The organism is Streptomyces sp. NPDC091209 (assembly GCF_044757755.1).
In the GTDB taxonomy this organism is placed as follows: Bacteria; Actinomycetota; Actinomycetes; order Streptomycetales; family Streptomycetaceae; genus Streptomyces.
This window is the reverse complement of the sequence record NZ_JBIVVR010000012.1, coordinates 115,343-230,685: the sequence shown is the minus strand read 5'-3', so window position 1 is coordinate 230,685 and position 115,343 is coordinate 115,343. Positions and strand designations below refer to the sequence as shown.

At 71.8% G+C, this 115,343-nt stretch carries 60 protein-coding genes and 4 pseudogenes (2 of these 64 running past the window's edge); 25 read left to right on the top strand and 39 right to left on the bottom strand.

The genetic code is table 11. The annotated features are described in order from the left end of the window. Positions 1-4,637, top strand: a pseudogene (locus ACIQRL_RS31200) (SDR family NAD(P)-dependent oxidoreductase) (its annotated part extends 6,805 nt beyond the left edge of the window); the annotation flags it as partial. Positions 4,638-5,130: 493 nt separating this feature from the next. Here the strand turns inward: ACIQRL_RS31200 and ACIQRL_RS31195 are convergent. The 3 genes from ACIQRL_RS31195 to ACIQRL_RS31185 form a co-directional block, all read right to left on the bottom strand. Continuing rightward, on the bottom strand, positions 5,131-6,102 hold the full coding sequence (locus ACIQRL_RS31195; protein WP_401337783.1) for an ACP S-malonyltransferase: 972 nt from the start codon (positions 6,100-6,102) through the stop codon (positions 5,131-5,133). A 170-nt stretch (positions 6,103-6,272) separates the two neighbouring features. After that, positions 6,273-7,118 carry an ABC transporter permease gene (locus tag ACIQRL_RS31190; RefSeq protein WP_401337782.1) on the bottom strand — a complete coding sequence of 282 codons (846 nt, stop codon included), beginning with the start codon at positions 7,116-7,118 and terminating at the stop codon, positions 6,273-6,275. Then, entirely contained in the window at positions 7,115-8,107 is a 993-nt protein-coding gene (locus tag ACIQRL_RS31185; RefSeq protein WP_401337780.1) for an ABC transporter ATP-binding protein, read from the bottom strand. The genes ACIQRL_RS31190 and ACIQRL_RS31185 overlap by 4 nt, the downstream gene beginning before the upstream one ends. Positions 8,108-8,468: 361 nt before the next feature. On the opposite strand from ACIQRL_RS31185, the gene rfbD reads away from it, so the two are divergent. From rfbD to ACIQRL_RS31155, 6 genes are all read left to right on the top strand, one after another. Then, entirely contained in the window at positions 8,469-9,422 is a 954-nt protein-coding gene (rfbD, locus tag ACIQRL_RS31180; RefSeq protein WP_401337778.1) for a dTDP-4-dehydrorhamnose reductase, read from the top strand. Beyond that, the gene (rfbC, locus tag ACIQRL_RS31175) at positions 9,419-10,039 is read left to right on the top strand and encodes a dTDP-4-dehydrorhamnose 3,5-epimerase (protein ID WP_401337776.1); all 621 of its coding nucleotides are present in this window, start codon (positions 9,419-9,421) and stop codon (positions 10,037-10,039) included. Before rfbD ends, rfbC begins: the two co-directional genes overlap by 4 nt. Then, positions 10,036-11,103, top strand: coding sequence for a glucose-1-phosphate thymidylyltransferase (locus ACIQRL_RS31170; protein WP_401337774.1), 1,068 nt, complete (start codon positions 10,036-10,038; stop codon positions 11,101-11,103). Before rfbC ends, ACIQRL_RS31170 begins: the two co-directional genes overlap by 4 nt. Next, positions 11,100-12,077 carry a dTDP-glucose 4,6-dehydratase gene (rfbB, locus tag ACIQRL_RS31165; protein ID WP_401337772.1) on the top strand — a complete coding sequence of 326 codons (978 nt, stop codon included), beginning with the start codon at positions 11,100-11,102 and terminating at the stop codon, positions 12,075-12,077. Before ACIQRL_RS31170 ends, rfbB begins: the two co-directional genes overlap by 4 nt. Further along, positions 12,074-12,724, top strand: coding sequence for a thioesterase II family protein (locus ACIQRL_RS31160; protein ID WP_401337771.1), 651 nt, complete (start codon positions 12,074-12,076; stop codon positions 12,722-12,724). Before rfbB ends, ACIQRL_RS31160 begins: the two co-directional genes overlap by 4 nt. Before the next feature lie 309 nt (positions 12,725-13,033). Then, positions 13,034-14,458 (top strand): class I adenylate-forming enzyme family protein, encoded by a 1,425-nt coding sequence (locus ACIQRL_RS31155; RefSeq protein ID WP_401337769.1) that lies wholly within the window; start codon positions 13,034-13,036, stop codon positions 14,456-14,458. Positions 14,459-14,565: 107 nt separating this feature from the next. On the opposite strand, the gene ACIQRL_RS31150 is transcribed toward ACIQRL_RS31155, so the two are convergent. From ACIQRL_RS31150 to ACIQRL_RS31135, 4 genes are all read right to left on the bottom strand, one after another. Then, a complete protein-coding gene (locus tag ACIQRL_RS31150; RefSeq protein ID WP_401337768.1) occupies positions 14,566-16,227 on the bottom strand; it encodes a flavin monoamine oxidase family protein in 1,662 nt (553 codons plus the stop codon). A gap of 176 nt (positions 16,228-16,403) precedes the next feature. Continuing rightward, on the bottom strand, positions 16,404-17,138 hold the full coding sequence (locus tag ACIQRL_RS31145) for a 4'-phosphopantetheinyl transferase (RefSeq protein WP_401337766.1): 735 nt from the start codon (positions 17,136-17,138) through the stop codon (positions 16,404-16,406). Continuing rightward, on the bottom strand, positions 17,135-18,130 hold the full coding sequence (locus ACIQRL_RS31140; protein ID WP_401337764.1) for a metallophosphoesterase family protein: 996 nt from the start codon (positions 18,128-18,130) through the stop codon (positions 17,135-17,137). The genes ACIQRL_RS31145 and ACIQRL_RS31140 overlap by 4 nt, the downstream gene beginning before the upstream one ends. Beyond that, positions 18,111-21,263: a LuxR C-terminal-related transcriptional regulator gene (locus tag ACIQRL_RS31135; protein WP_401337762.1), complete on the bottom strand. Its 3,153-nt coding sequence runs from the start codon at positions 21,261-21,263 to the stop codon at positions 18,111-18,113. The genes ACIQRL_RS31140 and ACIQRL_RS31135 overlap by 20 nt, the downstream gene beginning before the upstream one ends. Before the next feature lie 563 nt (positions 21,264-21,826). On the opposite strand from ACIQRL_RS31135, the gene ACIQRL_RS31130 reads away from it, so the two are divergent. The 5 genes from ACIQRL_RS31130 (at position 21,827) to ACIQRL_RS31110 (ending at position 32,612) form a co-directional block, all read left to right on the top strand. Next, complete coding sequence (locus tag ACIQRL_RS31130; RefSeq protein WP_401337760.1) at positions 21,827-23,419, top strand: acyl-CoA carboxylase subunit beta; 1,593 nt, start codon at positions 21,827-21,829, stop codon at positions 23,417-23,419. Positions 23,420-23,445: 26 nt separating this feature from the next. Continuing rightward, the gene (gene speB / locus ACIQRL_RS31125) at positions 23,446-24,435 is read left to right on the top strand and encodes an agmatinase (RefSeq protein WP_401337758.1); all 990 of its coding nucleotides are present in this window, start codon (positions 23,446-23,448) and stop codon (positions 24,433-24,435) included. Positions 24,436-24,791: 356 nt separating this feature from the next. Beyond that, a complete protein-coding gene (locus tag ACIQRL_RS31120; protein WP_401337756.1) occupies positions 24,792-26,504 on the top strand; it encodes a subtype B tannase in 1,713 nt (570 codons plus the stop codon). 508 nt (positions 26,505-27,012) lie between these two features. Next, positions 27,013-30,573 (top strand): choice-of-anchor D domain-containing protein, encoded by a 3,561-nt coding sequence (locus tag ACIQRL_RS31115; protein WP_401337754.1) that lies wholly within the window; start codon positions 27,013-27,015, stop codon positions 30,571-30,573. Between the two features lie 65 nt (positions 30,574-30,638). Beyond that, positions 30,639-32,612: a discoidin domain-containing protein gene (locus ACIQRL_RS31110; protein WP_401337752.1), complete on the top strand. Its 1,974-nt coding sequence runs from the start codon at positions 30,639-30,641 to the stop codon at positions 32,610-32,612. 229 nt (positions 32,613-32,841) lie between these two features. Here ACIQRL_RS31110 and ACIQRL_RS31105 read toward each other — a convergent pair whose 3' ends face one another. From ACIQRL_RS31105 to ACIQRL_RS31060, 10 genes are all read right to left on the bottom strand, one after another. Then, the gene (locus ACIQRL_RS31105; protein ID WP_401337750.1) at positions 32,842-34,464 is read right to left on the bottom strand and encodes a protease pro-enzyme activation domain-containing protein; all 1,623 of its coding nucleotides are present in this window, start codon (positions 34,462-34,464) and stop codon (positions 32,842-32,844) included. Positions 34,465-34,588: 124 nt separating this feature from the next. Beyond that, the gene (locus ACIQRL_RS31100) at positions 34,589-37,498 is read right to left on the bottom strand and encodes an AAA family ATPase (RefSeq protein WP_401337748.1); all 2,910 of its coding nucleotides are present in this window, start codon (positions 37,496-37,498) and stop codon (positions 34,589-34,591) included. A 293-nt stretch (positions 37,499-37,791) separates the two neighbouring features. After that, positions 37,792-38,223, bottom strand: a complete 432-nt coding sequence (locus tag ACIQRL_RS31095; protein WP_401337746.1) for a VOC family protein — start codon at positions 38,221-38,223, stop codon at positions 37,792-37,794. Positions 38,224-38,635: 412 nt separating this feature from the next. After that, complete coding sequence (locus ACIQRL_RS31090; protein WP_401337744.1) at positions 38,636-39,490, bottom strand: slipin family protein; 855 nt, start codon at positions 39,488-39,490, stop codon at positions 38,636-38,638. Between the two features lie 487 nt (positions 39,491-39,977). Further along, positions 39,978-41,015 carry a class I SAM-dependent methyltransferase gene (locus ACIQRL_RS31085; RefSeq protein ID WP_401337804.1) on the bottom strand — a complete coding sequence of 346 codons (1,038 nt, stop codon included), beginning with the start codon at positions 41,013-41,015 and terminating at the stop codon, positions 39,978-39,980. Between the two features lie 143 nt (positions 41,016-41,158). Further along, positions 41,159-42,433, bottom strand: coding sequence for a glycosyltransferase (locus ACIQRL_RS31080; RefSeq protein WP_401337742.1), 1,275 nt, complete (start codon positions 42,431-42,433; stop codon positions 41,159-41,161). Next, entirely contained in the window at positions 42,430-43,251 is an 822-nt protein-coding gene (locus tag ACIQRL_RS31075; protein ID WP_401337740.1) for an alpha/beta fold hydrolase, read from the bottom strand. The genes ACIQRL_RS31080 and ACIQRL_RS31075 overlap by 4 nt, the downstream gene beginning before the upstream one ends. A gap of 3 nt (positions 43,252-43,254) precedes the next feature. Beyond that, positions 43,255-43,590 carry an acyl carrier protein gene (locus ACIQRL_RS31070; protein ID WP_401337738.1) on the bottom strand — a complete coding sequence of 112 codons (336 nt, stop codon included), beginning with the start codon at positions 43,588-43,590 and terminating at the stop codon, positions 43,255-43,257. Next, a complete protein-coding gene (locus ACIQRL_RS31065) occupies positions 43,587-48,290 on the bottom strand; it encodes a beta-ketoacyl synthase N-terminal-like domain-containing protein (RefSeq protein WP_401337736.1) in 4,704 nt (1,567 codons plus the stop codon). The genes ACIQRL_RS31070 and ACIQRL_RS31065 overlap by 4 nt, the downstream gene beginning before the upstream one ends. Before the next feature lie 152 nt (positions 48,291-48,442). Then, on the bottom strand, positions 48,443-55,672 hold the full coding sequence (locus tag ACIQRL_RS31060; RefSeq protein WP_401337734.1) for an SDR family NAD(P)-dependent oxidoreductase: 7,230 nt from the start codon (positions 55,670-55,672) through the stop codon (positions 48,443-48,445). A 904-nt stretch (positions 55,673-56,576) separates the two neighbouring features. Here ACIQRL_RS31060 and ACIQRL_RS31055 point away from each other — a divergent pair. The 6 genes from ACIQRL_RS31055 to ACIQRL_RS31030 all read left to right on the top strand — a co-directional run bounded on the left by ACIQRL_RS31055 (position 56,577) and on the right by ACIQRL_RS31030 (position 66,587). Continuing rightward, on the top strand, positions 56,577-63,302 hold the full coding sequence (locus tag ACIQRL_RS31055; protein ID WP_401337733.1) for an RHS repeat-associated core domain-containing protein: 6,726 nt from the start codon (positions 56,577-56,579) through the stop codon (positions 63,300-63,302). Between the two features lie 39 nt (positions 63,303-63,341). Further along, positions 63,342-63,710, top strand: coding sequence for a hypothetical protein (locus ACIQRL_RS31050; RefSeq protein ID WP_401337731.1), 369 nt, complete (start codon positions 63,342-63,344; stop codon positions 63,708-63,710). A 181-nt stretch (positions 63,711-63,891) separates the two neighbouring features. After that, on the top strand, positions 63,892-64,326 hold the full coding sequence (locus tag ACIQRL_RS31045) for a hypothetical protein (protein WP_401337729.1): 435 nt from the start codon (positions 63,892-63,894) through the stop codon (positions 64,324-64,326). Between the two features lie 99 nt (positions 64,327-64,425). Further along, entirely contained in the window at positions 64,426-64,992 is a 567-nt protein-coding gene (locus ACIQRL_RS31040; protein ID WP_401337727.1) for a YceI family protein, read from the top strand. Between the two features lie 193 nt (positions 64,993-65,185). Further along, positions 65,186-65,896 (top strand): SDR family NAD(P)-dependent oxidoreductase, encoded by a 711-nt coding sequence (locus ACIQRL_RS31035; RefSeq protein ID WP_401337725.1) that lies wholly within the window; start codon positions 65,186-65,188, stop codon positions 65,894-65,896. Positions 65,897-65,930: 34 nt separating this feature from the next. After that, a complete protein-coding gene (locus ACIQRL_RS31030) occupies positions 65,931-66,587 on the top strand; it encodes an NADPH-dependent F420 reductase (RefSeq protein WP_401337723.1) in 657 nt (218 codons plus the stop codon). Between the two features lie 238 nt (positions 66,588-66,825). Here the strand turns inward: ACIQRL_RS31030 and ACIQRL_RS31025 are convergent, their stop codons facing one another. Further along, positions 66,826-67,749: an NADP-dependent oxidoreductase gene (locus ACIQRL_RS31025; protein WP_401337721.1), complete on the bottom strand. Its 924-nt coding sequence runs from the start codon at positions 67,747-67,749 to the stop codon at positions 66,826-66,828. 42 nt (positions 67,750-67,791) lie between these two features. Further along, positions 67,792-68,220 (bottom strand): nitroreductase family deazaflavin-dependent oxidoreductase, encoded by a 429-nt coding sequence (locus ACIQRL_RS31020; RefSeq protein WP_401337719.1) that lies wholly within the window; start codon positions 68,218-68,220, stop codon positions 67,792-67,794. A 521-nt stretch (positions 68,221-68,741) separates the two neighbouring features. On the opposite strand from ACIQRL_RS31020, the gene ACIQRL_RS31015 reads away from it, so the two are divergent. Then, complete coding sequence (locus ACIQRL_RS31015; RefSeq protein ID WP_401337717.1) at positions 68,742-70,571, top strand: glycoside hydrolase family 15 protein; 1,830 nt, start codon at positions 68,742-68,744, stop codon at positions 70,569-70,571. Between the two features lie 299 nt (positions 70,572-70,870). Here the strand turns inward: ACIQRL_RS31015 and ACIQRL_RS31010 are convergent, their stop codons facing one another. The 4 genes and pseudogenes from ACIQRL_RS31010 to ACIQRL_RS30995 form a co-directional block, all read right to left on the bottom strand. Next, positions 70,871-71,128 (bottom strand): hypothetical protein, encoded by a 258-nt coding sequence (locus ACIQRL_RS31010; RefSeq protein WP_401337715.1) that lies wholly within the window; start codon positions 71,126-71,128, stop codon positions 70,871-70,873. Positions 71,129-71,188: 60 nt separating this feature from the next. Further along, the gene (locus ACIQRL_RS31005) at positions 71,189-73,684 is read right to left on the bottom strand and encodes a LuxR C-terminal-related transcriptional regulator (RefSeq protein ID WP_401337713.1); all 2,496 of its coding nucleotides are present in this window, start codon (positions 73,682-73,684) and stop codon (positions 71,189-71,191) included. A 47-nt stretch (positions 73,685-73,731) separates the two neighbouring features. Next, a pseudogene (locus ACIQRL_RS31000) lies at positions 73,732-74,289 on the bottom strand (IS5/IS1182 family transposase); the annotation flags it as partial. A gap of 97 nt (positions 74,290-74,386) precedes the next feature. Further along, on the bottom strand, positions 74,387-75,307 hold the full coding sequence (locus ACIQRL_RS30995) for an SDR family NAD(P)-dependent oxidoreductase (protein WP_401337712.1): 921 nt from the start codon (positions 75,305-75,307) through the stop codon (positions 74,387-74,389). 173 nt (positions 75,308-75,480) lie between these two features. Between ACIQRL_RS30995 and ACIQRL_RS30990 the strand changes: the two genes are divergently transcribed. Continuing rightward, entirely contained in the window at positions 75,481-76,086 is a 606-nt protein-coding gene (locus tag ACIQRL_RS30990) for a TetR/AcrR family transcriptional regulator (protein WP_401337710.1), read from the top strand. A 190-nt stretch (positions 76,087-76,276) separates the two neighbouring features. Beyond that, entirely contained in the window at positions 76,277-76,450 is a 174-nt protein-coding gene (locus tag ACIQRL_RS30985; protein ID WP_401337708.1) for a hypothetical protein, read from the top strand. A gap of 956 nt (positions 76,451-77,406) precedes the next feature. Here ACIQRL_RS30985 and ACIQRL_RS30980 read toward each other — a convergent pair. After that, the gene (locus ACIQRL_RS30980) at positions 77,407-78,276 is read right to left on the bottom strand and encodes a ketopantoate reductase family protein (RefSeq protein ID WP_401337706.1); all 870 of its coding nucleotides are present in this window, start codon (positions 78,274-78,276) and stop codon (positions 77,407-77,409) included. A 70-nt stretch (positions 78,277-78,346) separates the two neighbouring features. Here ACIQRL_RS30980 and ACIQRL_RS30975 point away from each other — a divergent pair, with 70 nt between their 5' ends. Then, the gene (locus ACIQRL_RS30975) at positions 78,347-78,976 is read left to right on the top strand and encodes a TetR/AcrR family transcriptional regulator (RefSeq protein WP_401337704.1); all 630 of its coding nucleotides are present in this window, start codon (positions 78,347-78,349) and stop codon (positions 78,974-78,976) included. A gap of 275 nt (positions 78,977-79,251) precedes the next feature. Here the strand turns inward: ACIQRL_RS30975 and ACIQRL_RS30970 are convergent, their stop codons facing one another. The 13 genes from ACIQRL_RS30970 to eccCa form a co-directional block, all read right to left on the bottom strand. Beyond that, positions 79,252-79,419: a hypothetical protein gene (locus ACIQRL_RS30970; protein WP_238427035.1), complete on the bottom strand. Its 168-nt coding sequence runs from the start codon at positions 79,417-79,419 to the stop codon at positions 79,252-79,254. Positions 79,420-79,941: 522 nt separating this feature from the next. After that, complete coding sequence (locus tag ACIQRL_RS30965; RefSeq protein ID WP_401337702.1) at positions 79,942-93,537, bottom strand: hypothetical protein; 13,596 nt, start codon at positions 93,535-93,537, stop codon at positions 79,942-79,944. Continuing rightward, on the bottom strand, positions 93,534-93,884 hold the full coding sequence (locus ACIQRL_RS30960; protein WP_401337700.1) for a WXG100 family type VII secretion target: 351 nt from the start codon (positions 93,882-93,884) through the stop codon (positions 93,534-93,536). The genes ACIQRL_RS30965 and ACIQRL_RS30960 overlap by 4 nt, the downstream gene beginning before the upstream one ends. Positions 93,885-93,894: 10 nt before the next feature. Next, positions 93,895-94,359 carry a YbaB/EbfC family nucleoid-associated protein gene (locus ACIQRL_RS30955; RefSeq protein WP_401337698.1) on the bottom strand — a complete coding sequence of 155 codons (465 nt, stop codon included), beginning with the start codon at positions 94,357-94,359 and terminating at the stop codon, positions 93,895-93,897. A gap of 104 nt (positions 94,360-94,463) precedes the next feature. Beyond that, on the bottom strand, positions 94,464-96,743 hold the full coding sequence (locus ACIQRL_RS30950) for a WXG100 family type VII secretion target (protein WP_401337697.1): 2,280 nt from the start codon (positions 96,741-96,743) through the stop codon (positions 94,464-94,466). A 131-nt stretch (positions 96,744-96,874) separates the two neighbouring features. Next, complete coding sequence (locus tag ACIQRL_RS30945; protein ID WP_401337695.1) at positions 96,875-97,480, bottom strand: hypothetical protein; 606 nt, start codon at positions 97,478-97,480, stop codon at positions 96,875-96,877. A gap of 5 nt (positions 97,481-97,485) precedes the next feature. Further along, complete coding sequence (locus ACIQRL_RS30940) at positions 97,486-97,773, bottom strand: WXG100 family type VII secretion target (RefSeq protein WP_401337693.1); 288 nt, start codon at positions 97,771-97,773, stop codon at positions 97,486-97,488. 84 nt (positions 97,774-97,857) lie between these two features. Beyond that, on the bottom strand, positions 97,858-98,199 hold the full coding sequence (locus tag ACIQRL_RS30935; protein WP_401337691.1) for a WXG100 family type VII secretion target: 342 nt from the start codon (positions 98,197-98,199) through the stop codon (positions 97,858-97,860). A 104-nt stretch (positions 98,200-98,303) separates the two neighbouring features. Further along, on the bottom strand, positions 98,304-101,567 hold the full coding sequence (locus ACIQRL_RS30930) for a right-handed parallel beta-helix repeat-containing protein (RefSeq protein WP_401337689.1): 3,264 nt from the start codon (positions 101,565-101,567) through the stop codon (positions 98,304-98,306). Continuing rightward, complete coding sequence (locus ACIQRL_RS30925; RefSeq protein ID WP_401337687.1) at positions 101,564-102,787, bottom strand: hypothetical protein; 1,224 nt, start codon at positions 102,785-102,787, stop codon at positions 101,564-101,566. Before ACIQRL_RS30925 ends, ACIQRL_RS30930 begins: the two co-directional genes overlap by 4 nt. Beyond that, the gene (gene eccB, locus ACIQRL_RS30920) at positions 102,784-104,163 is read right to left on the bottom strand and encodes a type VII secretion protein EccB (RefSeq protein ID WP_401337685.1); all 1,380 of its coding nucleotides are present in this window, start codon (positions 104,161-104,163) and stop codon (positions 102,784-102,786) included. Before eccB ends, ACIQRL_RS30925 begins: the two co-directional genes overlap by 4 nt. A 13-nt stretch (positions 104,164-104,176) precedes the next feature. Next, the gene (gene eccD / locus ACIQRL_RS30915) at positions 104,177-105,571 is read right to left on the bottom strand and encodes a type VII secretion integral membrane protein EccD (RefSeq protein WP_401337684.1); all 1,395 of its coding nucleotides are present in this window, start codon (positions 105,569-105,571) and stop codon (positions 104,177-104,179) included. Positions 105,572-105,615: 44 nt separating this feature from the next. Continuing rightward, positions 105,616-109,614 (bottom strand): type VII secretion protein EccCa, encoded by a 3,999-nt coding sequence (eccCa, locus tag ACIQRL_RS30910; protein WP_401337682.1) that lies wholly within the window; start codon positions 109,612-109,614, stop codon positions 105,616-105,618. A 447-nt stretch (positions 109,615-110,061) separates the two neighbouring features. Between eccCa and ACIQRL_RS30905 the strand changes: the two genes are divergently transcribed. Together ACIQRL_RS30905 and ACIQRL_RS30900 are read left to right on the top strand one after the other, a co-directional pair. Further along, positions 110,062-112,395, top strand: a complete 2,334-nt coding sequence (locus ACIQRL_RS30905) for an ATP-binding protein (RefSeq protein WP_401337680.1) — start codon at positions 110,062-110,064, stop codon at positions 112,393-112,395. A 379-nt stretch (positions 112,396-112,774) separates the two neighbouring features. Then, the gene (locus tag ACIQRL_RS30900; protein WP_401337678.1) at positions 112,775-114,004 is read left to right on the top strand and encodes a hypothetical protein; all 1,230 of its coding nucleotides are present in this window, start codon (positions 112,775-112,777) and stop codon (positions 114,002-114,004) included. Positions 114,005-114,117: 113 nt separating this feature from the next. On the opposite strand, the pseudogene ACIQRL_RS30895 reads toward ACIQRL_RS30900, so the two are convergent. Next, a pseudogene (locus ACIQRL_RS30895) lies at positions 114,118-114,459 on the bottom strand (transposase); the annotation flags it as partial. Positions 114,460-114,705: 246 nt separating this feature from the next. Continuing rightward, positions 114,706-114,795, bottom strand: a pseudogene (locus tag ACIQRL_RS30890) (IS5/IS1182 family transposase); the annotation flags it as partial. 247 nt (positions 114,796-115,042) lie between these two features. Here ACIQRL_RS30890 and ACIQRL_RS30885 point away from each other — a divergent pair. Continuing rightward, a protein-coding gene (locus ACIQRL_RS30885; protein ID WP_401337676.1) for a hypothetical protein crosses the window boundary here: on the top strand, positions 115,043-115,343 show its 5' portion. It continues 128 nt past the right edge of the window; the window shows 301 of its 429 coding nt (coding positions 1-301); it begins with the start codon at positions 115,043-115,045; the stop codon falls past the right edge of the window.

Genomic DNA, 115,343 nt, shown 5'->3' with positions numbered 1-115,343 from the left:
CGGTCGTGGCGGGGGACCGCGACGAGCTGGTACGCGGCCTGAACGCGCTGGAGTCCGACGGTACCGCCGCCGGGGTGGTGCGCGGGGAGGCCGGCTCCCGGGGCAGGCTCGCGTTCCTGTTCACGGGGCAGGGGAGTCAGCGGCTGGGTATGGGACGTGAGTTGTACGCGGCCTACCCGGTCTTCGCGCAGGCGATGGACGCGGTCGCGGAGCGGATGGATCTCGAACTCCCGCTGAAGGACGTGCTGTTCGGGGACCATGCGGAGCTGCTGAACCGTACGGAGTACGCGCAGCCGACCCTCTTCGCGATCGAGGTCGCCCTCTTCCGGCTGTTCGAGTCGTGGGGTGTGAAGCCCGACCTCGTCGCCGGTCACTCGATCGGTGAGATCGCGGCCGCGCATGTGGCCGGGGTGTTCTCGCTGGAGGACGCCTGCAAGCTGGTGGCTGCTCGTGGTCGTCTGATGCAGGCGCTGCCCGAGGGCGGCGTGATGATCGCGCTCCAGGCCACCGAGGACGAGGTCACTCCGCTGCTCGGCGAGCGCGTGAGCATCGCGGCGATCAACGGGCCGCGGTCCGTCGTCATTGCGGGTGACGCGGACGAGGCCGAGAGGGTTGCCGGTTCGTTCAGCGACCGCAAGTCCAAGCGCCTGAACGTGAGTCACGCGTTCCACTCGCCGCACATGGACGGCATGCTGGACGCCTTCCGCGCCGTGGCCGAGGGCCTGACGTACGAGCGGCCGAAGATATCGGTGATCTCGAATGTGAGCGGTGCTCTCGCTTCGGAGCAGTTGACGCAGCCCGAGTTCTGGGTCCGTCACGTGCGGGGGGCGGTCCGCTTCGCCGACGGCATCCGCGCGCTCGAAGCCGCCGGTGTCACCACGTATATCGAACTCGGTCCCGACGGCGTCCTGTCCGCCATGGCGCAGGACTGCGTGGAGAGCGATGCCGCCTTCGCCGCCGCCCTGCGCGCCGGACGCGACGAGGCGGAGACCGCTGTCACCGTGCTCGCCCTCGCCCATGTCCACGGCACGAGGGTCGACTGGGCCGCGTACTTCGCCGGTTCCGGCGCGCGCCGGGTCGACCTGCCGACGTACGCCTTCCAGCGCGAGCGCTACTGGATCGACGTTCCGGTCGGTGGGGTCGGCGACGTGGCCTCGGCCGGGCTCGGCGACGCCGAGCATCCCCTGCTCGGCGCGGCGGTGGAACTGCCGGACGGGGCGGGCACGGTCTTCACCGCGCGGCTGTCCCTGGCCGCGCACCCGTGGCTGGCGGACCACGCCGTCGCGGGCACGGTCCTGCTGCCGGGTACGGCCTTCGTGGAGCTGGCGCTGCACGCCGGACGGCAGGTCGGTGCCGCCGTACTGGAGGAACTGACCCTGGAGGCGCCGCTGGTGCTGCCCGAGCGGGGCGCCCGCCAGCTCCGGGTCTCCGTGACCGGGCCCGACGAGGCGGGCCGGCGGGCGCTGCATGTGCACTCGCGTCCCGAAGGCGACGGGCCGGCGGACGCGCCCTGGACGCGGCACGCCGGTGGCGCGCTGACCTCGGCGGAACCGGGGGCGGTGCCGGAACGGCTGGAAACCTGGCCGCCCGCGAGTGCCGAGGAGCTGGACTCGGACGATCTGTACGAGCGGTTCGCGGCCGGTGGGTTCGGCTATGGTCCGGGCTTCCGCAACCTGCGGGCGGCCTGGCGCCACGGCGAGGAGCTGTACGCGGAACTGGCCCTGCCCGAAGGTTCCGGCGCGGACGCCTTCGGGCTGCACCCGGCGCTGCTGGACGCGGCCCTGCACGGCCTGGCGTTCGGGATCGTTCCGCTCGGCGCGGGGCAGGACACGGCCGGGCAGGTCCGGCTGCCGTTCTCCTTCAGCGGGGTCGCCCTGCACTCGGTGGGCGCGGACGCGCTGCGGGTGCGGCTGGCTCCGGCCGGTTCGGGGGCGGTGTCCCTGACGGCCTACGACGTGCAGGGCGCGCCGGTGGTGGCCGTGGAGTCGCTGCTGCTGCGGGCGCTCGACCCGTCCCGGCTCGGGGCCACCCACGCGCCCGCGCACCACGAGTCGCTGTTCCGGCTGGAATGGCCGATCGTGTCCGCCGCGCCCGGGCGGAACGGGCGCTGGGCGGTCATCGGGAACGACCCGATGGGCCTGGAGGCCGCGCTGCGCGGCGCCGGGCACGCCGTCGACGGGTTCGCCGACGCGGGAGCCCTGGCCGGTGTGGTGGCCTCGGGCAAGCCGATGCCGGACACCGTGCTGGTGTCGTACGCCGCGTCGGACGGCGGCGACGCGACTCCGGCCGCGCACGAGGCGCTGGCGCTGGTGCGCGACTGGCTCGCCGGTGACGTACCGGAGGACGCGCGGCTGGTCGTGGTGACCCGGGGTGCGGTGGAGGCCCGACCGGGCGAGGGCGTGGCCGACGTGGCCCACGCGGCCGTATGGGGTCTGCTGCGGTCGGCGCAGTCGGAGAACCCGGGCCGGTTCGTGCTGCTGGACCTGGACGCGTCCGCCGCCGATCCGGCCGAGGCCCTGGCCGCCGCCGTGGCCACCGGCGAACCCCAACTGGCCTTCCGCGAAGGCGAGATGCGCGCGGCCCGGCTGGCCCGCGTACCGGCCGACCGGGAGCCGGTCGGCAGGATCGCCCTCGACCCCGAAGGCACGGTCCTCGTCACCGGTGGCACCGGTGCGCTGGGCGGTCTGCTGGCCCGGCATCTCGTCGTCGAACACGGTGTACGGCACCTGCTGTTGACGAGCCGACGCGGTCCGGCCGCTGAGGGCGCGACCGAACTCGTAGCGGAGTTGCACGAGTTGGGGGCCGAGGCGACCGTGGCGGCGTGCGACGCGGCCGACCGGGACGCGCTGGCCGCGCTGCTGGCGTCCGTACCGGCCGCGCACCCGCTGACGGCGGTCGTGCACACGGCCGGCGTCGTGGACGACGGCATGGTGGGGTCACTGACGCCGGAGCGCCTGGAGAAGGTGCTGCGGCCCAAGGCCGAGGCGGCGCTGCACCTGCACGAGCTGACCCGGGATCAGAATCTGGCGGCGTTCGTGCTGTTCTCCTCGGCGGCCGGCACCCTCGGCAACCCTGGCCAGGCCAACTACGCCGCTGCCAACGCCTACTTGGACGCGCTCGCCCAGCACCGGCGCGCGACAGGACTGCCCGCCGTCTCGCTGGCCTGGGGCCTGTGGGAGCAGCGCAGCGCGATGACCGGGGAACTGTCGGAGGCGGACGTGCAGCGCATGGCGCGGGCCGGGCTCGCGCCGCTCACCTCGGAGCAGGGACTCGCCCTCTTCGACACCGCCTGCGCGCTGGCCGCGCACCGCGAACGGCCCGACGCCGGGGTGTTCGTGGCGATGCGGCTGGACACGGGCCCGCTGCGTGCCCAGGCCGAGGCCGGGGCGCTGCCTCCGGTGCTGTCCGGGCTGGTACGGGGCGGACCGCGTCGGGCCGCGCCGGGACGGGCGACCGCCCCGGCGGCCTCGGCCGCCGCGCAGCGACTCGCGGGCCTCGCCGGGCTGCCGGAGGCCGAGCAGGAGCGGATGCTGCTCGACCTGGTGCGGGCGGAGGTCGCGGCCGTGCTCGCGTACCCCTCGCCCGAGGCGGTCGGTGCCGACCAGCAGTTCCTGGAACTGGGCCTGGACTCACTCACCGCCGTCGAGCTGCGCAACCGGCTGAACGCGGCGACCGGGCTGCGGCTGCCCGCCACGCTGCTCTTCGACCACCCGACACCCGTCCTGGCCGCGGCGCGGCTGCGCGCCGAACTGGGCGCGGGCGCACCGGGGGAGCGGTCCGCCGACGCGGGTGCGGCGGAGGAGTCGGGGGTGTTCGGCGCGATGCTCCAGGAGGCGGGCGCGCAGGGTATGTCCGGCCCGTTCATGGAGCTGCTGATGCAGGCGTCGCGGTTCCGGCCGTCGTTCTCCTCGGCGGCCGACCTGCGTCGCGCGCCCGCCCTGGTGCGGCTGGCCCGCGGCGCGGAGGACGAGGAGCGGCCCGGGCTGATCTGTTTCTCGTCGATCCTGTCGATCTCGGGCCCGCACCAGTACGCGCGATTCGCCGCGGCCTTCCGCGGCCGCCGTGACGTGCACGCGCTGAGCGCCCCCGGGTTCCTGCACGGCGAGCAGCTGCCGGTGAGCACGGACGCCGTAGTGGAGGCGCAGGCGGAGGCCGTGGTGAGGCACACGGACGGCAAGCCGTTCGTGCTCCTCGGCCACTCCTCCGGCGGCATGCTGGCGCACGCGGTCACCTCCCGGCTGGAGGACGCGGGCGTGTTCCCGCAGGCCGTGGTGCTGATCGACATCTACTCGCACGACGACGACGCGATCGTGGGCATCCAGCCGGGCCTGTCCGCGGGCATGGACGAGCGGCAGGACAGCTACGTGCCGGTCGACGACGACCGGTTGCTCGCCATGGGCGCGTACTTCCGGCTCTTCGGCGGGTGGAAGCCGACGGCGGTCAAGACGCCGACGCTGCTCCTGCGGGCCGGCGAGCCGTTCTTCGACTGGCGCCGGGGCTCCGACGGCGACTGGCGCTCGTACTGGGATCTCGGCCACACAGCCGCCGATGTACCGGGGAACCACTTCACGATGATGGAGGAGCACGCGGGGGAGACGGCCGAAGCGGTCGAGTCCTGGCTCGACACCTCCCGCTGAAACCCCGAGGGGCGGTACCACCGGCAGCGCCCGGCGGTGCCGCCCCTTCCGCCTGTCGCGGCGGCGCCGCCGCCAAGGCCTCGCCGGTCAGCCCGGCTCGACTCACCGCCTTTCGATGACGCCCGATCCTGGTCCGACGGTCCGACGGTCCGACGGTCCGACGGTCCGAGGGTCCGAGGGTCCGAGGGTCCGAGGGTCCGACGGCCCTTCGGCCACGGCCACGTTCACGGCCCTGGTTTCGCTCGGGCTCTTGCCCGACCCGAGTGGCCCGAGGCGACGACCCGGCGGGCGACGGCAAAGGACGCGATGCCCGGAGCCCTCTACGCCGCCCAGCCCCTCAGCCCCCATGCCCCCTCAGCCCTTCAGCCCCCATGCCCCCTCAGCCCTTCAGCCCCCATGCCCCCTCAGCCCTTCAGCCCCCTGGCCCCACGTCCCGCGGACGACTGAGGCCCGGACGGGCGGAAGAACCGCTCGGCCGGGCCCCGGCGTGCGGTCAGGACGCGGTGCGCCGTGCCGGCCGCTGCCGTTCCCGTTCCCGCTTCTTGGGCAGCCCCACGGTCCGCACCGTGAACGAGGAGCGCGTGAGGTCGAGCCGGTGGAACAGGTTGTCCGGCCCGGTCACGCACACCGTGCCCACGTCCAGCCCCATGAGGGTCTCCACGACGCTGGGCCAGTGGATCGGCCGGTCGAACGTGTCCAGCATCATCGATCGCAGCTCCGCCGCCGTCCGCACCACGCTTCCGTCATGGTCGGAGACCACGGGAACGGCCGGATCGGCCAGTTCGTACGCGGCGAAGACCTCCTCCTCGGCCTTTCGCCGCAGCGCGGAGAACGACGCCGCGTGCACCGGCGGACGCATCGAGTACATGGAGTACCCGCCGGCCGCGCTGATGCGGGCCTTGAAATCGTCGAGGTCCCGCTCGCGCACGGACACCATGTGGAAGGCCGCGTCGAGCCTGCCGGAGACGTCGTACCAGGCGCCGCGTGCCTCGAAGTCGGCGAGGATCTCCGCCAGGCGCTCCTGCGGGGTGCGCACGAAGGAGTGGGTGACCACGTCCGGGTGGGAGGTCGCGAAGAACTCCTCCTCGCAGCGGGCCAGTTCGGCTGTGAGCCGGACGACGTCGGCGAAGGACAGCGCGCCGGACCAGGCCGCCGCGGCCTTCTGACCGAAACTGGGGCCGGTGATCACGGTGGGGGAGAGGCCGAGTTCGGCGACGGCCCGGTCGGCCATCGCCATCGAGTTGACCAGGAAGGCGATCTGCGAGTGGACCGAGTAGTCCTCCTCGGAGTCGCGGAAGCGGTCGAACACCGAGTGGCCGAGGGCCTCGTCGGCCTGGGCGAGCCGCTCGCGGGCGTACGGGTCGAGCAGGAGGAACTTGCCGACCTCCGCGAAGGCCGAGGGGCCCATGCCGGGAAACACGATCGCGGTCCCGGTCCGGGCCGGTGCGGCGGTGTGGGTCATCATGCTGAAACGCCTCTGCTGGTAGGGGTGGTTCGTCGGGGAGGAGGGGGCGAGGAGGGGGCGAGAGCGGTCGGGGACGGGCGCGGCCCCGCGTCCGGACCGGCGGGCGCGGGTCCGGACACGGGGCCGGGGAAGGGGAGTTGCAGGGACCGGGGGCCTGCGCCCCCGCGGGATCAGTCCTGTGCCCTGCGGTGGAAGCCCTTGATGCCGATGAGGCCGAAGATCACGATGGCCCCGCCGAGGGCGGTGAGGTCGATCCAGAGCGGGATGGACGCGGGGCCGCCCGGCGGCAGCAGCAGGGCGCGGATGCCCTCGCTGACGTACGTGAGGGGGTTGAGCGTGCACAGCACCTGGAACCAGCGGATGCCGGCGAGCCCGTGCCAGGGGAACTGGGCGCAGCCGGTGAACATCAGCGGCGTGAGGGTCACCGCGAAGATGACGCTGATGTGCCGGGGCGGGGCGAGCGTGCCGATGGTCAGGCCGACGGTGCTGCCGGCCAGCGCCCCCATCAGCAGCACCCCGAGGGTGGCGGCGAACTTGTCCATGGGCCAGGAGACGTCGTCCAGGACGAGGAATCCGACCGGGATCATCACCAGCGAGGCGATGACGCCGCGCAGCGCGCCGAAGACCAGTTTCTCCAGGGCCACCAGGCTGGTGGGGATGGGCGCGAGCAGCCGGTCCTCGATCTCCTTGGTCCAGGAGAAGTCGATGACCAGCGGCAGGGCGGTGTTCTGCAGGCTGACCAGGAAACTGTTGAGGGCCACCACGCCGGGCAGCAGGACCTGGTTGAAGCCGCTGACGTAACCGAGTTCGCCCAGCACCTTGCCGAAGACGAACAGGATGAAGAACGGCTCGACGAGCACCTGGGCGAGGAAGGGGCCCAGTTCACGGCCGGTGACGAAGACGTCCCGCCACAGGATGAAGAAGAAGGTGCGGGCGGCGGTGCGCACGTCGGTGCGGGCCGGTCGCAGGTCGGCGGGGAAGTCCCGGACCGGGTCGGGGGCGGTGGTGGCCGTCATCGCAGCTCCCGACCGGTCAGTTCGATGAAGACGTCCTCCAGGGAGGCAGTGCCCATACTGATGTCCTTGATGTCGCAACTCGCTTCCGTGAGGGCCGCGATGGCGCCCGGCAGCACCGCGCCGGGCGGCGCGTCGCTGTAGAGGCGGAGCCGTAGTGAGGCACCGGCGTCCTGGCCGGCGGGCTCCTGGTCCTCCTGGCGCACCACTTCGACCCGGTCGACCGCGGGCAGCTTCCCCAGCAGCCGGACGACGTCCTCCGCGCCGGCGCGGGCGGGTCGCACGGTGATCCCGACCGCGGTGGCGCTCAGGCTCTTCATCAGGGCCTCGGGGGTGTCCAGGGCGAGCAGCCTGCCGTGGTCCACGATGCCGACCCGGTCGCAGAGCTTCGCGGCCTCGTCCATGTCGTGGGTGGTCAGCACGGTCGTGACGCCGCGCGAGCTGAGCTCGGCGATCCGCGCGTGGATGAACAGCCGCGCCTGCGGGTCGAGTCCGGTGGCCGGCTCGTCCAGGAAGAGGACCTGGGGGCGGTGCATCAACGCCCGGGCGATCATCACCCGTTGGGCCTGGCCGCCGGAGAGCTCGTCGCCGCGCGCCTTGCCCCGTTCGGCCAGCCCCACCCAGTCCAGGGACTCGTCGGCGAGCCGACGCCGCTCGGCCCGGCCCATGCCGTGGTAGCCGGCGTGGAAGAGCAGGTTCTGACGGAGCGTCAAGGAGCGGTCGAGGTTGTTGCGCTGCGGCACGACGGCGAACGCCCGCCGGGCGCGGGCGGGTTGGGCCACCACGTCCACGCCCTGCACATACGCGCGCCCCGCCGTGGGGGCGACGCGGGTGGTGAGGATGCCGATCGTGGTGGTCTTGCCGGCACCGTTGGGTCCGAGGAATCCGAAGACCTCTCCCCGGCGGACGGAGAAGCTCAAGCCGTCCACCGCCGGTCGGTCGCGGTCCCGGTACTTCTTCACCAGTCCGTCGACCACGACGGCAGCATGCATGGATGGTTGAGAATTCATTTACGCCTGCGAATCGCGCGGGACGCGTAAACGAGGGGTCCGGGCTCTCGCGCAAGAATGTCGCGCCACCGGCCGCACGTCGAGCGCCGACTGAATGGGACACAGAAGTGGTGCTGCCCTTGTCTAGCACGCGGATCCGGGCCGCGGACCGACTGCCCTGGTGTTTAGGGGTTGTTAGGCCGGACTAGGGGGAATCAGGGGGGAAAGGGGCTGGATGCGGGCGGCGGGAATTGCCACCCCTATTCGTTGAACTAGCGGTGCGCGACTGTTGCGATCGCCCGAAAAGGCCTCCTAGCATCGCTGCGTGATCACGCCGAATTACTCTTTGCAAAACGAATTGTCGGTGGCGCGTACGGTCGCGGCGGCCGGTGCGGAACCGGCCGCGTCGCGATGGATGGTGATCGGCGTGACCGGCATGCTCGGCGGCGAGGTCGTCGCCCGGCTCACCGCCCGCGGCGTCGACCCCGTGACGAGCGGGCGGGCCGAGCTGGACCTGACCGACCCGGCGGCCGTCGCCGACGCGGTCGCCGGGGCGCGGGCCGACGTGGTCGTCAACTGCGCCGCCTGGACGGCCGTCGACCTCGCCGAGACCGAGGAGGCCGCGGCCCTCGCCGTCAACGGCGCCGGCACGGACCACCTGGCCCGCGCCTGCGCCGCCACCGACAGCAGGCTGCTGCACGTCTCCACCGACTACGTCTTCCCCGGCACCCCGGCGGACCATGGCCGCCCCTACGCCGAGGACGCCCGCCCCGCCCCGCGCACCGCCTACGGGCGCACCAAGCTCGCGGGCGAACGCGCCGTGGCGCGGCACCTGCCGCGTACCGGCGCCGTGGTCCGCACCGCCTGGCTCTACGGACGCGAGCGGGGCGGCTTCGCGCACACCATGGCCGGCCTCGCCCGTGAGCCGGGACGCACCGTCGACGTCGTCGACGACCAGCACGGGCAGCCCAGTTGGGCACCCGACGTCGCCGACCGGCTGATCGCCCTGGGCACGCTGCCCGCCGACCGCGCGCACGGCGTCTTCCACGCCACCGGCGCCGGCGGCACCACCTGGTACGAGCTGGCCCGGGAGGTCTTCCGGGTCACCGGCCACGACCCCGACCGGGTGCGTCCCATCGACAGCTCCCGGCTGGACCGGCCCGCCGTGCGGCCCACGTGGAGCGTGCTGGGCCACGACCGGTGGGCCGCGGTCGGCCTGCCCCCGATGCGGCCCTGGCGCACCGCGCTGGCCGACGCCCTCACGGACGCGGACCCCGCCGCGCCCGACCCCCGGACCCGAAAGGCTGTGGAGACGTGAAACCCCTGTCGCTGGAGGGCGCGTGGCTGTACGAGCCGCAGCTCTACGAGGACGAACGCGGCACGTTCCTGGAAGCCTTCCGCAGCGATACGTTCGAGCGGGCCACCGGACGCCGCCTGGAGCTGGCGCAGGTCAACTGCTCCACCTCCCGCCGGGGCGTGATACGCGGCGTGCACTTCGCGGACGTGCCCCCCGGCCAGGCCAAGTACGTCAGTTGTGTGCGGGGAGCCGTCCTCGACGTGATCGTGGACCTGCGCGTCGGCTCACCCACCTACCGCCAGTGGGAGGGCGTGCTCCTGGACGACCGGGACCGCCGCTCGGTCTTCCTCTCCGAGGGCCTCGGCCACGCCTTCCAGGCCCTCACCGACGACGCCACCGTCGTCTACCTGACCACCTCGGGCTACGACCCCGCCCGCGAGCACGGTGTCCACCCGCTCGATCCGGACCTGGGCATCGTCTGGGATGCCGGCACCGCCCCGGTGCTCTCCCCCAAGGACGAGGGGGCGCCGGGCATCGCCGAGGCCGAGGCCCGCGGTCTGCTGCCGCGCCACGAGGACCTCGTACGCCGTCCGTCCTCGCCGGCCCCACCCGCACCCCTCAGGGAGGAGACGCCGTGAAGGCACTCGTCCTCTCGGGAGGCTCCGGCACCCGCCTGCGCCCCCTGACCCACACCACGGCCAAGCAACTCGTGCCGGTCGCCAACAAGCCCATCCTCTACTACGTGCTGGAGGGGATCGCCGACGCCGGTGTCACCGACGTGGGCATCGTCGTCGGTGAGACCGCGGAGGAGATCCGCGCCGCCGTCGGCGACGGCTCCCGCTTCCGCATCAGCGTCACCTACATCCCCCAGCACCAGCCGCTCGGCCTGGCGCACGCGGTGCGCGTGGCCCGCGACTGGCTGGGCGACGACGACTTCGTGATGTACCTCGGCGACAACTTCCTGCTCGGCGGGATCAGCGAACAGCTTGAGGACTTCCGCACCCGCAGGCCCGCCGCGCAGATCATGCTCACGCCGGTCCGGGACCCCTCCGCGTTCGGCGTCGTCACCCTCGACGACGAGGGTCTCGTCACCGGCCTTGAGGAGAAGCCGGAGTTCCCCAAGAGCGACCTGGCCCTGGTCGGCGTGTACTTCTTCACCCCCGCCGTGCACGACGCGGTCGCCGCCGTCCGGCCCTCCGCGCGCGGCGAGCTGGAGATCACGGACGCCCTCCAGTGGCTGCTCGACCAGGGTCTGGACGTCGCCTCCTCCACCGTCCACGGATACTGGAAGGACACCGGCAACGCCACCGACATGCTGGAGGTCAACCGCTCGGTGCTCGACTCACTGATCCCCGCCTGCGACGGCACCGTCGACGAGGAGAGCGACGTCATCGGCCGGGTCGTCGTGGAGGAGGGCGCGGTCGTCACCCGCTCCCGTATCGTCGGTCCCGCCGTCATCGGCCGCGGTACCCGCGTCGAGGGCTCGTACATCGGTCCGTTCACCTCCGTCGGGGAGGACTGCCTGGTGGCCGACAGCGAGATCGAGTACTCCATCGTGCTGGCCGGCACGGCCATCGAGGGCGTGCGCCGCATCGCCGCCTCCGTGATCGGCCGACATGTGCAGGTCACCCCCGCGCCCCGAACGCCCCAGGCCCACCGACTGATCCTCGGCGACCACAGCAAGGTGCAGATCCGCTCATGAACATCCTCATCACGGGAGCGGCCGGGTTCATCGGCTCCCACCTGACGCGTACCGTCCTCGGCCCCGGCAAGCCGCTCGGCGCCGACGTCCGCGTCACCGTCCTGGACGCCCTCACCTACGCCGGCGACCGGGCCAACCTGGCCGCCGTCGAGGACGAACCCGGCTTCTCCTTCGTGCACGGCGACATCACCGACGCCGCCCTGGTGGACCGGCTGGTCGCCGGGCACGACGCCGTCGTGCACCTGGCCGCCGAGTCCCACGTGGACCGCTCCATCGCCCACGCCGACGCGTTCGTGCGCACCAACGTGCTGGGCACCCAGACCCTGCTGGAGGCCGCGCTGCGCCACGGCACCGGCCCCTTCGTCCACGTCTCCACCGACGAGGTGTACGGCTCGGTGCCCACCGGCTCCTCCAAGGAGACCGACCCGCTCGCCCCCAACTCCCCGTACGCCGCCTCGAAGGCCGCGAGCGACCTGCTCGCGCTGTCCTACCACCGCACCCACGGTCTGGACGTGCGCGTCACCCGCTGCTCCAACAACTACGGGCCGCACCAGTACCCGGAGAAGATCATCCCGCTGTTCGTCACCCGACTGCTCGCCGGTGGCACCGTCCCGCTGTACGGCGACGGGGAGAACGTACGCGACTGGCTGCACGTGGACGACCACTGCCAGGGGCTGCTCGCGGTCCTCACCGGTGGCCGGGAGGGGGAGACGTACAACATTGGCGGCGGCTCCGAGCTGACCAACAAGGAGCTGACCGGGCTGCTGCTGGAGGCCTGCGGCGCGGGCTGGGAGCGGGTGGAGCACGTCACCGACCGCAAGGGCCACGACCGGCGCTACTCGGTGGACTGGACCAAGATCAGGGACGAGCTGGGCTACCGGCCCCGCCACGACTTCGCCGGGGGACTCGCCGACACCGTCGCCTGGTACAAGGCCCACCGGCCCGCGCCCGGGGCGGAGCTCCCGGGCACATGACACCCGAGTGCACCGAGCACTCCACCAGGGAGGTCACTCCGGACGCCGTCACCCTGATCCAGATCCGGCAGCCCGCGGTTCCCAGCACGTACCGCATGATCTGCTTCCCCAGCCAGCGCAACTCCTCCGTCTGCTATCTCGCCATGTCGGAACTGCTGCTGCCCACCGTGGAGTTGCTGATCATCCAGTACCCGGCGTGGACCACGGAGGAGGAAGAGGAACAGGAAGACGCCGACCGCGCACGACTGGTGGACAAGATCTTCCAGTCGATCCGCGGCTGGGCCGACCGTCCGATGGCCCTCTTCGGCCACCGGCTCGGCGCCGAGCTCGCCTACGCCGTCGCCCGCCGCCTGGAACAGGAGGAGCACGCCGTCCCGTTGACCCTGTTCGTCTCCGGGTGCACCGTCCCGGCCAGCCGCGGCACCATCGGCCCTCCCGCCCTCACCTGCCGGGTGGTCGCGCTCGCCGGGCACCACGACGACCGTGCCCCGCTCACCGGGATGCGGGCCTGGCGCCGTTGCACGGCCGGCCGCTTCGACCTGGAGGTGTTCCCCGCGCCGCGCGGCTACCTGGACTCGCATCGCCGCGAGGTCGTCAACCTCGTGCACGACCAGCTCATTTCACTGCACGCCCCCGAACCGGACTGAAGCGCGCGGGCGTTGAGGACTCCGGTCGACTCCCGACCGGCCCGAGGGGGGGGCGTGACGAGGAGCCATGACGAGGGGCGATGACAGGGGGCGGCAGGGGCGCGACTGGGGTACCCGCCGCCGCCCCGACTGCATAGCGTGATGTGCGGAGACCCGCGTCAACCGGGCGGGACCGACCGGTCTCCCCGTCTCTCGTGAAGCCCGCGATCCCGCGATTCACCCACCGGACGAGCCGGACCCGCCTCGGCACGGCGCACCGCGCGCCGCCTTTGGCCCCGTCCGGTCCAGAGGAAGGACAGTGTGCGACCGATGACCGCGAAGATCTTCGCAGCCGACTCGGTGCGGTCCGTTGCCGAGTTCGAGCAGGACGCCCTGCGCGTCGCCGACGTGATCCGCGACCGCGGCGTCGGCCTCGGCGACCGGGTCATGCTCAAGGCGGGCAACTCGGCCAACTACGTGTGCGTGCTCTACGCGCTGATGCACGTCGGCGCCTCGATCGTCCTCGTCGACCAGCAGGAGCACAAGGAGGAGACCCGCCGCATCGCCCTGCGCACCGGCGCCAAGGTCACCTTGGTGGACGACGAGACCCCCATCGACCAGGACGCCGACCCCATCCACCTGTACGAGCTGATGGTGGACGCGGCCGACCGCTCACCCCTCGACACCGAGCTGTCGTTCGACGCCTGGGGCGAGTTGCCCGACGGGCTCATCATGTGGACCTCGGGCTCCACCGGCTCCCCCAAGGGCGTGGTGAAGTCCGGCGCCAAGTTCCTCACCAACCTGCGGCGCAACGCCGCCCAGGTCGGCCACCGGCCCGACGACGTGCTGCTGCCGCTGCTGCCCTTCGCCCACCAGTACGGGCTGTCGATGGTGCTCATCGCCCAGCTCACCCGCTGCTCCCTGGTGATCGCCCCCTACCGCCGGCTGGACCGGGCGCTGCGCATGGCCCGCGACGCCGGCACCACCGTCGTCGACGCCACCCCCTCCAGCTACCGCAGCATCCTGGGCATGGCCACCCGACAGGCCGGGCTGCGCGAGCACCTGGCCGGGGTGCGCATGTTCTGCGTCGGCGCGGCCCCGCTCGACGCGCCGCTCGTCGAGGGGTACGTCCAGGAGTACGGGCTGCCGCTCCTTGACAGCTACGGCTCCACCGAGCTGGGCAACATCGCCTTCGCCACCCTGGAGAACCCGGTCGCCTGCGGCAGGGCCATGGACGGCATCCGGCTGCGCATCGTCGACGAGGACGGCCGCGAACTGCCCGCCGGGCAGCCGGGCGAGATCGAGGTGGACACCCCCGACGCGCTGGAGGGCCAGATCGCCGACGACGGCACGGTGGTGCCCGCGCCGACCGGCTGGCAGGCCACCGGCGACCTCGGCCACCTCGACGCGGAGGGCAACCTCTACGTACTGGGCCGCAAGTTCGCCGTGCACCGCATGGGCTACACGCTCTACCCCGAACTGATCGAGCGCAAGGTGGCCGGCGAGGGCTGCTCCACCCGCATCGTGCCGGTGGACGACGAACTCCTCGGTTCCCGGCTGGTGTTCTTCGTCGAGGACGACGAGCGGCGCGACGCCGCCCACTGGCGCGAGCGGCTGTGCGCGGTGCTGCCCACCTTCGAGCAGCCCAACAAGGTCGTGGTGCTGGAGCAGTTCCCGCTCAACCGCAACGGCAAGCCCGACAAGAAGGCCCTGGCCCGCATGGCCGCCGAGGAACAGCGTTTCCCGACAGCGTAGTCGGCGAAGGCCCGTGCCCCTGGGACGGGCCTTCCGCGCGCATCCGCACCACGGACACCGCCCCCGTCCCGGGTCAGCCCGGACGGGGGCGGTGTCCGTGCGGCCTGTCAGCCGTCGTAGGGCAGCTCCACGGGAGCCAGCGCGTCGAAGAGGTCACCGGGGCCCGGGTTGTCGGGGTGCGTGGCGCCGCCGAGGTGGTCGAGGACGCCCCACACCGCGTTGAGCGCGGTGGTCACCGCGCCCTCCGCGAAGCCGGCCGTCCACGACACGTCGTCGCCGCACAGGAAGAAGCCGCGTCTGTGCGCGGCGAGGTCCCGCTGCACGAACTGGGTGAACAGCCGTCGCTGGTAGCGGTAGTGACCGGGCAGGTTCGACTTGAAGGCGCCCATGAAGTGCGGCTCGTTCTCCCAGGTGATGGTGATGGGGTCGCCCACCAGGTGGGAGCGGATGTCCACGTCCGGGTAGATCTCGGCCAGGTGCTCCAGCAGCACCTCCAGGCGCCGCGCGGCGCTCAGCGTGGAGATCTTCGCCGAGTCGTCGTTCCAGGTGTACGACAGGCACATCACACCCGGCCGGTCCGGGCCGTCGTCGAAGAGGTACACCCCGCGCGGCATCCGGTCGGTGAGCGTCATGCTCATCGCCGGCCGGCCGGTGAGCGGGTCCGGGTCGTTCCAGAAGGGGCGGTCCGTGAGCACGAACAGCTTGGAGGCGCCCATGTAGTGGGTGCGTTCCACCGCCGTCCACAGCGGCGCGGTCAGCAGCGCCGGATCGCACGCCACCCGGTTCAGCAGGGTCCACACGTGCGGGGTGTAGACCACCGCCGCGAACGGCTCGCGGTCCCCGTCCGTGTCCGTGACGACGAAGCGGTCGCCGTCGCGTGCCACGGCCGCCGCAGCCGGGCGGGTGCGCCCGCCGTGCAGCGAGGCCAGCGACGTGCCGGCCGGCCAGTGCGCGAGCGCGTCCGGGCCGTGCTCCCACAGGCCCAGCGGCACCTGCTGTGAACCGCCGTCTATGGAGACCTGGTTGTCGTCGGCCTCGGTGTAGACCACCCGCAGGATCTCCAGCAGCGAGTTGGGGAAGTCGGTGTCCCAGCCGCCGGAGCCGAAGCCCACCTGGCCGAAGATCTCGCGGTGCCGGAAGGACTGGAACGTCGAACTCGTCGCGAGGAAACCGTAGAACGACTGGTCGTCGAACTCCCTGACCAGCCGGTTCCATATCTGTTTGAGGAGATCCACGTCGCGGCGCTGCACCGCGTCGCGCATGGTGGCCAGCTCGGCCCGCTCCTGCAGCGCCTTCTCCCAGGCGGCCGCCACCTCCTGGTAGACGCCCGGGAGATCCTCCACGACGCGGGCGCCGTGCCGCTCGCCGCCGAGGTCGATGAGGGTGCTGGGGGTGGTGGGTGCCAGCGGGTTGGGGAAGGGGCGGGAGGACAGCCCCAGCAGGTCCACGTAGTGGAACAGGGCGCGGGCGGAGAGCGGGAAGCGCATCGCCCCCATCTCCGCCACACACCCGGGCGCCCCGGGGAAGGGCAGCGACCGCATCCGGCCGCCCACCTGCTCCGCCTCGTACACCACCGGGCGCAGCCCCAGCCGCATCAGTTCGTACGCGGCGGTCATCCCGGCCATCCCGCCGCCGACCACGGCCACCGGGGTGCCGGCCCGGTGCGCCGGCAGCGTGCCGAGCCCGGCCGGGTGGCGCAGCCAGTCGTCGTAGGAGAAGGGGAAGTCGGGCACGAGCATGGTGGTGGGAGGCGCGCTGGCCGACGTCATCTGGATTACCTCTCGGGCCGATTCCACATCGTTTCCAGGGAAACCGGAGACCTCTTCCGGCTGAGCCGGAACGCGCGGAGCCGGGCCGGGCCCCGTAAGGCGGGTCGCCGCGATGGGCCCGGCGCGGTCGTGCCGGTCACCTCACGCTAGGGACCGGCCGCAAACCCCGACAACCCCTATCCACCCTGGTTGCGCCCCGCACCCGGGGTACCGGGAGCCACGGCCGCCGCCCGCCGGGCCGGCACGGCGATCGCCGTCACGACGAGGCCGCGCCCGGACAGCCAGCGGCCCGCGAAGCGGTCGACCAGCCGGCCGTCCGGGGCGTGCCGGGGCCGCAGCACACGCGCCGCGAAGACGCCGTGCGCCGTGCCCGTACGGGCGTCCTCGTGCTCGACGCGGAAGGCGATGTCGGCGTCGTCGAAGTCCAACTCGCTGCCCAGTGCCGGGAACCAGGTCTTGTAGACGGCCTCCTTGGCGCTGAACAGCAGCCGGTCCCGGCACAGCCGCCCGCCCGATCCGGCCCGCACCCAGGCCAGTTCGCGGGGCAGGGCGATCGACTCCAGCACCCCCTCGGGCAGCGGCCGGTCCGGCTCGGCGTCGATGCCGACCATCGCCAGGTCGGTGTCGCGGGCCAGCACCGCCGCCCGGTAGCCGGCGCAGTGCGTCATGCTGCCCACCACGCCCGCGGGCCAGCGGGGCACGTTGCGCACGCCCGGCAGCACCGGGGCGGGCGGCAGGCCCAGCGCCGTCATCGCGCGGCGGGCGCAGGCCCGTACGGTGGTGAACTCCTCGCGGCGCTGGTCGGTGGTGCGGGCCACCAGCTCCGCCTCCTCCGGGTACGGCGTCGCCGAGCCGTCCGGCCCGAAGGCCTCGGCCGCGGCGGCCGTGTCCGGCAGCAGTGCCTCGATCACGCTCCCGCCTCCTGTGCCTGGCGCGCACCCGTCCCGGCGGCGCTCCCCGCACCGGTCGTGGTGCCGACCTCCGCACCGGTCGTGGTGCCGGCCCCCTGCGGACCGGGCTCGGGCAGGATCTGCCGCAGCAGACCCCTGGGGTGGCCGCGCCGACGCCACTCGCGCGGGTAGCCGATCGACACCTCCTCGAACCGCACGCCGTCGTACCACGTGGTCCTCGGGATGTGCAGATGTCCGTAGACGACCGCGGCGGTGGTGAACCGGCGGTGCCAGTCGGCGGTGAGCACCGTGCCGCACCACTGGGCGAACTCCGGGTGCCACAGCACGTCCGTGGGCTCGCGCACCAGCGGGAAGTGGTTCACCAGCACCAGCGGCACCGCCGGGTCGTGCGCCAGCAGCCGCTTCCGGGTCTCCGCCACCCGGACCCGGCACCACGCGTCGCGGGTCGGGTGCGGGTCCGGGTGCAGCAGGTACTCGTCGGTGCACACCACGCCCGCCTCGTGCGCCCTGGCCAGCGACTCCTCCTTGGTCGTCGTGCCCGGCACCCGGAAGGTGTAGTCGTACAGCAGGAACAGCGGGGCGACCGCGACCGGGCCGCCCGGGCCGCGCCACACCGGCCACGGGTCCTCCGGTGTGCTCACGCCCAGGTCCCGGCACAACTCCACCAGGTGCCGGTAGCGGGCCTCGCCGCGGAGCTGCACCGGGTCCTCGCGCGGGGTCCACAGCTCGTGGTTGCCCGGCGTCCAGATCACCTTGGCGAAGCGCCCCGCCAGCAGCCGCAGCGCCCAGGCGATGTCGTCGGTCAGCTCGCCGACGTCCCCCGCCACGATCAGCCAGTCGTCCTCGTGCGCCGGGCGCAGCGACTCCGTGATGGGCCGGTTGTCGGCCATCCCGATGTGCAGGTCGCTGACCGCGAGCAGTCGCGGGGCGGTGGTTCCTCCGGTGCCGGGGGCTGAGGCCGCGGCGTACGGGTCAAGCGGTGTGTGCGACATCTGTGTCCAGACTGACCGGCAGATCCTGACGGTGCGTTATGTTGATCTTCCGGTAGACCCGGGTGAGGTGCTGTTCCACGGTGCTGACGGTGATGAAGAGCTTGGCGCTGATCTCGCGGTTGGTGTACCCGTGCGCGGCCAGCGCCGCCACTCTGCGCTCGGCGTCCGTCAGCGAGGCCGGCGCCGCCGGGTGCTGCCGGCCCGGATCCGCCGCCCCGTCCGGGCGGGCCGCCACGGTGCGGTCCGCGAGCCGCGCCGGCGCGTCGCCGGTGGCCTGCGCGGGAACGGTCTGCCGCTGCGGGCCGTCCGTGCGGTCCTGGCCCGGCTGGAGCGCCCGGTACAGCTCCTGCGCCGCGCAGCCCTTGGCGATCCGGCGGGCCCGCCGGGTGTGCAGCTTGAACTGGGCCGTGTCACCGAGCTGCTTGTACGCCGTACCCAGGTCGCTCAGCGCCCGCGCCAGCTCGTACCAGTCGCCGTTGTCCTGGAGCAGCGACACCGCCTCGCCCAGCAGCGCCGGGCGCTCCGCGGCCGGTCGGGCGGTGGCGAGCACCCGCAGCGCCAGCCCGCGCACCCGGGGGCCGGCGTCCCCGGCGAGCTGTTCCCGTGCGGATCGTTCCGCCTGCTCGTGGCCGCCCAGCGCCAGCCACGCCTCGGCCACGCCCACCCGCCACGGCACCAGCGCCGAACGGTCCATGTCCCAGCGCCGCATCAGCCCGCCGCAGGCGGCGAAGTCGTTCAGCGCCGCGTGGTGCCGGCCGGTGGCCAGCCGGTGCCTGCCGCGCGCGTAGAGGTAGTGCAGTCCGTAGCGGGTGCGCAGCATCGCCTCCGGCACCGGCCGGCGCACCAGCTCGCCCGCCGCCTCGTGGTCGCCCATCGCGGTGCACGCCTCGATCAGCGCGGCCAGCGGCATCCCCACGCCCACGCCCCAACTGTGCGGCGGCAGTTGCTCCAGCGCCTGCTCCGCCATGTGCCGGGCCTCCGCCAGGCAGCCCCGGCGCAGCGACATGTGCGCCCGCATCCCGCGCAGCACCGCCGTCCAGCCCGGCGCCCGCCGGTCCGCCGCCTCCACGAGCAGGCGGTCCGTCCACACGGTCGCCGTGCCCAGCCGGTCCGCGTACAGCAGCGCCAGCAGACAGGCCCGCATCCCCAGATGGGTCTCCTCCGTCAGCCGGGTCGCGGCCAGCAGCCGCTCCGCACTGTCGGCGAGCTCCTCGTCGGCCGCCTCACCCGCCCCGCCCGCGCCCAGCACCCCGTGCAGCACCCGCGCCGCCTCCAGCCGGGGATGGGCCGGCGTCACCACCGGGTCCCCGGCGAGGACCGCGTCGGCAGCGGCGACCGGCGCCCCGCCGAGCTGCTCCAGGACCGTCGGGTAGGTGTCGGCCAACAGGAGCCACAGGGTGCGCAGTTCAGCGGCGAGCGGCTCGTCCGGCTCGTCCGGCACCTCCGCCAGCGCCTGGCACAGCGCGCCCGAGGCGTCCTCGGTCCAGCCGTTCCACAGCAGGTCGCGCACGAGCCGCAGGGTGTCGGCCGGCGGCAGCAGACCCTCGCGGACCGCACCGAGCAGCGAGCGCAACTGCTGTGCCCACGCCGAGGGTTTGACCCGCCAGATGTACTGGGTGAGCGCCGCGCGCAACTGCATCCGCTCGGCCTCGTCCGCGCAGCAGTCCACCGCCAGCCGCAGACAGCGCACCGCAAGGGCGACGCGCTGCGCGGACAGCGCGGCGCGCGCGGCCTCCCGCAGCACCCGGGGCGCCCACTCCTCCTCGGGCGCGGGCATCTCGTGCGCGAGGAGCTGGGCGGCGACCGCCAGGGGCGAGGCGCCGTCCGCGTACAGCAGCCGGGCGGCGCGCAGCCGCAGCCGGGTGACCGCGTCGTCGGTCAGGCTCTCCACCACGGCGGCCCCCACGCCGCCGTGCCGGAAGCGGGTGCCGGCGAGCACGCCCGCGCGGTCCAGGGCGCTCACCACGCGGGCCGCGGTGCGTTCCTCGACCTCCACCAGCCGGGCCAGCAGCGCCATCGAGCCCGCCGAGCCCAGCAGCGCGATGCCCTGGGCCACCCGCAGCCCGTCGGGGCCGGTGCGGTGCACGCAGATCAGCGCGTTGCGCAGGAACTGCTCGTCGGCCGTGCCCGGGACGGCCGGGGCGGCCGCGGCGGCGCCGTCCGGGTACAGCCGTGGGTCGGCCGCCGGCTCGCCCAGCTCGTTGAGGTCCGTCGGCGGGTGCGGCCCGAAGGCGCCGTCCGCCTCCAGCGGGTCCGCGCCGTCGCGCCCGTCGCCCGTGTCCGCGGCCGGTACGTGGTAGGGGTCTTCGCCGCCCGGCCGGCCCAGGCGGTCCTCCAACAGGCCGAGGACCAGCAGGGGGTTGCCGCCGGTCGCGGCGTGCAGGGTGTCTGCCAGCGCGGCGGTCTGCCGGGCGGTGCGGCGGGCCGGGCGGCGCGGGGTGTGCTGACCGGTGGCCCGTACGGCCGGTACGGACCCGGTCGTCCCGGTGCCGTGCCCGGTCTCCCGCGCCGTCAGCAGTCGTGCCACGCCGTCCACGCTCAGCGGCGCCAGCCGCAGATGCACGCCGTGCCACTGGTGCAGCAGCTGTGACAGCACGCGCGGGGCCGGGCCGCCGGCGTACGGGTCGTGCGTCACCATCAAGGAGATCGGTGCGCCGGGCGAGGGGGCCCGCAGCAGCGCGTGCGCCAGGCAGTGCAAGGACTGCGGGTCGGCGTACTGCACGTCGTCTATCGCGATCAGCACCGGCCCCCGGGACCGTACGGTCGCCAGCCTGGCGTTGAACGCCTCCAGGACGTCGAGGGGGACATCCCGCCGGGCGCCCGGACCGGTGGGCCGCACGGGCGGGCGCAGCGGCGGCAACCCGGCGACGGCCGGGGCGTCGCACAGCAGTTGCTCGACCACCCCGAAGGCGACGGCCTGCTCCGCGGGCGAGGGTACCGCGGTGAGCATGTGCGGGCCGGTGTCCGCGGCGGTCTCCAGCGCGCGGTGGAGCAGAGCCGTCTTGCCCGAGGCGACGGGCCCGCTGATCACCGCGATCCTCCCGGCCCCGCGGGCGGCACCGGGAGCGGCGCCGGAGGCCGCCCCTGATATGAACGAGGTCAGCCTTCCTATCTCTTCGTCCCGCTCCACCATCACAGCCGCGAAAGCCTCTCCGTTGTATGCGAAATGGCGCCGGCGGGACGCGGTGCCGCATCCCCGCCCGGTCTCCCCGTCCCCGCACGATACGGAGGTGTCAGGCCAACTCGTATGGGATGCAGCGGGAATTCACCGCGCGTGTCCCAGGCCCCACGACACCCCAGGTTCTCCTCGTTCGGCGGGTTTCTCGAACTGTACCAACGTCACGGCACACGCTTTCGTCCACGCCATTGCAGCTTAGCCTCGTCCCGTTTCCCCGGTAACTCCGAAGAATGAACGCCCAGTTACCTCTTGGGTGGGATCAACGCTGGTCAGGTGGGTAAGGATGTCACAAGGGCCCCGAACCTCAGGGAAACCTCAAGAAATGGCGGCGGTGCGGAGAACCGGCCGATGGCCAGCCGCAATTGACCCCTCATCTTCTAGGGGTGATCGCGCCGAGAGTAGGGGTGGACAGCGGTGTCGGGCCCATTGCCCAGGCCACTTCAATTACCGAGGTGGGCGTTCGGCGCCCACCGGACCGCAGAGTCGCCCGCACCGCCGGGCCGGATTGGGGATGGTGCATGTCGACGATCCGGGAAAGCGCTTCGGCACAGGGGAGCGCCACGACGAACAACGGCAGGGTTGCCGAGTTGTGCGCCGTTCGTGAAGCCGCCGTACGCGGACCGAGCGAGAGGGCGACCGAGGCGCAGCACGCCAAGGGCAAGCTGACCGCCCGGGAGCGGATCGAGCTGCTGCTGGATCCGGACTCGTTCGTGGAGGTCGAGCAGCTTCGCCGGCACCGGGCCCAGGGCTTCGGTCTGGAGGCGAAGAAGCCGTACACGGACGGTGTCATCACCGGCTGGGGCACGGTCGAGGGCCGGACGGTCTTCGTCTACGCGCACGACTTCCGGATCTTCGGCGGCGCGCTGGGCGAGGCGCACGCGCAGAAGATCCACAAGATCATGGACAAGGCGATCGCGGCCGGCGCGCCGCTGGTGTCGCTGAACGACGGCGCGGGCGCCCGTATCCAGGAGGGCGTGAGCGCGCTCGCCGGTTACGGCGGTATCTTCCGGCGCAACACGCGAGCCTCGGGTGTCATCCCGCAGATCTCGGTGATGCTCGGCCCGTGCGCGGGCGGCGCGGCCTACAGCCCCGCGCTCACCGACTTCGTCTTCATGGTCCGCGAGACCTCGCAGATGTTCATCACCGGCCCGGACGTCGTCAAGGCGGTCACCGGCGAGGAGATCACCCAGAACGGCCTGGGCGGCGCCGACGTCCACGCGGAGACGTCGGGTGTGGCGCACTTCGCGTACGACGACGAGGAGACCTGCATCGCCGAGGTGCGCTACCTCCTGTCGATGCTGCCGCAGAACAACCGGGAGAACCCGCCGGCGGTCCGCTCCGACGATCCGGCCGACCGGCGCGGCGAGGTGCTGCTGGACCTGGTGCCCTCCGACGGCAACCGCCCGTACGACATGACCGAGGTCATCGAGGAGCTCGTCGACGACGGCGACTACCTGGAGGTCCACGAGCGCTGGGCCCGCAACATCATCTGCGCGCTGGCCCGCCTCGACGGCCAGGTGGTGGGCATCGTGGCCAACCAGCCGATGACCCTCGCCGGGGTCCTGGACATCGAGGCCAGTGAAAAGGCCGCACGCTTCGTGCAGTTGTGCGACGCCTTCAACATCCCCCTGCTGACACTCCTCGACGTACCCGGCTTCCTGCCGGGCGTGGACCAGGAGCACGGCGGGATCATCCGGCACGGCGCGAAGCTGCTCTACGCGTACTGCAACGCGACGGTGCCGCGGATCTCTCTCATCCTGCGCAAGGCGTACGGAGGTGCCTACATCGTCATGGACAGCCAGTCCATCGGGGCGGACCTCACCTACGCCTGGCCGACGAACGAGATCGCCGTGATGGGCGCCGAGGGTGCCGCCAACGTCATCTTCCGCCGTCAGATCGCCGAGGCGGAGGACCCCGAGGTCATGCGGGCGCGCATGGTCAAGGAGTACAAGGCCGAGCTGATGCACCCGTACTACGCGGCGGAGCGCGGTCTGGTCGACGACGTCATCGACCCGGCCGGGACCCGTGAGGTGCTGATCAAGTCCCTCGCCATGCTCCGGACCAAGCACGCGGACCTGCCGTCCCGCAAGCACGGCAACCCGCCCCAGTAAGCCACCGGAAAGGTACCGATCCCACCATGACCGCCCACCCCAATGGAGTGACCCCGCCGGTGCCGCCGGTGGAGTCGGACCGCACCGTCCACTTCGCGGGCCTCGCGACGTTCGGGCGGGTGCCCCGGCTCGACCAGGTGGACAAGGCGGAGGTCGCCGTCGTCGGGGTGCCCTTCGACGGGGGCGTCACCTACCGGCCCGGCGCCCGCTTCGGCAGCAACGCCATCCGCGAGGCCTCCCGCACACTGCGCCCGTACAACCCCGCGCAGGACGTCTACCCCTACCACTACAGCCAGGTCGCGGACGCCGGCGACATCACCGCCAACCCCTACAACCTCGACGAGGCCGTCGAGACCATCGAGGCCGGCGCCGACGAACTCCTCGCCACCGGAGCCCGGTTGATGACGCTGGGCGGTGACCACACCATCGCGCTGCCCCTGTTGCGCGCCGTCGCCAAGAAGCACGGTCCGGTCGCCGTCCTCCACTTCGACGCCCACCTGGACACCTGGGACGACTACTTCGGCCAGGCGTTCACCCACGGCACGCCCTTCCGGCGGGCCGTCGAGGAGGGCATCGTCGACACCTCCGCCCTCTCGCACGTCGGCACCCGCGGACCCATCTACGGCAAGCAGGACCTCGACGAGGACGCCAAGCTCGGCTTCGGCATCGTCACCTCCGCCGACGTGATGCGGCGCGGCGTCGACGAGGTCGTCGACCAGCTGCGCCAGCGCGTCGGCGACCGCCCGCTCTACATCTCCATCGACATCGACGTCCTCGACCCCGCGCACGCCCCCGGCACGGGCACCCTGGAAGCGGGCGGACTGACCTCCCGCGAACTGCTGGAGATCCTGCGGGGCCTCAGCGACTGCAAGCTGGTCTCCGCCGACCTCGTCGAGGTCGCCCCCGCCTACGACCACGCCGACATCACCTCCGTCGCCGCCAGCCACGCGGCGTACGAACTGGTGAGCATCATGTCGAAGCAGATGGCGCCGGTGCGGTGGGGGGCCGGGCAGTAGCCGCCCCATGGGCCCTGGCGCGGGCCTCCTGCGCGGGACCACTGGGGCCGTGGCGCGCCGCCGGGCGGGGGACCCGTGCAACCTGGAAACGGAGCATTTCGGCCGGCCGAGAGCTGTCCGGAAGTCCAGAGGGGAAAAGTGTCAGCAAAAGTGTCCGATAGATCGCTAGGTATATTGTTAACAATCTTGTAGCGTCCATCACGCCTTGGCCCCAAGGCATTGGCGGAGCACTTGGTGCTCAACGAGGGGAGACCCCCATGCAGCGGCTCTCCGCGTCCTTCGGACGCGATGCACTGACGCGAGCGACGGGCAGGCGTGATGGACGCCCTGTGATCGGTAGAGACTTCCTGAGAGTCGTGGCGATCACGGGATCCCTCGTGCTCACCGTCGCCCCGGTGCCTGCCTCCTTCGCGGCTGCCGGCACCGGTGCGGCCCTCTCGCGGGAGAGCGGCCATGCCGCGGACCCGCAGGACACCGCGCTGGCCTTCGACTCCACCGCCTACACGACGATCACCGTCTCGGTCGACGGCGAGCCGCTGAACGTGCGCTGGTACAAGGAGATCTGCTACGTCGCGAACCCGGTCGCCGCGGCGCCGCAGCAACCCGGCGGTCCCGGCGGCGGCAGCACCACGATCCCCAACACCGCCTGCGGCTACGAGAGTATGAACGTCTTCGTCCCCGAAAGCGCCTTCGGCAACCAGCAGGCGCCGATCTACTTCGCGGTGAACAACGGCGGCTGGATGGCCAGTTACATCAAGGCGAGCGTGACCGACGGCACCTCCTACGACAGCGCGACGAGCAACGTCGGCGCCGCGCTGAAGGCCGGCTATGTCTTCGCCGACGTCGCCAACCGCAGCCGCGGACTGATCGGCGCCGACGGCACGTCTCCCGGCAAAGCGCCTGCCGCGGTGGTCGACGCCAAGGCCGCCGTCCGCTACCTGCGCCTCAACGACGCGGCGATGCCCGGCAGTTCCGAGCGGATCGTCGTGAACGGCACCAGCGGCGGCGGCGCCCTGTCCTCGATCCTGGGCGCGTCCGGCAACAGCACCGAGTACGACCCCTACCTCGCCGCGATCGGCGCCGCGGGCATCGATGCGAAGGGCCGAAGCACCCTGCGCGACGACGTCTTCGCCGTCAACGCGTACTGCCCGATCACCGACCTCGGCAACGCCGACATCGCCTATGAGTGGCTGTACAACATCCTCGGCACCCGCGACACCTCCGGTGAGAACCCCTCACCTGCGGACGCCGCGGCCATCGCGGCCCAGTTTCCCGCGTACGAGAAGAGCCTCGGGCTGCGCAATCCCGACGGCTCCCGGCTCACCGCCGCGAACATGCTCGACACCATCAGGAAAGAGGTCATCCGCTCCGCGGAGACCTACCTGAAGGCGGATCCCGCCAACACGATTCCGCCTCTGGGCGGCACCTTCGAGATCCAGTCCGGTGGCCCCGGAGGCCCGCCCACCACCAAGTCGTACGTCAACGACTGGATCGACGCCGACAACGTGACCGGCAAGGTGCTCTCTGTCGACATGGCGAAGTACCTCGCCTTCGTCGCCACCCAGGCCGTCCTCAAGACGACTCCCGCCTTCGACGCCGTGGGCGTCAACGGCAACACCACCAGCGGCACGGAGACCAACCTCTTCGGCCCGCCGACCCAGAAGTACATGAACTACACCGAGTACAGCTGGAATCACAACAATGTCGCCGGCGACGGAAGCGGCACCGACGACACCGGGCTGACCTGGGACCAGTACACCAGCGAGAAGAGCACCACCGTCGACGACCAGGTCCACCTGATCAACCCGATGGACTTCGTCGGCACCGGTGCCGACACCGCGCCGAACTGGTACGTCCGCAACGGCACCCGTGACCGGGACACCTCGTTCATCATCTCGCTCAACCTCGACCGCGCCCTCGAAGCGGACAAGCAGGTCAAGAACGTCGACTACCAGCTCGCCTGGAACAGGCCGCACGCCGGCAACTACGACGTGCCCGAGGCCATGGCCTGGATCGCCGACGTAGTGCGCGCTGCCGGCGCCCCGCTTGCCCCCGGCCACCACGGATAGGCCGGCAGCGGCAGCGGCAGCGGCAGCGGTCGGGGGCGGAGCGTGACCTGCGGGCGGTGCTCGGTTGGGGTGCAATCTCCGCACCCGCAAGGCGCCGAGAGGCCATGCGTGCCCCATCCGATATTTGCGGACTTAAGTAAGAAACTTGCAATAACTCGAGTGGCTCGATCGTGACGGAGGGCAGTCCAGGCTCACCCTTTCTGTACCTCCTGACCCCGCCCTCCTCGCGGTAAGTACCGTCGGACGCCCCGTCCGGCGGTACTGCCATGTGTGGGGCCCGGTGCTGGACGCGGCCTCAAGGTGGAGCATTAGATCTTGCAGGCGGCATTTTTATTGTTGCAATGTTCTGTCTAGTTCTTGCGCGTCCATGTCGAGGATATTACGGTCCCCCTCGCGTCGTCCGCACCCCCTGCCCTCCTCTGTCTCCCGTCTCCCCTTGAGCCCGTTCCTCCCTCTCTGGCGGTGTCGGCGGCACGGTTCCGGCATTTCGCGATGAAAGGAGTGGCACGTGTTCCATTCCATCCGAGATCTGAGACGAGCCCTCGTCTGGGCGGTCAGCACCGCGATGGTGGCTGCCTTCGGCGTCTTCGCTCTGACTGTCCCACCTGCCTGGGCGGCGACCGCTGCCACCGGCGGCAGCGGCGCGAGCCTGCCGTACGTCGAGGTGCAGGCGGAGAACTCCGCCACCAACGGCGCGTCCATCGGCCCGAGTTACACCCAGGGCCAGTTGGCCGACGAGGCGTCGTACCGCAAGGCGACGACGCTCCAGGGCACCGGCGAGTACGTCACGTTCACCACGCCGGTGGCGACCAACTCGATCAACTTCCGGTACAGCATCCCCGACACCTCGGGCGGCTCGGTCTACACCGCCTCGCTGTCCCTGTACGTCAACGGCGTCAAGCAGCCCGACTTCACCCTGACCAACGCCTACAGCTGGTACTACGGCAGCTACCCCTTCACCAACTCGCCGGGCAGCAACCCGCACCACTTCTTCGACGAGGCCCACCGCCTGTTCTCCACCACCTATCCGGCGGGAACGACCTTCAAGCTGCAGGTCGATTCAGGGGACACCGCCTCCTCGTACACGATCGACTTCGCCGACTTCGAGCAGGTCGGCGCCGCCCTGAACGCACCCTCGGGGTCGGTGTCGGTGACCAGCAAGGGCGCCGACTCCACCGGTGTGAGCGACGCGACCAGCGCGTTCAACGCCGCGATCAGCGCGGCCGGCCCCGGCGGCACCGTGTGGATCCCGCCGGGCACCTACAACATCCCCGGCCACATCAGCGTCAACAACGTCACGATCGCCGGCGCCGGCATGTGGTACTCGACCGTCACCGGCACGGCACCCGGCTTCTACGGCAGCTCCGCACCCTCGGCCAGTACCGGCGTGCACCTCCAGAACTTCGCGATCTTCGGCAATGTGCAGGAACGCGACGACAGCGCCCAGGTCAACGGCATCGGCGGCGCGATGAGCAACTCGACCGTCTCCAACCTGTGGATCGACCACATGAAGGTCGGCGCCTGGATGGACGGGCCGATGGACGGGCTGACGTTCAGCGGCATGCGCATCCGCGACACCACCGCCGACGGCATCAACTTCCACGGCGCCGTCACCAACTCGAAGGTGACCAACAGCGACATCCGCAACACCGGTGACGACGGCATCGCCACCTGGGCGGACTCCGGCATCGGTGCCGACGCCAACGACACGATCTCCGACAACACCGTGTCCCTGCAGATCCTCGCCAACGCCATCGCGATCTACGGCGGCCACGACAACACCGTCAGCGGCAACCGGGTGGTGGACACCGGCCTCGCCCAGGGCGGCGGCATCCACGTCGGGCAGCGCTTCACGTCGACGCCGGTCGGCACCACCACGATCTCCGACAACACCATGATCCGGGCCGGCAGCCTCGACCCGAACTGGCAGTTCGGCGTCGGCGCACTGTGGTTCGACGGCAGCCAGGGCGCGATCACCGGCCCGGTCAACGTGACCAACGCGCTGATCCAGCAGAGCCCGTACGAAGCCGTCCAGTGGGTCGAAGGCACCATCAGCGGGGTCAACCTCAACAACGTGACCATCGCCGGCACCGGAACCTTCGCCCTGCAGGAACAGACCGGCGGCGCGGCGAAGTTCACCAACGTCACCGCGACCGGCGTCGGTTACTCGTCCCCGGTGTACAACTGCTCGGGCGGGAACTTCGTCGTCACCGACGGCGGCGGCAACTCCGGCATCAGCGGCACCCCGTACTGCGGCGGTTGGCCGGCCCCGGTCTACCCGCCCTACCCGTCCGAAGGCGTGACGGCCACCCCCGGCGCGCTCAACTTCGGTTCGGTCCCGACCGGTTCGACGAGCGTGGCGCAGACCGTGACGGTCTCCAACCCGACCAACACCGCCGCGTCCGTCTCGTCGATCTCCGCCGGCGGCGACTACTCCCAGACCAACACATGCGGCTCGTCGATCGCGGCGAACGGCTCGTGCACCATCAGCGTGAAGTTCGCGCCGACGGCGACCGGCAGCCGTAGCGGATCTCTGACCGTCAACGCGGGCGGGATCACCAACACGGTCAGCCTCTCCGGTACCGGCACCGCGCCCGGCCCGGTCCTGAACACCGACCCGGCTAGCCTGGCCTTCGACGCCACGGTGGTCGGCTCGTCGGCCACCGCGCAAGCGGTGAAGGTGACGAACTCGGGCACCGCGTCGGCGACCGTCTCGGCCGTCGCGGCGACCGGTGACTTCAGCCAGACCAACAACTGCTCCACCCTCGCGGTCGGCGCGTCCTGCACGGTGAACGTCGGGTTCAAGCCCACCGCGGGCGGATCCCGTACCGGCAACCTGACCGTCACCAGCAACGCCAACAACAGCCCGACCGTCGTCTCCCTGACCGGCAGCGGCATCGACAGCACCACCAATGTCGCCGCCGGGCGGCCGGCGACGGCGAGTTCGGGCAACAGCCCGTACGTCGCCTCGAACCTCACCGACCCGGACGCGTCCACGTACTGGGAGGGCACGAACGGTTCGTTCCCGCAATGGGCCCAGGTCGACCTCGGCCAGAACTACAGCGTGGGCAAGGCCGTGCTCAAGCTCCCGCCGGCGACGGCGTGGTCGGCTCGCACGCAGACGCTGTCGGTGCAGGGATCCACGGACGGTTCGAGCTTCTCCACGATCAAGGCATCGGCCGGGTACACCTTCGACCCGAACGCCAACAACAACACGGTGACCATCACGTTCAGCGCCGCCACGGCGAGGTACGTGCGGGTGAACATCACCGCCAACACAGGCTGGAAAGCCGCCCAGTTGTCGGACTTCGAGGTGTTCCCCAGCGGCGGCGGCTCCTCGCCGGCGACCCTGTCGGCCGACCCGACCTCGCTGACGTATCCCACCCAGGCGCTCAACACCTCCAGCAGCGCGCAGACGGTCACGGTGACCAACACCGGAACCGCGGCCGCGACCGTCTCCGGCATCACCGTCACGGGTGACTTCTCGCAGACCAACAACTGCGGGACATCGATCGCGGCGAACGCCTCCTGCACGGTGAACGTCACCTTCAGGCCCACCGCGTCCGGCACCCGCACCGGCGATCTCAGCATCGCCAGCAACGCGTCGAACGGCACGACCACGGTCGCGCTGACCGGCACCGGCGCCGGCACGGTGAGCAGGAACCTGGCAGCCGGCGCGGCCACCACCGAGTCCAGCCACACCGACGTGTACGCCTCGTCGAACGTGACGGACGGCAACCAGGGTTCGTACTGGGAGAGCGCCAACAACGCCTTTCCGCAGTGGGTCCAGGTGGACCTCGGTTCCGCACAGAGTGCGAGCCGCGTCGTCCTCCAACTCCCTGCGGGCTGGGGCGCCCGCAACCAGACGCTGTCCCTGTCGGGCAGCACCGACGGCTCCGCCTTCACCACCATCAAGTCGTCGGCCACGTACACCTTCGACCCCACCACCAACAACACGGTCACCATCACGTTCACCGCGACCACCCAGCGATACGTCCGGGTGAACATCACGGCGAACAACGGCTGGCCGGCCGGTCAGATCTCGGAGTTCCAGGTCTGGAACACCTGACCTGACTCGATGGTGCCGCCGAGCGCGGGCGCGCTCGGCGGCACCGACCACCGGAAGGAGTACAGATGGGTGTCACACGCAGAGTCTTCTTACGGGCCGCGATCACGGCCACCGCGGTGGGCACGGTGGGAGCCGCCGAGACCGCACTCGCCCCGACCGCGTCGGCAGCCAGTGCGCCGGGCGACGTGGTCGGCAGGATCAGCGTCGGCTACCAGGGCTGGTTCGCCTGCATCGGCGACGGCGCGCCCATCAACGGCTGGTGGCACTGGACCCAGAACTGGGGCCAGCCGCCGTCCCCGTCCAACACCGGCATCAAATGCTGGCCCGATACGCGGGACTACACCAGGACGTACCAGACGTCGTACGCCGCCCTCGGCAACGGCCGGCCCGCCACGCTGTTCTCCTCGTACGACCAACAGACGGTGAACACGCACTTCTTGTGGATGCAGCAGAACAACATCGACACCGCGGCACTCCAGCGCTTCAACCCCACCGGCGGAGAGGGCCCCACCCGCGACGCCATGGCGACCAAGGTGCGCGGCGCCGCCGAGTCGTACGGGCGGAAGTTCTACATCATGTACGACGTCTCCAACTGGACGAACATGCAGTCCGAGATCAAGACGGACTGGACGGCCAAGATGTCCGCGCACACCGCGTCCTCGGCGTACGCGAAGCAGAACGGCAAGCCGGTCGTCTGCATCTGGGGCTTCGGCTTCAACGACCCCAACCACCCCTTCACCGCCGACGCCTGCCTCGACGTCGTCAACTGGTTCAAGGGACAAGGCTGTTACGTCATCGGCGGTGTCCCGCGCGAATGGCGGACCGGCACCGGGGGCTCGCAGCCCGGCTTCCTGGGTGTCTACCACGCCTTCAACATGATCTCGCCGTGGATGGTCGGCGCCATCGGCAACGTGACCGAGGCCGACAACGCCTACACCACCTACACCGTCCCCGACCAGGCCGACTGCAACGCCAACGGCATCGACTACCAGCCCTGCGTCCTGCCCGGCGACGTCTCCGGCCGGCAGCGCGCGCACGGCGACTTCATGTGGCGGCAGTTCTACAACGTGGTGCGGGCCGGGGTGCAGGGCATCTACATCTCGATGTTCGACGAGTACAACGAGGGCAACCAGATCGCGAAGACCGCCGAGACCCAGGCGTGGGTGCCCACCGACTCCGGATTCCTCGCCCTCGACGAGGACGGCACCGCCTGCTCCGCCGACTACTACCTTCGCCTGACCGGCGACGGCGGCCGCATGCTCAAGGGCCAGATCGCGCTGACCGCCACCCGCCCCACCCAGCCGGTCGTTCCCACCGGCGGTGACACCACACCGCCCGCCGCGCCGACTGCCCTGACCGTCACCGGGCACACCAGCGACTCCGTCTCGCTGGCCTGGAACACGTCGACCGACAACGTCGGCGTGACCGGCTACCGCGTCCTGCGGGTGTCCGGCTCGACCAGCACACAGGTGGGCACCACCAGCGCAACCTCTCTCACCGTCAACGGACTCGGCGCGTCCACCGCGTACACCTTCGACGTCGTCGCCCTCGACGCGGCGGGAAACGTGTCGCAGCCCTCCAACCAGGTCACCGTCACCACCGACCCCCCATCCAGCACGACCGACCTCGCCCTCCACCGCCCCACCTCGGAGAGCAGCCACACCCAGACCTACGGCTCGGGCAACGCGACCGACGGCGACACCAACACCTACTGGGAGTCCGCCAACAACGCCTTCCCGCAGTGGGTCCAGGTCGATCTGGGCGCCACGACCGGTGTCAAACGGATCGTCCTCCACCTTCCCCCGGCCACCGCCTGGGCCACCCGTACCCAGACCATCTCCGTCCAGGGCAGCACGGACGGCGGCACCTTCGCCCAGCTTCTCGCCCCGGCGGGCTACACCTTCGACCCGGCAACCGGCAACACCGCGACCCTCACGGTCCCCTCCACCGCCACCACCCGCTACGTACGCCTCACCTTCACCGCCAACAACGGCTGGCCGGCCGGGCAGGTCTCGGAGTTCCAGGTCTTCGGCGCCTGATGAACAGAGGGCCCCGAGCGCGGCACAGGCAGAAGGGCCGGCTCGGGAGGGATTTCCTCCCAGGCCGGCCCTTTGCCGGCCGATCGGTCAGTGGCGGTCCCTCCTCGCAGGCCCACGAGAGCCGGCTCGTGAACACGAAGCCCGTGGGTGCCTTGAGGAACGGACCCGTAGCGCGGGCCGGGAGTGATCCCGGCCCGCGCCTCATTGGTCGGCCTTCGGTCTGCGGGGGTCAGCCGAGCAGCTTGCTCGCCAGTGTCGCCGCGTTGTACGAGCCCCATCCGCTGGTGAAGTCCCAGCCGGTGGCCGCGGAGTAGGCGCCGTTGCTGCCGCTGGTGATGTCGTGGAAGCCGGTGCCGTTCGCCGTGTAGAGGGCGGGGTTGGCGAAGCCGAGGTTGGCCTTGCCGGCGGCCGCGGCCTGCTGGTTGTACAGCGCGGCGAACGCCGCCCATTCGGGTGCGGCGGCGCTGGTGCCACCGACCGCGGTCCAGGAGCCCTGCGAGTAGACCGAGACGCCGGGGCTGGGGTTGGCGTGGGCCGAGACGTCCGGCACCTGGCGGTAGCCGCCACCGGCGCTCTTCTGTACCGCGGTCTGCCAGCTGGGGATCTTGAAGACGGAGGACTTTCCGCCGCCGCCTCCGGACCAGGCCACCTCCTTGCTCCAGACGTTGGACGAGGTGACCGTCAGCTTGGTGCCGCCGACGCCCGTGACGTACGGGTCGCTGGCCGGGTAGTCGACGGAGGTGCCGCCGTTGCCGGCGTCGTCGGAGCCGCTGTCTCCGGAGGCCGCGTAGAAGCCGAGGCCCTGGGCGGCGCCCGCCTTGAAGACGGCGTCAACGGCGTTGATGTTGGAGGTGGTGCGCGCGCTCTCGGCGGCGCCCCAGCTGATCGAGGTGGTCGGGATGCCGCTGTCGACGATGGCCTGGTAGGTGTCGACCTCGCCCGCGTCGGAGTTGGGGCCCTCGAAGACCGTGACGTTCGCCTTGGGCGCGATCGCGTGCAGGACCTCGATGTCCAGCTCGACCTCGACCTGGCCGTCGCCGAGCGCGCCCGAGCCGCCGTCCACCGTCTGCACCGTCGGGGTGGGCGAGCCCAGGCTGTAGTTGGTGTCGTACTTGGTGATGTTGGACTGCTGGAAGCCGTCGAACTCGATCAGCGCGAGCTTCTGGCCGCTGCCGGTGTACGTACCGGAGACGTTGTAACCGCCCTTGAGCTGCGCCGGGGTGTAGCCGCCGCCCGGGCCGTTGTGGGGGGTCACGGTGGAGGGCGCCTGGTGGTGCAGCTGGACGCGGTTGTTGAGTCCGGCCACGTCGCTGACGAGGGAGGCGATGGCGGTCGGCAGGGTCGGCGCGGTGTCGTTGGCGTAGAACGAGCGCCCCGACGAGGCGTCCTTCCAGGTCGACAGCTTGGTACCGAAGGCCTTCTCCAGCTGGGCGGCGGTGCCGCTGGCGTCGACCAGCAGGTTCCCCGAGTGGACGGCGGTGACGGTGACCCCCTGCGAACGCAGGTACTCCTTCAGGTGCTTGACCTCGGCATCGGTCCGGCCGAAGCGCGCGGCGAACTGGTGCTTCGTCAGGTAGTGGCCGTAGGAACTCGACCGCGGGTCGCTGACCTTCGCCACGAAGGTGTCGAGTGCCTTGGCGTCTCTGGGAGCCAGGCTGATCGCCACCGATATCCGCTTCCCCGCGGCGACGTTGCCGGTGCGGGTCGCGTTCTTGTTCAGGCCCTTCAGGACATCACCGTTCACGGCCGAGGTCGCGTGCGGCTGGGGAGTGCCGACGGCGTAGGCGGCGGGGACGGCGGCGGCGAGCAGTGCCGGTACGGCGACCAGGCCGACCAGTTTCAGACGTGACATCACTGAGGTTCTCCGGAAGGTGGGGGTGGTGTCCCGGAAGCGGAACTGCTTCAACGTAGGAACATCAGCCCCACCCGCATAAGCGGGGGAACCCTTGCTTCACGTGTTAACTACTGATGTCACGTCAACGGCGTGTGTCGAAGGTACGGGGAATCCGCATGCGGCCGACCTGACTCGCCGTCACTGTCTGGTCCGGCGGCCTTACTCGGTCGTCCTCTCCGGAATCCACGGCCGCCCCCGACGCGATGACGGCGACCGCCATCGCGTGCGCGAGCGCGGTGCGCGAGCGGACCCCGAACTTGCGGTAGACCCGCGACAGGGCGCCCTCCACCGTCTTGACACTGATGAACAGCTCCGCGGCGACTTCCCTGTTGGTGGCCCCGCCGCCGACCAGTCCGGCGATCCTGGCTTCCGTGGGGGTGAGTTCGGGTCTGCCCGAGCCTGCCTCACCTCTCCGGTCTCCGGCTTCCAGCCGCGAGAGCTCGTCCCTGGCCCGCGCCGCGAGCGGAGCGGCGCCGATGAGTGTCGCGGTCTCCAGCGCCTCGCCGAGGGCCGTTCGCGCCGCGTTCCTGCGGCGCGCGCGACGTTCGGCCGCACCGAGCGCGATCAGAGTACGCACCAGCTCCACGGGCAACGGCAGTCGACGCAGCTGGTCCACGGCGGCACGCAGCCGTACCGCCCCCTCCTTCGCCCGGCCGATCGCCGCCTCACGCAGTCCCTCCGCCCTCTCCAGAGCCGCCAGTACGCTCCCGGGCGCATCGTCGGACACCCGCGTGCGGGCCTCGCGGATCACGGCCCCGGCCGCGTCCGTGTCGCCCAGGACGACCAGGGCTTCGGCCAAGTCGCCGTACCAGTGCAGCAAGGGCGGGTCTGCGGCGGACATGGATGCGCCGAGTTCCTTGACGCGTTGCAGCGCCTCGACCGCGGCGGCCGCCCCCCGTGGGTCGCCGCCGAGCAGCTCGGCCTGCCCGAGCACCGCCAGCGCGCGCAGCAGGAACAACCGGTCGCCGTCCGCCTCCGAAGCCCGTACCGCCTGTTCGGCGAGGTGCCGGGCCTCGTCGGCGGTGCCGCCCGCGGTGGCCGCGAGCGCCGCCGCGTACAGCGTCGGAGCCGCCTGTACGCCCGTCTCGGCCAGGGCACGCGAGCAGCGGGCGGCGGTGCGCAGCGCCTCACGGCAGTGCCCCGAGCGGACCTGAATACGGGTCAGTGCCACCAACGTCGCCATGACCTCCTCGACCCCGGCGAACTCACCTATTTCCGCCAGGAGTCCGGCGACCTGCGTCCGGGCCTCGGTCACCTTGTCGGAGTCCAGGGCGAGGATCGCCCGCATCCGGATCAGTCCCCAGCTCTCCGGGCCGGCGCCGGCGCCGCCGGCCAGGGCGAGTGCCTCCTCGAGCGCGGCGTCGGCGGCGACCGGTTCCCCGGCAAGGGACCGCACCCGGGCGAGGGTGGCGAGTGCCCCGATCCGGGTGTCCGTGTCTCCTGCCCGGGCCGCCTGCCGGGCGGCGCGCCGGGCGTACCGGGCCGCCTCCTCCAGTTCCCCGCACAGCAAGCCCCGTAGCGCCGCCCAGTGGTGCAGCCATGCTTCCGCCTCCGGGTCGCCGTCGGCGTCCCGCAGGCCCTCCTCGATCAGCTCATGGGCGCCCTCCAGCGCCTGCCCGGCATTGCGCAGCAGGATCAGCCGGGCCCGCACCCGCTGCCGTGCGGAACCCGACTCGGCGAGGACGGTCTCGGCCAACTGCCCCGCCTCCTCCACTTGTCCGGCGTCGCAGGCGTACTCGGCCGCGGCCAGCAGTCGCTCGGCGCGATCCACGGGGCTGTCGCCGGGAGTGCGTCGGGCAGCGAACTCGGCCAGTTCGAAGGCGGTGTCGGGTGCGCCGTGGCGGCGTGCGTACGCGGCCGCGGACATCAGCGTGCGGGCGATGGCCTCGTCCTCGTGCGGGTGGGCGAGGGCGAGGTGGCGGGCCTGTTCCACGGGCTCGGTCACCGCACGGGCCAGCAGGGCGTGTGCCTGCCGACGGCTGTGCTCCGGGGCGTCGGTATAGACGGCGGCCCGGAGCATCGGATGCCGGAAACGTATGGTCCCGCCGATGTCGACCGTCGCGACGCCCATGCCATCGGCCTCCGCGAGGTCCGCGGCGGGGTCATGGATTCCGGCGGCGCGCAGCAGAGTGAGGCTGGGGTGGGCGGCGGCGCTCGTCACGAGGAGGGTGCGCCGTGCTCTCTCCGGCAGTGTGCGCACCTGGTCCAGCAGCAGGGTACGCAGCCTTCGGGGTACGGGCAGCGCCGGGCCGAAGACGACCGGCGCTCCGTCGCGCAGCGCCTCCCGCCCCAACTCCAGTGCGTACCAGGGGTTCCCGGCAGCGGTGTCCTGGATGGCCCGCAGCACCGCCGGTGGCAGGTCGGCACCGAACCCGGTGCGCACGAGGTGGGCCACCTCGCTGTCCGCCAGTGGGGGCACGGGAAGTCCGACGGTGCCCGGTGGGCAGCAGCGCAGCCGTTCGGGCTGCTCGCCGTCGGCCACCCGCTCCGCGGCCACCATCCGTACGTCGAGGTCCTCGACACGGCGTGCGGCGAAGGCGAGCACCTCGGCGCTGGGCTCGTCGAGCCACTGCAGGCCGTCGACGACCAGCAGAACGGGGCCGGTGGCGGCCAGCGTTCGCAGCACTTCGAGGACGGCGACGCGCACCGCGAGACGGCTCCGGTCGTCGTCCGGTTCCCGGCCGCGCAGCAGGGCGGCCCTCAACGCAGCCCGGGGCACGGGTGCCAGGGTCTCCAGGAGACTCTCCGGCACCCGGGCGAACAAATCGATGAGGCCGACGAACGGGAGCCGAGCGTCCTCCGGTACGGGCGAGCAGTGCAGCACCGTGCCGGCCGGCCGGTCGTGCGCGGCCAAGGACGTCATGAGGGCGGCCACGAGCAACGACTTGCCGATCCCCGGGGGACCGTGGAAGAGCACTCCGGGACGGGCCGTCAACTCGGCCCGGGCGGTGCCGAGCAGCTCGCGGCGCCCGGTCAAGGACCGTACGTCCATGGCCGTCGGCCGCCCTTTGCCATGGCGGTGGCACTGGCGGTCTTCGTGCATGCCGCGTCCGGTGACGGGCTACGACCGGCGCCGAGGGCGGAGTCGTCGGCTCGGTGAGTGCAGCAGGTCGCAAGGCATCGCAGCATGTGTTCATGACAACCTTCGCGGATTCGGCTTGTCAATGACGTCTGTCACGCCGCCCGTCCGCCAGGTTCCCGCTGGTGCCCTGCACTGTGTCGTCGCTGCCCCTCTGCCCCCTGTGCCCGCCCGGATGACGCTGCAGACGCTGGTCGCAGCATGCGTCAGTCGGTCGTGACGGACGTTCCACCCCATTCCTCCGGGGCAACGTCTGCGAGCGTCTGCGAGAACGTCCACTGGTGGCCCGCAAGGTCCTCGGCGGTGTACTGCCGTTCGCCGTACTCGAAATCGGTCGGTTCCATGATGATGCGTGCACCATGCTTCCGGGACCGCTCGTAGTGGGCGCCAATGTCTTCCACGCGCACCGTCGTCGAGTGGGTGACCTCGCCGGGGCGTGGCGGGCGGCGATCATTTCGTACATCTCCGACGATCACGGCACCATCGCCGAAACTGAGCTGTGCGCGGTGGTCCTCGCCGATCCGCACCCGCTCGGCGAACCCGAAGGCTGCGCCGAGCCAGGCGACCGCCTCGCGCACATCGGGATAGATCAGGACGGGGATGACCGTCGACGCCGGAATGGAGCGATTCGGCTTCATGTCTGACTCCAGACGTTTGGGCCGCGCCGCGCGACTGAAGTACGTACCCGCCGGCGGGCGGCAGGGCTGCTCGTCACCGGAAGCCGTCGCGGACGCGGAAGAAGGTCGTCCGATCTCGGCTCCAATTTAGCGGAGCAGCATCTGCGTGGGCCGCCACAGCCGCCAGAGCCGCTACGGCGGGTCGGCCCTCCTCGGACCCTCGGGACCTCGGGACCTCGGAGCGGTCTCCGATGAGGCGGAGAGCGAGTTCGAAACGGTCGAACGGGGAGGCGCTGGGCGGCCGTACGGAGGGCGGCCCCGGTGCATCCGTATCAACCGGTAGTGGGCCGCCGGGGTCCAGCACGTCCGGCGCACGGCGGTGGCCTGCCAGGACACCTTTCCTGGCAGGCCACCGCCATGGTGACGCGGTTGATCAGACGGCCTTGGTCGCCCCGTTCATGACGGGGTCCGGGCTGGTCGTGGTGCCGTCGGCGGACGGCGGCGTCGCGGCGTGCGCGGCCGCGGTCTCGCGGGCGAGGAAGGAGCCGAGCTCGCCGATGGTGCTCATCAGCGGGGCGGGGAAGACGACGGTGGTGTTCTTGTCGACGCCGATCTCCACCAGACTCTGCAGATTGCGCAGTTGGAGGGCCAGGGGATGGTCCATCATGATGTCCGACGCCTCCCCGAGGGCCGCGGCGGCCAGGGACTCGCCCTGGGCATTGATGATCTTCGCCCGCTTCTCCCGCTCGGCCTCGGCCTGACGGGCCATCGCGCGCTTCATGCTGTCGGGCAGCTGGATGTCCTTGAGCTCGACCAGGGTGACCTCCACGCCCCACTCGACGGTGGCGACATCGAGGATCCCGCGGATGTCCAGGTTGATGCGGTCGGTCTCCGACAGCGTCTCGTCCAGGGTGTGCTGTCCGACGACCTTGCGCAGCGTGGTCTGTGCGATCTGATTGATCGCCGCGTGTACGTTCTCGATCGCGATGACCGACTTCACGGCATCCACGACGCGGAAGTACGCCACCGCCGACACGTCGACGCTGACGTTGTCGCGCGTGATGATCCCCTGCGACTGGATGGGCATCGTGACGATCCGCAGCGAGACCCGGTGCAGGACATCGACGAACGGAATGATGAACCGCAGACCGGGAGAGCGAGGGCCCACCAGCCGTCCGAACCGGAACAGCACGCCCTTCTCGAACTGTTTGACGACCTTGATGGCCATGGCGATCGCCACGATGACCAGCAGGGCCACCACGACGATCAGGAAAACGAGTACTCCCATGTGCTGCTCCTCAGATAGGGCACGAGACCGCTGGCCCTTCACGCTCCAGCCGGAGCACGAAGGACACGGAAGCCGGACCGGGCTCGTGCGCCAGAAGGGTTGAAAAGCCCCCAGTGGCGGCCCCGTTGGGCTCCGCAGTTCGTGCCGTGTTCCGAGCATGGCTCGCTGCCCGCGCCGAAGGCAGGGGCCAACCGGTCCCCAGTTCCGTTTCTCGCCGTCGGCCGGAAGACATCTGCTTTCCAATACGGCAAGAAATTTCCGTCTCGGCGCGTCCGGGCGTACGAGAGCCCCGCCGGAACGGATCCGACGGGGCTTTCCTCAGCGCAAGTGCGCAGGTGAACACCGCCCCGCCGGGTCGGCGACCGCGCGCTGACGGTCGCAGTGGGTCGCACGGGGAGGGCTTGCCCAGCGGGTCCACGCCGGAGTCCGGGCGCGTGATGACCGACCCTCCCGCCTGTCCGCCACGGGATACGGAGCCGTGCGCGGGTCAGTCCCGGCGGGCCACCAGGCGGTAGGCGTTGGACACGCCGAGCCGGTGCGCGAGCGGGCGGACCGCGAACCGGTCCAGCAGCGTGGCCAGGACCAGGGCAGGGATCCCCGCGACCAGCAGGGCCGTACGCCCGGCCCGCCGCAGCGCGCCCGGCGGCCTCGGCAGCCAGGGCGCGTCCTCGCGCGGAGCGGCGTGGTCCAGCGCCAGCCAGACGGCGGCGAGCAGGTCCACCGGATCGTGCGCCTCGGCATGCTGCTCCGCCACCACCGTGAACCCCAGCTCCGCCAGTCGGTGGCGCAGATTGGCGACCGGCACGAAGTGCAGGTGCTGCGGCTGGAGCCAGGGCAGCCACCAGCGGCCCAACAGCCGGGCGTAGCGGCTCTCGGGGTCCGGGACCTCGATGAGCAGATGGCCACCGGGCCGCACCGCCTGCCACGCGGCCCTCAGTTCACGGTCGGGGTCGGTGCTGTGCTCCAGGTAGTGGAACATGCTCACCACGTCGTAGCGCGCGGCGAGTTCCGGTGCCAGGTCGGGGAAGGCGCCGCGGTAGCCGTGCTCCACCCGGCCCTCGCGGGCGGCGAGTTCGACGCCGTCCGTGAAGTCGAGACCGTCGAACGCCGTGCCGGGCAGCACCTCGCGGGCGGTCGCGCAGAAGTGGCCGTGCCCGGTGCCGACATCGAGCCAGGTCTTCGGGACGGAGTCGTACGGCAACATCGACTCGGCGCGGTGGCGGTACATCCCGGCGCGGCCGCCGAAGGTGTCGCCGAGTCTCTTCTCGCCGAGCCCGTCGTAGAAGTCGCGGTAGTAGAACTCCAGCCCGGCCTCGCTCAGCCGGGGGTTCTGGAAGACGTGCCCGCAGGCGTCGCACCGGTCGAGGACGAACCGGCCCGGCTTGTGCTGGAGAAGGTCGGTGGTGCGCAGACGGGTGGTCAGCCGACCGGAGCCGCACCAGGGGCAGGCGGTGCGCGGCGGCTCGAAGAAGCGGCCCGTGCCCTCGGCCAGATCGGCCAGGTAGCCGGGGCGCAGCCCCGCCACCCGCTCGGCACGGCCGGGCTCCCTGACCGGTTCCCTGACGTCCTGCCTGTCCGGCCGCTCGGCGTCCTGTCCGGTCGGTTCGACGGCGTCCCGTCCGGGCGGCTGCTCGGCGGCTTGTCCGGTCGGTCGATCCGTCTGCTCACTCATCGGTACTCCCAGGCGAGTTGTTCGAGGCTGTCAGCCGCCGCCGTCGCACCGCCGGCGGCACGGAACGCCGTACGGATCCGCTCGGCGGCCGCGCGGTGCCCGGGTTCGTGCAGTACGGCGTCGAGCGCGGCGCCCAGCTTGGCGGCGGTCACCCGGCCGAACCTGACCCGGACGCCCGCCCCCGCGTCCACCACCTGCCCGGCCACCACCGGCTGGTCGTCGCGGATGGGCGCCACCACGAGCGGAACCCCGTGCCACAGCGCCTCGCACACGGTGTTGTGACCGGCATGGCAGACCACGGCGTCGACCCTTTCGAGGAGGGCGAGTTGGGGTATGGCGGGCAGGACCAGCAGGTCCTTGTCGTGGCCGGGCGAGGGCTGAGCGCCGTACGGAGCCCCGGTGTCGTACGGAGCACCGCTGCCGTCCGGGGACGGGATGCCGTCCCGTGACGAGGCGGCGTCCGCGCCCAGCGTGTTCCCCGGGTCGACGACAACCCCCTGCACCCGGTCGGCCCGTGCGCGCAGCGCCTCTCGGCAGACGGCGAGGAAGCGCCCGCCGGCGTCCGCGTTCGCGGTACCGAGGGTCACCAGCACCGTGGCCCGGCCGGGGTCGAGCCAGTCCCAGGGGAAGCCGGCCGCAGGCGGTCTGGCCGTGATCGAGGGGCCGACCCAGCGGATCGGGCCGCCCCGCGCGGCGGCCGGCGGACCGGCCAGCTCCACCGTGCTGAACGCCAGCACCAGATGCGGCGAGAACCGCGGATCGGTGTCGCCCGCCGGATCCCCGACGGACCCTCGCAGGCCCGCCAGGCGCTCCGCCAGCCACTCCGTGACCCTCGGCAGCCCGGCCAGCGGGTCGGCGAACTCGGCCGAGGTGGTCGCCGAGGTGGCCCACGGAAGCCCCGCCCGCTCGGCGACCAGTCCACCCGAGAACGCCTGCTGGTCGGCGACGACCACGTCCGGACGGAACGTCTCGACCGCAGCCCGCACCCCCGGCGCCATGGCCTCGGCCAACGGCAGCAGATACCACTCCCACAGGAACTTCAGCGCCTCCGGCCCCCGCAGGTCGGGAGGCCGCCGCGCCTCGCCCACCCCCGGTACCGGCCCGGCACACGGGAACACCGGGGCCCGGTCACCCGCGAGGCGGCCCACGAGACCGGGGTCGGCGCAGGCCCACGCCACCCGGTGCCCGCGCGCGAGCAGCAGGTCGGCGACCCCGACGGCCGGGTTGATGTGCCCGACCAACGGCGGCACCACGAACAGGAATCCGCTCACCGGGCCTCGGCCCCCACGGTCCGGGCCGCCGAAGTCCCCTGCATCAGAGCCAGGATGTGACCGCCCACGATCCCGGCCGCCTCCACCAGAACCGAGTGTTCGTGCCCCGGGATCACCACCGTCCGGCAGTCCGGCAGCAACGACCCCAACCAGGGCGCGAGTTCGGCGAGGTCGGAGTCACCCCCGTACACGCCGAGCACGGGACGGCGCATCGCGGCGATCTGAGTGTCCGTCAGGACGCCGCTGGCCGGGATGTCCTGTCCGAGGGTGGTGTCCCGGGCGAGCCGGGCCGCGCCCCGGGCCAGCCGGGCCGTGTTGTGGCCACGGTTCGCCGTGATCCACGCGAGGGCTTCGGGCTCGTTGTGCGCCAGTTGGGTCACCACCCGGTCGAGGATGCCGCCGAGCTTCGCCGCCCAGGCGGCGGTGGCCGGTTCGGACTCGATCAGGGACACGCTGGCCACACGCTCCGGGTGGCGGGCCGCGAAGCCGAAGGCGATCGTCCCGCCGTAGGAGTTGCCGACCAGGTGCACCGGCCCGGTCACCGCCAGCCGGTCAAGGAGCGCCCGGAGGTCGTCGATGTTGTGGTCCAGGGTGTAGCCGTCGGGCGGGCGTTCGCTGCGGCCGTGGCCCCGCAGGTCGTACATGACGACGTCGAGGCCGGCCGCCGCGAAGGCGGGCGCCACGGTGAAGTAGTAGCTGGCCAGGCTGTCGGTGAGCAGACCGTGGACCAGTACCGCGGTCGCGGTGGCCGCCCGGCCGTCCCGGGGGCCGATCCGCTGTACGTGCAACCGGAGTCCACCGGTGTCGACCATCGCCATGCGTCAGCTCGCCTCCGCCGCCTTCAGGCTGGTCACGACGTAGGAGACGAGCTGCCCCACGGTGAGCCCGATGATCTCGTCGAACTCCATCCCGGCCAGGAACTCGGCGAAGTTGACCCGCCCGCCGTACCGCTCCTCCAGCAGCCCCGACAGCGTCACCAGGTCGATGCTCTCCAGCTCCAGATCGCGGTTGAACGTGGTCGCCATGCCGATCTCGACGTCGTCGAGGCCGTACTCGTCCTCCAGGAGCCGGGCGAGCAGTCCGGCGATGTCGGCGAGGACCAGGTCCGCGTCGGCAGGGCGGGGGGTGGCGTCCGCGGGGTGGGGGGTGGCTTTCATGGGGCGTACTCCTCCTCGTGGGGGTGTCCCGTCGGTCCGATCGGTCCTGTGGTCCAGGCCACGACATAGGCCCGTTCGGTCAGTCCGGGCGGGTTCGCGGCGGGCGCGCACCGCACCGCGTAGGCGCGTTCCAGACGCCCCGAGACGATCAGCTCGTCCCCGGCCGGTGCCGCCTCCAGCACGGCGAAGTCGCGCGGCCGGCCGCCGAAGCCGGTGCCCTCCGCCTTGGCGACCGCCTCCTTGGCGGCCCAGAACCGGGTGAACCACAGTGCCTCGGTACCGGCACCGGTACCGCCACCGGTGGCGCACAGCGTGCGCAGCAGCCGCAGTTCGTCCGCGCCGAGCGCCGTCGCCATCGCCTGCGGGTCGCGGGCCGTGACCTCCTCGATGTCGATGCCAGGACCGGGAGCGGGCGTGTGCGGCCGTACGATCGCCACGCCCGCCTCGGCGCGGTGGGCGAGGGAGACGTCCAGCGGGGGCAGTTCCCGGCCGTGCACCCCGGTGACGTACGGGCGGCCCATGCTGTCGTTGCGCACCCGCAGCTCCGCGGGAAACACCGGGCCCTCGCCGTGGTCCCACAGCCATTGCCGTACGGCGTCCTTGACCGCGATCCGGCCGAGCAGCCACTGCCGCCGGCCGCGCGGCGCGTGCCCGGCGTACTCCGAACGCTCCTGTCCACCCAGCGAGTTGCGCATGATCAGGTCGCGCGACGCCAGATCCGGCCACCGTTCGTGCACCAGTGACCAACCGCCCGGACGGGCCTCGGACAGGGTGTTGCGCTCGGGGAAGCGCTCCACCGGCCGGGTGTGCGGATCGTTGTCGAACCGGCGGTCCTGCCAGCCGCGCAACTCGGCCCACACCGCGCCCGCCACCGAGAGCTGTACGTCGGCCTCCAGCACGGTGTCGGTGAGCGAGGTGATCCGCACCAGACACGCCACCTTCGTCCCCGGGGCGGGGTGCGGGCCGTGGAAGCGCATCTCCCGCATCCCGACCGGGAACACGACCGTCCGCTCGGAGCGGGTCGCCATGATCCAGTAGCCGAGGATCTGGCCGACGTTGTCCAGCAGGGCGCCGGGCGCAGCCGGGGTGGTGATGATCCCGCGGATGTGCCGCTCGCCGAGCGCGGTGAGTTCGGTGACCCCCTGGAACGCCGGGCCGTGGAACATCCAGCGCTCGCCGTACAGTTGCGCCGCGGTGTGCAGGGGCGCGCGTTCGCTCGCGGGGTCGGTCCGCCAACGGGCGGGCGGCGGGGCCGGGTAGCCGGTGGCGAGTTCGACGGTGGCGCGGGCCCGGGGACCGAAGGACACGGCCAGGCGGTCCGGTGCCACGGGCTCCGCCGCGACCTGTACGTCGACGGCGGGGGTGGCCGTCAGCCACTCCTCGAACCGGGCGCCGTGCACGACGACCGGCACCTTGCCCGGCGCCGCCCGCCGGGCCGCGTCCATCAGGTGGTGCACGATCGTGGTCGCCGGGACGACCGGCCAGCGGTCGGCCACGTCCGGCCAGCCGGCCCGCTGGGGGAAGAAGCAGTGGTCGAGCAGGTACGGCATGGTCTCCGGAGAGACGCGGACGACGGAGGTTCGTACGCGGGTGCCCGTCGCCGCGTCGCCGACCACCGTTCGCGTGCCGGCGAAGGGTCTGGAAGCCGGCACGGGGACGGAGGCGGGCACGGGGGCGGGGACAGAGACGGGCGCGGGGACGGGAACAGAGGCGCGGTCGGGGGGAGGGGGCGTGGCGGCCGGCCGGCGGGCGGGCCGCGCGGTGATGAGCGCTGCCGCCGTGTCCGCGGTGTCCCGCAGCAGGGCGTCCAGTTCGGCGGCGCCGGGGAACCGGTCGGTGAGCCCGCGCAGCGCACCCGGCGCGTCCCGGGCGGGGGCGCCCGGCGCGGGGACGGCCGCTCCCAACTCGGCGCGCAGCGCCGCCAGTTCCGGGCCGTCGAGCGAGATCAGCGCGCCGTCCAGGTCGAGCCGCACGGGGGGTCGTGCCGACAGCGCGCCGCCGTCGGCGGATTCGGATTCGGATCCTGAAGTGGTGTCCGTACGGGGCCCGGTGGGCAGGGCGGGGGCGACGGCCGCCCCCGCCGTCCACAGCGCGGTCGCCACCCGGCGCAACTGGGCGAGGCCGGTGCGGCGGGGGGAGCCGGCGGCCACGGTCAGATGGTCGCGGTCGCCGAGGGTGTCGCCCACGAGCGACCCGAGCTGCCCGGGGCCCACCTGGACGAAGGCCCGGTGCCCCGCCGCGTACAGGGCCTCGGTCAACTGCCGGAAGCGCACGGGTTCCAGCAGGTGCCGGACGAACAGATCACGTACCTCCGCCTCTCGTTCGGGGAACGGCGCTGCGGTCGTCCCCGACCACACAGGGACGGTCGCCGGATGCAGCCGGAACCGCCGCGCCGCCTGTCTGATCGGCCCGAGGTAGGGCGCCAGCATCGGCGTGTGGAAGCCGGACCGGAACGGCAGCACCTGGCCGAGCACCCCGCGGGCCCGGAACGACCGGACGAACTCCTCGACCGCGCCGTCCGGCCCGCACACCATCGACTGGCCCGGCGCGTTGTCGTGGGAGAGTACGAGGCCGGCGCCCGTGAACTCCTGTTCCAGGGCGGCCAGTACACGCTCCGCGGGCGCGCCGACGGCACCGAACGCGAGACCCGGCACCGTCACCGTGTCCGGATCGAAGCCCGCCATGAAGGCGTCGACCTCGTCCCCGGAGTACAGCCCGGCCACCGTCATCGCGGTCCACTCGCCGACGCTGTGCCCGGCGACCGCGTCCGGCACGACACCCAGGCGACGCAGCGCCGCGTCGAGCAGGCGTCCGACGGCCACCACGCCGAGGCCGTGCCGGCCGATGTCGCCGACGGGGTCGCCCTCGGGCGCCGCCCGGGGCAGTCCGAAGTGCGCGGCCACGTCGTCGACGCGCGCGGAGAACTCGCTCTCCAGACCGGGGAAGACGAAGGCGAGCTTGCCGTGCCCGGGACCGAGCAGGGGGCCGGGCCGGAACCAGACGTCGCCCCGGCCGTGCCAGGCGCGGCCCCGGCCGACCGCCCGGCGGGCCAGGGCCAGCCGTTTCGCGGTCGGGTCGACGATGCCGAGCCGGGCCCGGCCCGCGGCCGGATGGGGAAGCGCGGGGTCGAGTCCGGCGGCGCGTACCGCGGCGTCGTCGGTGTCCAGCAGCGCGGCGAGCGCTTCCGGACCGTCCGCGGCGAGCAGCAGGACCCGCTCGGCCTCGGCGACCCGCGCGGCAGGGCGCCCGGTTGCCGGGGCGGGCGCCGTCGAGACGGGTGCCGGTGCCTCCTCCAGCACCACGTGCGCGTTGATCCCGCCGAAACCGAAGGCGTTCACGGCGGCCCGGCGCACCGGGTGACCGGGCGAGATCTCCCAGGGAACGGCCTTCTCCAGCGTACGGAAGCGGGTCGCGGCCAGCGCCGGATGCGGGTCGTCGCAGTGCAGGGTCGGCAGCAGCGTCGCGTGGTGCACCGCGAGGGCGGCCTTGACCAGTCCGGCCACCCCGGCGGCGGGCATGGTGTGCCCGATCATCGACTTCACCGAGCCGATCACCGCGCGCTCTCCGCCGGACCCTTCGGCCGGGCCGAACACCGCCCCGAGCGTGGCCAGTTCGGCCGCGTCGCCGGCCGGGGTCGCGGTGCCGTGTGCCTCCAGAAGGCCGACCGAGCCGGGCGCGGCCGGGTCGAGTCCGGCGGCGAGCCATGCCTGCCGCACGGCACTCGCCTGACCGCCGGGATCGGGGCTGACCAGGCCGGCGGCCCGGCCGTCGCTCGCCACCCCGGTGCCCCGGATCACGGCGTAGATCCGGTCGCCGTCGCGCACGGCGTCGGCCAGCCGCTTCAGTACGACGACCCCGGTGCCCTCGCCGACGAGGAGGCCGTCGGCGTCCCGGTGGAAGGGGCGGATGCGCTCGCTGGGGGAGAGGGCGCGCAGTTGGGAGAAGACGCTCCACAGGGTGATGTCGTGGCAGTGGTGGACGCCTCCGGCGAGCATCAGGTCACAGCGCTCCGAGGAGAGTTCGCCCACCGCCTGGTCGACCGCGACCAGTGACGAGGCGCAGGCGGCGTCCACGGTGTAGGCGGGGCCGCGCAGGTCGAGCCGGTTGGCCACCCGGGAGGCGGCCAGGTTGGGCACCAGGCCGATCGCCGACTCGGGGCTGTCGGGGCCGAGCCGGTCGGTGAACGCCGTTCGCACACGCTGTAGTTGACCGTCCGTCAACTCCGGTAACAGCTCGCCCAGGGTGCGCACCAGTTGCCCGGCCGTGCGCACCCGCTGGTCGAGCCGGACCAGGCCCGGGGTGAGGTAGCCGCCCCGGCCGAGAACGACACCCACGCGCCGCCGGTCGGGAAGCCGGTCCGGACCGCCCGCGTCCGCGAGGGCCGCGGCGGCCACGTGCAGCGCGATGAGCTGGTCGGGCTCGGTGCCGGACACCGAGTTCGGCATGATCCCGAACCGGGTCACCTCCACCTCGGCCAGTGCGTCCACGAACCCGCCCCTGCGGCAGTACACCTGGTCGGCGACGGCCGGTCCGGACGCGGTGCCGGGGCGGTAGTACCCGGCGTCCCAACGCCCCCGCGGCACCTCTCCGATCGCGTCCACGCCGTCCCGCAGGTTCTGCCAGTACGCCTCCAGATCCCGGGCCCCAGGCATCAGCACCGCCATGCCGACGATGGCGACCGGAACCTGCCGCCGCGTCACCTGCTCTCCTGCCGCACCCGCCGTCCGATCCCGCTCCTGGCCCGTCCCGGAGACCTTCGCCCGGTGCGTCACCGGAACCGCCGCGGGATCCGACCCCGGACCCGCCGCGGGATCCGACCCCGGACCCGCCGCGGGATCCGTCACCGAACCCCTCACCAGCCCGAGGCGGTGTAGACGACGGCGGTGGTCGACGGGTCGCCCCAGGCGAGTTCGCGCAGCAGGGCCGCGGTGCCTTCCTCGGGGTCGATCAGGCCGATGCCCCGGCGGCCGTAGGCGCGGGCCAGCTCCGGTCCGACCATGCCGCCGTGCCGGGCGGCGGGCGCCCAGGGCCCCCAGTGCACGGTCAGTGCCCGGTGCCCGGTGCGGGCGGCCCAGGCCGAGCCGAGGGTCTGGAGCGCGTCGTTGGCCGCCGCGTAGTCCGCCTGGCCCCGGTTGCCGAGGACGCCGGAGATGCTGCCGAACAGCACACTGAACGCCGGTCCTTCGGGCAGTTCCTCCAGCGCGGTGAGCAGGGCGTCGGCGCCGGTCGCCTTCGTGCCGTAGACCCGCTGGAAGGACTCGGGGGTCTTCTCGGCGATGATCCGGTCCTCGATCACCCCGGCCGCGTAGACGACACCGTCGAGGCGACCGTGCTCGGCGTGGATGTCCTTCACCGCCTGGAGCACCGCCTCCGGCTCCCGGAAGTCGACGCAGCGGTAGCGGACTTCGCTTCCGAGCGCCCTGAGCTCCGCCAGCGTGGTGGTGATCTCCCGCTGGGCGAGGAGGAGTTCGGCTGCCTGGTTGATCGCCGCCGGTCTCGTCCCGCCGCGGGCGGCGAGCGCCGCGCGCAGTTCGGCCGGGGTACGGGCGGCGGCCGTGTCCGGGTCCTCCGGGCCGTCCGGCGCGGGGGTCCTGCCGAGCAGTTCGAGCCGGCACCGGCCGGCGGCGGCGAGGGCCGCGGCGCACTGCGCGGTGATGCCGCGTGCCCCGCCGGCCAGCAGGACCACCGCGTCCCGGTCCAGGCCGAGCGCGGCGGCTTCGGCGGCACCGGCACCGGCCGGGCCCGCGCCGGTGCCGCCGAGGATCCCCAGCGGTGACGCGACGAGCTCCAGGCCGAACCGGCCCTCCGGCCGGCGCAGGACGACCGGGGCGAGGTCGGGCGCGCACAGCTCGTCGACCAGCGCGTCCGCGAGCAGCAGCGCGTCCGCGACGGTCAGCGTGTCCGTGACGGCCGACGTGGTCACCACCTCCACCGTCCGCGCGACCGTCGACGGGTACTCGCGCGCCACGGTGCGGAAGAAGCCGCGCAGCCCCGCGGCCGCCGTGTCCGGCGTGTCCCCGCCCACGGCCCGCAGGGCCAGCAGCCGGTGCGGTTCCAGGGCGAGGGCGGCCTTCAGGACGGGGAACGCGTCCGGAAGCACCGGCGCGCCACCCGTGACGAGGTACACGACCCCGTCCACCTGGCCGTCTTCCGGGGTGAGCAGATGCTCCCGGTCGCGTACGACCGCCTCGGCGCCGTACGAGGCGAGCCGGGCGCCGATCTCGGGGGCGTCGCCGAGGACGGCCCACCGCGTCCCGGACAGGACGGCCGCCGGATCCGCGGCGCCACCCTGCTGCCCGAGGGGCGCCGACCGCAGCAGGAACCGCTTGGGCGCCTCGCCGCTCACCCTCGCGGCGTCCACCGCACCGCCGTCCACCGCTTGGCCGTTCACCGCTTCGCTGTTCGCCGCGCGCACGGTCTCGACCGTCCCGGACGCCTCCGATGCCTCGAACACCTCGAACGCCGCAGCCGACTCGGTCGCCGCGGAGGCCTCGGCCGTCTCGGCCGCCGGGATCGTCCCGGCGTCCTCGGCGGGAAGCGTGGTCGGCTCGGCGGGGCCGGAGAGCCGCGCGGTCAGCCAGTCGGTCACCGCGGCGGCCGTCCGCGCCTTCGCGAGATCCTCCAACTCGGCGTCGTCGAGACCGGTGAGGTCGGCGCCGTCCCCGGCGCCGAGGCGCCGGGCCAGTTCGCCGGCTATCTCGGCCCGCTTGATGGAGTCGATGCTGAGGTCGGCCTCCAGGTCGAGATCGGGCTCGATCATGTCGAGGGGATAGCCGGTCCGCTCGCTGATGATCTCCAGGACCACCCGCTGGACGTCGACGTCCTGAACCGGTGCCGACCCGGTGGCGGGTGCCTGGTCGACCGACGACACCGTGGCCGGTAGTGGTGGTGACATCGGCGGCTCCGCCTGGGGCGCGGCGGCCGTCGTGTCCCGCGGTGCGGGCGGGGCGACGGGCGAGGGTGGCGCGGCCGTCCGTTCCCCGGCCACCGCTCCGAGGTAGGTCATCAGCACGTCACGCTGGGCGGCGACCATCTCGCGGCTGGTGCGCAGGAATTCGGTGATCACCGCGTCCTGGGCGTCCTGGCGGTCCTGGTCGTGCGTGGCGTTGCTGCCGTGCATGCCGTTGCGGCCGTCCCGGTCGGACGGGACCGCGTGCGGGGGGTTCGTCGGCACAGTCGTCTCCACGACTCGTCGGGCCGGTGCGAGCGCACCGGGAAGGAGGTCTCCGGCGGCGGTGCGTACCAACTGTCCGTCGACCGTCCAACCGGGCCGCTTCGGCACCGGCGTGCGCACCGCGTCGACGGCGTCGCGGCCGCGTAGCAGCCAGCCGGTGCGCACCGGCAGCCCGGCGACGGCCAGTCGGGCCAGCGCGTCCAGCCAGCCGCGCAGACCGCTGTCCGGGCGCGGCTCACAGGCGACCGTCCGGTGCGGCCTGTCACCGAGGATCTGTCCGACCAGCCCGGTCAGCACGGATCCGGGCCCGGCCTCGACGAAGATCCGCGCGCCCGCCTCGTACATGGCCTCGATCTGCTCGACGAACCCGACCGGGGCGCCGATCTGCGCGGCGAGTCCGGCCCGTACCGCGTCCGGGTCGGCGGCGTACGGCGTCGCGGTGCGGTTGGCCCACACCGGGAACTCCGGCGCGCGCACCGGACGGGCCGCGAGCGCCTCGGCGAACCGGGCGCCCGCACCGGCGACCAGAGGGCTGTGGAAGGCGCAGGCCACGGGGATGCGCCGGGCCTCGTACCCGGCCTCGCGCAGCAGACGCACGGCGTCCGTGACGTCGTCGGACGGGCCGGATATCACCGTCTGACGGGGCGCGTTGCGGTTGGCGACGACCACGGCGGCCGGGGCCTCCACAACCCGAAGGGCCCCGGCGACCTCCGCGGCGCCGGCCGTGACCGCGGCCATGGTCCCCGGGTCCGCTCCGCGGTCCGCCCCGGCGGACGCGAGGATGGCCGCCGCCCGTTCGGAGCTGAGCGCGAGCAGCGTCTCGGGGCTCAGGGCGCCCGCCGCGCTCAGGGCGACCAGTTCGCCGTAACTGTGCCCGGCGGCCATGTCGGGCCGCACCCCGGCCGTGGTGAGCAGGGCGTGGGCGGCGAGTCCGGCGATGCCGAGCGCGGGCTGCGCGGCCCGGGTGTCGGTGAGTGCCGCCCGCTGCCGGTCGCGTGCACTGTCATCGAAGGCGGCGGGCGGGTACAGCAGGCCGGCGTGGTCGGCACCGAGTTCGAGGTAGTGGCGCAGCTCGGGGAAGGCGACGAACAGGTCGGCGAGCATTCCGGGGCGCTGGCTGCCCTGACCGGGAAAGAGGAAGGCGACCTTGCCCTCGGCCGGGCCCTGGGCGAGATGGACGCCGTGCGCGGGATCGTGCTCCCCGGCCAGCGCCCGCCGTAACCGCCCGGCCAGCTCGACCACGTCCGCGGCCACGACCGCCACCCGCGCCGGATCCGGACAGACATCGGCCCGCCGGGCCGCGCTCAGGGCCAGGTCGCGCAGCCGCCACGGCCGACCGTCGGCCTCGGCGGCCGCGAGCAGTTCCTCGACGGCCCGGTGTGCCGCCGCCGTGTCCCGGCCCCGGAACACGAACAGTTCGGCGGGCCATTCGTCCAGCGCCTGCGCCGGTGCCGCACCGTCCGCGTACGCGCCGAGCACCACATGGAAGTTGGTGCCGCCGAAGCCGAACGCACTGACACCGGCGAGCCGTTGCGGCGCCGGAGCCGCCCAGGGCCGGGCCCGGGTGTGGAAGACGAACGGGCTGCTCTCCTCGTCCCAGGCGGCGTTGGGGTGCTCCAGATGCAAGGTAGGAGGCCGGACGCCGGTGTACAGCGCCAAGGTCGCCTTGATCAATCCGGCCAGCCCGGCGGCGCACTTGGTGTGCCCGATCTGCGACTTGACCGAACCGAGGACACAACTCCCCGGTTTGGCCCCGGCTTTGCCGAAAACCTCACCCAGGACCGTCAGTTCGGTCCGGTCACCGACCACGGTCCCGGTGCCGTGCGCCTCGACGAGACCGATGTCCGCCGGTGAGACACCCGCGTTGCGGTAGGCCCGCTCCAGCGCCGAGCGCTGTCCCTCGGGCCGGGGTGCGGTCAGACCCAGTGAGCGGCCGTCGCTGGAACTGCCGAGGCCCTTGATCACACCGTAGATCCGGTCACCGTCCCGCTCGGCGTCCGCGAGCCGCTTCAGGACGACGCAGGCGACGCCCTCGCCGAGCGCGATGCCGTCCGCCGAGCCGTCGAAGGAGCGGGAGCGCCCGGTGGGGGAGAGGGCGTGCACCGAGGAGAACAGGACGTAGTCGTTGATGCCGTTGTGCAGGTCGGCGCCGCCGCACAGCACCACATCGCTGGTGCCGCCGACGAGTTCCTTGCACGCGACGTCCACCGCGGCCAACGAGGAGGCGCAGGCGGCGTCGACGGTGAAGTTGGCGCCGCCGAGGTCCAGCCGGTTGGCGATCCGGCCGGAGATCACATTGGCGAGCATGCCGGGGAAGGAGTCCTCGGTCAGCCGGGGCAACTGGCCGTCGAGGCCCTCGGGGACGCGCCCGTGGTACGACGGGAGCACGGCGCGCAGCGTGGCCGCGTTGGACAGGTCGCTGCCCGCCTCCGCGCCGAACACCACCGAGGTACGGGAACGGTCGAACTCCCTTCCCCCGTCGCCGTATCCGGCGTCCTCCAGGGCGCGCCGGGCGGCCTCCAGGGACAGCAGCTGGACCGGCTCGATGCTGCCGAGCGACGTCGGCGGGATGCCGTAGCGCAGCGGGTCGAAGGGGATACGGGGCAGAAAGCCGCCCCACTTGGAGGGGACGGAACCGCCGGAGGGGGCGGCCCCGTCGTCGCCCTGCCCGTAGTGCACGGCCGGGTCCCAGCGCTCGGGCGGGACCTCACCGACCGCGTCCCGTGCCCCGACGACGTTCGCCCAGAAGGTGGGGAGGTCGGGCGCCTGGGGGAACATACAGGCCATCCCGACGACCGCGATGTCCAACGGAGGGGGCACCACCGGCTCCCGGGTCGCGGACCCGCCCGGCCGCTCGCCCAGCCGGTCGCGCAGATCCGCCGCTCGCCGCGTGAGGAAGTCGGCGCCCCCGGAGGTCACCGACTCGTGCAGCGCCGCGACAGTGGTGGTGGCCGAGCGCAGCACGGCCACCTCCCCGGCCATGAACATGCCGTCGGTGAGCTGGCGCGCCTCGCCGACCGGCCTGAGCGCCCCGCCGCCGTCCCGTTCCGTGCCCTTGCTCGCGAGGCGCAGCCGCCCGATGTTGAGCTGCTCCAGTTCCTCCCAGATCCGCCGGTCGGCCACGCCCGCGGACCGCAGTCGGACTTCGTGCTCGCGGTACCCCTCGGTGAACGAGTTCGGCACGCAGCGGGTGGCGTGGCCGGGGGCGGTTTCCAGGAGCGTGGTCCGCTCGGCGGCCCGCACCTGGCGCTGGAAGAGCGGCTGGATCGCGCCGTGCGCGACCGCCTCCTCGGTGAACAGGTACGCGGTGCCCATGAGGACTCCGACGGCGGCCCCGCGCGAGGTCAGCGGGGCCGCGAGCGCGGCGACCATCGCCGCTGAGCGCTCGTCGTGGACACCGCCCGCGAAGAACACCTCCAGCGCCTCCGCCGTGTTCCCGCCGTACCCGTCGCCCGCATCCTCGCTGCCGCCCTTGCCGTTCCTGCCACGCTTGTCGGCCGCGTCGTCCAGGAAGTCCTCCAGGACCGCGAGTTGCGCCTCCCAGAGCGGGAAACTGCCGCGCGGACCGACGTGCCCGCCGCACTCGGAACCCTCGAACACGAACCGGCGGGCCCCGGCTTCCAGGAACTGCCGCAGCAGCCCCGGCGAGGGCACGTGCAGGAAGGTGCGGATCCCGTCCCGCTCCAGCGCCTGCGCCTGGGAAGGCCGCCCGCCCGCGATGACGGCGTGCGTCGGCCGCAGCTCCCGTACCGCCTCCAACTGGGCGGCACGCACCTCCTCCGGCGCGAAGCCGAGCACGCCGACGCCCCAGGGCCGCCCGGCCACGGCGGCCCGGGTCTCGGTCAGCATCGCCCGGGTGCGCGCGCCGTCCGCCAGCGCCAGCGCGAGAAACGGCAGCGCGCCGTCCTCGGCGACCGCGGCCGCGAACTCGGCGCGGTCGCTGACCCGGGTCATCGGTCCCTGCGCGACGGGCAGCCGGGTGCCGAGCGCCCGGCTCATCGGGGAGCCCGTGCCCAGTGCCCCGGCGGCCGTGTCGTCGCCTACGACGTCGCGCACCGCGTCCGTCAGAGCGCGTATCGTCCCCCGCACATCCCCCCAGCGCCGTGCGAACCGGGCGGCGAGGAAGCCGTCCTGACCCACCGTCAGTAACTGGGTGAGCGGATCCTGTGCGCCCAGTGCCGCCGCCACCGTCTCCGGGTCGGTCCCGGCGATGCGCGGTGCGTCCGGGCCCCGCCGGAGCAGCACCCGGTGACCCGCCAGCACCGTCGTCTCCGAACCGTCCAGGGGCCGCAGTTGCGCCGCGGCCGCCTCCGGCAGGGAGGACTCGGCCAGCAGCGCGAGCTGGCTGTCAAGGACCACCCCGGCCGCCCCGCCGGCCATCGCCGCGGCCGCCGTCCGGGGACCGATTCCGCCACAGGCCCAGACCGGGAGCGGCATGTCGGACGCGGCGAGCAGCCGCTGGAGCAGGACGAAGGTGCTCAACTCCCCGACCCGGCCGCCGCATTCGCTGCCGCGGGCGATCAACCCGTACGCCCCGGCGAGCACCGCGGCCCGCGCTTCGTCGAGGTTTGTGACCTCGACCAGCACACGGTGGTCGGCGGTCAGGTCGCCGGCCTGCCAGGGTGCGTCGACCGCGAGGACCACCGTGTCCGGCCGACCGGTTTCGCGGGTCCCCGGCGCGAGGTCGGCGGGGTCCAGCCGGCAGCGGGCGCCGATCCGCACTCCGAACGGGCCCGGTGCCAGGCGGTGCAGGCGTTCCAGCGCGTCACGGGATCTTCGGTCCCCGTCGCCCAGGTCGAGGACGCCGAGCCCGCCGGCCCGGCACACCGCCGCGGCGAGCCGGGCGTCGGGTTCGCCGAACGGGGTGATGCCGATGATCATGTTCTCGGAACGCACAGCAGACGTCATGATTCTCCGAATCAAGCTGAGACTGCATGGTGGGGGATGCGGTACGACAACGATGGCGGCGCGTCGGATTCCAGCGGGACCTGCGGAAACCCGGGAACATCGATTTATTGAGCCTGCTCGAAACGCGTTGAAAGGTAGCCCTGTTGTTACTGGCTGGTCAATGTTGAACCAGTGGGACGGTGTGCGGGCGCATCGATTCGGTCAACCGTGGACGCCGGACGAGGTACCGGGGTGCGGATCAATTCCTTGATGGTGGGGTCTCGTTCACTCACCTCACACATCATCGAAACGCCAATAGGTGAATGAGGAACTTTCTCTGTGCGGCATGTCCGAATCGAGGCGCACTTTCCCTTCGGGCGGCGGACACAGGAAAATTCCATGTGTCGATCTTGAAGTGACCGGGAAGGGCGCGTGCAGGTTTCCGCGGGCCTCGCCGCTCACACGCTGTGCCGCCCGCCTGATCGACTCCGGGGAACATCCCGAGCGGGTGGCCTACTGCACGATGGCGTCCGTCGGGTACCGGGCAGGGGGCGAAAGGCTGTCGAACCGTGGCATGGCGACCGGCCGTGACGCCGACCTGAGTCAGTCGACTGCCGCCGACCGCCGACCGCCGACCGCCGACCGCCGACCGCCGACCGTCCGGAGACGGGCCCGAACGCGGCTGCCGACCGACTCGTGCTCGCGAACAGCCCGTTTTTGCCGGATTCAGGTCAACTCAGGTGCCCGGCTGGGTGATTCCTTTGCCTTTCGGGTGGAGATCCTTTGCATGTCGTCTCGATCCCAGGCCCTAGCGTGAGGGTTCCACGGGGGGTTGGATCTACGCTGCTCTCCTTTGACGTACCCCCAATTGGCCCTACTGCGGGACGAGTTGGGTGTCCATGGTTCCGGGAGGGGAACGCACACCATGGTGCGAAGAACGGGGTTTCGTCGTACGACACTGGCTGCGGTCGGCGCTCTGATCGCGGGGTTACTCCCCACGGGCATGGCCGCGGCCGCCACCACCACGCAGCACCAGGTGCCGGCTCCCGCCGTGTCCCACGACAAGCGGATCCCTTTCACCCGTAAGAAGCCCAAGCAGGTCCACCTGCACAAGGCCTTCAAGCACTTCGACCCCACGGCGCACGCCACGCTGCCCGCACCGGGCAGCGCGGTGGTCACCCTGCCCGTCGCGGCCGCCGCCACGCGGCTGAACGCCGAGACCGCCCAGTTACGGGCCGGGAAGACGCCCGTCCTGCTGGGTGCCGGCGCGGGCGTGCGGTCGCGGGCGACAGCCGTCACCGGATCACAGCGCGTGCGGGTGACCGTGCTGGAGCAGAAGTCCGCACGCGCCGCCGGTGTCCACGGCCTGCTCTTCACCCTGCGCCGCACCGGCCCCGGCAGTGGGAAGGTCTCGCTTCGGGTGGACGACTCCTCGTTCCGGTACGCCTTCGGCGGTGACTTCGCCACGCGCCTGCACCTGGTCCAACTGCCCGCCTGCGCCCTGACCACGCCGAAGCTGGCCAAGTGCCAGACCCGGACCGCGGTGCGGAGCACACCGGGAACGCCGCTGTCCGCGCAGGTCTCCGTGCCCGCGGCAGCGCCCGCCGGTCCCGGAGCCGGCCCTGCCGCCCGCTCGGCCACGGCATCGTCCGGCGCCGTGGTGGTCATGGCGGCGACCTCCGGCACGTCGGGCTCCTCCGGCGACTACTCGGCGACCAGTCTGTCGCCGGGCGGTTCCTGGTCGACCTCGGGGAACACGGGTGCGTTCACCTACAGCTACCCCATCTCGGTGCCCCCGGCGATCGGCGGCGCGGCACCGAACGTCGGTCTTTCCTACGACTCCGCCACCCAGGACGCGCGCACCGAGGGCACCAACAACCAGTCCTCCTGGCTGGGAGACGGCTGGAGCTCCACCGAGAACTACATCGAGCGGACCTACAAGTCCTGCAAGGACGACTCCTCCTCCGGAGCCCCGGACAACGACGGCGATTCCTGCTGGGCGGGGCAGATCCTCACCCTCTCGCTCAACGGCAAGTCAACGGACATCGTCTACGACGACGCCACCAAGACCTTCCACCCCGCCGGCGACGATTCCACCACCAAGATCGAGGACCTGACCGGAGCCACGAACGGCACCGACAACAAGGAGTACTTCAAGGTCACCGAGGCCGGGGTCCAGTACTTCTTCGGCCTGAACCGGCTGCCGGGCTGGTCCAGCGGCAAGGACGAGACCAAGTCGGCGTGGACCCAGCCCGTCTACCACGCGCACAGCGGGGTGTCGGCGTGTCCGGACAGCACGACCTTCGCCGACACGGCCTGCACGCTGGGCTACCGGTTCAACCTGGACTACGTGGCGGACTCACACGGCAACGCCACCGCCTGGTACTACAGCCCGGAGACCGGCTACTACGGCGCGGACACGAAGGACACCGCCGTCGCCTACACGCGCGGCGGCACCCTGTCCCGGATCGACTACGGCATGACGTCCTCGACGGTCTACTCGGGTACCGCCCCGGAGCAGGTCCTCTTCGACACCGCAGAGCGCTGCATCGCGGGCACCCCGTCCGGCAACACCTGCGCGGACAGCCAGTTCACCGATGCGAACGCCGCCTACTGGCCGGACGTGCCGATCGACCTGAACTGCACCTCGGGCTCGTCGAGCTGCACCGATCACGGTCCGAGCTTCTGGTCACGCAAGCGCCTGACCGCCATCACCACGCAGATCCAGACCGGCGGGACCACCAAGCAGGTCGACAAATACACCTTCACGCAGTCCTTCCCCGACGGCGGCGACCACGCCCCCACCCTGTGGCTGGACTCGGTCCAGCACACGGGCCTGGACACCCTGGGCGGCGCGTCGGGCAGCACCTCGACGCCGGCGGTGAGTTTCGACCCGCCGCTGCAACTGCCCAACCGGGTCGGCACGATCCCGCAGATGCCGCTCATGTATCACGACCGGATCCAGACGGTCACCAGCGAGACCGGCGCCCAGACCACGGTCACCTACGACCGGCCGAACTGCTCCAGCGCCCCGGCGAGCGACCCGAACGACCCCACCGACGCGGCTGCCCGCACCTTCGCCTCCACCAACACCCTGTCCTGTTTCCCCGTGTACTGGACCCCCGACGGGCAGCCGGCCCCGTGGTTGGACTGGTTCTACAAGTACAAGGTCACCTCGATCGTCACCGATGACCCGCACAACTCCTACCAGGACGGCACCCAGCCCAGGCTGGAGACCGACTACGCCTACAAGGGCAATCCCGGCTGGCACTACGACGACAACGAGGTCGTCAAGGCCAAGAACCGCACCTGGGGCCAGTTCCGCGGCTACCCGGAGGTGGACGTCACCACCGGTGACCCGAACGTCTTCCACTACACCGACGGGGCAAAGGTCTACGACCAGAAGACCCTGAGCAAGACGTACTACTTCCTGGGCATGAACGGCGACACGCTGCCCGGCGGCAAGACCCGCTCGGTGCCGGCGCTCACCAGCCAGGACGGCGCGACCTCGGTCGCGGACGACGACGCGCTGGGCGGCCAGGCATTCGAGACCGACACCTACTCCGCCTCCGGCGGCAGTCCGGTCAAGGCCGTCGTCAACGTGCCCACGATCATCGGACCCACCGCCGGCCGCAGCCGCAGCGGTCTGCCGGACCTGACGGCCCTGATGGTCCGCCCCGCCAAGACACTGACCCGCCAGGCGGTGTCGTACGGCTGGCGCAGGACCGAGACCGACACCTTCTACAACCGGACGCTGGGCAAGTCGACCACCGGCATGCCGGTGCAGGTCGACGACCGCGGCGAGCCCACCGACAGCGCCAACGTCTCCAAGTGCACCTACACCCGGTACCTCACCGGCAGCCCGAGCACCCTGGTGCTGCCCGCCGAGGTCATCTCCACGTCCCAGGACTGCTCCAGCGCAGGCGCCACCCCGAGCGGCACCCTGCTCTCCGACGTCCGTACTTCCTACGACCACAACGCCTTCGCCTACGACGGCGACGGCCAGCAGAATCCGGCACTCCCCGCGATCGGCGACGCCACGCTGGACCAGCAGGCGTCCGCCGCCGGCGGCGCCACCGCCACCACGTTCGTGGACCAGGCCGCCACCACCTACGACTCCTACGGCCGCACCATCAAGGCCACCCGTACTCCCCACTCGGTCTCCCCCGACGGCAAGAGCCTTGCCCAGACCGTCTACGCCTCCAACACCCCCACCACCGGCGCGCTCCCCACGAGCAGCACGACCATCACCCAGGTCACGCCCGGCACGGACTGCTCGACGGTGACCGTGTCGTCCAAGGACTGCCGGCTCACCGGCAGCACCCTGGACCCGGCTCGGGGCCTGCCCACATCCAAGACGGACGCGGCCGGCCTGCTCACCTCGCTCACCTATGACGCGCTCGGCCGCGTCACCGGTGTATGGCTGCCCAATGAGAGCAAGGCCAACAGCGCACCGGCGAACACGACCTACACCTACGCCCTGTCCCAGTCGGCCCCCTCGGTCGTCTCCACCAACGCGTTGCTGGACAGCGGTGGTTACGGGACCAGCACAACGCTGTACGACGCGATGCTGCGCCCGCTGCAGGTACAGGCGACCGCGGAGAACTCCACCATCACGGTCTCCGACACCGAATCCGACTCGCACGGCTGGACGGTCGCAGCCAACAACGCCTACAACGTGGCCGGCAGCCCCGGCAGCAGCCTGATATCGGTCTCCCAGGTCTCCATCCCCGACACCACGGTCACGGACTACGACGGACAGGGCCGGGCCGACCTGGTCACCGAGGAACACGACGGGGTCAGGACCTGGTCGACGACCACCGCCTACACCGGGGACAGGACCACCGTCCTGCCGCCCAAGGGCGGGGTCGCCACCACCACGGTCGTCGACGCGCGCGGTCAGACCACCGAGCTCGACCAGTACACCGCCGCGCCCACACTGAGCGGGTCCGCCGCGGCAGGCTTCACCGCCACCGGCGGCAGCGCCTCACCCACCACCTACGGTTACAACGGCGCCGGACAGCAGACCCGCGTCACCGGTCCCGACAAGGTTGTGTGGACCTTCGGCTACGACCTGCTGGGCCACAAGAAGTCGCAGACCGACCCGGACGCGGGCGGCAGCAGCTACGGCTACGACGACGCGGGCAACCTCGTGTCCACCACGGACGCCAAGCAGATCGAGCTCGACTACACCTACGACCTGGTGGGCCGCAAGCTCACGGCCACCGACAGGTCCAAGTCGGAGTTCGAGTTCGCCTCCTGGGCCTACGACACTCTTCGGATCGGCCTGCCGACCTCGTCGACCCGCTACGTCCAGGGCACGACCGACGGGTACACGGTGGCCACCACCGGCTACACCGCCCTCGGCAAACCGACCGGCACCAAGATCACGCTGCCGGCGTCCGAGGCCCCGCTGCCGTCGACATACACCACGACCTACACGTACACCACCAACGACCAGCTGCTGAAGACCCAGGCCGACCCGCGCACCCAGGGCCTGAACAGCGAGACCATCACCTACGGCCGGAACGCACTGGGCAAGCCGACGACCACCGCCAGCAGCATCGGCACGTACGTCGGCGCGACCGTGTACACCAACTACGGTGAGCTCTCCCGGGTCACGTTCGGCCCGTCGACGAACCCCGCCTGGGCGACCTACAGCTACGACGACCAGACCCGACGACCGACCGACCGTGTCGTGGAGCGGACCCAGGCCCCCGGTCCGACGGTGGACGACACGAAGTACACCTACGACGCCGTCGGCAACCCCACCTCCACCACCGACCAGCAGTCGGAGACCGGCAACACCGTCACCGACCAGCAGTGCTACTCGTACGACACGCTCGACCGGCTGACCGACGCCTGGACCGCCAAGGACAACTGCGCGGCCAGCCCGCCGACGAGCAGCACCCTGTCGACCACGGCCGGCTCGTACTGGCAGTCCTTCAGCTACGACGCGGTCGGCGACCGCAAGCAGAGTGTCGACCACGCCATCGGCGGATCGGGCACCACCAGTACCACGACCTACGCCGACGGCTGCACCACCGGCTGCAACAGCACCGGCGCCCAGCCGCACACGCTCACCGCCACCACGGGAGGCACCGACCCGACCAGGTTCGGCTACGACGAGATCGGCAACCTCCACACCCGCACCCCCACCAGCGGCCCTGGCCAGACGTTGACCTGGGACGACGAGAACCACCTCGCCCAGGTGGACACGGGAGGCGCAAGCCCCACCACCACCAAGTACCTCTACGACGCCGACGGAAGCCAGTTGATCCGCCGCGATCCCGGCCGGACCACCCTGTTCGCCGGCGACACCGAGATCACCGTCAACACCGGCGTCACCCCCAACGTGCTGCTCGGCGCCGTCCGCACCTACAGCCACGGCGGCTCGGGTGCCCCCGCGGCAGTCCGCTCCAGTCTCGCGGGCGGGGGCACGAAGTATCTCTTCAGCGACCCGCACGGCACCGCTTCCCTGGCGATGGACACCACCACCCAGCAGGTGGCCCGTCAGCAGTACACCCCCTACGGCCAGACACGCTCCAGCACCAACACCACCACCTGGCCCGACCCCACCCACACCTACCTGGGAATGCCCCAGGACACCTCCACCGGCTACACCGACATCGGTGCCCGCAAGTACGACCCGACGCTCGGCAGTTTCATCAGTGTCGACCCCGTCTTCGAAGCCGCCAGCCCCCAGGAACTCGGCGGATACACCTACGCCGCCGACAACCCCGTCACCGGCAGCGACCCCACCGGCCTCGAATCCTGCTATCCGTCCAGCTACTGCTCCGGCAGCAACGGCACGTACGGCGACTACCACTCGGAGAACGACCCGGAATCCAGCAGTTACAAGGGCTCCAGCCATTATTGCGACACGCACTGGTGCAACCCTGATGTCAACAACGAGCATTACTGCGACGGATGCCAAGGAACCGGTCCCGACTCTGTTCCGGTCCCGCCTCTGAAAACCGTCCAGATGTTCCAGCAGGAATACCCGAGCGTGGCGCAGATGGCGAACCAGGGGAACTACAACTCCCTGTACACCTATGCGGTCAATGTCGAGCTCTACTTCCGCGCCAGGTGCGGTCAGGACATGACCCAGGGCGGATGCCTGGAACTCTCGCACTTCTACCACACCTGGGCGGATGTCAATGACATCCCCGACAACCCCTGCGCGGCGGGCTCGCTCTGCGACATGCTGCCGTTGCTCCTGCTCGGGGCCGGCGCCGCGGAGGAGGAGGCGGCTCCGGCGAGGGCCGCGCCGGAGCCGGGGCTGCTGTCGGGGAACGGCGGACTGGGCATGCTGGTCAACTCGACCAAGAAATTCGATGCGAGTGCACAATTACTGGCACAGAAACTCGGCGGTCGGGCCCAGGCCGAGTTCCTGAACTTCGGGGATTACGAATTCGATGCGGTCAGTGACGAGTATGTTGCATCCGCTAAACCGGCGAATTTCAAGCTCGGTAGCGCTTTCCGGGACCAGGCGAAACGAATGTACGAAGTGGCTGCGACCTCGGGTAGAACGCCGTACTTCCAGTTCGACAACGAGCCCTCCAGGGATGTTCTGAATGCGATCAGACGGTACGATTCGAGATATGGAGTGCAGGCGGTCCTCGACATCGGTCCGCTGGGCGATCAGTGAGCCGGGGGTTCGTGTGCGTAAGGTCAGGGGCTGATTGTCGTGAGTGTCCTCGTCAACATCAGGGGTTGGCTGGTGTGCGATGACCAGCAGCTCGCCCAGATCAGAGAGGTCGTCGAACAGGACAACCCCGACCGGACGTACAGCGGTGGCTGGGCCTTTCCGCCGAGGCAGTACAACTTCGTGAACTGGGTTTTCTTCGGGGCTCAGATGCGCGACCACTCCGTCGACTGGTTCCTGGACCGACTGCGGAGCGTGGCGCGGATTCCGGCCTCCGATGAGGACGACGACCGGGTCAGGGGTCTGTTCTTCGTCAGTCACGAGGTCGATGGCATGAGCGAGTGGCAGGTCCGCGACGGCACCGTCGTGATCCAGGCCGCGAGCGAGACGTATCGGTTCCTCGACGAGTAGGGGGCGTTGTCTCCGACCGGAGTGAGCCGGGTTGCGACGCGGCGGGCGCGGACCGTAGCCCGGTTCCCGCCCGCCGCGTCCCGCATTCCCAGCCGGTGGGGGAGAACCGAGTCGGCCCCCGTTTGACATGCTTCGAACGGATGGCAGGGTTGTATCCGGGGCCAATGTTGGGAGGCTCGGCATGGCATTCGGTTGGGCACGATCTTCCGCAGCTCGGCAACTTCCGCTCAGGCTCACGAGCGGCGCGTTCTTCCTGAACTCGGGGCTCTCGAAACTCGGTGCGGACGACACCACCACCGAGAGGCTGCATCAGTTCGCCGCCACGACCTACCCGTTCCTGGGCAGGCACGACTCCCACAAGTTCGTACGGCTGCTCGCCGCCGGGGAGCTCGCCATTGCCACGACACTGCTCCTGCCGGTCGTCCCTGCCGCTGTCGCCGGGGTTGCGCTCACCGCATTCTCCGTTGGCACCCTCGGGCTCTACCTGCGTACGCCGGGGATGCGACAGGAAGGCAGCCTGCGCCCGACCGAGCAGGGAACCGCGCTGGCCAAGGACGTGTGGATGCTGGGCATCGGCGTCTCCCTCATCGCCGAGGGCGTGTACGAACACCGCTGACGCACCACGAGCGCCTCAGCCCCACGGCTGCCGTACGCGCTCCGTGACCGTCATTGGATCCGTCCTGGTCGAAGGGGTAGGTCAGGGGCACATGTGGCCATGACGAAATGGTTCTTCGAGCCTGGTCATACCGCGGCGGAGTTCCGCGCCAGGCACATGATGGTCACCTATGTGCGGGGGCAGCTCAAGAACGTGCACGGCTTGCTGGAGGTCGATGCCGACGAGCCGGACAAGGCGCGCGTTGAGGCTACGGTTGACGCGACCCAGGTGTACACCGGTCAGCCCGAGCGCGACGCCCACCTCCGCAGTGCTGATTTCTTCGATGTCGAACACCACCCGACCTGGACGTTCGTCGGGTCGCGTGTTCATCAGGTGAGCGGAACCGAGTTCGAGGTGACGGGAGATCTCACGGTACGCGGCATCACGCGCCCCGTGACCTTCGACGTCACCTACTTGGGACAGTGGGATACGCCTTGGTGGGAGGAAGGGCGGGACCTCGGGCCCAGGCGCCGCGCCGGATTCACCGCCACGACCCGTATCAATCGACATGATTTCGGGGTGAGTTGGAACGATGTGATCGACCGCGGCGGAGTGGTCGTCAGCCCCATGGTCGATGTCACGGTCGATGTCGAGGCCGTCCTCGACCCCATCGAAACGGCCGCCTGAACACGACCGGCTCGGGCTGCGAGCCGACGCTCGACAGCGGGCGGCTGTCGCTGAAGCCGGTACCGGGTCTTGGACGACGGTGCGTGAAGAGGCCTGGCTTGTTGTGCAAGCGGACGGGCTCTTTGTGGCGGCTGGTCGCCGGGGTGGACAGCCCGGGTGCCGACGGATTCGGCAGTGAGAGGAGCGCTGAGCAGTGTCTACCGCGTCTACTGAGACCGTCGGGAGCCGGCGGGTAGCGGTCGTAACCGGCGGAGCTGGTGCGATCGGCGGTGCGATCGCCGCGCGGCTTGCGGTCGATCACACCGTGGTCGTGCTCGACCGCACCGGCGATGTCCCGGTCGATCTGGGTGATCCGGCCGAGGTGCGCCGGGCCGCGCAACTGGTGCTGGACCGCTACGGCAGGTGCGATGTCCTGGTTCACTCGGCTGCCATGGTCGCCTTCGGACCGTTCGAGGACTTCGAACTCGACCTGTGGCGTCAGGTCCAGGCAGTGAACGTCGAGTCTGCGCTGCTGCTCACCCAGTCCTTCGCGCCGGGGATGCGTGAGCGGGGCTTCGGCAGGGTGGTCTTCATCGTGTCCAACACGTTCTGGCGTCCCCCGGGCGCGCACATGCTCGCGTACGTGGCGTCCAAAGGGGCGTTGATCGGCATGACCCACGCCCTCGCCGCCGGGCTCGGCGGCCACGGGATCGCGGTCACGGCTGTGGCCCCGGGGCTGACTCGCACTGCGGCTACCGGCGTCGTGCCGACGGCGGAGTTCGAGGAGGTCGCGGCGCTCCAGGCGCTGCCCCGGCCGCTCACCCCCGACGACACCGCAGCCGTGGTGGCGATGCTCGTCGGCGAGGACGCCGCCGCGCTGACGGGCCAGGTACTCACGGTCGACGGTGGCCTGGTGATGCGTTAGGGACGGGCCCCGTCAACAGAGAGGAAGGCTGGACATGACCACAGCAATCGTAGGCGTCGGCAACATCGGAGCTGCGCTCGCCCGGCATCTGGTGGCCGGTGGCGAGAGCGTCGTCCTGGCGGGAAAGGGCGCCGCGCGAGCCGTGGGGATCGCGGACGAGCTCGGTCCCCTCGCCCGCGCCGCCACTGTGCGGGACGCGATCACCGAAGCGGACACGGTCGTGTTCGCCATCTGGCTGGAGGCCATGAGGGAGCTGATCCCGCAGGTCGCGCCCCTGCTCGAGGACAAGGTCGTGATCGACCCCTCGAACCCGATCGCCTTCGACGAGAAGGGCCAGATCGTGCGGTCGCTGCCCGAAGGGGAGTCGGCCGGGTCGGTGGCCGCCGCCCTGCTGCCCAAGAACGCTCACTACGTCAAGGCGTTCGGCACCCTCGCCGCGGAGGTGCTCGCCGCGAGCGCGAACCGCACGCCGCGCCGGGCGGCGCTGTTCTACGCCACCGACGACGAGAGCGCCGCCGCGATGGCCGAGCGGCTGATCCGCACGGCCGGGTTCGATCCCGTCAAGGCCGGCGGCCTGGCCGATGCCGGACGCATCGAGTCGCCCGGCGGGGACCTGCACCAGTACGGCTCCGACGGCGAGGTCGTCGACCTCGCCCAGGCGACCGCCGCCGTGCACGACGCCGGCCATTGAGTTCCGCATGGGGAGAAGCAAGGCAGCGTGTTCCTCGGAAGCACCCGGCCCGGCAGCGACCGAGAGCACTGCCCCCGGTCGTCGGGCCGTCAGGGTCTCGGTCCTGCCAAGGGGGTGTCATCACTGTATTGGGGGTGATCTCGTCGGATGACGCCGGCGGCCCACCTTGAGGAGAACGCGGCATGGCCGATGGGCCGGGCAGAGTCGGGCCGAGCTGACGCGAACCTGGCCAAGCCCACTAGGGCCTGAGGACGATCTTGCCGTGGGTGTGGCGGCGTTCGAGCTCGGTGTAGGCCTCGCGGACTTGGGCCAGCGGGTAGACGTTCGCGATCGGCAGCTCGAGGTGTCCGTCGGCGATCAGGCCGGCAAGCTCGGCGAGCACCTTGGCGCCCGGCCCGGCCGCGACCCCTCCGTCGGTCTTCACCCCGTGCTTCTCGGCGGCCGCGAAATCGGCGATGGTGTCGATCCGGTCGGTCGCGACGCCGAGGGCGAGGGCCAGCTCGACGTACCCGTCGCCGAAGGTGTCGATGAAGGCGTCCACCCCGCTGGGCGCGGCGGCCCTGACGCGGTCCGCGACGCCCTCGCCGTACGCGACCGGGATCGCGTCGTGCCTCTTCAGCCACTCGTGGTTGCTCTCGCTCGCCAGGCCGATGACCGTGGCCCCGGTACGGCGCGCGAGCTGGACGGCGAGTGAGCCGACTCCTCCGGCGGCTCCGGAGATGACGACGGTCTCGCCCTCCTTGGGCTGGACGGCGTGTACCGCCCCCCACGCGGTTACGCCGACGACGTACAGGCTGCCGGCCACCTCCCATGAGACCTTCTCCGGCTTTCGCGTGAGGTCACCGGCCTCGACCAGGGCCAGCTCGGCCTGGGAGGCCCGCTTCTGCGTGAATCCGATCACCTCGTCGCCGGGCGAGAATCCGGCAACCCCGGCGCCGACCCCCTCGATGATCCCGGCGAGGTCGCTGCCCTGCCCGGACGGGAACGTCGACGGGAACAGGTCTGCCACCGCCCCCGTGCGGATGGCCGCCTCACTGGGGTTGATGCCGGCCGCTTTCACGCGTACGAGAACCTGCCCGTCCCCGGGCACCGGGCGTTCCACCTCGTCGACCCGCAACACGTCGATCCCGCCGAACTCGTCGTACCTGACCGCCTTGGGCATGATCTCTCTCCTTCGACTCGCTGAGGCTGACTTGGATGTGGGCTACGCCCGCCGGAGTTCGAGTACGGGAATGATGCGGATTCCGGCAGTCTGGCGTTCGTACTCGGCAAAGCCGGGGTAGCGCCGTGCTTGCTCGGCGTAGACGCGGTCGCGTTCCGCGCCGGTCAGTTCGCGGACGGTCACCTGGTAGGTCGCCGTGCCGCGTTCGATGGTGCCCTCACCGGCGGCGGTCAGGTTGCGGTACCAATCCGGGTTGGTGGGTGCTCCGCCCTTGGTCGCGAAGACGTAGACGATGTCCGGCGCGGTGTCGTCCGGGAGGTACATCGTCGGGCTGACGTGCTCCTGCCCGCTCTTGCGGCCGCGGTGATGGACGAGGACCAGCGGAGCGCCCTCGAAGACCCCGCCGACCCTGCCCTCGTTCGCTCGGAACTCCGCGATGTTCTTCGCGTTCCAGTCGAGCGCCTCGGTCATGTCGGACTCCTGTCTGGGAGGTGGGCTACTACGAGCGTTACCACCAGGCAGGTGAGGAGGCATCACCGGATCAAGGTGATGCGCACGGCCGGTGGCCGGGCCCAAGATCCGTAAGACGGCTCCTGGCAGTACCGGCAAGGACTGACCGCCTCGGGTCGCTTGTGCGGCTCACGGCAGGCCCCCGTTCTTCAAGAACCGGTGGCTGATGCTGCCGACGCGGTGGAGGAGGGACTCGGCCCTGGATGGCCGGGCCCGGAGCTGAGCCCCCCGGGTCGTTCCTCGGTGGTGGCGGTGTCCCCCAGGGCGGGTGTGGCTGCGGATGAACGGAGAATCAGGTGGCGACCGACCGCTCGGCGAAAGCAATCGCGGCCACACCCAGAAGCGCCGGCAGACTGCTGGGACGAGGCGGCCGCCGACTTCTCTCCGTACGGCTCCGCGAGGCCCCCGCCTCGAATGGCGACCTAGCATTGAGAAGCAAGGCTTCATCTCCGAGCCCGCGCCGCAGCGGCGGGGAGGCCGACATGGCGTTCGACACGACTGGTTTCGAGCAGGCAGACAACTCCCGCTACACACCGATCTCCGAGCACGGCCTGATCGGCGATCTCCGTACGGCCGCCCTGGTCGGCACCAACGGCACCATCGACTGGTACTGCTGCCCGCGCTTCGACGCGCCCAGCGTGTTCGCGTCCCTCCTCGACGCCGACCGGGGCGGGTCGTTCGAGTTGGCCGCCGATGTCCCGACCCGCACCCGGCAGTTCTACTTCCCTGACACGAACGTGCTGATCACGCGGTTCTTCGCCGCGGACGGGGTGGCGGAGATCCAGGACTTCATGCCGGTGGTCGACGCGTCGCGGGATGCGGCCCGGCACCGGCTGATCCGACGGGTGGTCTGCGTCCGGGGAACCCTCCCGTTCAGGGCGCGCGTCGCCCCGCGCTTCGGCTACGGCGCCGAAGCGCACACCACGCACCTCGAAGGCCACACGGCATTGTTCCGCTCCCCGTCACTGACGCTCGCGCTGACCGCCACCGCACCCCTGGAGAGCGATGGCCTGGACGTGTGGTCGCACTTCAAGCTCATCGAGGGCGAGTCCAACGTGTTCGCCCTCGACCAGATCAGCGACGACGTCCCGCCCCGACCGTGCCTGCGCGCCGAGGCGCAGGAGCAGGCCGAGGCAACCGTCCGGTTCTGGCGCGGCTGGCTGGCCGGGTCGCGCTACCACGGGCGGTGGCGGGAGATGGTGCACCGCTCCGCGCTGGTGCTGAAGCTGCTCACCTACGCGCCGACCGGTGCGATCGTCGCCGCACCGACCACCAGCCTGCCCGAGCAGATCGGCGGCGAACGTAACTGGGACTACCGGTACGTGTGGGTCCGCGACGCCGCCTTCTGCATCTACGCCCTGCTGCGCCTCGGGTTCACCTCGGAGGCCGAAGCGTTCACGGGGTTCCTCTGCGATCGCCTGCGCGGCGCCGGCGAGACCGGCCCGTTGCAGATCATGTACGGCATCGACGGGCGCGGCGAGCTGCCCGAGTACAAGCTGCCGCACCTGGAAGGTCACCTCGGCTCCGCCCCGGTCCGGATCGGCAACGCCGCCACCGGCCAACTCCAGCTGGACATCTACGGAGCCATGATCGACTCCATCTACCTCTACGACAAGTGGGGTCAGCCGATCAGCAGCACCGGCTGGGAGGAGGTCGGCGCGGTGGCGGACTGGCTCTGCGAGCACTGGGATCAGCCCGACGAGGGAATCTGGGAGACCCGCGCGGGCCGAAAGGACTTCGTGTACTCCCGGCTGATGTGCTGGGTGGCGCTGGAGCGGGCGATCCGGATGGCGAACCGCCGTGGCCTGCCGGCGGACCTGCCCCGCTGGCGGGAGTCCCGTGACGCGATCTACCGGCAGATCATGCAGCGCGGCTGGTCGACCGAGCGGAGTGCGTTCGTCCAGTCACTGGACGACGGTGAGCTGGACGCCGCGCTGCTGATGATGCCGATGGCCAAGTTCATCTCGCCCACCGACCCCAGGTGGCTCTCCACCCTGGACGCGCTCACCGCGGACCTCGTCTCCGACTCCCTGGTCTACCGCTACAACCCGACCACCAGCCCGGACGGCCTGCACGGCCTGGAGGGGACCTTCTCGATCTGTTCCTTCTGGTACGTGGAGGCACTGACCCGCGCGGGCCGGCTGGAGGAGGCCCGGCTCGCATTCGAGAAGATGCTCACCTACGCCAACCACCTCGGACTGTTCGCCGAGGAGATCGGCCCGACGGGCGAACAGCTCGGCAACTTCCCCCAGGCCTTCACCCACCTCTCGCTCATCAGCGCCGCCTTCAACCTCGACCGCGCGCTGGGCTGACGCGGCGTCACCACCCGGACCGCGACGCCCGACACGTCACTGCGGGTCGACGACTGGGGGCGGCGGTACCTGGCGAACGCGGTCGGCTGCCGCGGTGGTGGCCCGTCCCGGGCCGGCCTGCGATCGCCTTCCTGTCCTGCGCCTGGGTTGCCGACTCGATCGCGGACATTTTGGTCCGCGCCGACTCCCACCGGCCGCCGCCGTTGTTGATCGCGTCCGCGATCCCGGCCTCGGCCAGGGTCACCGAGGATGTGCCGGCAGCCAACTGGCTGATCGAGTGCGCCCGAAGCCGGTGGCCGTCAAGGTGAGCGGCGGTCACCTGGTGCCGGTGATGTGCGGTCCGGGCGGTCCGGGGTGAGCTTTTGGATCTCGAGCAGGTCCAGGCCGAGCGCCTCGATCTCGGCCAGCACGCCGTACAGCGCCGACCGGTCCAGCAGGCCGGTGATCACGGTGTGCGGGCCGCGACGCTGCGACACCAGCGCCGGAAACGCCGACAGCACGGTGGCGCCGAGGTGCCCGTCGATCCGGATGATGTACGGGGCGGGTGCCGAGTCCATGGCGCCATGGTCGAGCGCGGGCAGGTGGCCCCGCATCACCGGGATCAGGTGGCGGCCGGGCTAGCGCGTGCGGCGGCCGGCGGCCAGCAGTCGCAGTTCTCTGGCGCGTTTCACGGCCGATGACCGGTCACGGACCTGGAGCTTGGCGTAGATGCTGCGCAGGTGCGTGCTGACGGTGTTCGGCGAGACGGAGAGTTCGCCGGCGATCTCGGGCCGGGACAGGTTGGTCGGCAGGAAGCGCAGCACCCTGAGTTCGGTCGGGCTGAGTTCCTCCGCCGGCGGCAACGCGGCCTGCTCTTCGGCCGCCGGGGATGAGCCGTGGAGGACGTCGAGGATGTCGGTGAGCAGCGCGGCGTGCGCGGTCTGGTGCCGGGGGAGCGCCTCGAGCAGTTCCGCCGAGCCGGTCATCGCGAACGGCAGGACCAGCCGGTCGGACTCCGCCAGGGCCAGCGCCCGTTCCGCGGCCTGGTTCGCCGCGCGCTGGTCACCGAGTTCACGATGGGCGAGCCCGGCGAGCAGGTGCGCCTCGACGACCGTGACGTAACCGAGGACCGGTGTCGTGCCACCGAGAACATCCTGCAACGCACCCAGGGCTCCCTCCGCATCGCCTTCCGTGAGGCAGATCGCCGCGCGGGCGTTGTGGATCTCACCGGAGCCGGCCCGCTCGTCATCGAGCGCCGCGAGGGCGGAGCGGGCTTCGCCGGGCAGCCCGAGGCGGGCTTGCGTGGCGAGCAGCCAGCCGGTCATCTGGCTCGCCAGCGCCCACGATCCCTCCAGCCGTGATGCCAGGTGTTCGGCCGCGCCGAACTCCTCGAGCGCCTCGCGGCGGCGGCCGGCGTGCAGCATCGCGGCCGTCTGGTGCAGCAGCAGCCTGATGTCCGGCCCGGTGTCCGTTCGCAGAGCCCGTTCGGTGCGCCGCAACCAGCGCTCGCCCTCGTCGAACTCACCCAGCCACACCATCGTGCCGACGAGCGTCATCAGCGCGGGGGCGATCACCGGTTCCGTGCCCCAGCCGTACCGTTCGGCGAGCTCCATCGCCTCGCGGCACCGTCGCTGGGTCGTGGCGAACGCATCGAGCTTCGGCGTATCAGCGCCATGGAAGATATACGCGAAACTGAGCTGCGCGAGGCAGCCGACTTCCAGGTACGGACGGCCGATCTCCCGGGCCAGCACGGCGCCCTCCCGGAGGTGGCGTACGGCGTCCGGCAACCCCAGCGACCACGCCTCGGCCGTCCCCAGATTCATCAGCGCCACCGCGCGCAGGTCGCTGTCCAAGGCGATGTCCTCGTCGGACTGCCCGGATACCGGGGAGTCGAGGAACCTGACGTTCTCGACGACGCCGGCCAGGTGACCTCGCCGTCTGGCCAGTGACAGCCGCAGCGACGCGATCGCCACCCCGAGGCGGCGCCGGCGCTCCGGCGTCGTCGTCGCGGCGTACGTCTCGGCGACCGCCAGATGCGCGGCCGCCTGTTCCAGGCGCCCCTGGACCAGGTCACCCATCGCGCGCACCAGGGCCAGCTCGGGGCGGTCCTCACCCGGCGGGAAGGCCCGCACCAGCGCCTGCATGGTCTGCGCCTGTCCGTCGAGCGTCAGGCTGAACGCGTGGTCGGCCAGTAGCAGGGCCGCGTCAGCCCAGGCACCGGCCGCCTGGGTGTGCCGGACGGCCTCGGCCACCTGGCCCTGCACGGTGAACCATCCGGCGGCGCGCCGGTGCAGTACGGGTACTTCTTCGGGCAGCGTCCGGCGCAACTCCAGCCGCAGGAGATCCGCGAACAGGTGGTGGTAGCGGAACCAGGTGCGCTCGGGGTTGAGGGATTCGACGAACGCGTTCGCGTCTTCGAGACTCAGCAGGACCTGTTCCGAGCTCGGGCGGCCGGTCAGCAGGTCGGCCAGCTCGCCGTTGACCCGATCCAGCAGGGAGGTGCGCAGCAGCAGATCCTGGACGTCGGGCGGCTGGCGTTCGAGCATCTCGGCGATCAGGTACTCGGCGACCGTGCGGTGGCTTCCGGAGAACTCCGCGACGAACCGCTCGGGGTCGGGATGGCCGACCAGGGAGAGCGCCGCCAGCCGCAGGCCCGCGGCCCACCCTTCGCTCCGCCGGTGCAGCAGCGCCGCTCCGGAGTCGGAGAGCGCGATGCCCGAGGCGTCGAGCAGTTCGCGGGTTTCGCGCTCCGAGAAGCGCAGGTCCGCCGCGCGGATCTCGGCGAGCTCGCCCGTCAGGCGCAGCCGGTGCAGCCGCAGCCGGACATCGTGACGCATGGTCAGGATCGCGTGGGTCTGCGGGGGAAGGCTGGTCAGCAGCCGGGTGAGCTGAGTGGGGGCCTCCGGCGAGAGCAGCTCGTGGAGATCGTCGATGACCAGCGTGACGCCGCCGCGGGCGTCGGCCAGCTCCGACAGCACCCGGTCGACCATCGCCGACGCGTCGAAGTCGGGTGTCGCCGCGGGCGCTGCCTCGCCGATGTCCGCATTGCCGTCCGCGCCGATGGCGTGACGAACCGCACCGAGCAGGGCCAGCCAGAACTGCTGGGCGTCCTGCTGGCCGCGCGGCACTCGCACGAGGGCGAGCCGACGTGGCTGACCCGGCCGGTCGGCCCAGGCGCGCAGCCGGCGTCCAGGCTCAGCGCCGGGTTCTGCGGGGCGTGGTCGAGGCGGTCGGTCAACTCGTTGAACTCGTCGAGGGTTTCGGGGAGCAGCGTGTGGTCGCGAATGTTCGCGGCGGCGGGCACCGTGACCACGGGTATCCCGTAACCGTCGGTCAGCTGGGAGCGCTTGGTGCCCTGCTTGCCCCGGTCTACCGGAGACTTCCCCGCGCACTGGCCGCCCGAGGGTGCCTTGGTGATGCACCCGTCCGCGGCCAGGTCCTCGAGTTCCAGGCCCACCACCTGGTCGTACGCTCGCAGCACCGCGAGGAGCAGGTGGCCGATGACACCGGCCTCGATCCACTCGTCCCGCCGCCGGCGGATCGTGGTCGCCGAACAGGCCCGGTCAGCGACCCGCTCGTAGCCCATCCCCGAGACCAACGCCAGGACAAGCCGGTCGAACACGACCGCGGCCGCGATCCGCGGGTTGTGGCACCCCAGCGGGTGCGAATCGGGCCGGGCAGGGATCAGCCCCAGGAACTCCTCACGGATCGGGTCGATGATGGACGCGGGCACGGCCACGAACCCCCCAGAAGGTCACATAGCGCAGGCGACTCCATGATCATCAAACCCGTCTCCGTCGTGCCATCCTCTCCGTTCTGGCTTACTGGCCGACGCTCTACACGATGAAGCGGTGGATGGCCTCGTTGGCGTGGTCCTGAAACGACGGGTTGGCCAGGTCGGGGAAGATGTCCGCTTGGTCGACCAGGGGGCCCTTCAGCTTGTTGGCCGCGCTGGCGTAGAAAACTCCGCTGGACAGGGTCGGGTCGGTGACACCGTCGACCAGTCGCTTCGCGCCGAACTCAAGCTTGTGGGAGATCCCTAGGGCGGGCAGGACGTACTTGGACGCCATGCGCAGCGGTAGGGCGATGTCGTTGGAGGCTTGGGTGCCGGTGGTGGCGCCGGGGCTCACGGTGAGGAAGCGGCGATCGGGGTACTGGCGGGCCAGGTAGGCCGTCCATAGGGCCCCGATGTACTTGGCCTGCCCGAAAGCGAGGTTGAAGTCAGTCTTTCCGTCGGCGAAGTATCTGCCGTCGATGACGGTGGCGAGTTCGTCGGCAGAGGTTGAGGCAAAGGACGGCCGTTGCATCCGCAGCATCGGAAGTCCCCTGGCTGCTTCGCTTCCGGCGAGGACCGCGACCTCGCCGAGCCGCCCCTCGGCCAGGAGTCCTTCGAGGAGGACGACGTGGCCCAGAACATTCGTCGCGAAGACGTTGGTGACTCCGTCAGTGGTCAACTGCATCGACTGCGGGCCGATGACGCCGGCGTTCATGACCAACGCGTCGACGGATCCGTCGATGGCCGCAAGGCCGGCTCGGACCGAGCCCAGATCGGCGACATCTATGACGACGATGTCGAAGATGCGCCGGCCGGTAGCGGCTTCGAGGTCGGCCTTCGCCGTTGTTGCCCGGTCTCGGTTGCGGCATGCCAGGTAGATGCGGGCCGTCTCCGGTCGCAGAGCCAGTTGCCGGGCCACGTCCTTGCCGATCCCGACGTTGGCGCCCGTAATCATCACGGTCTTTCCCGGGAGTGTGCTCATCGGGATTCCCTCTCCTCTTCTGCGGGGCTGTTCAGGTTGGACGGCTCATGCTGCTTCGCGGGGGCCGATGCTGCGTTGACGAGTCACTCACGCAGCGCTCAAAGTGGGTTGTGCAACTCAGTCTGACCCGGGCCAGACTGGGCTGTCAAACTCAGAATCGCTACTATGGGTGCATGGCGAACAAGACGAACGATCGGCCGCGGCTTACCGCGAAGGGCGAGCGCGTCCGGGGCCGAATCGTGGAGGGGGCTGCGGCCTTGATCCACGAGCGCGGAGTCGCGGGTACCACCCTGGAAGACGTCAAGGGGGCAGCGGAGGTCAGCGGCTCGCAGCTCTACCACTACTTTCCCGACAAGAACGAGCTCCTGCAGGCGGTCATCGACCACCAGGCCGACACCCTCGTCAATCACAATCGGCAGGCGCTCAGCAGTGAAGACGGAGTCGCAGCCTGGCGGGACATGCTGATCGCCGGTGTGAAGCACGGCCAGGCAAAGGGCGGCTGCCCACTCGGTTCACTCGGCGGCCAACTCGCCGAGAGCGACCCCGAGGCCCGAGCCCTCATCGCCGCCGGATTCGAGCGATGGTCAGCTGCCATCAGCGAAGGACTCACGTCGCTTCACGCCGACGGGAAGCTCGCACCCGGCATTGACCCGGACGCCCTCGCCACCACTATGCTCGCCACCCTGCAAGGCGGACTTCTACTCGCCCAGGTACAACGGAGTACGCGTCCCTTCGAAGTTGCAATCGGTACCGTCCTCGCCCTTGCCATCCGGGCTTGAGACTCGAAGACCGGTCCCGATACGGGGGCAACCCCCGCATGATCCCCGAAGCCACCGGCCTGCGGCCGTCAGTGATACCTAGGACAAGTCACCCGTGGGCTTCCCCGCGGCTCCCCAACGGGCATCCCTCTCCCGAGGATGCCGCCGGGGCCCCCAGCAGCCACTCACGCGGCTGGAGCCACTGCTGAAGATGAGCGACCTGGTCGCGTCCGGCCACCAGGTCCGCCTCCGCGCGCCGCCCGACGGCTCGGGCCTGGTCCCGTTCCTCGGGCTCATCGTCGCGTTGAGGCAGAGCGGCACGGCCCCGCCGAGCGGCGGCGATGCGGTCCTCCACCTGAGGCACGGCCGTCATCACCGTCCGTAGCCTGATCCGAGAGCCTGGTATACCCACCGGCAAGACACCCGCCCGCGCAGCCCCCGCATCCGATAGCCCAGCTCAACGCCTACTGGCGGACGCTCTAAGAACCACACGTCGGGCGCGATCGACCGCGCCGCGGCGGCGAAGGCCAGCATGAGGCTGACTACGTCGTAGTTCACAGTGACTGTTTTCCTTCGTTTCAGGCGGCGGCATGACCGCTCCGTCCCCCGTTCGGGCGGGCAGGCACCTAGAGCATCGTTGCTCCGGGGAACAGATAAGCCCACCAGTGCGGGTGAACGTGCAGGCCTCCGAACACATCTTTGTAACGGAAGGTAACTTTCCGCTTACTGGATGGCTGTTGTTGCCTTTGCTCACGTGCACCGCCACGGCTCGCCACCCTGCGCCCTTCCCTCGCCATCCCGGCCCAGCAGGCTGTACAGGTGGAACGAAAGAGTCCGAACTCTGTTTGCGCGAACCTGCAATTGCATGGTCAATTTCGAGATGTGCTCCAGATCACGTTTGACCGCCTGTGGCGCACGCTCCACTGCGCCTCCTCGGCACGAGGAACGCTGCGGTGCGCCGCCTTGACCTGGGTCCGGGTCTTCACCGCAGACCACAGCTCCGCCGCCCAGGCGCCGCGGCCCGGTTCGCCCGCGAGGCCGCGGTCGCCAGTGGCACGTCCCACCCTCGCATCGTCACTGCGCCGGAAGGCTGCGAGTCCTGCTAGGGAACTGGCGAGATTGCCGAAGAGGCAACCCACCGGATCCGGATTCTCCGAGGAGTTCGAGGACGTGGCCCCCAAGGGGGGAGGAAGAAGCCACGCCAACTCCGAAGGCCGGACGCGCCATTGCCGCCGAAACGGTCATGAGGTCAGCGGTTGCCGTCCGTGGAGCCGGCGGAGGTGGGGTCGAGGGCTGTGGGACTGGCGGTGGTGTGCGGGGTTTTTCGCCGTCCCGGGTCGCTTAGCGGGCTCCCGCCGGGGCGCGGAGCTGTTCGGTCAGCCGCTCAAGTTCGGCCGCGGTGGCAGGCGAGGGGTCGTTGAGTCCGCTGTGCACGGCCGTCGGGCTCTTCAGGAAGCGCCGGAGCACGGCCACGAGGAGCCCTTGCGGCAGAGTCCTCAACGCGGCGAACGCCCGAGGTACCGGCGGCGTCTCCATCGCGGCGAGGTTCTGCCGCATGAGGTGGAGCATGCCGCGTACCGCGTCCGGGGTGTCGGCCAGCGCTACCGGGCCGCCCGCCGCGTATACCGCCTGACCGAGCGGGACCTCGAACGCGGCGTGCGTCCTGAGCCAGCTATCCATCTGCGGCTCGGCCTTGGCGTTGATCCCGGCAGTACGGAACGTCTCCACGATCCGTACCAATCGCGGGGTGGTACGGCCGTCGGGCTCGCCGATCGGCATCGCGACCCGGCGAGTGATGACATTGGTCCTGCGGTAGCGGACCACGTCGCCGTCCATGGTGCCGCCAGTCGTGGGGAAGCCGAGCAGCACCCGCTCGTGGCCGATCACCGCGCACAGGGTCTTCGGGCCGGCTGCCCAGTTGAGCAGGAACAGCACGTCACCTTGGACGCCGGCGAGTGATTCCAGCACCGCATCCACCTGGTGGGTGCGGACGAAGACGGTGATCAGGTCGTACCCGCCGTCCGGGTGCTCTATCACCGGTACCGGCACCCGCCTGACAGGGCCGTCTTCCTCGGCAAGCTGCACTCCCCGCCGGCGCAGGGCGGTCAGACGTTCGCCCCGGGCGAGGAGCGAGACGTCGTGGCCGGCCTCGTGCATGCGGGCGGCGAACAGGCTGCCGCAAACCCCGGCGCCGTACACGAGCAGCTTCATAACAGTCCTCTTTCATACGTTCGTTTGATTCATACGTTCGTTTCATTCAAACATATGTAGAGTCCGTCGTGTGGCGACCCCAGACACCCGCACCCAGATCCTTGACGCGGCCGAGGACCTCTTCGCCGAGCACGGATACCGCGGCACCTCCGTCCGCGCGATCACCAAACTCGCCGGAGCGAACCTGGCCGCCGTCGGCTACCACTTCGGCTCGAAGGCGGAGCTGATGGCGGCAGTCGTCCGCCGCGTGGTCGAGCCCATCACCGCTGCCCAGTGCGCAGGGCTCGACAAATTGCTGGCCCTGACCCCCGACCCACCGGTCAGCGAACTGGTGGAGGCATTCGCGGGGCCGCTGTTCGACGAGATGCCGGCCGGCGACGAGGGCGGCGCCCGGACGTCCCGGCTGATCGTGACGATCCTCAGCGACCCGGCCGAGGAGGCACGCAGCTGGACCGGCCCGGCCGAGGACTCGGTCCGTGAGCGCTACTTCGCGGCCTTCGCGCGCGTACTGCCCGGCGTCTCCCCGGAGGAGCTGTGGTTCCGGATGCGGGGGATCTTTGCCGTGACAGCCGTCGACCGCCTCCAGGTCCACCAGCAGCCCTCCCCTGGCTGCGCGTCCCCGGTAGCGGGCGAGGCGGCCCGGCGATGGGCGATCACGTTCCTGACGGCAGCGATGAGTGCGCCACCGATCCGGCCCTGACGGCCCAAGACTGACGCCGGCGGCGCGGGTCAGGCGGGCCGGCGGTGGCTTCGTTGATCCGCCTGAGCGCCGGAGGGGCCCAAAGCGGGAGAGGGTGGCGCCGACGATGGACCAGAACCACCCGCCACGAACATGGGTCCAGGACTTCCTGGACCAGCACGGGATTCCTCGGCTGAAATCCCTGGCGGGCCGTCAGCGGCTGACCTCGGCGCGACGGCACCATTCCGACGCCTGCTTCATTGGGCGAACCGAGTTGTTCCGACCTGCAGGCTCACTCAATCCACCGTCCGTGAAGCGGCTGCTTCGATGCCTGATGCCCGCAGCTTCCGCGCCAGGAGCTCCATCTCGGGCAGGGTCCCTGAGTACTGCCCGGTCAAGACCTGCTCCAGCACGGCCCGGACGCCGTCCAGGCCGATGCCGAGTTCCGCCCGCAGCACCCGCATGATGGCGGCGTTCCTCGTCGGCCGGGCTACTCGCAAACTTGCCCGCCCGTGCTCGGAGAGCAGTCGGCCACGCAGTTCCTCCGGCAGGTCACCGTCACACACAGCCAGGGCGAACCCGCAGGCCGGACACGTCGACTCAACATCCCACCGCACTGCCTCGCCCACCAGCGCCTGAACACCGCACCACTCCGCCTCGGCACCGCACCCCTGGCACACGGCGGAGTATCTGATGGACTCAACCAAGATCGACTTTTCCATAGTCCCACCCCTCAAGAAGAGAGGTCAGACGGCAGGCGGCGAACGCCTTTTCGGGGCGCCAACATGTCTCCCCTGACACCCGAGCCAGCGGTCCAGGCCGCGCTGGTCCATGCGCTGACGCTATCTCTCGTGAGCATTCCGAGGCCCAGTGAACACCAACTGACGCCCGAACCGGCAGACGAACGCTCCTGCTGAACATGAACAAAGCCACGGCGTGACCCTCACGACAGAGACCAAACCACCGTGTTGATTCTTCACGGGCCCTCAGCCGGTGATCAACGTGTACCGGCCTTCGTCGACCTGCAGGGTGATCGGATCGTCGGGACCGCTGTCGTCGAGCGGCAGGAACGTGTACTCGTGCTGCTGTCCCAGTGGACCAGCACGACGGATGGTGATCACCCTGTTCAGCGCGGAGGCCACGAGGCGGGGGGCCAGGTCGTCGGCGGACCCGTTCCAGCCGCTGACCGCGAGCGTGTTGAGCAACGACTCGAAGTCCACCCCAGGGCGGAGGACCAGGTCCGTGACGGTCCGGAGGTTCGGTGGGTAGAGGATCCAAAGGATCACACCACTGCGCACTTTCCTTGCGGCATGGTGTGCGGCGAGCTCCCCGTCCGCGGCGGGCGGCGCCGTGCCCAGGACCCGGCTCAGGACGTGGTAGAGCCCGTCCGTGCCCGTGGGCGTGGGCGGTTCGATCGGCTGGACCCGGGGATTCCCGAGGCGCTGGATCGCAGCGCCGTGCCGGGCGTTCACCTCCTCCGTCAGCTCCACCGGTCCGAACCGCAGGTAGGCGAAGCGCCGGCCCACCTGGATGCTGCGCGTGGCGAGTGCCAGCTCCCGCGCCGCGAGGAGCTTGTGTTCCTTCGACAGACCGGCTGCGACGTCGACGAACGGCGCGGCCAGGGACGTGGAGATGGCGGCCGCGTTGACGTTGCCCTTCCTGGTTCCGAGATGCTTGACGACTGACTTGGGGAGGTCCGCCACCGGCCAGGACACGGTCGGGTCGGCCTTGGGGCGTCCGGGCTCCGGCAGGTAGAGCCGCTCGGCAGTCCGGGCGTATTCGTCGGGTGTCGTCACGCCGTCGGGGACGCGACCGTGGGTTTCCCGGACGGTGGAGAGGCTGACTCCCCTCTTGGCGGTCCGGCTCTCGTAGAGGCGGTTGAGCACGCCGTCCAGGGGGACGTGGCTCTGCAGCAGCTTTGCCTTGCCCGGTGTGCCGCTGGTCGTGACCGTGTTCTTGCTCTCGATGTACTTGTGGGCGAGACGGGAGAGATCGGTGGGCACCGCGCCGTCCACGTAGTCCGTCCGGAAGGCCGTTCCGCGAAACGGCAGCCGATTGTTCTCCGCATGGGCCCGCACCTGGGCGTCGAGTTCGTCCCTTCCCTGTTCCAGGCGATGAGCGGGGGTGTTCTCGAACTGCCGGCTGTTGCCGACCGCGACGGTGGGCCGCAGCTTTTCCCGCTCGTCGGCGTAGCGCATACGCAGCTCCCAGGCGTTGAGGCGGTTCAGCTGGGTTCCCAGGGTGGTGAACTCGGCCCCGCCCGCGCCGAACCGGACCCGCGGTCGCTCGCCGTCGTGCGGGAGCAGGCTGGCGCCGTCGACGAACAGGTTCGGTTCCGGGGCGTAGGGCAGCAACGGATGGATCCTGGCCTGCCAGTCACGTATCAGCATGTCCTCGTCGATGGCGCGGCTGAACTCCTCCAAGAACGCTTCGCGCTCCGGGACGCTCGTCAGTTCGTCCGGCACCTCGACGTCCAGGTTCTCGAACCGCGCCACGGTGTCCTCGACCAGGCGCAGGCGTTGAGCCTCCTCGGCGGGGCCGGGCACCCGGTAGCCCACGGCAATCATCAGCGGGCGCTCCACGTACGGCGGGCAGGAATTGTCGTCCTCGTCCTCTTGGTCGAACTCCGGGGTGGTGCCGTCGGCCGGCTCGATGTCCATGGAGCCGGCCTCGGATCCCGGTGGGCGCAGGAGTTGCTCGACGTAGGTGAAGACGTGCGTGCGACCGTCCCGCGTGGCGCGGGAACTGGTGTCGAAGTCCTGGAAGGCGACGTACGGGTGGTGTCCGCTGTCGAGGAACTCCTGGATCGCCGCGATGTTCGTGGCACTGTCCAGGAGCTGATTGCGCATGGTCCCGAACGGGAACTCGTCGGCGTTGAACGGCTCCTGCCGGACCAGCTCCACCGGGACCGTCGTGCTGAGGGACGCCTGTGCCGCCTCCACCGCCGCGGTGAGAGCCGCCTCCTCGCCGGCCGGGGCATTGACGCCGACCACGATCTTCAGTCGGCCTTCGAAGTCCGGCAGGTCCCTGGTGAGGCTGGCGATCACCTGGGGCAGGTCGTGCAGCTGCCGGTAACTGGTCATGGTGTTGATGACCAGGGCCAGGGGGAGGGACGTTGTCGTGCTGTGTTCGACGAAGTCGAGGTAGCCCTGGTCGGTCGAGACGTCCCAGCTGACGTGGAGGGCGTCCAGGCCGGCAACGGGTGGCACGGCCTGCCCGTCGGACGGCCCGGCCATCTGCTCGTCATCAGTGTCTGCGCTGCCTGAGTCCGATTCGTCTTCGTAGGTCACCGTGTAGGCCCTCTTGAGACGGGGCGTGCGGAAGTCGTCGCCCGGCTGCCGCTTCGAGCCCGCGCCGTCTCCCGGGGCGCGGGCGGCGGGGTGGGTGAGTGCCTCGTCCGGTGGCAGTGGGTCCGGACCCGTCTCGTGCGCGGTGGCGACCGGGGCAGGCCGCCGGTCCCCGGTGGGCAATGGATGGTCGCGCAGCGGTGTGCCGTCCTCGCTGATCCGTTCGATCTCGGCGAGATGGCGGTGGGGCAGCATGAAGGGGGCAGGCTCCGGGGTGCCGCCCATCAGCCCGTCGGTCGCCGTCGGAGTGCGGCGGGTCGAGTCCGGGTCGCGATACTCGTCGTTCAGACCTGCGTAGTGCAGGAGCTCGTGGAGCAGGTCGACGTCCGTGTGCTCCAGGTCCAGGTAGTGCTGGTTGGCCCGTGCCGGAGCGGTGGTCCGGGACTCGTGCGGCCCGGTTACCGTGATCGCCTCGGAATGGTCGGGTGCGTGCGTGAAGGTCGCCTCGAAGTGCAGTTGGTCACCGGAACGCGGGAGGAGCAGGCCGGTGTTCAGGCGTTCGTCGAGCAGGGCGCGGATCCGGTCCTGGAAGCCGGGGAGCTGCTCGTGCGACATCCCCGGCCCGGGGCGCACCGGCAGGTGGAAGGAGATCAGGCGCACCCACCGGCCGTCGTCCGCCTGGATCCGGCGGACGGTGTGACGGACGTAGACGAGGCGACCGGTCAGCAGGCCGGGCCGCCACGAGCTGAGCGCGTCGGGAGAGGCCTGGAAGCGCTCGGTGCGGCGCGTTGCCGGCGGCGCGGTGTCGCGGCGGTGCTGCCACTGCTCGCGGGTGACCGGCGGTCGCACGGCCGGCGCGTGGACCTCGGCGGTGGTGCGCCCCAGCGCCCGCGCCTCGGCGACGAGGTCCTCGCCGCCTCGGACGGCGTCACCCGGGCCACCCACCATGTCGGCCCCGGAGGCGGTGCCCTCCTCGGCCGATGCCTCCTCTTCGTGCCGAGCAGGGGCCGCCTCCCGGGCCGGCACGGCGGTGTGCTGCGGGCCGGGCGGATGCGGCGGGGTGTCCGCGTCGAGGCGTGCGGGCACCTCGGCGGTGAGCACCACCCGGTCGTGTGCCCGCGCGGAGTGCTCGCCGACGGCCGCCGGTCCGGCCTGCTGCAGGCCGTGCGCATGGGCCCGGACCGTGATGCCCTCGCTGTGCACCGGGGCGGACGCCTCCTCCCGCAGCGTCACCGGGTGATCGCCCAGTCCTGCCTGGAGGGCGTCGGCGACGCTCTGCGCGCGTTGCCGGCTGAGCTGGAGCGACTGCCCGAAGTGCGGCAGGCCGCCTCGGTGGACCTCGGCGTAGCCGTGGACGGTGACCACGGGGGGCCTACCGCCGGCCTCGGCGCTGCGGGCACCGAGCTCGGCCACCTGGTCGGCGACGTCGGTGACGGTGCGCTGCTGGCGGGGGGTCAGCTCGATGGCGTCCGGATCGAGGTGGATCTCCACGACATGCTGCCTGCTGATGCCGGCGTCCACGCGGGTCCCGGCCGGCGCGGCGGCCGCCCGTTCCACGGGGGCGGGGGCGGGCGCGACGGGAGCTGCTCGCTCCACGGCGATGGTGGGAGCGAGGGCCGGCGCCTCCGCTTCCGCTGGGGTGTCGTGGTGTCGGGTGGACCAGTAGTACAGGTCGCCGGTGACCGTCTCGCCCTCGCCGTAGGGCTCGTGGTCGTGTCGGCGCACCGTGATCCGGACCTGCTGGCGCAGGAGAACCGAGGGGTCCGACACCTTGGCCTTGCCCGGCTCGGTCACCGGCTTGTCGTGGGGAACCGCGCCGGGCGGCAGCGTCCTGCTGGGGGTCCCCGGGGGGCGGGTCACCGGGACCGGCCGGTCCACCGTCTGGTTGCGACCGTACCGGGCACTGTTGAACGGGATGCTCACGATCGGAGCGTTCGTCAGGGCGATTGCGTCGAACGGCGAGGCGGTCCAGGAGTAGGCGGCGGTGGAGGTGGTGGCCGACTCGTCCTCGGTCGAGCCCGTGAGTTCGTCCTCGCCGCCGGTCCGGGTGCCGATCACCTGTGCCGCACTCGTGGGCTCCAGACTCAGCACGAGGTGGGTCCGGCCGTCGAGACCGAGCGGGACGGTGCGGTAGCCCGTCCCGGTCACCGTTCCTGTTCTCCCGCCCTGCAGCCGGTGGAAGACCGCGGCGAGCGACTGCGGGGAGAGTGCCTGGCGGAGTGCGGCCTGCTGCTCGGGTGACAGGCCGCGCTCGACGACCAACGGGTTGGCCGCGTCCAGCCGGGGGTCGACCAGGAAGGAGTTGACGACCTGCTCGGCCTTCGTGAGCACCGGTCCGAGGACGCTGGTGGCCGCGAGCACGCGGGCTGCCGGGCCGACGACCTGCCGGCCCTGCCGGTGGAGCGAGGAGGCGGCCGCACCGATCCGGCCCAGCGGGCCGGTGCCCCAAGGGCGGACGCTGGTCAGGACGCTGGTGGCCCTCTCCAGCAGTTCGTCGGCCCGGCTGAATCCGACCAGGTCGTGACCCGAGTCGAGTGATTGCTGCCAGTCGGTCCGGTCTCCGAGCGGTCCCGGTGAGGGGGGCGGATCCTCTTCCGGCCGGGTCATCGACGTGGGGACCCAGACCTTGACGTCCCACGCCGGGGTGACGGGCCGGGGACGCTCGGGGAGGTTGACGTACCGGCCGTTGACCTGGCGGACGACCGTCACTTCGAAGGTCATGCGGGTGCCGAAGGCGACGCCGCCGCCGAACTTCGACGTCTTGTGTTCCACCTTGGTGGTGATGCCCGATTCGCTGCCCCGGCTGAGACTCCGCTCGCCGCCGGCGCCCGGGGCCCAGGTGACGCTGCTGAAGTGGGTCACGGCCCGGGGCGTGCCGTAGGAGGGGCGGACGTTGACGTCGAGCCCGAGCGAGCGGCTGTCCCCCGCATTGCCCTTGACGGTCCGTGCCGAGGTCACCTTGCGGGTGGTCTCGGCGGTGGAGCGCTCCCCCAGGTCGCGCCAGCCGTCCTCGGGGACGATGCCCCGGACCAGAACCCTGGTGACGGTGGGACCGAAGCGGCCGTCGTGCGCGTGGTGGTCGAAGATGCCCTTGTTGAGCAGGTCGTCGAAGTTCGCGGCAAGGCTCTCGGGTGAGAAGGTGTCCGCGAAGTGCAGCGCCGCCAGCGGCGGGCCGTCCTGCACATGGTCGGCCCGGAGCTGGCGGTCGATCTCGCCCAGGATGTCGTCGGAGGTTCGGATCTCGGCGACGGCGCCGCCGGCGACTCGGGCGTCGAGGAGCATGGCCCGGCGCCGGGCCGGCGCGATGGCCGTCCGGTCCGCCGTGGTGTCCCGCTGCGTGGTGGTGAGCGTTCGTACGTCGGCGTCGGAGAGCAGGACGAGGACGCTGTGCGTGCTCGTGCGGGCGGGGCCGTGGGTGACGTCGCCGGTGGGGCCGGTGAGCCGCCCGCGCAGGGTGATCTCGGCGTCGGTCCGGTAGACGTGCCAGGTCCCCTTCTGAGCGAGCTTGCGGCTGGTCGACATCTTCTCCTTGACGGAGTCGTTGCCGTCCACCCCGTAGGAGCCCTTGACCTTGACGCCGCCGCGGAGCTGGTACCGGGAGGTCTGGAGGCCCAGCGGGGTCTCCGGGACGAGACCGCCGTCCACGCCGACCGAGCCCTTGCCGGTGGTGGTGCGCTTGTCAGCCACGGCGCCGGAGGTTCCGGACTTGATCTCGACGGCGAGCTTCCCGTTGCCCGACAGGGTCTCCTGGTAGTGCAGTTGGCCCAGCCGGGTGTGCAGGGAGAGTCCGACGGTGTCCCGCTGTCGGCCCGAACCGACGTGCAGGTCCCCGGTGTTGGCCCAGTTGCCGACCGAGGAGGAGATGACGCCGCGCAGTTGCAGGGGGTCGCTGAGCAGATCCAGGGCGTCGCGAAGGTCCGGGTGGAGCGGGTCGAACGCGGCCTCGATGCCGTCGGCTCTGCTGCGGTAGGCGCCGTTCAGCGTCTGCCCGACCTGCTCCCGGAACTGCTCCACGTCGGCGACGTCGCGCACGACGTGCAGCAGGGGCAGCCGGTCGAGGGTCTCGGCGGGGCGGTCGGTGACGACCTCGGCCGACCGGCGCACCTCCAGGACCAGCTGTCCCTGCTCCACGGGCATCGATGTGACCCGCGGGTCGGTCACGGGCTGCGGATCCGGCAGTCTCCGGGTGGGCTGCGCCGGGTCCGCGAGCCCGATCAGCACCCGGTAGCCGACCGGGTATTCGAACGCGTCACCCGTTCCCTCCTGACTGAACTCCCGCTTGACCTCGCGCTCGGCACCCGTGGTGACCTGGTGCGCGTTCGCGCGTGAGACCTCCACGCCGGCCGCGCCGAAGAGCCGGATCGTGTCGGGCGGGTTCAGCGCCCGGCGTGCGTTGCCGCCGCCGGTGAGGACGTGCTTGCCGGCGCGGCCGACCGCCGTGTCCACGCCGCTGGCGCGGCTGACGATGTCCTTGACCGTGGAGTTGTCCGAGTACAGGTGGTGCCCCTTCCCCGGATCGAGCCGGATCACGATCTCGTGCGTCCGGCCATCGAGCAGCGGCAGGTGGGAGCTGTCCAGGGTGATCCGCAGGGTGCCGTCGAGCAGTTGCCGGGCCCCGGCACGCAGGGCGTCGGGGGAGAGGCGCTGCCGCAGGCGGTGCAGGTTGGTCCACGCCTGTGGGGTGATCCGCCGGGCCGCCGCGGGGGAGGGCGGCAGCAGGCCCGGAGCCTGGGTGGTGAGCCTGCCGACGATGTGTTCCACCAGGTCGGCCGAGCCCGGGACCTGGAGGTAGGACGTGCGCTGCCTGACCAGCGGGCGGCGCAGTTCGGCGATGCCGGGCGCGGGCCGGACGGCCTGCTGCACCGTCGCCGTGGACCCGGCGGCGGTGTCCGGGGCACTCTCGGCCTGCACGTCCGGTCGCAGGTCCGGACGCGGGAGCAGCCGGAGGACCTCGGGGGGCTGCGGCGTTTCCACCTGGATCACGAGGTGCGGGCCGGCGTCGTCCGTCGTGCGCGGGGCGTGCGTGACGTCCGGCGGGGTCGCCCGAGGAGGGTCCTGCTGGGCGGGCGGCAGGGTGATCGGGCTGCTCCTGCTTCCTCGGAGACCGTCCGTTCCCACCGAGACGTGGTGCCGGATCAGTTCCACGCGGAACCGCACCCTGGTCGTCACCAGCTGGGCCGGGCTGGGCCGTTCGTGGCTTTCCTCGGTGGAGACGGTGGTCCTGGCCTTCGCTGCGTGTGTGGTGGTGCGGGTGTGGTTGTAGCCGAACGTCCCGCCCCACCAGGCGCTCTCCGCGTCCGTCGCCGAGTGCCACGTCTGTCGGCTCGCGCCGCCTCCGCCGCCCAGTGTCCAGCTGCTGCTGTCCACCCGGTTGCCGGCCTGCTCGGTCGACGACTTGGCGCCCACCACGTTCTTCCCGTCCACGATGCCGATCACCTCGGACCGCTCCGGTTCGAGTGTCAGCCGCAGGAAGCCGGCCGGGCCCTTCGTGAACGTCAAGACGGGGGAAGTCAGACCCCAGCTCGATGCGTGCTGGAAGCCGTTGACCACGTTCTCCGGGCTGAAGAAGTCGACGATGGCCTGATGCGCCAGGCCGTCCGGTCGCCGCTCGGCGGGAAGGGCGGCGAACACCGCGTCCCGGGCCGCCGACAGCCCGGTGACGGCCACCGGTTGGCCCGTGGCCGGCGCGGTGCGCATGCGCGTCGCGGGTGCGGCGGCCGACGCCGTCGCCGGCGGTTCCCAGCCTTCCCAGTCCCGACGGTCAGCCCCGGACGGTTCAGCGGTCCGAGGGATGTCGGCCGTCACCGTGTCGTCGATGCTGTCCTGATGTTCCATCAATTCGGTTCCGAACGGGGTGCCTTTCTCGTCGCGGACCAGGACCTCGTAGCGGAAGGTGGAGGTGTACCGGTCGGCCTGGCCGGTGAAGGCGACCTTGTTCGCCCCGGTCGCTGTGGTCTTGGTCGATGTCTCGGTGGTGTGACCGGCCCCGCCCAGGGCGATGGTCACAGAGCCGTTCGCGGTCGCCGTCGGGTCGATCGACCTGGTGTAGCCCGGGGACAGGTCCAGGCCGGCCTCGCTGAAGGCGAGTTGGGTCTTCGCGATGCCGAGCTCGTGGCTGGACCCGGACGGGATCTCGTATCCCTCGCCGTCGTTCGCCACCTCCGGCGCGGTGGACTCGGTGGCCGTGTCCGTGCGAGTCCAGGCGCCCACGGTCGCCGAGATCTGCACCTCGTACGGCTTTCCCCCGACCCGGAGCGGGAAGCGCCAGCCCCCGTTCACCATCGCGGCGTGCTGCTTGCGGAAGTTCGCCGGATCCAGCTGCACGTCCAGTCGCTGCCTCACCAGTTGTTCGTCGGCGTGGCCGCCGAGCAGGGCGTGCAGGCGGGAGCGGACGGCGGCGGGACCGGGCTCGTTGGTGATCTTGATGCCCGCCAGGGACACGCGGTGCCACTCGGCGGGCGGTGGGGGCGGTGTCGGCTCGGACTGCGGATTCGGGGCCTCGTCCCCCTGCGGTGCCGTCACGATCTCCGTGTCGGCCTCATCGGCCTCGCTGCGATGGCCGACGGCGGAACGGTTGTCCCGGTCGGTGCCGTCGGCGGCCGTTCCGCCGCGGGAGCCGGTGCTTTCGGTGTCGCTGTGGTCGGTGCTGCTCCGGTCGATGTGGCTGTGATCGGTGGCCGACCGGCCGGTGGCGCTCTGCGCGTCCTCGTTGTGGCCGATGTGGCCGATGTGGCTGTGGCCGGTATTGCTGTCCGCGGAGTCGGATGACTCGTCGGTGGAGGTGCCGTCCGGGTCGCGCCCGTCCTGCGGGTTGTCGTCCTGCGGGTTCTCGATCGGGTCGTTCGGCTCTGCGAGGAGGCTGTCGAGCTCGTCGGTGCCGGGGACCGCGTGCGGGTCGAAAACGGACTGCTCCGGCCGTTGCTCGGTATCCGTGTCGGTGCTGTCGTTCTCCTGGGATTCCTGTCTCCGGCTCAGCTGTGCCTGTGCCGAGCCGAACTCCCGGCGACTGCGGGAACCGTCCGAGGCACGAGTGCCGTCGCCACTGGACCGGGTGGCGGGCGGCGATGCCGAGACGCCCGGAGAACTCGCGCGGCTGGTGCGGCTGCTGGACCCCTGGCGATCCGTCGGCCGGGTCTGGCCACCCTCGTCCTCCGCGTCACCGTCGTAGTCGGAGGATCCATCGGCGGAATGCTCGTGGTCGCTGTCGCGGATGCTGCTGGTGGCCGAGAAGAACTCGTCGTCGGAGGAGTACTCGTGCTCCTGCGACAGTCCGGGGTGTCCCGGGAGAAGTCCGTCCGGCTCGTCGGTGCCGGGTGCCGATCCCGGACCGGGTGCGTCACTGTTCTCGTCCGCGTCCTCGATGTCGCTCTGCCTGCTGCGTGCCGAGAAGTACTCGTCGGAGGAACTGCCCGAGGCGGGGCCGGTGCTGCCCGAGTCGCTGCCGCTGGAGCGACGGTCGTCGCCGGTGCTTGCGTCGGAGCCGTCGTCGCCGCCATGGCGAACGTACTGTGTGGCGGGGGTCCGTTCGGTCTCATGAGTCTCGTGAGGGCTGCCCCGCCCGGTGACGAGGTCGTCGAGACCACTGGCGCCGGGGGTCTCGTTCGGGTCGTGGGAGTCCTGCTCGGTGGTGATGTCGACGGCCGCGCGTCGCCGTCGCTCCATCGTCAACTGCGCCTGTGACGATCCGGGTTCCGGGGCCCTGCGCGTCTCGTCACCGGTGGGCGACGCGACGGGCGGCGTCGTCACCGGACCGGGGTGCGCCGGTACCTCCACACGATCGGGCATCACGTGGTCCGGCGCCGGGCGGTCGGGGACGTCCGGCGGCGAGCCGAGGAGGCTGTCGGTGTCCGTGGTGTCACGATCGCCGCCGTTCTCGTCGACCGGTGGGGTGCGGTCGGAGCCGTCGCCGCTCTCGGTCCGGGCGCGCACCGAGACCGCGTTGTCGGTGATGCGGTCGAGATGGCGGACGTCCTCGGGGCGCTCCAGCGGGCGGCTCAGCTCCTGGTGCAGGTCGCGCATCTGCTCGGTGACCGTCCACATGCTGTCCAGCCGCCGTTGCGTCTGGCTGATCTGCTCGGTGGTCCGGTTGAACGCGTCGTCGTCGCCGTCGGCCAGGTGTCGGTCGCGTTCGTCGCGAAGCGCGTCGAGCTCGTGGCGGGCGGCGTCGATCCGGGCCAGCCGGTCGGTCTCGCGCTGCTGCTGATGCCGGTCGAACAGGTCGAGCGCGCGCCGGCTCCCGTCGACGGTGGTGGCCTCGCGCGCCTGTCGGTGCAGTTCGGCCGCGCGGGGGTCGCCGAGCAGGGCGTCGAAGCGGGCGTGCAGTGCCGAGTCGTCGTCGCCGGCGGGTGTCGCAGGGGCGTCCCGGAGCCGGTCGAAGCGCCGCTGGAGTTCGCGGTGGGTGATCAGGTCGCCCAGTGCGTCGTAGGCGGCCTGGCGGTCGGGCGCGTTGTCGAGCCGCAGCCGCAGTTCGGCCTCGTGGGGGTCGGTGTCCTCGTCGGTCAGGGCCCGCAGACGGGCGTGCAGTGCCGCGTCGCTGCTGTCGGACGGCGTCGCGGGGTCGTTCCGGAGTCGGTTCAGCCGTTGCCGGAGCTCACGGAGGTCGCTCAGGTGGTTCAGTGCGTCGTGGGCGGCCTGGCGGTCGGGCGCTTCGTCCACCTGACGGCGCAGTTCGGGGTCGTCGTCGGCGCCGAGCAGGGTCCGGAAGCGGTGGCGCAGTTGGTCGTCCGTGGCCGGCGGCGGCTCGGTGCCGTTGTCCTGGAGGCGGTCCAGTTGCCGCTGCAGGTCGGCGACGTCCCGATGGTGCGTCAACTCGGTTCGGGCTTGGGCCTCTTCCTGCGGTGTCCGGGCTCGGAAGAACCGCTCGTGGAGGACGGTCTCGTCCCGGCGCTCCGCCGAGCCGTCGGAGGTGAGGGCGTGCAGCCGCCGGCGCAGTTCGCCGTCCTGGCGCAGTTCCGCCAGCCGCCCGCGCAGTTCCTGGACCTCCTGCGGGTCCTGCGCGGTGTCCAGTGCGCGGTTCACGTCCTCGACCCGTGGGTCGAAGGGCCGCGGTGCGTCGCTGCCGTGCAGCACTTCCGGGGGCATCCGGTCCTCGATGAAGGCCGTGTACTGCCGCAGACCGGTGTCCAGCCGACCGGGGTCGCCCGAGCGCCTGGCGTCGTCGACCGCGTCCACCCGCCGCTGCCACTCGGGCCGAGAGACGTCCAGCGCACCGAGCCGGTCGAAGCCGCTGTCCACGTGGGCGCGGAAGCTGTCGTAGTGCCGGAGGAGCGAGTGCGTTTCGACGTGGTCGCGGAAGCCGGCCAGCTGCCGGGTGGCCTCGGGCCAGTCGCGCGCGGCCGCGGCCTCCCGCACGGCCCGGATGAACTCCCGTCGCTGCTCGGGCGCCATGCCGCTGCTGCGCGCCATCCGGTTCAGCTCGTCGGTGCGCTGCTCGATGTGCCCCTTCGGCGAGCGCAGCGAGGGTGTGGTGGGGTCGAGGGGGTGGTCGCCGCCAGTGGTCGGGGGGACGTCGGGCAGGTCGTCGAGCGGGTCCATGGCGGTGTCACGCGGGATGCCGGGCAGGTCGTCGAGCATGTCCAGGGTGCGCAGGACGTCCGGGGCGTCCGGGCCGCTGGGGACGTCGGGCAGGTCCAGGACGGCCGTGTGGTGCGGATCCTCCGGAGCCGGGAGCTCACCGATGGAACTGACCCGCAGCTCGACCGGCGAGTCGAGGTCGGAGGGCACGGTGGTGCGCTCGACGTCGGTCGAGGTGCGGACCGTGCTCGGGCCTGGGCGGTCGCCCGTCGGACCGGCGGCGTCAGCGGCCTGGTCCTTCATCCCCGCGGTGTTCCCCGTGCTTTCCGTGCTGACGCGCGGGGCCGACGGGCGCGCCGACTCGGTCACGGTCGACCCCGACCCCGAGCCTGTGCCCGAGCGGGTGGCGGGGCCGGTGGCAGGGGCTCCCTGTCCCGGTGCGGCCGGTCGGGCGGTGCCACCGGACCCGGCGGCTGCCGATGCGCCCGTGGACCGGCTGCCGAGGCCCTCGTTCTCCGTGACGGGCCCACCGCCGGTCCCGGCGCGGGCCGTCGGGGAGGACTCGAAGCCGGGCAGCTCGGCCGGTCGTCCGGTCGCGGCCGGCGGAGAGTGGGTCGCCGTGTCCGGCGCGCCACCGCTGTGTGCCGACTCCTCACCGGTGGTACCGGAGCTCTCCCGGCCGGCCGGGGCGCCGTCACGCTGCTCATCGAGCGAACCCGCGCCGCGGCTGCCCTCGCCGTCGGCCGTGCTGTTCTGGTCGGTGGACCTGGTGGTGCCGTCGCCGAGCCCGGCTCCGTGCCCGTCGCCGAGGTCGGCGGTGGACGGGTGCCCGAACTCGTTGCCGAGCTCGCTGCCGGTGCCACTGCCGGTGTGCGCGCCGAGATCCGCGCCGAAGTCGACGCTCGGTGGTTTGCCGAGCTCGTCGAACGACGGCACGTGCACGTCGGGCAGGTGCAGGTCGAGGCCGCCCTTGCCGCCCTCGGGTTCGTCGCGGCGGGAACTCCCGTGTCCTCCCAGGCCGCCGATCAGGCCTGAGCTCAGTGCGCCGCCGAAGTCGGTGTCCCCTCCGAGGGCGATGTTGGTCACGACAGTGCCGCCCAGGCCGGACGCCCCGCCGATCGTCACCTTGCCGAGCAGGCTGCCGGTGAACTTCGGGGCCAGCACGTGGCTCGCGCCGCCGATGAAGCCGCCGACCGCTCCGCCGATGGCACCGCTCTCCAGGGCCCCCAGGGTGTTCTTGGCGTCCCAGTGCGTCCGGTCGCCCTTGAGCAGCTGGATGGTCTGGACCAGTACGTCCATGCCGACGTTGAACGCGATGCCGGTCGCGACCGACTTGAGCAGGCGCTGCACGATCAGCTTCACGATCGCCCGGGCCCCGGCGACCGCCGGTGGGATCGCCTCCGGCGCGGAGAACGAGAACTGGATGATCTCGTAGGCCAGCCAGGCGAGTTGGAGCAGAATCATGTACTTGGCGTACTCGACCTGGACGGCGGTCTCCCGGCTGTAGTCGCCCAGTTTCCCCGCCGCGTCCGACATCTGCGGGAGATTGGACTCCATGGCGCTGGTGAAGGACTGGAACTGTATGGCCACCGCGCCGCCCAGACTGTCCAGTACCCCCTGGGTCCCCGGACCGATCTCGTCGGCCAACGACACCAGGTGGCCGGCGGTCTCGTCCCAGATGTCGCCGAGCGTCCTGAGCTTGTCCTCGTCGCCCCGGGGCCAGTCCTGGCCGGCTGCTATGCGCGAGACCCAGGCCAGCTCGGGCGGCACGTCGATGCTCATTCCTTGCCGGGCCTTCCTTCGGGGCCGGAGATGTGCGGGCCGTCGCCGCTGAGACCGAGGTTGCGGAGGGAGTGGACGTTCTCGTCCTCCAGCCGCTCGAACCTGACGGCCATCGTCGTGATCCCGTCGACGGTGCTGTCCATCACCAGGCCGAATTCGCCGATCCCCTTGACGAGCCCGTCCCTGGGGTCGGCGTACTCGCTGACGAACTGTCTTCCGGTGGTGTCGTCGCCCCAGCACTCGCCGAGCCCGTCCAGCCGTGCCTGCAGGTCGGCGCTCAGACCCTTGAAGCGTGCCGCCAGATTCTGCATGTAGGGCGACTGCTCGTGGAGACCGTTGGTGTCCACCGAGATCTCCTCAGACACCGGAGCCCCCCGCGTCGATCTGCCGGACGGCACGGGCGCGCTCCGGCACCCCGTGTTCGAGGTACTCGTGCACCAGGTCGGGGCCTGCCGGCTGGTCGGGCAGCAGCGCGGTCGGGTCGACCCGGCCCTGGAGCAGGTCGGCGGCGCTGATCCCCGGCGGCAGGGCGAGCGAGGTCAGTTCGGCCACCTGTTCCAGTGCTGCGGCCCGGGCCTGTCGGATGGTGGCCAGCAGGATCTCGGAGAGCTCCCTGGGCGCCAGCCGGTGGTAGGCACCGGTGGGGAACTCGATGGCGGTGACGTCGCCTTGGGAACTCACGGTCGCCTTGACGGTCTGCCGGGGGGCGGTGGCGGTGCCCGTGACCTCGTTGATCCTGCGCCGGGTCTCGGCCGCCTCCGCACGCCGGCGCTGGTACAGCGCCAGCAGGTCGTCGATCTCCTGGTCGTACGGAGAGCTCATGTGCCCCTCCTCGGGTCGCCCGGGCCGCCCCTGGCGGAGCGGACGGTCTCATCGGTGTGGTGTCGGTTGCTGTTCGGTGCTGCCGGAGGAGTTCCGGCGCGGTGTCAGGCGAGTGCGTCGGGCCCCTGGGACGCAGGTGCGCCCCAGGCGTTCCGCTCCTGGACGAGCAGGTCGGGGATGCCGGGAGCCGGCTCCGCGGCCTTGGACTCCGCCCGCTCCTGCGCCGCCAGCCTTGCCGCGTCCTCGTCGGCGAACGCCTGTTCCTGCTCGGGCGTGGCGACTCCGCAGGAGAGCTGGACGGCGCTGGGAGGGGACGCCCCCGCACCGGCTGCGGCTGCGGAGGTGCGGACCGGCTGCCAGGTCGCCCACGCGGGGCCCGGTGAATTCAGGTCCGTGCCGGCCACCGTGGCCGTGGGGTCGCTCCCTCCGCCCCAGGTGGCCGCTCCCTCCCGCGCCCGGCCCGCGAGAGTGACCTCGGGCTCGTTCTCCGTGGGGGCGGTCCACAGCAGGGGAACGAAGGCCGCCCCGGCCACGTCCCAGTCGGCGCTGGAACCGGCCTCCTCGGCGCCGGCCAGGACCGGCGGGGCGGCCGGCCCGACGGGCAGCGGGGCGCCGTCCGAGCCGACCGTCGGGGCAGGGGCAGGGGACGCCTGCGTGGGCGCGGTCGGGGTGGCAGCCGGTGCCGTGGTGTTCTCCCTGCCCTCGGCGGGCACGGCGGCGGCGGACGTGCCGTCGACGCTGCCGAGGTCGTCGAACTCGCCGGTCCAGGGCTCGTTCCAGGAGCTGCCCTCGGTGTCGGGCCGGCCGGCTCCTTCGCCGTGCGCGTCCCGGCCACCGCGCTCGGCCGACGTCGTCGGCCCGGTGCCGCCGCCGGTGGCGGCACCGAGCACCGTGCCCGGGCCGACCGTCTGCACGATCGTCAGCTCCTCGGCGAGCTGCTCGCCGGGCAGTCCCAGGACCGCACCGCCGGCGGTGGCTCCCAGCGTCGAGCCGACCTCCTCGTCGGCCTCGGGCAACCCTTCCCAGGGCTCACCGTCGGCGTCGATCAGGCCGGAGGCATCGCTGCGGTCGGTGGGCGTCTGCTGCCCCGCGCCGCCGCCGAGCGGCATCATCGGCATGCCCGTGCCGCCCTCGCCGGCGCCTGCCCCCGCAGCGCTGATGCCCTCTCCCGCGCCGGGGCCGGACGAGGACAGCATGGTCGTGCGCGGCGGCGAGAGCTCTTCGGGCAGGCCGGACTCGGTGACCGGACCGGTCGGGGTCCGGGAGCCCAGGTCGCCCACACCCGGGAACCGGCTGCCCCGGCCGAACTGCCCCGGGAGGCCGTCGGAGGCCAGGTTCCCGTCGAACGCGGACGGCGAGGACGACGGCAGCTTGAGGCCGCGCAGGCCGAGCCCGCTGCCGAGGGGGTTGAGCAGGTGGTCCAGCCCGCTCAGGTCCAGGTTGCCCAGACCGGTCCCGCCGGGGAAGGGGGGCACGGTCGCGGGAGGCGGCGTGCTGCCCGTCCCGCCCTTTGAGCCCCCGGTGCCGCCGCCCAGTCCCAGGCCCCCGGGGAAGGACTGTGACTCGGGCGCGGTCTTGTTGGCGGTCGGCGGTGGGACCGTGGTGAGCTTGGGGCCGCCGCCGGCCCCTCCCCCCGTGTTCGGGCCGTCCTTGCCCGTGTCGTCCGTCTTGGGGCCGTCCTTGTTCGTGGTGTCCGTACCCGGGTCCTTGACCGGCGGGGTGATCGGGGCGGGCGCACGGATGGAGTCGACGGTGACCCGGTACTCGGAGGCCAGGTTCTTGAGCACGGTCCGCATGTCGTCGTTCATCATGGCGACCAGCTCCGGCTTCTGGCTGATCGGGATGAGGCCGTTGGACATCGGATTCACGCCCAGGTTCCGGGCCTCCTGGGCGTACCAGAGGTCGATGGCGATGATCTTCTTCTGCGCGTTGTCGAGGGTGATGGCGTTGTCCGCGAGCTGCTGGTAGACCGAGTCGGTGCTTTGTGAGCCGCCGGAGAGCACGTCGGCGGTGGCCGCGACCTGCTTGGAGAAGGTGTCGATCATGGTCACGAACGAGTCCGCCGCGGCGCCCTTCCAGGGGCCGTCGCTGCCGGCCAGGGCCTTGGTCTGGTCGGTGAGGCTCAGCGCGATCCCGGACAGCACGTCGTGTACGTAGAAGAAGATCTGCGCCGCCTTCTCCAGCGAGGCGGGATCGGCCACCGACTTCGCCTGGTTGCGGTTGGTGACGCTGTCGGGGCCGGCGGCCATCCCGAAGACGGCCGCCTCGATCTGCTTCCAGTCCCAGGAGGAGTAGTCGCTCGCCGAGCCGGGATCCGAGCCGGGGTTGCCGAAGATCGTGCCGTCGTCGCCCTGGGTGAATCCACCGCCGTTGTAGCTCGTCATGGTGAACCGTCCTCCTGTCGTCGCGTTGTTGCCGGGCCTGCGGCGCGAGGCGTCCGCCGTTGCGGCCCGCGGTCACCGGACCGGTCTCTGCCGGGGTCGCAGCGGTGACCGCGAGCCGCGGGGGCGGCAGGTCAGGCACCGCCGCCGGGCTTGGGGACATCGCCGAACATGGTGGTGAAGTCCCCCGGCGCCGAGGCCATGACGGTCTGCAGGTCGGTGGACGTGATCGAGTTGCGGTCCTCGGCCGACTTGTACTTGGTGGCCAGCGTGATGATCCCGTCGTGCAGGTCGCTCAGCCCCGAGCGCAGGTCGCGCAGGACGGCCAGGTACTGGCCCTTCAGGCCGGCGTCCGCGTTGGGGCCGTTGACCGTGGTGCGCATCTTGTTGGCGTCGTAGAAGGCGCCCGGCTCCACCTGGACATCGTCCAGGCTGGTGATCGCGAAGTTCGTGCCGTCGATCAGCAGGTTCAGGTTGGTCGCGAAGAGCTCCATCGACGGTGTGTCCACGCTCGTGCCGCTGCCGCCGCTCTTGCCCTTCGGGACTGGGGGCGGCTCGAACATCACCGGCCAGGGGGCGTCGGAGTGCCCTGGGTCCACTCCGGTGCCGCCGGTGTAGTGATTCGGTGAGTTGTTGTCCATCTCCATCACGGGCTCGTGCTCGTTTGTCGGGGTCACTCCGGTGCCGCCGGGGTGGTTGTTCGTCGGTGCGTTGCCGCCGTCGTTCCGGTCGGTGGCCATGGTCACTACCCCCAGAGCTGAACGCCCTGGCGTTCACCGTTGGCGTAGTACTCGTTGATGGCGCCGAGCTGCTGGGCGGCTTGGGCGGACTTCGCCGTCATGTCGGCGGCGGCAGTGTGCCACTGCTCCCGGACCACCGCGTAGGTCTGCTGGGCGTCGCTTGTCCACTCCGCGAGGTTGGCCCTCGCCTGTGTCTCCAGCTCGGTCAGCGTCTGGTTGATCCGCTGGGTGATGGCGTTCATCTCGCCGACGATGAAGTCGACCTGTTCCATCTGGACGGTGTACGTGGTCATGCTGATGACTCCTTCTCGGAGGGCTGGATGGTCACAGGGCCGGGGGTCGGCCGACCGGAGGACCGGACGGCGGGATCGCGGCGGTCAGGAGGCGAAGCCGGGCAGGCCGGTGGCACCCGAACCCATGCTCTGGGCCAGCTGGTTGGCCAGCTGCTGGGTGTTCTCGTGCGTGTTCGCATAGACCTTGGTGTTCGACGCGAGGTTCTCCAGCATCTGGGTCAGCGCCTGGTTGACCTTCTGGAAGTCGGCCAGCCACTCCTGCATGGCCTGGCTGTAGATCTGGGCCGCCTCACCCGACCAGCTGGCCCGCAGGCCCTCGATCTGGCCGTCCATCTGCACGTACGCGTTGGTGCTCTCGTCCAGGGCGTGCTGGAAGGAACCCTGGGCAGCGGTCATGCCCTGGATTTCTACGGAGGTCGCAGTCATGTGTCGTCCTTCGGTCGGGCGCCGGCCGGTGGACCGGCGGAGGGAGGGGGTGGTGCTGACCAGGTGTCAGCACCGTCGTGATGGGAGATGGCCCGGGGATGGGGTCACGAGTGCACCAGCGGTGCCGAATCCGCGGTCCGAGGTACGGCTCGGGGTGCGGCCGGCTCGGGGACGGTGGGATCGGGCGGCAGGTCCTCGACGGTGACGAGGCGGGTGCGAGCCGATCGGGCGAGGTCCTGCGCCAGCCGGTGGATCTCGTGCGCGCCGCCGCGCGGTGGCTGCTCGGTGAACCGGTCCACCAGGGCCGCAACCGCCGGTCCGTCCAACCGGAACCCGACCAGTGCGAGTTGGCGACGCGTCAAATCCATTGCCTGCTCCGCGGTGTACGCGTGCAGCTCGACGAACTCGGCGAACGCCGCGGCCAGGTCGGTGCGTTCTCGCAGCAGGTCCATCAGTTGCGGTGAACTGCCGCTCAAGGCGAGGACCGTGGCGTGCTCGGTGCCCCGCGGCGCGCCGGCCAGCTCGGTCAGCGCGTTCAGGACGGCGGTCCGCTCGGCGGTCGGCCGGTGGCCGAAGGCCGGGTCCAGGTCCAGCAGGAGCAGCCCGCCGGCCGCCTCGGTCAGGGCGGCGGCCAGCCCGAACCGGGGTTGCTCCGTCCAGCGGGCGGGCACCGTGGAGAGGGCCAGGCGGTGTGTCACGCCCGTGGGCAGCAGGCCGAGTTCGGCCAGCCGTCGCCCGTACAGCGCGGCCAGCGCCCGCCGTCCGCTGCCGGGCGGACCCTGCAGGACGACGTTCGCCAGGCCGGCGGTCGGCTTGCCGGACCGCTGCAGCCGGGCCAGGCCGGCCAGTCGCAGATTCAGCTTCTCCCGGGCGGTGTCCAGGCCGGTCATGGCGGCCAGCGCGCGCAGCGCGGGGGTGTCGGCGGCCCGGGTCTGCCCAGGTTCGTCCGTGGCGTTGCCGACGGCCTGCTCGCCGGGGACGGTGAGCACGTCGGGGCCGGTCAGCAGGCTCAGTTCGTCGTCGCGGTGCGGTTGGGCGGCGAGCCGGGAGGCCTGCTTGCTGATCATCTCCTCGAAGATCTGCCGGGCGACCCGTCCGTTGCCGAAGGTGGCGCCCTTCGGCACCTCCTCGAAGTAGCGGTTCAGCGCCGCCAGCGCGCCCTCGTCCAGCTCGTAGAAGTGCTTGGCGCACAGGCCGCGCACGATGGTGACCAGTTCGGCCGGGCTGTAGTTGGGGAACTCCACGGAGCGGGTGAACCGGGAGGCCATGCCGGGGTTGGAGGCCAGGAACTGGTCCATCTGCGCGGAGTAGCCGGCCACGATGACCACGATCTCGTCCCGGTGGTCCTCCATCAGCTTCATCAGGGACTCGACCGCCTCCTGGCCGAAGTCCGGTCCGCTGCCCCCGGACTGGTTGGTCAGCGTGTAGGCCTCGTCGATGAAGAGCACGCCGCCGAGCGCCTTGCGGAACACCTCGGTGGTCTTGATGGCCGTGCCGCCGATGATCTGGGCGACCAGGTCGGCCCGGGCGACCTCGACGATGTGGCCCTTGCTGAGGATGCCGAGCTCGGCCAGCACCGCGCCGTACAGGCGGGCCACCGTGGTCTTTCCGGTCCCGGGCGGCCCGGCGAAGACCAGATGGCGGCTCATCGGGGGCATCGGCAGCCCCATCTCCTGGCGTCGCTGGGCCATCTTGTTCAGGTCGATCAGGCCGGTGACCTGGTGCTTGACGCTCTCCAGCCCGACCAGCGAATCCAGTTCGGCCAGCGGGCCGGTGCCCGCGGGGCGCCCGGGGGAACCGCTCGCGGTCGTCGGCGCGTCCGGTGCCCGCTCGCCGCCGGACTGCGACCCGGTACCGGCCGCACCCGCGGGCCGGCCGCCGTCGGGGCGGCCCGGATCGGCGGGTGGCCGGTGGCCGGCGCCCAGCCGGTGCACGGAACCGCCGCCGTTGTCGCGGATCTCGCAGTCGTGGACCCGCACCGCCTCCTCGGTGGTGCAGCGCACGCCGTCGCCGACGTTGTCGAAGACGGTGCAGTTGTCCAGCTCCGCCCGGGCGGAGGCCTGCACGTTCAGTCCGTGGCCGCGGGCCCCGTTGATCCGGCAGCCGACCGCCAGGATCGACCCGCCACCGGCCAGCCGGATCCCGTCGGCGCCGGAGTCCGAGAACTCGCTTTCCGTGGCGATGAGTTCGGAGTCCGTGTCGATCAGGACCGGGCCGCCCCGCAGGACCGAGGCGGTCAGCTCGGCGCGCGCGGCGCCGGCCAGGGTCAGGGCGGTGCCGCCGGTTGAGCGCAGCCGCAGACCGGACAGCCGAGCCTGCGCACGGTCGCCCAGTTCCATTCCCACGCCACCCTCCAGCGACAGGTCCGCCTCCTGCACCGTCAGGCCGCCCTGTCCGGTCACCCGGACGGCCACGCCGGCCCCGCCGATCGTCAGACCGGCGCAGTCCGCCGTGCTCCCCGCCTCCACCAGCAGGCCCAGCGGGCTGCCGGTGATCCGGCAGTTCTCCAGACGGGCGCGGGAGCCCGCGGTGACCTGCACCCCGCCGGTCGCAGCGGAGTCGATCACGCAGTCGCGCAGCAGAGGGGCGGCGCCCTCGCTGATGTGCACCGCCTGGCCGCCCGAGCCGGTGAACGAGCACTCGGCCAGCACGATCGAGGCGGCACTGGTCAGGTAGGCGTCCAGGGCGGCGCTCGCCGTCACGGTGACCTTGCGCAGCTCGGCCCGGCCGTTCTGCTCCACGGCCACCGCCGGCTTGCCGCTCCCGTGGATTCGGCTGCCCTCCATCAGGGCGGCGCCGTTGCCGTTGACGCAGATCCCGTTGCCGCGCGGCCGGTCGACGGCACAGTCCCGCACGATCAGCCGCCCGTGCTCGGCGACCACCACGGCCGAGGAGCCCACCTCGGTGATCGCGCAGCGCTCCACCACGTTGGCACCGCCGGAGGTGACCACGATGCCGGCGCCCTGGGTGTTGGCAACCTGGCAGTCGCGCAGCGCCAGCATGCCGTCCTGCCACGCCAGTACGGCTGCCCAGGCTCCGCCGGAGATCTGGCAGTCGTCCAGGGCGGCCTGCCCGCGCCGTACGTCCAGCACCGGCGCCTGCGGGTCGGTGCCCGACAGCTGGAGGCCCGTCAGCTGCGCGGCCTCCGCGTCCAGGACCACCGTGCTGCCGGTGGAGGCGTGGATGCTCACGGTCCCGGCGGCGCCCTCGGCGGCGAGCGTCACCGGCCGGGTGACGGTCAGTGTCTCCTCGTAGCGGCCGGGCGCCACCGTGATCAGCGCTCCCTCGGCGGCGTCGGCCAGGGCGGCGGCGATGGACCGGTGGGCGCCCGGACGGTCCGCGGACACCACGAGGACTTGCCGGCTCACAGTGTCGCTCCTTCGGCGGGCACGGGGGTGTTCCGCGCGGCTGCGGGCGTGCTCCCCGCGACGCGCGTCCGCGAGCGGGAGGCGAGGGTGATCAGTCCGGGCGGTGCGCCGAGCGGGGTACCCGCGGGCGCCGTGCCGGGCTTCGCCGCCGCAGCCGCGGCGGCCGCCTCCTGGGCCCAGTCCAGCACCCGGAGGGCCTGGTCGAGGCCGTCCAGGGCGATCTCGTCGAGCGGCAGGCGCGGTGCGTCGGCGCGGCCGTCCTGCGTCCGCTCGTCGGCCAGCACCTCGCGCAGCAGGACGGGGGCGTCGGCCTCGGAGCCCGCCCGCAGCACCTTGAACGCGGTGCCGGGCGCGAAGATCACGCGATCGGGCGAGCCGGGATCCAGCAGGCTGGTGCGGCGGGCGGTCATCGACCAGATCAGGAAGTCGGTGCCGTCCTCGGTCCCGGCGTGCGCGGCGGCCTGCGCGGTACAGAATGCCCACTCGGTGGTCGTGTGCCCGGTGCGGTACCAGTCGCGCTCCGCGTGGCTGACCCGCGACCGCAGCAGCGCGGCCCCGCGGTAGGAGGGCAGCCGGCGCAGTCCGGAGGCCACACAGCGGGCCAACGGGACGTGCGGTCCCACAGTGGCCCGCCGCACGGCGTCGTCCACCGCGGCGCTGTCGCCCCCGAGGTACAGGCGCACCGCCACCAGGTCCGTCAGGGCGTCACCCTCCATGGCCCGCGAGCTGCCGCGCAGCCCGGGGGCCTGCGACAGCACCCGGGAGACGATGCCGGCCGTCGCGTGGTACTGGGCGCCGTACGTGCGCCGTACCCAGTCGCGCTCGCGCGCGATCCCGCGTTGCGGCGGGACGGCGCAGGCCGCCTTGGCCGGCACCGGCTGCACGAGGACGGCGGCGGCGACGGTGGCCGCGGTGACGGATTCCGGTTCCGGTGCGCCGGCCAGGGCGGGGCTGGGCCGGGTGGCTTCAGGCACGGGGCCTTCGGGCGCGCCGGACTCCAGCTGGATCCCGCCCATGAGCGGCGACCGGAGCAGCTGCACCGCCGGCTGGGCGGCGGGCGGCCCGGCTCCGACGCCGCCCGCGGACGGCGGCGGGGGCAGCGGCGACGGCGAGGGTTCGAGGGCGGCGAGCACTGCAGTCCCGGCCTCGCCCAGTCGCTCGGGCCCGGGCCGTGGACCGTCGGGTGGCGTGGACGGCGCGGGCAGTGGCTGTGGCGTCATCGGCCGGCCTCCCGGACGGTGTCGGCGGCTGTGCGGGGGTCAAGCAACGGACCGTGCGTCAGCGCGCCGAGGATGCTCTCCGGCACGGCCGTCCGGCCACCGCCGCCCAGACCCAGGGCTGCGGCGGTGCTGCCGTCGGCCAGCGGGTAGGCGATCCCCTGATCGGTGATCAGGAAGGTCTGTGCGGTGGCGTTCGGCCGGGCGAGCTGGTCCAGGTCGACGGCCAGGAGGCCGGTGTCCGGCGGGATGAGCAGGGTCCGGCCGCTGGTGGCGGCGGGACCCTGCTCGACGACCAACTGACTGGTCAGCTTGGCCCCGTGGGCCTGCTGGCGCAGGCAGACCGCTTGGCCGGCCTGGTCCAGGGCGTGCGTGCCGAGCACGTCGGGCAGGGTGGTGAGCAGGGACTGGTCGTGGGAGATCGGGGCGCCGGCGATGTCGGTCGCGCTGACCCGCAGCACGGCCGGAACGCCGGGCCGGGCGGCCAGCAGGGCCGCCTCGGTGGCGCTGGCCGTGGCGATGCCCTTGCTGGTCATCACGTAGTGGTGGTCCGTGCCGGTCGCCGCCGCACCCCCGTGCGCGGTGCTCCCGCTCGCGGGGGTCTCGAAGAGCTGGCCGACCGTCACCCGGTGCCCGCCCACCTGCCCGGCCGCCCGTCCGCTGCCGGCGATCTCGGCGGGAGCCAGCGTGACGCCGGTGGGGAGCGCTGCGAGCCAGGTCGGCAGGGCGGAGAGCGGGTGGTCGCCGTCCAGGCCCAGCGCGATCAGCGCGGCGTCGTCGGGCAGCGGGTACTTGACGCCGCGCCACAGCACGAAGCGCTGTCCGTGGGGCCCCGCCACCAGGATGCGCCGGTCGGCGGGGACCGGGGAGGTCTGCCCGGCCGGGTCGAGGTCGAGCAGTTGGCCACCGGCCAGGTCTGGACGCAGGCACCAGGTCCACGGGCCCGGCAGCAGCGCCGCGGGCGCGGGCAGGGAGTCGGGTGCGCCGTTGATGCCGACCGGGGCACCGTGCGGGGTGCCGGCGAGCGACTTCGCGGAGACGGAACGGACCGCGGCGCCCTGCCCGGCCAGCAGCAGGGCCGAGGCGTAGTTGCGCACCGGGCGCAGTGTGCCGCCCAGGAAGAGGTAGCGGTTGCCGGTCTGCTGCTCCACCACGATGGACCCCGGTCTGCGCCAGCTGGTGTCCGCGGCCGGGGACAGCAGTCCGAAGGCGGCGGATCCCGCGCAGAGGAGCAGCACGACGCCGGCTCCGAAGAAGGTGCCGAGCGAGGCCCGCCTCGTCGGACTGTCGCCCCGGCCCGTATCACCGCTGACCAGGGCGGTGGCCAGCCGGCCGATGGCGAACCGGTGGGCGTGCAGGTGGTCGCGTCGCGTCTGCATCTGCCGCCGCCCCTCAGCCGGCCAGCGCGCGGATGCGGGCGTACACGTCCAGGAACTGGAGCAGCAGCGGGAGCAGGGCGATCGCCGCGATCATCTCCAGCACGTCCCCGCTGTGCCCCCAGACCGGCAGCAGGCGCCCCGACATCCGGGGGGCCCACACCGTCAGCAGTACGGTCGCGGTCAGCAGCACGGCCAGCACCAGCGCCCGGTCGCCGGTCCCGCCCGCACCGGCGCGCACCAGCAGCACGGCCAGGCCGAGGACGCCGGAGACCACCATCGGCCCGCGCTGCAGGGTGCCGGTGAGCCCGCGCGAGCGCAGCAGCACCGCGCCGGTGAACACCAGGGGCAGCGTCCAGCCGACCCAGCCCCCCGCGTGCGCCAGGGCGAGGAACGCCGACGCGTACACCACGCAGGAGGCCAGGCTCAGGACGTTCAGGTAGTCGTTGGCCGCCGTGACGCGCTGTTCGATCCGCTCCTGCGGTTCGGGGGCGATGCCCTGCTGGAGCTCTTCGGCGTTGTGCGGCAGCAGCGGGGCCTGCACGCGGGACAGGCGCAGAGCCAGTCGCGGTCCCACGTGTCCCAGGACGAACAGCGCGACCGCGACCACCGCGACCGCCTGATCGGTGCGCCAGTGGAAGGCGTGTACCAGCCCTGCCCCGGAGGCCGCCGCCAGCGCGGTGAGCAGGGCGGTGCCGGGCACGACCGGCGGCAGCGGCCGCAGGGTCAGCAGGACGGCGGCGACCACCGCCACACCCCCGGCGGCGACCAGGACCGCCGCCGGCCCGGAGGTGAAGGCGCCGTGCGGTCCGCTCCGCAGGGCCAGCCCCTCCAGCGCGCCGTGGGCCAGCGCGCCCAGCGCGGCGATCAGCACGGCGCCGCGGTCCCCGTCGGGCCGCGAGGCCACCACGCAGGCGGTCACCAGCAGCACGGCGGTGATCACCCCGGCGCACTTGGCGGAGAACGGTCCGGGGTCGCTGCTCAGCAGGGAGGCGCTCAGTGCGGCCAGTACCAGGACGGCCAGCGCCAGCGCCAGGCGGCGGCTGGTCGACGGCTGCCACCGGTCGGGCCGCGCACTGACCACGTGCGCCACGCCGTCGGCGACGTCGTCGAAGTGCAGGGCGGGCAGGGCCGCGTCGGCGGGCCGCAGGTGCAGTTGGTCGCCGTGCCGCAGCCCGAGGCTCTCGGGCGTGCCGTCCGGGTCCAGTGGTTCCTCGCCCAGCCGCTGGAGCACCAGGGGGGTGCCGCGCTCCTGCGGCGACTGCGGGAGGTGGCGCAACAGGGCCGGCAGCAAGTCACCGACGGACGTGGTGAGCGGGACCGAGACGTCACAGCGGCCGCCCGGGTGGACGATCGTGAGTCGGCAGACCTCGCTGGACGAGGGGGACACCGCGGGCGCGGCGGTCGACATGGTGCTCCTCTGATGCACGGCGGGAGTGTGGGCGGGCGCGGTCGTCATGAGGGCGTCACCAGCCCGGTCTGGACGAGCCGCACGGACCGGCGGGTGACGAACTGGGCCCGGCCGGCGGGCAGGGTGCGGGGCTTGGCCTCGCCGAGGAACTTGCCCTCCTCCTTGGGGTAGGAGAAGAGCAGGGCCGGGTTGCCCAGCTCCCACATGCGCCGCAGCATCGGATCCATCATGGCCCGCATCGCCCCGGAGGTGCTGCGGGAGACCACCAGGTGCAGGCCGATGTGCTGGCCCTGGGCCAGCAGCGGGACCAGCGGTGCCATGGGCGAGGGCGCACCGGCGGCTCCGCAGACCAGGTCGTAGTCGTCGACGATGACGAACAGCCTCGGGCCCTGCCACCAGTCGCGCCGGGCGAGTTGCTCGGGGCTGACGTCCGGGCCCGGCACCCGCTTGCCGACCGAGACGGCCGCGTTGGCAGCGAGCTCGGCGAGCGCGTCACGGTCCACGACGTAGCCGACCCGGTACGCCTCGGGCACCGAGGCGAGCAGGCCACGACCGGGGTCGGCGACCATGATCCGGGCCTGGTCGGGGGTGTAGCGGGAGGTGATGGCACGGATCACCAGGCGCAGCGTGTTGGTCTTGCCGCTCTCGCCGTCTCCCATCACCATCAGGTGCGCACTGGTGGCGAAGTCGTGCCAGGACGGTTCGAGGCGCTGCTCGTCCCAGCCCAGACAGACCCGCAGATCGCCGTCGGCCGCTGGGAGTTGGTCGACCGGCAGCCGGGTGGGCAGCAGGCGCACGCCGGGGGCGGCACGCCCGGTCCAGAAGGCGTCGACCTCCGCCACGGCGGCCTTGGTGGCCGTGGTCAGGTCGTCGGTGGCGCCGGAGTCGTCCAGTCGCGGCAGCGCGGCCAGGAAGTGGTGGCCGACCGGCGTCAGGCCGCGGCCTGGCTGGTGCGGCACGGTGGCCGCGATCCGCGAGCCGATCTCGGACTCGGTGGCATCACCGAGCCGCAGCTCAAGCTTGGTGCCGAGCAGGTCGCGCAGGCGGGGGCGGATCTCCGACCAGCGCACCGCCGAGGCGATCACGTGCAGCCCGAACGAGAGGCCCCGGGAGGTGAGTTCGATGACCTTCGGCTCCAGGTCCTCGTAGTCCTGGCGCAGTGTGGACCAGCCGTCCACCACCAGGAAGACGTCCCCGTACGGGTCGTCGATCGTGCCGTCGGCGCGCAGCGCGCGGTAGGCAGCCATCGACTCCAGGCCGCGCGAGGTGAACTCCGCCTCGCGCCGTTCCAGCAGCTGGGTCAGCTCCGCGATCGTGCGCAGTACCCGGTCGCGCTCCAGGCGGGTGGCCACCGACCCGACGTGCGGCAGCCCCGCGGTGGAGACGAGCCCGCCGCCGCCGAAGTCCAGGCAGTAGAACTGGACTTCCTGCGGGGTGTGGGTCAGGGCCAGCGAGAGGATCAGGGTGCGCAGGGTCGTGGACTTGCCGGTCTGCGGGGCACCCACCAGGCCGACGTGGCCGTCGGCTCCCGACAGGTCGGCCACCAGCATCTCGCGCAGCTGCTCGAAGGGCCGGTCCACCAGGCCCAGCGGGACGCGCAGCGCGCCGAGCCAGGGATGGTCCACCGCGCTCATCCCGCGCACCGGGTCCGGCACGATCCCCGGGAGCAACTGGTCCAGGCTGGGGGAGGAGGTCAGCGGCGGCAGCCAGACCTGCCGGGCCGGCGGCCCGCTCTGCGCCAGCCGGTCCACCAGCACCTCCAGCAGGCTCGCCGTGCTCTCCGCGCCCGGCTCGCCACCGGGCGCCGGACCGGCCGGCTCCTGAAGCCGGGCCGGGTGCAGCGACTGCTCGGCCAGCGCCCGGGCCGCCAACTCCGATCGCAGCGGGCCCTGCTGGGCCAGCCCGAAGAGCGTCAGCTCCGCTGCCGGGGTGTCCGGCAGCGCCGAGCCGGCGCCCGCGGCGGCCGGTTCGGGAGCCGGACCGGAGACGTAAGCCGCCTTGAACCGGGCCAGGTTGGTGGTGTCGATCTTGAGGAAGCCGTTTCCTGGGGCGGAGGGGAGCTCGTAGGCACTGGAGACGCCGATCACGCTGCGTGACTCCATCGCGGAGAAGGTCCGCAGCGCGATGCGGTAGGAGAGGTGGCCTTCCACTTTGTGGATCCGGCTCTCGTCCAGTCGCTGGGAGGCGAGCAGCAGGTGGACGCCCAGACTGCGCCCGAGGCGGCCGATCGACACGAAGAGGTCGACGAACTCCGGCTTGCTGGCCAGGAGTTCGGAGAACTCGTCGACGATGACCAGCAGTGAGGGCAGCGGGGCGAGGCCGGCGCCGGCGCCCCGGGCCTTCTCGTATTCGAAGAGCGAGGAGTGGCCGGACTCGCGCAGCAGCTCCTGACGGCGGATCATCTCGCCGTTGATGGCGTCGCGCATCCGATCGACCAGGTGGATCTCGTCGGCCAGGTTGGTGATCACCGCGGAGGTGTGCGGCAGCCGTTCCATGTTCAGGAAGGTCGCGCCGCCCTTGAAGTCCACCAGGACCAGGTTGAGCACCTCGGAGGAGTGGGTGGCCACCAGGCCCATCACCAGGGTGCGCAGCAGTTCGCTCTTGCCCGATCCGGTCGCGCCGATCAGCAGGCCGTGCGGTCCCATGCCGCCCTGGGCGGACTCCTTGAGGTCCAGCCGCACGACCTCGCCGTCCTCGGTCACCCCCAGCGGCACCTGCAGGCGGGCCGCCTGCTGCTGCCGTGGCCGCCAGGTGGCCGCGACGTCGAAGGTCCGCGGGTCGCGGATGCCCAGCAGGGTGACCAGGTCAAGGTCCGACTCCAGCGGGCGCTCGGCCAGGTCCACGGTGCTGCTGGTGCGCAGCGGTGCCAGGGCGCGGGCCAGGCGTTCGGCGCCGACCGTGCTGAGGGTGTCGGCGTTCGCCGTCACCAGCTCGTCCCCGGAGGGGAACTCCACCTGGTCCTCGGTGACGTTCAGGCGCAGCACCTTGGGGCCACCGGCCATCGAGCCCGTCGCGTCGAGCAGGACCACGTTGCGCAGGCCGCCCGCCAGCAACCGCGAGGTGGCGGGGATCCGCACCCCCTGGGCCACGATCACCACGAAGGGTTCCGCGACGCTCGGCGACGCCGCCGGGTCGTGGTCGGGGCGGTCGCGCACCTCAGAGCCCAGCAGGTCCATCAGCGCGTCGAGGCTGTCGGCGGCCAGTCGCACCGGCCCGGCCGCGTCCTCCTCGCCGGGATGGGTGTTGTGCGGCAGCCACTTCAGCCAGTCCCACCCGGCCTGCGCCGCGGCGCTGCCCAGCAGGGCGATGCGCAGTTCGTCCGGGGAGTGGAAAAGGGCCAACTGTCCGATCATGGCGCGTACCAGGGACGACGCCGGCTCAGTCGCACCGGCGAACTCCACGCTGGTGAAGCGCCTCAGGGCGACCGGGACAGGGAGCTGGGGGATCGTCTGGTGCGCCTCGGTGAAGCGGCGCAGGGACACCGCCGACAGCGGCTCCAGGTCCTCCACCGGTTTCGTCTGCGGTGGCAGGAACTCCAGCGTCGCCCGCCGCAGGCCCAGCGCGATCCGGATCCGTGCGAAGTCCTCGTGGCTGGGGCGGCGTTCCCACAGGCCGGTGCCGTGGGCGAGCGCCTCCAGGTGCCGTGGGTCCGGGTTGTCCCAGAGCAGGGCCGCGCGCTGCTCGGTCGCCGCCTGCCGGGCCTGGCCCCGCTTCTGTGTCAGGTACCGCAGGTAGTCCCGGCGTTCCGCCCGCAGCCTGCGCCGCCGCTCGCCGCCCGCGCGGCCGATCTGGGTCAGCGTCATGCTGACCATCGCGACGCCCATCATGCCGGACATCAGGTAGGTGCTCTGGCCGGAGCCGTGGATCGAGAACATCAGCACCATGGCCCCGGTGCCCAGGCCCATCGGCAGGTACATCAGCGCCGAGCCGAAGTCCGCGACGGCCGGCTCGCCGAGCACCGGGGGCTCGGCCAGTTCGATCTGCCCCTCGGGCAGAGCGGGGCCCTCGGCGCGCGGCGAGCGCTTGACCAGGACGGTACTCACTCCCGTTCTCCTCCGTGCTTGGACATGCCGTACTCCAGCGACTGCAGGGACATCAGGGGCTGTCCAACCGGGTTCTTGGACGGGAGCTGTCGCCGCCGCGGGCCATGGGGGAATGACCCGCGGCGGCGACTTCGGACGGTTTCGGGCTCCGTCCGGACGGAAGGTGGTGTCGAACGGGCTGCACGGCACCGGCCTTCCGGGTCTGGGGTGTCGGTTCCGCGAGAGCACGGCCGGTCCGGTGACCTGGCCTCCACGCACCATGGGACCGCGGGCGGCGGCCGGACCGGTCCAGGGGCCCGGACGCCTGCTGATGCGGGCCGCGTCAGTCGACCATGACGGCGTGCGGGGCGACCAGGAGGTTCCACCGGCAGAAATGCGATCCGGCATAATTCTGCCGGGGACCGGCGCTTTGAGCCGGGTGCCCAGGTCAAGGAGGGGTAGCCGAGGATGGGGACCGATTCGGTGACGTCGGACGGTCTGGGTCGGCTGCTGCTCGGCCTGCGCTGCGGCGCCGGGCTCAGCCAGGAGGAACTGGCCGCCGCCGCCGGGATCAGTGTCCGCGCGGTGGCCGACCTGGAGCGCGGTCGGACCCGTGGCCCGCAGCGGCGCACCGTCCAGGCGCTCGCCGCCGCCTTGAGGCTGGACCCCGCCGACGCCGAGCAGCTGGAACAGGCCGCGAAGGCGGGCCGGCCGCGCCCCCGGCAGGAGGTACGGCCCGCCGCGGACGGCGCGGTCACGCCGGCGTCCGGCATGCTGGCCCTTCCCCGTGACATCGGGGACTTCACCGCGCGTGGCCCCGCCCTGTCCCAGCTCCACGCCCTGGTGGACAGGGAGCACCCCGCCCACCCGCCGGTCGCCGTCGTCTCGGGACAGCCAGGCCTCGGCAAGACGGCCTTCGCCGTGCACGCCGCCCACGGACTCGCCGACCGCTTCCCGGACGGGGTGTTCGCCGTCGACCTGCGCGGCATGGAGGAGGAGCCGACCTCCGCGCGCGACGCCCTGGCCCGCCTGTTGGGGGCCCTGGGGGTGGCCGAGAGCGAGGTGCCGGCCGGGACGGACGACCGGGCCGGCCTGTACCGGTCGCTGGTCGGCGAGCGCCGCATCCTGCTGGTGCTGGACAACGCCGTCGACGAGGACCAGGTCCGCCCGCTGCTGCCGGGCAGCGGATCGTCCCTGACGATCGTCACCAGCCGGCGTGCCCTCGCCGGGATCGAATCGGTGCACCGCATCGCGCTCGCCGTGCTCAAACGGGAAGAGGCCGTCGAGCTGCTGACCCGGATCATCGGCCCGCAGCGGGTCAAGCGCGAGGCGCAGGCCGTCCGTGACCTCGCCGACCTGTGCGGGCACCTGCCGCTGGCGGTGCGGATCGCCGGGCAGCGCCTGGCCGTCAGGCCCGAGGAGCACGTCGGCAAGCTGGTCGCCAGGCTGGCCGAGGAGAGCCGTCGGCTGGACTCGCTGCAGGCCGGCGGACTGCAGGTACGGGCCGCATTCGCCCTCTCCTACCAACAGCTGAGCCCGCCCTCCCGGTTGCTGTTCCGGCGGGCCGCACTCGTCGCCGGGCCCGACTTCAGCCCCGAGAGCGCCGCCCTGCTGACCGGTCTGCCCGCTGCCCGGGCGGCCCTGTACGCCGAGGAACTGACGGACGCTGGTCTGCTGCAGCCCGACACCGTCGTGGAGCGCTACCGCTTCCACGACCTGCTCAAGCTCTTCGCCACCGAGCAACTCACCCTGGAGGAGGGCCCGCAGGTCGTCGCGGAGGCCCGGGACCGGCTCGCGCGCTGGATGCTGTCCCGGGCCACCGCCGCCGCGCTGCGCTTCGACGCCGAGCGCCACGCGGAGGACCCGGTCGACGACCCCGACCCCGCGAGCGCACCCGCCGACCGCACGGAGGCCCGTGGCTGGCTGGAGGCGGAGCGGTCCGAGTGGGTGGCGGCGCTGCGCCAGGCCCAGGTCGCCGGACGCCACCAGCAGGTCATCGACGCGGCCGAGGCCATGCACTGGTTCTCCGACGTGAACCACCACTGGGAGCTGTGGGTCGAGGTGTTCACCCGGGCGGTGGACTCGGCCCGCGTGCTGGGGAGCCGCCGGGACGAGGCTGTGCACCTCAACTACCTTTCCTGGGCCTACAGTTACTGCCTCTACGACAATGCCGGGGCACTGGCGGCGGCCGACCGGGCCTGCGCCGTGGCCCACGAGATCGGCGACGCCCTGCAGATCGGCTGGGCGCTGGGCTACTCCGCCGGAGCCCTGCGCCGGCTCGGCCGCACCGAGGAGTCCATCCACCGGTTCCAGGACGCGGCCGCCCGCCTGGCCGACGTGGACGCGCCGCCCGCTCGTCTGGCCGAACTCTCCGTCCTGAACGCCCTGGGGCGGGGGCTGCGCGAATCCGGCCGGGTGGAGGAGGCGCTGGTCATCCACCGGCGCGGGGTGGAGCTCAGCCGGCAGAGTCTGTGGGGACAGGCCGCCGACACGATCGGTCTCTACCACGCCCTCGCCCTGCACGAGACCGGCAACGACCTCGCGGCGCTCGGCCGTTGGGCCGAGGCGGAGGGCATGCTGCGCGGGGCCGTCGAGGGCTTCGACTCCTTGCGGGTGCCTGCCTGGGGTGAACCGGCCCGGCTGGACCTCGGTCTCGTGCTGCGCCGGCTCACCCGCTACGACGAGGCCCACGAGACGCTGCTCGCCGCGCACGGCGGGTTGTCCCAGCTCAAGAGCCCACGGCAGGAGGAGGCCGCCGCCGAACTCCGCGCGGTGGAACAGCTCACCACCGGCGGCCGGTAGGGGGCCTGCCCCGCCCGCCGGGTCGCACCGCTCGCCCGGGGCGAGGTTCGATCCGGTCGGCGCCTGTGGTAGAACTGCACGAACTCGTGCGGTACGGGCGAGGGCTGGGCAGTCGTCAGGCCGGGGTGTGGTCCAGACCCCCGGGCCGATGGGTCGCTGTCAGCCCGCTCGACGTCCGTGCCGAAGACGCCCCAGCCGTCCGGCCCCCGGTGGTCCGGTGCGGCGGTCCTGGCGCCGCTACCGCGAGTGCACCCCACACCCTGGGTACGAGGCTGTCCGGGCGCGCCCGCTGCGCCGCCCGGGTCGCCGTCGCGCCCGTGATCCGTTCCGCCCGGTGTTGCCGGGCCACCGTTCCCACTCCACTACACCGAGGATGACCATGGCTGACAACGGCACCACGGTCGAAGGCACCGCGCAGCCGGCCCGCCCGGGCTTCCCGGCGACGGAGCCGGAGGCCGCGACGGTGGTCGCGCCGCCGGCCTCGGGCGCCGACGAGCCCGGCACCGAACCCGACAGCGAGCCCGGGGCGGGGTCCGGTACCGCCGCCGGGTCCACGGAGTCGGCCGAGCCCCGGGCCCCCGGTGCCCAGGCCGATCCGGCAGCCGCGGCGACTGCCACCGTCGACCCGTTGCGTGCGGCGGTCCCGTCCCGGTTCGGCCGGCCTGTGATGCTCGCCGCCGCCGTGGCGGGTGTGCTCCTGGTCGCCGGTCCCTTCGTGATCGCTGGGCCGGGCGGCTCGCACGCCAAGCCGCACAACAGCGCCGCTGCCGACACTCCGGTGGGCCCCGACGGCTCGCAGGCCGGCTTCGTGCCGGGGCTCGCCGCCACCCCCGGTGCCGCGCCCAGCGGCGGACCGAGCGGTACGCCGGGCAAGGCGCCGGTGCCAGGCGCCCGGGTGGGCGCGGCCGCGCCGCAGGGCGTTCCCGTCCTGCCGGGCGCCGCCGCCAACCTGGCTCCCGGAGCCAACGCCAAACCAGGTCCGGGTGGCGGGAGTTCGGGCGGACGCGGGATACCCGGCGGCAATCAGGCGCCCGCACCGGCCGCCACCAGGGCCGCCACCCCGGCACCCACGCCTGCGCGGCCGTCCGGGGCCAAGCCGCCCGCGTACAGCGCGGTCACCGGGCCGGGCTGCAGCACCTGGGGCTACCAGGAGACCGGCGTCTACACGAAGGGCGCCGACGGCTGGCGCCGCGGAACGCACGCCTGGTCGCAGGACGGCTGCCACGGCTCGTACTCCGCACTGCCCCTGAGCGGCCGCTCCAGCCCCGACTCAGCGCTCTACGCGGAGTGGCTCTTCTCACCGAACCTGACCGCGTCGGCCTCCTGCACCCTGATGGTCTACATCCCGCCGGTCTCGGACCGGACCATGGTCGGCGGCAACCCCGCCTACTACACGGTCTACCGGGCCTTCACTCCCTCGGCCAACAACGTGATCGGGAGCTTCCAGATCAACCAGGGCGCCCACCTCGGCCGGTGGGTGACGGCCGGCACCTACCCGGGCAGGGCCAAGCTCGCGGTGGGTCTCGACAACCGCGGCGTCGACTGGGGCAGCAGCAATGAAGGCCGGCACGTGGCCGCGGCCCAGGCCGAGGCGGTCTGCCGGAACTGACTTCCGGCGGCAGTCCCGCTCGTGCGTCGCCGACCCGTACGTCCATGCCGTCCTGGGCGTCTTCGCAGGACGGCAAGGGCATCCCTGAGTGTTGACGGCACATCAGATGCGTGCCGGAGCGTGCGCATGAGGTGGTCGGGGTCGGTGAAGGCGGTGTTGGCCTGGCTGCTGCGTCGCAGTAGTGACCAGATGCCCTCGACGGGGTCGAGGTCGGGTGCGTAGGCCGGCTGGAAGTAGCAGCTGATCCAGTCGTGGGTGTCGATGAACTGCCGCATTCGGCGGTCCTTGTGGACATTGAGGTTGTGCCAGATGAGCACGATGGGTGTGCCGAGTTGCTGGTGGGCGTCGATGAGGAGATCGCGGTGGTCGGTCCAGGTGAAGTTGCGTCCGCCGCCCCGTTTGTGATCGGCATGTCGTTTGGGCCGGTAGATCAGGCGTGTGCGTTCGCCGTGCTTGGGGGGGGGCGTGCCGGCCGGTGCGGAGGTACAGGTGGATCAGATGCGGACGCGGTGGCCGGGGGCTCCGACACCGGTGGCAGTGATGCCCTGGTCGTTCCAGCTGCCCGGACCGGTGTTGAGCCAGGCGCGGGTGGCGCCGTTGTCGTCGACCACCAGGTAGTCGGCCAGGCCGTCGCCATTGATGTGGACGTCGTAGTCCCCGACGCCGGTGGCGCGCTTGGGCGGGGCGGGTTTGACGTCGACTGTCGCCTTGATCCAACCGAAGCAGGGCGGTAGTTGGCGCCAGGCACATCCGCTGACCAGGACGTAGATGATGGCCGCGAAGAGAGTCTCGGCAGAGTCTGCAGCTAGTGCGGGCAGGTCGTCGGGAACGGGTCGGGGCTGAAGCGGAACAGGGCGGTCCGACGTGGTTCGGGTGGCGAGGGGGCGGGGCCTCTTCTGCCGGTAGTGGGGGCTACTTCTGCCGGTAGATCTGCATGGTCATCCCCCTCATGCCCGTGATCGACTTGTCAGGAGTGCTGGGGCGCTGGTTCTCCCCCTTCCTCGACACGACCACACCACTTGGCAAAGGAGCATGTACGTGCGCAGATTCAAGAGTGCCCTCACAGCGGTTGCGGCCCTGGCCGCCTTCGCGGGGGTGGGTGCCGCGGCGGCGCCGGCACAGGCGGCGACCTACTGCACGGACAAGGGCCAGAAGTACTTCTGCGACTACGGCGTCTCGTCCACGAAACTCGACAACGGGACGACGGAGGAGTTCCTCGTCGGTACCGATCACGCGGTGTGGACGAACTGGAGCTACCCCGACGGCTCCTGGAACGGATGGGTGTCCATGGGCGGGTGGGTGAAGAGCCAGATCGTCATCGACCACCTGCAAGGCAGCC

What these genes read in the sequence shown, in the direction of transcription:
- speB (WP_401337758.1), top strand. Translation starts at nt 23,446, where the DNA reads ATGACCGCCCACCCCAATGGAGTGACCCCGCCGGTGCCGCCGGTGGAG.
- ACIQRL_RS31160 (WP_401337771.1), top strand. Translation starts at nt 12,074, where the DNA reads ATGACACCCGAGTGCACCGAGCACTCCACCAGGGAGGTCACTCCGGAC.
- ACIQRL_RS30985 (WP_401337708.1), top strand. Translation starts at nt 76,277, where the DNA reads ATGAGCGACCTGGTCGCGTCCGGCCACCAGGTCCGCCTCCGCGCGCCG.
- ACIQRL_RS31020 (WP_401337719.1), bottom strand. Translation starts at nt 68,220, where the DNA reads ATGACCGAGGCGCTCGACTGGAACGCGAAGAACATCGCGGAGTTCCGA.
- ACIQRL_RS31130 (WP_401337760.1), top strand. Translation starts at nt 21,827, where the DNA reads ATGTCGACGATCCGGGAAAGCGCTTCGGCACAGGGGAGCGCCACGACG.
- rfbB (WP_401337772.1), top strand. Translation starts at nt 11,100, where the DNA reads ATGAACATCCTCATCACGGGAGCGGCCGGGTTCATCGGCTCCCACCTG.
- ACIQRL_RS30900 (WP_401337678.1), top strand. Translation starts at nt 112,775, where the DNA reads ATGGCTGACAACGGCACCACGGTCGAAGGCACCGCGCAGCCGGCCCGC.
- ACIQRL_RS31040 (WP_401337727.1), top strand. Translation starts at nt 64,426, where the DNA reads ATGACGAAATGGTTCTTCGAGCCTGGTCATACCGCGGCGGAGTTCCGC.
- ACIQRL_RS31140 (WP_401337764.1), bottom strand. Translation starts at nt 18,130, where the DNA reads ATGTCGCACACACCGCTTGACCCGTACGCCGCGGCCTCAGCCCCCGGC.
- eccB (WP_401337685.1), bottom strand. Translation starts at nt 104,163, where the DNA reads ATGCAGACGCGACGCGACCACCTGCACGCCCACCGGTTCGCCATCGGC.
- ACIQRL_RS31090 (WP_401337744.1), bottom strand. Translation starts at nt 39,490, where the DNA reads ATGGGAGTACTCGTTTTCCTGATCGTCGTGGTGGCCCTGCTGGTCATC.
- ACIQRL_RS31155 (WP_401337769.1), top strand. Translation starts at nt 13,034, where the DNA reads ATGACCGCGAAGATCTTCGCAGCCGACTCGGTGCGGTCCGTTGCCGAG.
- eccD (WP_401337684.1), bottom strand. Translation starts at nt 105,571, where the DNA reads ATGTCGACCGCCGCGCCCGCGGTGTCCCCCTCGTCCAGCGAGGTCTGC.
- ACIQRL_RS31195 (WP_401337783.1), bottom strand. Translation starts at nt 6,102, where the DNA reads ATGATGACCCACACCGCCGCACCGGCCCGGACCGGGACCGCGATCGTG.
- ACIQRL_RS31025 (WP_401337721.1), bottom strand. Translation starts at nt 67,749, where the DNA reads ATGCCCAAGGCGGTCAGGTACGACGAGTTCGGCGGGATCGACGTGTTG.
- ACIQRL_RS30995 (WP_401337712.1), bottom strand. Translation starts at nt 75,307, where the DNA reads ATGAGCACACTCCCGGGAAAGACCGTGATGATTACGGGCGCCAACGTC.
- ACIQRL_RS31070 (WP_401337738.1), bottom strand. Translation starts at nt 43,590, where the DNA reads ATGAAAGCCACCCCCCACCCCGCGGACGCCACCCCCCGCCCTGCCGAC.
- ACIQRL_RS31075 (WP_401337740.1), bottom strand. Translation starts at nt 43,251, where the DNA reads ATGGCGATGGTCGACACCGGTGGACTCCGGTTGCACGTACAGCGGATC.
- ACIQRL_RS31150 (WP_401337768.1), bottom strand. Translation starts at nt 16,227, where the DNA reads ATGACGTCGGCCAGCGCGCCTCCCACCACCATGCTCGTGCCCGACTTC.
- ACIQRL_RS30940 (WP_401337693.1), bottom strand. Translation starts at nt 97,773, where the DNA reads ATGACCACGTACACCGTCCAGATGGAACAGGTCGACTTCATCGTCGGC.
- ACIQRL_RS31060 (WP_401337734.1), bottom strand. Translation starts at nt 55,672, where the DNA reads ATGACGTCTGCTGTGCGTTCCGAGAACATGATCATCGGCATCACCCCG.
- ACIQRL_RS31100 (WP_401337748.1), bottom strand. Translation starts at nt 37,498, where the DNA reads ATGGACGTACGGTCCTTGACCGGGCGCCGCGAGCTGCTCGGCACCGCC.
- ACIQRL_RS31055 (WP_401337733.1), top strand. Translation starts at nt 56,577, where the DNA reads ATGGTGCGAAGAACGGGGTTTCGTCGTACGACACTGGCTGCGGTCGGC.
- ACIQRL_RS31045 (WP_401337729.1), top strand. Translation starts at nt 63,892, where the DNA reads ATGGCATTCGGTTGGGCACGATCTTCCGCAGCTCGGCAACTTCCGCTC.
- ACIQRL_RS31010 (WP_401337715.1), bottom strand. Translation starts at nt 71,128, where the DNA reads ATGGACTCGGCACCCGCCCCGTACATCATCCGGATCGACGGGCACCTC.
- ACIQRL_RS30935 (WP_401337691.1), bottom strand. Translation starts at nt 98,199, where the DNA reads ATGACTGCGACCTCCGTAGAAATCCAGGGCATGACCGCTGCCCAGGGT.
- ACIQRL_RS30970 (WP_238427035.1), bottom strand. Translation starts at nt 79,419, where the DNA reads ATGCGGGTGCTGCGGGCGGAACTCGGCATCGGCCTGGACGGCGTCCGG.
- ACIQRL_RS31015 (WP_401337717.1), top strand. Translation starts at nt 68,742, where the DNA reads ATGGCGTTCGACACGACTGGTTTCGAGCAGGCAGACAACTCCCGCTAC.
- ACIQRL_RS31030 (WP_401337723.1), top strand. Translation starts at nt 65,931, where the DNA reads ATGACCACAGCAATCGTAGGCGTCGGCAACATCGGAGCTGCGCTCGCC.
- ACIQRL_RS31190 (WP_401337782.1), bottom strand. Translation starts at nt 7,118, where the DNA reads ATGACGGCCACCACCGCCCCCGACCCGGTCCGGGACTTCCCCGCCGAC.
- ACIQRL_RS30955 (WP_401337698.1), bottom strand. Translation starts at nt 94,359, where the DNA reads ATGAGCTCTCCGTACGACCAGGAGATCGACGACCTGCTGGCGCTGTAC.
- ACIQRL_RS30925 (WP_401337687.1), bottom strand. Translation starts at nt 102,787, where the DNA reads ATGACGCCACAGCCACTGCCCGCGCCGTCCACGCCACCCGACGGTCCA.
- ACIQRL_RS31095 (WP_401337746.1), bottom strand. Translation starts at nt 38,223, where the DNA reads ATGAAGCCGAATCGCTCCATTCCGGCGTCGACGGTCATCCCCGTCCTG.
- ACIQRL_RS31105 (WP_401337750.1), bottom strand. Translation starts at nt 34,464, where the DNA reads ATGTCACGTCTGAAACTGGTCGGCCTGGTCGCCGTACCGGCACTGCTC.
- ACIQRL_RS30950 (WP_401337697.1), bottom strand. Translation starts at nt 96,743, where the DNA reads ATGACGAGCTACAACGGCGGTGGATTCACCCAGGGCGACGACGGCACG.
- ACIQRL_RS31110 (WP_401337752.1), top strand. Translation starts at nt 30,639, where the DNA reads ATGGGTGTCACACGCAGAGTCTTCTTACGGGCCGCGATCACGGCCACC.
- ACIQRL_RS31135 (WP_401337762.1), bottom strand. Translation starts at nt 21,263, where the DNA reads ATGGTGGAGCGGGACGAAGAGATAGGAAGGCTGACCTCGTTCATATCA.
- ACIQRL_RS30965 (WP_401337702.1), bottom strand. Translation starts at nt 93,537, where the DNA reads ATGAGCATCGACGTGCCGCCCGAGCTGGCCTGGGTCTCGCGCATAGCA.
- ACIQRL_RS30945 (WP_401337695.1), bottom strand. Translation starts at nt 97,480, where the DNA reads ATGGCCACCGACCGGAACGACGGCGGCAACGCACCGACGAACAACCAC.
- ACIQRL_RS30905 (WP_401337680.1), top strand. Translation starts at nt 110,062, where the DNA reads ATGGGGACCGATTCGGTGACGTCGGACGGTCTGGGTCGGCTGCTGCTC.
- ACIQRL_RS30990 (WP_401337710.1), top strand. Translation starts at nt 75,481, where the DNA reads ATGGCGAACAAGACGAACGATCGGCCGCGGCTTACCGCGAAGGGCGAG.
- ACIQRL_RS30980 (WP_401337706.1), bottom strand. Translation starts at nt 78,276, where the DNA reads ATGAAGCTGCTCGTGTACGGCGCCGGGGTTTGCGGCAGCCTGTTCGCC.
- ACIQRL_RS31185 (WP_401337780.1), bottom strand. Translation starts at nt 8,107, where the DNA reads ATGCATGCTGCCGTCGTGGTCGACGGACTGGTGAAGAAGTACCGGGAC.